This window comes from Sphingomonas faeni (assembly GCF_040407565.1).
Taxonomy (GTDB): Bacteria; Pseudomonadota; Alphaproteobacteria; order Sphingomonadales; family Sphingomonadaceae; genus Sphingomonas; species Sphingomonas faeni_F.
This window is the reverse complement of sequence record NZ_JAPZPR010000001.1, coordinates 689,529-804,871: the sequence shown is the minus strand read 5'-3', so window position 1 is coordinate 804,871 and position 115,343 is coordinate 689,529. Positions and strand designations below refer to the sequence as shown.

The 115,343-nt window shown below is 65.1% G+C and carries 102 protein-coding genes (2 of these 102 cut by a window edge); 49 read left to right on the top strand and 53 right to left on the bottom strand.

The genetic code is table 11. The features are described from left to right. Nucleotides 1–211 carry the 5' portion of a hypothetical protein gene (locus O6Y00_RS03480; protein ID WP_353441211.1) on the bottom strand. The gene continues 119 nt to the left of window position 1, outside the view, so only the first 211 of its 330 coding nucleotides appear in the window; the start codon lies at nt 209–211; its stop codon lies off the left edge, out of view. Here O6Y00_RS03480 and O6Y00_RS03475 point away from each other — a divergent pair. Then, nucleotides 206–733, top strand: a complete 528-nt coding sequence (locus tag O6Y00_RS03475) for a hypothetical protein (RefSeq protein ID WP_353441210.1) — start codon at nt 206–208, stop codon at nt 731–733. The genes O6Y00_RS03480 and O6Y00_RS03475 overlap by 6 nt on opposite strands. A gap of 235 nt (nt 734–968) precedes the next feature. Here the strand turns inward: O6Y00_RS03475 and O6Y00_RS03470 are convergent, their stop codons facing one another. From O6Y00_RS03470 to O6Y00_RS03455, 4 genes are all read right to left on the bottom strand, one after another. Next, a complete protein-coding gene (locus O6Y00_RS03470) occupies nt 969–2,234 on the bottom strand; it encodes a glycosyltransferase family 4 protein (protein ID WP_353441209.1) in 1,266 nt (421 codons plus the stop codon). A 4-nt stretch (nt 2,235–2,238) separates the two neighbouring features. Then, nucleotides 2,239–4,299: a hypothetical protein gene (locus O6Y00_RS03465; protein ID WP_353441208.1), complete on the bottom strand. Its 2,061-nt coding sequence runs from the start codon at nt 4,297–4,299 to the stop codon at nt 2,239–2,241. Between the two features lie 241 nt (nt 4,300–4,540). Further along, nucleotides 4,541–8,845 (bottom strand): rhamnan synthesis F family protein, encoded by a 4,305-nt coding sequence (locus tag O6Y00_RS03460; RefSeq protein ID WP_353441207.1) that lies wholly within the window; start codon nt 8,843–8,845, stop codon nt 4,541–4,543. 87 nt (nt 8,846–8,932) lie between these two features. Continuing rightward, the gene (locus tag O6Y00_RS03455; RefSeq protein WP_353441206.1) at nt 8,933–11,224 is read right to left on the bottom strand and encodes a glycosyltransferase; all 2,292 of its coding nucleotides are present in this window, start codon (nt 11,222–11,224) and stop codon (nt 8,933–8,935) included. A gap of 115 nt (nt 11,225–11,339) precedes the next feature. Here O6Y00_RS03455 and O6Y00_RS03450 point away from each other — a divergent pair, with 115 nt between their 5' ends. Then, nucleotides 11,340–12,680: a hypothetical protein gene (locus tag O6Y00_RS03450; protein ID WP_353441205.1), complete on the top strand. Its 1,341-nt coding sequence runs from the start codon at nt 11,340–11,342 to the stop codon at nt 12,678–12,680. Here the strand turns inward: O6Y00_RS03450 and O6Y00_RS03445 are convergent. The 7 genes from O6Y00_RS03445 to O6Y00_RS03415 form a co-directional block, all read right to left on the bottom strand. After that, nucleotides 12,655–13,965: a glycosyltransferase family 4 protein gene (locus O6Y00_RS03445; RefSeq protein WP_435368575.1), complete on the bottom strand. Its 1,311-nt coding sequence runs from the start codon at nt 13,963–13,965 to the stop codon at nt 12,655–12,657. The genes O6Y00_RS03450 and O6Y00_RS03445 overlap by 26 nt on opposite strands. Further along, the gene (locus O6Y00_RS03440; RefSeq protein ID WP_353441203.1) at nt 13,956–15,212 is read right to left on the bottom strand and encodes a capsule biosynthesis protein; all 1,257 of its coding nucleotides are present in this window, start codon (nt 15,210–15,212) and stop codon (nt 13,956–13,958) included. Before O6Y00_RS03440 ends, O6Y00_RS03445 begins: the two co-directional genes overlap by 10 nt. Further along, nucleotides 15,209–16,774, bottom strand: a complete 1,566-nt coding sequence (locus O6Y00_RS03435) for a capsular polysaccharide export protein, LipB/KpsS family (RefSeq protein WP_353441400.1) — start codon at nt 16,772–16,774, stop codon at nt 15,209–15,211. The genes O6Y00_RS03440 and O6Y00_RS03435 overlap by 4 nt, the downstream gene beginning before the upstream one ends. Continuing rightward, nucleotides 16,764–17,909 (bottom strand): lipopolysaccharide biosynthesis protein, encoded by a 1,146-nt coding sequence (locus O6Y00_RS03430; protein ID WP_353441202.1) that lies wholly within the window; start codon nt 17,907–17,909, stop codon nt 16,764–16,766. The genes O6Y00_RS03435 and O6Y00_RS03430 overlap by 11 nt, the downstream gene beginning before the upstream one ends. A gap of 52 nt (nt 17,910–17,961) precedes the next feature. Continuing rightward, entirely contained in the window at nt 17,962–18,777 is an 816-nt protein-coding gene (locus tag O6Y00_RS03425; RefSeq protein WP_353441201.1) for an ABC transporter permease, read from the bottom strand. Nucleotides 18,778–18,877: 100 nt separating this feature from the next. Continuing rightward, nucleotides 18,878–20,122, bottom strand: a complete 1,245-nt coding sequence (locus O6Y00_RS03420) for a glycosyltransferase family 4 protein (RefSeq protein WP_353441200.1) — start codon at nt 20,120–20,122, stop codon at nt 18,878–18,880. Between the two features lie 130 nt (nt 20,123–20,252). Further along, complete coding sequence (locus tag O6Y00_RS03415; protein ID WP_353441199.1) at nt 20,253–21,398, bottom strand: glycosyltransferase family 4 protein; 1,146 nt, start codon at nt 21,396–21,398, stop codon at nt 20,253–20,255. 66 nt (nt 21,399–21,464) lie between these two features. Between O6Y00_RS03415 and O6Y00_RS03410 the strand changes: the two genes are divergently transcribed. From O6Y00_RS03410 to O6Y00_RS03370, 9 genes are all read left to right on the top strand, one after another. Further along, on the top strand, nt 21,465–22,136 hold the full coding sequence (locus tag O6Y00_RS03410) for an ABC transporter ATP-binding protein (RefSeq protein ID WP_353441198.1): 672 nt from the start codon (nt 21,465–21,467) through the stop codon (nt 22,134–22,136). Between the two features lie 115 nt (nt 22,137–22,251). Then, complete coding sequence (locus tag O6Y00_RS03405; protein WP_353441197.1) at nt 22,252–23,376, top strand: polysaccharide biosynthesis/export family protein; 1,125 nt, start codon at nt 22,252–22,254, stop codon at nt 23,374–23,376. Nucleotides 23,377–23,466: 90 nt separating this feature from the next. Beyond that, nucleotides 23,467–24,846 carry a hypothetical protein gene (locus tag O6Y00_RS03400; RefSeq protein ID WP_353441196.1) on the top strand — a complete coding sequence of 460 codons (1,380 nt, stop codon included), beginning with the start codon at nt 23,467–23,469 and terminating at the stop codon, nt 24,844–24,846. A gap of 177 nt (nt 24,847–25,023) precedes the next feature. Beyond that, nucleotides 25,024–25,638 carry a TetR/AcrR family transcriptional regulator gene (locus O6Y00_RS03395; RefSeq protein WP_353441195.1) on the top strand — a complete coding sequence of 205 codons (615 nt, stop codon included), beginning with the start codon at nt 25,024–25,026 and terminating at the stop codon, nt 25,636–25,638. A 312-nt stretch (nt 25,639–25,950) separates the two neighbouring features. Then, on the top strand, nt 25,951–26,349 hold the full coding sequence (locus O6Y00_RS03390) for a hypothetical protein (RefSeq protein WP_093400325.1): 399 nt from the start codon (nt 25,951–25,953) through the stop codon (nt 26,347–26,349). Then, nucleotides 26,346–27,623, top strand: coding sequence for an efflux RND transporter periplasmic adaptor subunit (locus tag O6Y00_RS03385; RefSeq protein ID WP_435368574.1), 1,278 nt, complete (start codon nt 26,346–26,348; stop codon nt 27,621–27,623). Before O6Y00_RS03390 ends, O6Y00_RS03385 begins: the two co-directional genes overlap by 4 nt. Before the next feature lie 136 nt (nt 27,624–27,759). Beyond that, nucleotides 27,760–30,936 carry an efflux RND transporter permease subunit gene (locus tag O6Y00_RS03380; RefSeq protein ID WP_133019361.1) on the top strand — a complete coding sequence of 1,059 codons (3,177 nt, stop codon included), beginning with the start codon at nt 27,760–27,762 and terminating at the stop codon, nt 30,934–30,936. 10 nt (nt 30,937–30,946) lie between these two features. Beyond that, nucleotides 30,947–32,359 (top strand): efflux transporter outer membrane subunit, encoded by a 1,413-nt coding sequence (locus O6Y00_RS03375; RefSeq protein ID WP_353441194.1) that lies wholly within the window; start codon nt 30,947–30,949, stop codon nt 32,357–32,359. Between the two features lie 102 nt (nt 32,360–32,461). After that, nucleotides 32,462–32,749, top strand: coding sequence for a hypothetical protein (locus O6Y00_RS03370; protein WP_353441193.1), 288 nt, complete (start codon nt 32,462–32,464; stop codon nt 32,747–32,749). A gap of 18 nt (nt 32,750–32,767) precedes the next feature. On the opposite strand, the gene O6Y00_RS03365 is transcribed toward O6Y00_RS03370, so the two are convergent. Continuing rightward, nucleotides 32,768–33,277, bottom strand: a complete 510-nt coding sequence (locus O6Y00_RS03365; protein ID WP_353441192.1) for a hypothetical protein — start codon at nt 33,275–33,277, stop codon at nt 32,768–32,770. Nucleotides 33,278–33,341: 64 nt separating this feature from the next. Here O6Y00_RS03365 and O6Y00_RS03360 point away from each other — a divergent pair, with 64 nt between their 5' ends. Beyond that, complete coding sequence (locus tag O6Y00_RS03360) at nt 33,342–34,403, top strand: lactonase family protein (protein ID WP_353441191.1); 1,062 nt, start codon at nt 33,342–33,344, stop codon at nt 34,401–34,403. Nucleotides 34,404–34,409: 6 nt separating this feature from the next. Here O6Y00_RS03360 and O6Y00_RS03355 read toward each other — a convergent pair whose 3' ends face one another. After that, on the bottom strand, nt 34,410–34,682 hold the full coding sequence (locus O6Y00_RS03355) for a hypothetical protein (protein ID WP_353441190.1): 273 nt from the start codon (nt 34,680–34,682) through the stop codon (nt 34,410–34,412). A gap of 366 nt (nt 34,683–35,048) precedes the next feature. Here O6Y00_RS03355 and O6Y00_RS03350 point away from each other — a divergent pair, with 366 nt between their 5' ends. From O6Y00_RS03350 to O6Y00_RS03340, 3 genes are read left to right on the top strand one after another with little or no spacing between them, the layout of a single operon-like run. Continuing rightward, the gene (locus O6Y00_RS03350; RefSeq protein ID WP_353441189.1) at nt 35,049–36,035 is read left to right on the top strand and encodes a KpsF/GutQ family sugar-phosphate isomerase; all 987 of its coding nucleotides are present in this window, start codon (nt 35,049–35,051) and stop codon (nt 36,033–36,035) included. A gap of 17 nt (nt 36,036–36,052) precedes the next feature. Continuing rightward, nucleotides 36,053–36,886 (top strand): 3-deoxy-manno-octulosonate cytidylyltransferase, encoded by an 834-nt coding sequence (gene kdsB / locus O6Y00_RS03345; protein ID WP_435368586.1) that lies wholly within the window; start codon nt 36,053–36,055, stop codon nt 36,884–36,886. Beyond that, on the top strand, nt 36,886–37,458 hold the full coding sequence (locus O6Y00_RS03340) for a histidine phosphatase family protein (RefSeq protein ID WP_353441188.1): 573 nt from the start codon (nt 36,886–36,888) through the stop codon (nt 37,456–37,458). The genes kdsB and O6Y00_RS03340 overlap by 1 nt, the downstream gene beginning before the upstream one ends. Before the next feature lie 132 nt (nt 37,459–37,590). On the opposite strand, the gene kdsA is transcribed toward O6Y00_RS03340, so the two are convergent. Both kdsA and O6Y00_RS03330 read right to left on the bottom strand, forming a co-directional pair. Beyond that, on the bottom strand, nt 37,591–38,424 hold the full coding sequence (kdsA, locus tag O6Y00_RS03335) for a 3-deoxy-8-phosphooctulonate synthase (RefSeq protein ID WP_353441187.1): 834 nt from the start codon (nt 38,422–38,424) through the stop codon (nt 37,591–37,593). Further along, nucleotides 38,421–38,726, bottom strand: a complete 306-nt coding sequence (locus O6Y00_RS03330) for a hypothetical protein (protein WP_353441186.1) — start codon at nt 38,724–38,726, stop codon at nt 38,421–38,423. The genes kdsA and O6Y00_RS03330 overlap by 4 nt, the downstream gene beginning before the upstream one ends. A gap of 20 nt (nt 38,727–38,746) precedes the next feature. Between O6Y00_RS03330 and O6Y00_RS03325 the strand changes: the two genes are divergently transcribed. Continuing rightward, a complete protein-coding gene (locus O6Y00_RS03325; RefSeq protein ID WP_353441185.1) occupies nt 38,747–39,871 on the top strand; it encodes a hypothetical protein in 1,125 nt (374 codons plus the stop codon). Then, nucleotides 39,868–41,223 carry a cytochrome P450 gene (locus tag O6Y00_RS03320; protein ID WP_353441184.1) on the top strand — a complete coding sequence of 452 codons (1,356 nt, stop codon included), beginning with the start codon at nt 39,868–39,870 and terminating at the stop codon, nt 41,221–41,223. Before O6Y00_RS03325 ends, O6Y00_RS03320 begins: the two co-directional genes overlap by 4 nt. A 150-nt stretch (nt 41,224–41,373) precedes the next feature. On the opposite strand, the gene O6Y00_RS03315 is transcribed toward O6Y00_RS03320, so the two are convergent. The 4 genes from O6Y00_RS03315 to O6Y00_RS03300 form a co-directional block, all read right to left on the bottom strand. Beyond that, on the bottom strand, nt 41,374–42,918 hold the full coding sequence (locus O6Y00_RS03315) for a DHA2 family efflux MFS transporter permease subunit (RefSeq protein ID WP_353441183.1): 1,545 nt from the start codon (nt 42,916–42,918) through the stop codon (nt 41,374–41,376). Nucleotides 42,919–43,222: 304 nt separating this feature from the next. Then, entirely contained in the window at nt 43,223–44,386 is a 1,164-nt protein-coding gene (locus tag O6Y00_RS03310; protein ID WP_353441182.1) for an efflux RND transporter periplasmic adaptor subunit, read from the bottom strand. Further along, nucleotides 44,383–45,795, bottom strand: coding sequence for an efflux transporter outer membrane subunit (locus O6Y00_RS03305; protein WP_353441181.1), 1,413 nt, complete (start codon nt 45,793–45,795; stop codon nt 44,383–44,385). The genes O6Y00_RS03310 and O6Y00_RS03305 overlap by 4 nt, the downstream gene beginning before the upstream one ends. Further along, on the bottom strand, nt 45,792–46,262 hold the full coding sequence (locus O6Y00_RS03300; RefSeq protein WP_353441180.1) for a MarR family winged helix-turn-helix transcriptional regulator: 471 nt from the start codon (nt 46,260–46,262) through the stop codon (nt 45,792–45,794). Before O6Y00_RS03300 ends, O6Y00_RS03305 begins: the two co-directional genes overlap by 4 nt. A gap of 347 nt (nt 46,263–46,609) precedes the next feature. Between O6Y00_RS03300 and O6Y00_RS03295 the strand changes: the two genes are divergently transcribed. After that, nucleotides 46,610–46,828: a hypothetical protein gene (locus O6Y00_RS03295; RefSeq protein ID WP_353441179.1), complete on the top strand. Its 219-nt coding sequence runs from the start codon at nt 46,610–46,612 to the stop codon at nt 46,826–46,828. Between the two features lie 312 nt (nt 46,829–47,140). Next, a complete protein-coding gene (gene acnA, locus O6Y00_RS03290) occupies nt 47,141–49,825 on the top strand; it encodes an aconitate hydratase AcnA (protein WP_353441178.1) in 2,685 nt (894 codons plus the stop codon). Between the two features lie 512 nt (nt 49,826–50,337). Here acnA and O6Y00_RS03285 read toward each other — a convergent pair. The 10 genes from O6Y00_RS03285 to O6Y00_RS03240 all read right to left on the bottom strand — a co-directional run bounded on the left by O6Y00_RS03285 (nt 50,338) and on the right by O6Y00_RS03240 (nt 59,522). Further along, nucleotides 50,338–51,207: an S-methyl-5'-thioadenosine phosphorylase gene (locus tag O6Y00_RS03285; RefSeq protein WP_353441177.1), complete on the bottom strand. Its 870-nt coding sequence runs from the start codon at nt 51,205–51,207 to the stop codon at nt 50,338–50,340. Continuing rightward, nucleotides 51,204–52,595 (bottom strand): amino acid permease, encoded by a 1,392-nt coding sequence (locus O6Y00_RS03280; RefSeq protein ID WP_353441176.1) that lies wholly within the window; start codon nt 52,593–52,595, stop codon nt 51,204–51,206. Before O6Y00_RS03280 ends, O6Y00_RS03285 begins: the two co-directional genes overlap by 4 nt. A 308-nt stretch (nt 52,596–52,903) precedes the next feature. Next, entirely contained in the window at nt 52,904–53,257 is a 354-nt protein-coding gene (locus tag O6Y00_RS03275; protein ID WP_353441175.1) for a HesB/IscA family protein, read from the bottom strand. 112 nt (nt 53,258–53,369) lie between these two features. After that, the gene (locus tag O6Y00_RS03270; protein ID WP_056057670.1) at nt 53,370–53,831 is read right to left on the bottom strand and encodes an SUF system Fe-S cluster assembly protein; all 462 of its coding nucleotides are present in this window, start codon (nt 53,829–53,831) and stop codon (nt 53,370–53,372) included. Further along, on the bottom strand, nt 53,828–55,075 hold the full coding sequence (locus tag O6Y00_RS03265; protein WP_353441174.1) for a cysteine desulfurase: 1,248 nt from the start codon (nt 55,073–55,075) through the stop codon (nt 53,828–53,830). Before O6Y00_RS03265 ends, O6Y00_RS03270 begins: the two co-directional genes overlap by 4 nt. Continuing rightward, nucleotides 55,072–56,256, bottom strand: a complete 1,185-nt coding sequence (locus O6Y00_RS03260) for a SufD family Fe-S cluster assembly protein (RefSeq protein WP_353441173.1) — start codon at nt 56,254–56,256, stop codon at nt 55,072–55,074. Before O6Y00_RS03260 ends, O6Y00_RS03265 begins: the two co-directional genes overlap by 4 nt. 83 nt (nt 56,257–56,339) lie before the next feature. After that, entirely contained in the window at nt 56,340–57,083 is a 744-nt protein-coding gene (sufC, locus tag O6Y00_RS03255; RefSeq protein WP_056489234.1) for a Fe-S cluster assembly ATPase SufC, read from the bottom strand. Further along, a complete protein-coding gene (locus O6Y00_RS03250) occupies nt 57,070–57,486 on the bottom strand; it encodes a hypothetical protein (protein WP_353441172.1) in 417 nt (138 codons plus the stop codon). The genes sufC and O6Y00_RS03250 overlap by 14 nt, the downstream gene beginning before the upstream one ends. After that, nucleotides 57,479–58,969 (bottom strand): Fe-S cluster assembly protein SufB, encoded by a 1,491-nt coding sequence (sufB, locus tag O6Y00_RS03245; RefSeq protein ID WP_060523826.1) that lies wholly within the window; start codon nt 58,967–58,969, stop codon nt 57,479–57,481. The genes O6Y00_RS03250 and sufB overlap by 8 nt, the downstream gene beginning before the upstream one ends. A 124-nt stretch (nt 58,970–59,093) precedes the next feature. Continuing rightward, a complete protein-coding gene (locus tag O6Y00_RS03240) occupies nt 59,094–59,522 on the bottom strand; it encodes an SUF system Fe-S cluster assembly regulator (RefSeq protein WP_056057656.1) in 429 nt (142 codons plus the stop codon). A gap of 264 nt (nt 59,523–59,786) precedes the next feature. Between O6Y00_RS03240 and O6Y00_RS03235 the strand changes: the two genes are divergently transcribed. From O6Y00_RS03235 to O6Y00_RS03225, 3 genes are all read left to right on the top strand, one after another. After that, nucleotides 59,787–60,848, top strand: a complete 1,062-nt coding sequence (locus tag O6Y00_RS03235) for a quinone-dependent dihydroorotate dehydrogenase (protein WP_353441171.1) — start codon at nt 59,787–59,789, stop codon at nt 60,846–60,848. Nucleotides 60,849–61,028: 180 nt separating this feature from the next. Further along, on the top strand, nt 61,029–62,768 hold the full coding sequence (gene ggt, locus O6Y00_RS03230; RefSeq protein WP_353441170.1) for a gamma-glutamyltransferase: 1,740 nt from the start codon (nt 61,029–61,031) through the stop codon (nt 62,766–62,768). 233 nt (nt 62,769–63,001) lie between these two features. Beyond that, nucleotides 63,002–64,786 carry an AMP-dependent synthetase/ligase gene (locus O6Y00_RS03225; RefSeq protein ID WP_353441169.1) on the top strand — a complete coding sequence of 595 codons (1,785 nt, stop codon included), beginning with the start codon at nt 63,002–63,004 and terminating at the stop codon, nt 64,784–64,786. Between the two features lie 156 nt (nt 64,787–64,942). Here the strand turns inward: O6Y00_RS03225 and O6Y00_RS03220 are convergent, their stop codons facing one another. Further along, nucleotides 64,943–67,852, bottom strand: coding sequence for a M16 family metallopeptidase (locus tag O6Y00_RS03220; protein WP_353441168.1), 2,910 nt, complete (start codon nt 67,850–67,852; stop codon nt 64,943–64,945). Between the two features lie 225 nt (nt 67,853–68,077). On the opposite strand from O6Y00_RS03220, the gene O6Y00_RS03215 reads away from it, so the two are divergent. The 10 genes from O6Y00_RS03215 to O6Y00_RS03170 all read left to right on the top strand — a co-directional run bounded on the left by O6Y00_RS03215 (nt 68,078) and on the right by O6Y00_RS03170 (nt 76,862). After that, nucleotides 68,078–68,863 carry an aspartyl/asparaginyl beta-hydroxylase domain-containing protein gene (locus tag O6Y00_RS03215; protein ID WP_353441167.1) on the top strand — a complete coding sequence of 262 codons (786 nt, stop codon included), beginning with the start codon at nt 68,078–68,080 and terminating at the stop codon, nt 68,861–68,863. A gap of 129 nt (nt 68,864–68,992) precedes the next feature. Then, on the top strand, nt 68,993–70,036 hold the full coding sequence (locus tag O6Y00_RS03210; RefSeq protein WP_353441166.1) for a patatin-like phospholipase family protein: 1,044 nt from the start codon (nt 68,993–68,995) through the stop codon (nt 70,034–70,036). Between the two features lie 226 nt (nt 70,037–70,262). Next, the gene (locus tag O6Y00_RS03205; RefSeq protein WP_056050182.1) at nt 70,263–70,835 is read left to right on the top strand and encodes a NifU family protein; all 573 of its coding nucleotides are present in this window, start codon (nt 70,263–70,265) and stop codon (nt 70,833–70,835) included. Further along, nucleotides 70,835–71,428: a malonic semialdehyde reductase gene (locus O6Y00_RS03200; protein ID WP_353441165.1), complete on the top strand. Its 594-nt coding sequence runs from the start codon at nt 70,835–70,837 to the stop codon at nt 71,426–71,428. Before O6Y00_RS03205 ends, O6Y00_RS03200 begins: the two co-directional genes overlap by 1 nt. A gap of 114 nt (nt 71,429–71,542) precedes the next feature. After that, the gene (tsaB, locus tag O6Y00_RS03195; RefSeq protein WP_353441164.1) at nt 71,543–72,160 is read left to right on the top strand and encodes a tRNA (adenosine(37)-N6)-threonylcarbamoyltransferase complex dimerization subunit type 1 TsaB; all 618 of its coding nucleotides are present in this window, start codon (nt 71,543–71,545) and stop codon (nt 72,158–72,160) included. Further along, nucleotides 72,160–72,648 (top strand): GNAT family N-acetyltransferase, encoded by a 489-nt coding sequence (locus O6Y00_RS03190; protein ID WP_353441163.1) that lies wholly within the window; start codon nt 72,160–72,162, stop codon nt 72,646–72,648. Before tsaB ends, O6Y00_RS03190 begins: the two co-directional genes overlap by 1 nt. A 74-nt stretch (nt 72,649–72,722) precedes the next feature. Then, nucleotides 72,723–73,145 carry a Fur family transcriptional regulator gene (locus O6Y00_RS03185; protein ID WP_056047123.1) on the top strand — a complete coding sequence of 141 codons (423 nt, stop codon included), beginning with the start codon at nt 72,723–72,725 and terminating at the stop codon, nt 73,143–73,145. 31 nt (nt 73,146–73,176) lie between these two features. Beyond that, nucleotides 73,177–73,863: a lysophospholipid acyltransferase family protein gene (locus tag O6Y00_RS03180; protein ID WP_353441162.1), complete on the top strand. Its 687-nt coding sequence runs from the start codon at nt 73,177–73,179 to the stop codon at nt 73,861–73,863. A gap of 294 nt (nt 73,864–74,157) precedes the next feature. After that, nucleotides 74,158–75,474 carry a tRNA (N6-isopentenyl adenosine(37)-C2)-methylthiotransferase MiaB gene (miaB, locus tag O6Y00_RS03175; RefSeq protein ID WP_353441161.1) on the top strand — a complete coding sequence of 439 codons (1,317 nt, stop codon included), beginning with the start codon at nt 74,158–74,160 and terminating at the stop codon, nt 75,472–75,474. A gap of 383 nt (nt 75,475–75,857) precedes the next feature. Then, nucleotides 75,858–76,862, top strand: a complete 1,005-nt coding sequence (locus O6Y00_RS03170; protein ID WP_353441160.1) for a PhoH family protein — start codon at nt 75,858–75,860, stop codon at nt 76,860–76,862. Nucleotides 76,863–77,454: 592 nt separating this feature from the next. Here O6Y00_RS03170 and O6Y00_RS03165 read toward each other — a convergent pair. Next, a complete protein-coding gene (locus tag O6Y00_RS03165) occupies nt 77,455–77,697 on the bottom strand; it encodes a hypothetical protein (protein ID WP_353441159.1) in 243 nt (80 codons plus the stop codon). Between the two features lie 547 nt (nt 77,698–78,244). Then, a complete protein-coding gene (locus tag O6Y00_RS03160) occupies nt 78,245–78,571 on the bottom strand; it encodes a hypothetical protein (protein ID WP_353441158.1) in 327 nt (108 codons plus the stop codon). Nucleotides 78,572–78,741: 170 nt separating this feature from the next. Here O6Y00_RS03160 and O6Y00_RS03155 point away from each other — a divergent pair, with 170 nt between their 5' ends. Genes O6Y00_RS03155 through O6Y00_RS03140 form a run of 4 tightly spaced genes read left to right on the top strand, consistent with a single transcriptional unit; the run spans nt 78,742 to nt 80,800 of the window. Continuing rightward, nucleotides 78,742–79,014 carry a BrnT family toxin gene (locus O6Y00_RS03155; protein ID WP_353441157.1) on the top strand — a complete coding sequence of 91 codons (273 nt, stop codon included), beginning with the start codon at nt 78,742–78,744 and terminating at the stop codon, nt 79,012–79,014. Continuing rightward, entirely contained in the window at nt 78,974–79,273 is a 300-nt protein-coding gene (locus O6Y00_RS03150; RefSeq protein ID WP_353441156.1) for a BrnA antitoxin family protein, read from the top strand. The genes O6Y00_RS03155 and O6Y00_RS03150 overlap by 41 nt, the downstream gene beginning before the upstream one ends. Nucleotides 79,274–79,277: 4 nt before the next feature. Continuing rightward, nucleotides 79,278–80,117 carry a hypothetical protein gene (locus O6Y00_RS03145; RefSeq protein WP_353441155.1) on the top strand — a complete coding sequence of 280 codons (840 nt, stop codon included), beginning with the start codon at nt 79,278–79,280 and terminating at the stop codon, nt 80,115–80,117. Continuing rightward, nucleotides 80,114–80,800 (top strand): pentapeptide repeat-containing protein, encoded by a 687-nt coding sequence (locus O6Y00_RS03140; RefSeq protein ID WP_353441154.1) that lies wholly within the window; start codon nt 80,114–80,116, stop codon nt 80,798–80,800. Before O6Y00_RS03145 ends, O6Y00_RS03140 begins: the two co-directional genes overlap by 4 nt. Nucleotide 80,801: 1 nt before the next feature. Here O6Y00_RS03140 and uvrA read toward each other — a convergent pair whose 3' ends face one another. Next, nucleotides 80,802–83,702 carry an excinuclease ABC subunit UvrA gene (uvrA, locus tag O6Y00_RS03135; protein WP_353441153.1) on the bottom strand — a complete coding sequence of 967 codons (2,901 nt, stop codon included), beginning with the start codon at nt 83,700–83,702 and terminating at the stop codon, nt 80,802–80,804. A gap of 182 nt (nt 83,703–83,884) precedes the next feature. Here uvrA and O6Y00_RS03130 point away from each other — a divergent pair, with 182 nt between their 5' ends. Together O6Y00_RS03130 and O6Y00_RS03125 are read left to right on the top strand one after the other, a co-directional pair. Further along, nucleotides 83,885–84,391 (top strand): energy transducer TonB, encoded by a 507-nt coding sequence (locus tag O6Y00_RS03130; RefSeq protein ID WP_353441152.1) that lies wholly within the window; start codon nt 83,885–83,887, stop codon nt 84,389–84,391. A gap of 95 nt (nt 84,392–84,486) precedes the next feature. Continuing rightward, a complete protein-coding gene (locus tag O6Y00_RS03125; RefSeq protein WP_353441151.1) occupies nt 84,487–85,083 on the top strand; it encodes a hypothetical protein in 597 nt (198 codons plus the stop codon). A gap of 51 nt (nt 85,084–85,134) precedes the next feature. Here the strand turns inward: O6Y00_RS03125 and O6Y00_RS03120 are convergent, their stop codons facing one another. The 12 genes from O6Y00_RS03120 to O6Y00_RS03065 form a co-directional block, all read right to left on the bottom strand. Further along, complete coding sequence (locus O6Y00_RS03120; RefSeq protein ID WP_353441150.1) at nt 85,135–86,346, bottom strand: GGDEF domain-containing protein; 1,212 nt, start codon at nt 86,344–86,346, stop codon at nt 85,135–85,137. Nucleotides 86,347–87,098: 752 nt separating this feature from the next. Then, nucleotides 87,099–88,493 (bottom strand): dihydrolipoyl dehydrogenase, encoded by a 1,395-nt coding sequence (lpdA, locus tag O6Y00_RS03115; protein WP_353441149.1) that lies wholly within the window; start codon nt 88,491–88,493, stop codon nt 87,099–87,101. Between the two features lie 95 nt (nt 88,494–88,588). Beyond that, a complete protein-coding gene (locus O6Y00_RS03110) occupies nt 88,589–88,852 on the bottom strand; it encodes a GIY-YIG nuclease family protein (protein WP_353441148.1) in 264 nt (87 codons plus the stop codon). 118 nt (nt 88,853–88,970) lie between these two features. Continuing rightward, nucleotides 88,971–90,221 (bottom strand): 2-oxoglutarate dehydrogenase complex dihydrolipoyllysine-residue succinyltransferase, encoded by a 1,251-nt coding sequence (odhB, locus tag O6Y00_RS03105; protein ID WP_353441147.1) that lies wholly within the window; start codon nt 90,219–90,221, stop codon nt 88,971–88,973. Nucleotides 90,222–90,347: 126 nt separating this feature from the next. Beyond that, nucleotides 90,348–93,284 carry a 2-oxoglutarate dehydrogenase E1 component gene (locus tag O6Y00_RS03100; protein ID WP_353441146.1) on the bottom strand — a complete coding sequence of 979 codons (2,937 nt, stop codon included), beginning with the start codon at nt 93,282–93,284 and terminating at the stop codon, nt 90,348–90,350. 159 nt (nt 93,285–93,443) lie between these two features. Beyond that, nucleotides 93,444–94,328, bottom strand: coding sequence for a succinate--CoA ligase subunit alpha (gene sucD / locus O6Y00_RS03095; RefSeq protein ID WP_056047458.1), 885 nt, complete (start codon nt 94,326–94,328; stop codon nt 93,444–93,446). A gap of 55 nt (nt 94,329–94,383) precedes the next feature. After that, nucleotides 94,384–94,680 carry a GIY-YIG nuclease family protein gene (locus O6Y00_RS03090; RefSeq protein ID WP_353441145.1) on the bottom strand — a complete coding sequence of 99 codons (297 nt, stop codon included), beginning with the start codon at nt 94,678–94,680 and terminating at the stop codon, nt 94,384–94,386. A gap of 75 nt (nt 94,681–94,755) precedes the next feature. After that, nucleotides 94,756–95,718, bottom strand: a complete 963-nt coding sequence (mdh, locus tag O6Y00_RS03085) for a malate dehydrogenase (protein ID WP_353441144.1) — start codon at nt 95,716–95,718, stop codon at nt 94,756–94,758. Between the two features lie 127 nt (nt 95,719–95,845). Then, the gene (gene zapE, locus O6Y00_RS03080; RefSeq protein WP_353441143.1) at nt 95,846–96,937 is read right to left on the bottom strand and encodes a cell division protein ZapE; all 1,092 of its coding nucleotides are present in this window, start codon (nt 96,935–96,937) and stop codon (nt 95,846–95,848) included. A 135-nt stretch (nt 96,938–97,072) separates the two neighbouring features. Further along, nucleotides 97,073–97,549 (bottom strand): PaaI family thioesterase, encoded by a 477-nt coding sequence (locus O6Y00_RS03075; protein ID WP_353441142.1) that lies wholly within the window; start codon nt 97,547–97,549, stop codon nt 97,073–97,075. Between the two features lie 201 nt (nt 97,550–97,750). Then, nucleotides 97,751–98,545: a succinate dehydrogenase iron-sulfur subunit gene (locus tag O6Y00_RS03070; protein ID WP_133031655.1), complete on the bottom strand. Its 795-nt coding sequence runs from the start codon at nt 98,543–98,545 to the stop codon at nt 97,751–97,753. 133 nt (nt 98,546–98,678) lie between these two features. Beyond that, a complete protein-coding gene (locus O6Y00_RS03065) occupies nt 98,679–99,260 on the bottom strand; it encodes a ClpP family protease (protein ID WP_353441141.1) in 582 nt (193 codons plus the stop codon). Nucleotides 99,261–99,358: 98 nt separating this feature from the next. On the opposite strand from O6Y00_RS03065, the gene O6Y00_RS03060 reads away from it, so the two are divergent. Both O6Y00_RS03060 and O6Y00_RS03055 read left to right on the top strand, forming a co-directional pair. After that, nucleotides 99,359–99,607 carry a type II toxin-antitoxin system Phd/YefM family antitoxin gene (locus tag O6Y00_RS03060; protein WP_353441140.1) on the top strand — a complete coding sequence of 83 codons (249 nt, stop codon included), beginning with the start codon at nt 99,359–99,361 and terminating at the stop codon, nt 99,605–99,607. Beyond that, nucleotides 99,594–99,887: a type II toxin-antitoxin system RelE family toxin gene (locus O6Y00_RS03055; protein ID WP_353441139.1), complete on the top strand. Its 294-nt coding sequence runs from the start codon at nt 99,594–99,596 to the stop codon at nt 99,885–99,887. Before O6Y00_RS03060 ends, O6Y00_RS03055 begins: the two co-directional genes overlap by 14 nt. Nucleotides 99,888–100,003: 116 nt before the next feature. On the opposite strand, the gene O6Y00_RS03050 is transcribed toward O6Y00_RS03055, so the two are convergent. The 4 genes from O6Y00_RS03050 to sdhC are packed head-to-tail and all read right to left on the bottom strand — an operon-like array spanning nt 100,004 to nt 102,894. Then, nucleotides 100,004–100,279 carry a hypothetical protein gene (locus O6Y00_RS03050; protein ID WP_192239454.1) on the bottom strand — a complete coding sequence of 92 codons (276 nt, stop codon included), beginning with the start codon at nt 100,277–100,279 and terminating at the stop codon, nt 100,004–100,006. A 16-nt stretch (nt 100,280–100,295) separates the two neighbouring features. Then, complete coding sequence (gene sdhA / locus O6Y00_RS03045; protein ID WP_056047438.1) at nt 100,296–102,098, bottom strand: succinate dehydrogenase flavoprotein subunit; 1,803 nt, start codon at nt 102,096–102,098, stop codon at nt 100,296–100,298. After that, the gene (sdhD, locus tag O6Y00_RS03040) at nt 102,098–102,484 is read right to left on the bottom strand and encodes a succinate dehydrogenase, hydrophobic membrane anchor protein (RefSeq protein ID WP_060524023.1); all 387 of its coding nucleotides are present in this window, start codon (nt 102,482–102,484) and stop codon (nt 102,098–102,100) included. Before sdhD ends, sdhA begins: the two co-directional genes overlap by 1 nt. Then, nucleotides 102,484–102,894, bottom strand: a complete 411-nt coding sequence (gene sdhC / locus O6Y00_RS03035) for a succinate dehydrogenase, cytochrome b556 subunit (RefSeq protein ID WP_353441138.1) — start codon at nt 102,892–102,894, stop codon at nt 102,484–102,486. The genes sdhD and sdhC overlap by 1 nt, the downstream gene beginning before the upstream one ends. Nucleotides 102,895–103,150: 256 nt before the next feature. On the opposite strand from sdhC, the gene O6Y00_RS03030 reads away from it, so the two are divergent. The 4 genes from O6Y00_RS03030 (at nt 103,151) to O6Y00_RS03015 (ending at nt 107,758) form a co-directional block, all read left to right on the top strand. Continuing rightward, nucleotides 103,151–104,494 (top strand): methyl-accepting chemotaxis protein, encoded by a 1,344-nt coding sequence (locus tag O6Y00_RS03030; RefSeq protein ID WP_353441397.1) that lies wholly within the window; start codon nt 103,151–103,153, stop codon nt 104,492–104,494. A 50-nt stretch (nt 104,495–104,544) separates the two neighbouring features. After that, the gene (locus tag O6Y00_RS03025) at nt 104,545–105,945 is read left to right on the top strand and encodes a methyl-accepting chemotaxis protein (RefSeq protein ID WP_353441396.1); all 1,401 of its coding nucleotides are present in this window, start codon (nt 104,545–104,547) and stop codon (nt 105,943–105,945) included. Between the two features lie 198 nt (nt 105,946–106,143). After that, complete coding sequence (locus O6Y00_RS03020; protein WP_353441137.1) at nt 106,144–106,833, top strand: SDR family NAD(P)-dependent oxidoreductase; 690 nt, start codon at nt 106,144–106,146, stop codon at nt 106,831–106,833. Next, entirely contained in the window at nt 106,823–107,758 is a 936-nt protein-coding gene (locus O6Y00_RS03015) for a 50S ribosomal protein L11 methyltransferase (RefSeq protein WP_353441136.1), read from the top strand. Before O6Y00_RS03020 ends, O6Y00_RS03015 begins: the two co-directional genes overlap by 11 nt. A gap of 259 nt (nt 107,759–108,017) precedes the next feature. Here the strand turns inward: O6Y00_RS03015 and phhA are convergent, their stop codons facing one another. Beyond that, nucleotides 108,018–108,896 (bottom strand): phenylalanine 4-monooxygenase, encoded by an 879-nt coding sequence (gene phhA / locus O6Y00_RS03010; RefSeq protein ID WP_353441135.1) that lies wholly within the window; start codon nt 108,894–108,896, stop codon nt 108,018–108,020. A gap of 22 nt (nt 108,897–108,918) precedes the next feature. Between phhA and O6Y00_RS03005 the strand changes: the two genes are divergently transcribed. Further along, entirely contained in the window at nt 108,919–109,584 is a 666-nt protein-coding gene (locus O6Y00_RS03005; protein WP_353441134.1) for a TIGR02117 family protein, read from the top strand. A gap of 184 nt (nt 109,585–109,768) precedes the next feature. Here O6Y00_RS03005 and O6Y00_RS03000 read toward each other — a convergent pair whose 3' ends face one another. Continuing rightward, a complete protein-coding gene (locus tag O6Y00_RS03000) occupies nt 109,769–110,047 on the bottom strand; it encodes a hypothetical protein (protein ID WP_353441133.1) in 279 nt (92 codons plus the stop codon). Continuing rightward, nucleotides 110,048–111,052, bottom strand: coding sequence for a glycerophosphodiester phosphodiesterase (locus tag O6Y00_RS02995; RefSeq protein ID WP_353441395.1), 1,005 nt, complete (start codon nt 111,050–111,052; stop codon nt 110,048–110,050). It abuts the gene before it with no gap. A gap of 141 nt (nt 111,053–111,193) precedes the next feature. Here O6Y00_RS02995 and O6Y00_RS02990 point away from each other — a divergent pair, with 141 nt between their 5' ends. The 4 genes from O6Y00_RS02990 to O6Y00_RS02975 all read left to right on the top strand — a co-directional run. Then, nucleotides 111,194–111,757 (top strand): 2Fe-2S iron-sulfur cluster-binding protein, encoded by a 564-nt coding sequence (locus tag O6Y00_RS02990; RefSeq protein WP_082441359.1) that lies wholly within the window; start codon nt 111,194–111,196, stop codon nt 111,755–111,757. Beyond that, complete coding sequence (locus tag O6Y00_RS02985; protein WP_353441132.1) at nt 111,754–112,734, top strand: FAD binding domain-containing protein; 981 nt, start codon at nt 111,754–111,756, stop codon at nt 112,732–112,734. The genes O6Y00_RS02990 and O6Y00_RS02985 overlap by 4 nt, the downstream gene beginning before the upstream one ends. 2 nt (nt 112,735–112,736) lie before the next feature. Further along, a complete protein-coding gene (locus O6Y00_RS02980) occupies nt 112,737–114,968 on the top strand; it encodes a xanthine dehydrogenase family protein molybdopterin-binding subunit (protein ID WP_353441131.1) in 2,232 nt (743 codons plus the stop codon). A gap of 217 nt (nt 114,969–115,185) precedes the next feature. Continuing rightward, nucleotides 115,186–115,343, top strand: partial view of a xanthine dehydrogenase family protein molybdopterin-binding subunit gene (locus tag O6Y00_RS02975; protein ID WP_353441130.1) — the 5' end (the start) only. It continues 2,047 nt past the right edge of the window; only the first 158 of its 2,205 coding nucleotides appear in the window; it begins with the start codon at nt 115,186–115,188; the stop codon falls past the right edge of the window.

Below are 115,343 nucleotides of genomic sequence, written 5' to 3'. Positions count from 1 at the left end.
CGTTGCCGACGTCCGCGAGCGCACCGTTCTCGCATTCGTTGATGGTGAGTGCGTCGGCGGCGGCCGGATCGAGGTTTTCCGGCAGGATCTGGCGGATGCCGGACTCGGCGACGGCGTGTTGGGCTTCAGCTTCGGGGTTACTTTGCCCGAAGACGTTGCGCCAGGTCGTACGATCGTCAAGCTGGAAGGCAGTGATTTCGTCCTGTTGCAATCGCGTAGCGACGTCGTCGACCGCGAAACCGGGAAAGCCGGCGTCCGCCCCGCGCGTATCGACCTTACAGTTGAATCCGTAAGCTGGATGTCCCAGCAGGGATGGCTGGACGAATACCAGGCGGATTGCCTGGGGCGGATCGTCTCAATCGGAATGTATGAGAGTTCGCTTCGGACCAGCCAACTCGATTTCGCGGATCCCGCAGTCGAGGCCAAGGGCATTCTCGAACTCTACCATCAGCGGCCATTGGAGATTGCATCGCGTGAGGTGCCGCTTGCCGATCTCGCGGGCATCAGTGCCGAGCTGGCTGCCGATGGCGTGTATGGGCCGATCGCATTTCATACCGAAGGGGGTGTCATGCAGTTCGTCGAAGGCTCGCACACCGACGACGCGCCAACGGCCGATTTTGCTGGAGCGATCCGTCATCTCCTTCGTCCGGAACGCTTGATCGTTATCGATCCTCTCTCGACGTTTGCCTGCACGGGCGATCAAACGGCGCGAATTTTCTTGCCAGCATCGTGACCTCGATCTCTGGAAACGCTGGTCAATGATCGGCGTCACCTGAACTAAGCGCGGACCGCCATGCGTCGAAGACATCCGGACCGGTTTCCATAGGGCAACGGCCCTACGGAAACCGGGACTGGACCCGGGACCGTAAGGCTAGGATCAACCGGCCGGCTCGCCGCAATTCGGGCCGCAGGCAGCAACCATCATACACGAGACGTTCTGGTTGGAACGAAGACGTCGCGCGCGCCCGTTAGGCCGGAATTTCGTCCGGGGCCAACTGCGCGCTAAAAATCGCACTATAGCGCCGGGCCATGTCCGACGGGCTCAGGACGATCGGCAGATTGCCCTGTAAGCGCTGGTATAGCGCTGGATCGGCCCCATCGACGATCTTTGCGGCCAGATCGAACGCGTCGTTACGCGCGAAATGTAGTCCGGTTTCGTTGTCCACGACCTTCTCGGCCATGCCGCCGATACCCGTGCAGATGACCGGCCTGCGTGCCTCGAAAGCCTCCTGGATGACCACCGGCGAGTTTTCCCACCACGTGCTTGGCGCCAGCACATAGTCGCACGCGCCCATCAAACGGCCGACGATGACGTTGTCGTAGGCGCCCGCGTAGCTGAGAAAGGGGTAGTCCTCGATCGCCTGCTTGAACTTGGCAATAAAATCGTCGGACTGCCCGATAAAGTTGCCGTGCACGACGATCCGAATTCGCTCCCGGACGTCCTTGTCCTTCGCCAACACGGCGCAAGCATCGAGGATCGTGTCGATCCCCTTGAACGGGTTGATCTGTCCGAAAAATCCGTATTTCCAGATTTTCGGCCCCCCGGTCAGCGGCGGCGGCGAAACCGCCTCGCGCTTCACGATGCCGTTCTCGATGACATGCATCTTCTCGATCGGCACGCCCCATTCGACGAACCGCTTGGCAAGAAAATGACTTGGCGACACGAACGATCCGACATTGGCCAAGGCATCGGCAAACGAACGCTGGCGCAGCGCGAACTGCTGTCGAGTTCGATCGGGGAAACAGGCGTTGCACGACCGCGGACTGGCCCGTTCGCACAGCAACCGATCGGACCGCGTGATCATCTGTCCGTGATTGTGACAGATCGCGAGGAATTCGTGGATCGTCAGCACCGTTTCCACGCCCATATCCGCAAGGTCATGGAAGATACCCACCCCGGTGTGCAGGAAATGATGCGCGTTCAGCAGGTCGATCCGTTCATGCGCGACGATCGTCGCCAGCTGTCGACGAATGTCTGCGCCCGCAAGATGGTAAAAATCATCGTACATCTGCGAATCGTAGAAGATCGCGAACTCGCCATCGTCGAGTTCCAGCCGGCCGCGCTGGGTATCGGCGCAGCACACGATCAGCGTGACGTCGATGCCGAGTTCGCGAAGGCCCACGAACAAGGTGTAGGTCGCGATCTCCGCCCCACCCTTGCTGAGCGACGGGTGACTATGGCTGAGCAGGGCGATCCGCTTACCGCGCAGGGCCTCGACGCTCGTATCGATCAAGACATTATCCATGGGATTTGACGATGACCTCGTTGATGCGGGCGACGAACGCCGGTTCGCTCAATTCGCCCAGCGCAAAGGCTCCGCCGCGAAGGATTTCCACATCCACGTCCGCTGGCAACGGTGCCGTCGCCCATCCGCCGAGGATCGCCGGAAGCCTGTCGGCGAGTTGGCGCCATGCAGCGACCGGACAGGAGAAAGCGTTGAGACCGATCGCTTTCCCCGTCGACGCATCGCGGGTCGGATCGACGATCTCGAACACCGTGATCTTATCGGCCGAGCGGCTCCCGGATACGTCTACGCCTGCCTCGCCCTCATCCGCGTCGCTCTTGATCGTATCGCTATCGGCTTCGACGCGTCCCGCCGCTGCCCAGCCAATTTCGGTGAGAAGCACCCACTCCGATACGAACGTGAAATACTCGATCTCGAGCTCGGCGATGACGGGGTCGATACCGTAGCACCCGATATTGTTCTCGCTGACGAACATCAGCGCGCAGGGCCGCGAGATATCGACACGGAGTTCGTGGAACAGGTTGATCACGACCGCGCGGTCCTGATTGGCGCGAGCGAGGATGACGATGCCCATGCCCTCGGCAAGATGGCGCGCATTGAGCCGCGCGCGTTCGAACATCAGGCTGATTTCCGCACGCACCGCTGGCGCGACCAGAATGACTGCCGCCTGCATCGCATCCGCCGCGAACGTCGTGACGCTAGCCGCGCGTCGTTTGGCTTCGGTCGCGGCATGATAGGCGAAGTCCGCGAAGAACGGCTCTGCGTGCACGGCCGGATAATAAAGGCTCACGCGATCGAGCGGCGCGGTACCGCCGAGCACGCGCATACGGTCGGGACCGATTGCGACATTGGTCGAGGTCCCGTCGTTCCATACGGCCTTCAACGTCACCGTATGCGCGCGGTGGAGGTCGAATTCCCCGCGAAAAACGGCGACATAGCCCGCTCGGGAAATCGCGCGATCGGCGCCAGGATAGATTGTTGCGAGATCGTCGCGCGGCCGCCATGTCATCGTCTGCTGGCTGGCGACCGTGATCTTGTCGACCACTTTGAGCATGAGCGCGACGCACTCCTTAGTCGGGCTGAGCGCCCACCCCATGACGAATGCGCCGAAGCCAGGCATGATCGCCACTTCGTCCACGGCCAACAGATCGGACGACAGGTCGGATGAGGTCGGCACCCAGGTGTCGACAGTGAGAAACATCTCGCGAAGAAAGGTTGGATACCCGCTGACGGCGCCGTCGAGGACCGGCCGTATGACCTGTGCGATGTCGGCTTTGGGGCGGATCGGGGTCGGCGTCAGGCAATCCAGATACCGCCCCGATCCGTCCGTCAGGAAAAAATAGGGACGGGATTGGATCGATGGACGCCATTCGGTCAGCAGGATGCCGATGAACGCATGGGCACCTGCCGGAAGATCGGGACGCGGCGCGAACGTGAAGGCCATGCCACCCGCGAACTTGGCATTGTCGAGGATGACGATCGGTCGATCGACCGCCAGATCGTCGTTCATCCAGCCCGTGACCCACATGAAGCCGGCGTCGTCGATCGCGATGCTCTCGACGAAGCCGATGCTGCGCGCCGGTGATGGCCGAAGCGGCTGTCCGAACGCCCCCGATGCGGCCGTCATCTGGTGCGACAGACGGTCGACCAGCGCCAGTCGATCCGCGGCAGAGCGTCCCGAGCCGGAAAGGCGGACGATTTCCAACGTTCGGAGCGGCGCCAGCAGATCCAGCGGACGATCGTACCCGCGGACACGAACCGTCAGTTCGCCCGTCAGATTCCGTTTGGCCGCATCACGGATCGCGTCGCGGCATTCCGTCGCGAAGCGGTATCCGGGTGCAGCGCTAACGTTGAGCGACTCCGCGACATCGTTGCGGGGTTCACCGGTTTCGGTCTCGGCTAGCAATGCGCCGCCGGCCCACAGCTCAACCGTCAAGACGCGCCCTGGATCATTCAGATCGACCGCCCAGCCGGCAATGCTGATATTCTCGTTCAGCTGCTCGACTTTTCCCGCAAGGCCGTCGACCCGCTCGCCGTTATCGGCCTGCCCCATTTTTGCTTCCCGGCATGTACAATGTCTGTTCAACAGACGGAATATCGCAGCTTGTCAATCGACGCCCCGCGTCGGGAAAGTATTTTCCTTACGCTTTGCGAGCCGGTCATACCGGTTCGTCGCACATCGTCTTTGAGGACGTTCTAAAAAGCCCCCTCCCGATCCTTGGGAGTACAAACAGGACATCGCAGCGTTTCCGATGCGATGTCCAGATGCAAAATGCCAGATCCGAAGAGGGTCGTCAAAGATACCAGTCGCCTTTCCGCGCGCCGGGTGCAAGATCGATCAGATCCCGTCGCATCTTGGGATGAAACGCAGGGTCGTTTTGCAGCCAACCCTGCCAACGACTCAAGAACAAGGCTACTTGTTCGCCAGGCGGTATCGTTTCGGCACGCGACGCTTTCTCCGAATGGGTCATTTCCGCGAACGGCGTATAAACGATTCGATAGCCGGCCGCCCGGATCTTCAAACACAGATCTACGTCGTTGAACTCCAGACTGAAGATCTCGTCGAACCCATCGACGGCCTCCAGCACGCTGCGGCGCGTCGCGAAGACGGCGCCTGTCAGCATCGACCATTCGCGCTGCGTAGCCGCCCAGTCCTGATAGGTCTTCGCGCCCGCTCGGCGACCAAGCCAGGCATGAACGCTCGTCCCCATGATGCCGCCGACCATGCCGGCATGCTGGATCGTTCCGTCGTCGTAGAGCAGGCGCGCACCGACCCCGCCGACGCCGCCATCCACCGCGAACGACACCAACGCCCGCAGCCAGGCATCGTCGAGCGCGACTACGTCGTCGTTCATCAGGACGACGATCTCGCTGTCTGCGGCTCGCCACAGTCGGTTCATCTTCGCACTATAGTTAAACGGCGTGCCCGGCACCCGCGCCGTATCGATGTGCCGCAGCGTGAACGGCCAATCGATTCCGGCCCAGTCGGGCATACCCTCGCCATCGTCCCCTACGAGCACGGTCAGCCGGTCGAGCGGCCAATCCACCGTCGCGACACTACGCAAGAAGCGCTCGATGAACGTATCGTCGCTGCCCGGAACCCGGGTTCGCTGCGTCGGAACGCAAAGCGTTATCGCGGGGTATTCATCGGCCCATATTCGCGAGAGTTGCAGCGTCTCCGGCGTCCGACCAGGTTCGAACGTATAGCCGGCATAAAGCGGCGAGCGCTCCAGCAGCACCTGACGCGACGTTAGCGAGGCCGTTGGCCGGATCTCGGTATGGATGACGAGTATCTCCGGAATCCGTGCGACGGACAGACCTTGCTCCAGGGCGCGCAGCACGAGATCGAACAGGCAGGCATCGCCCGCGTGCGGATCGAGACCACCGAGCGCATGCAGCGCCGAACCACGGATGAACACCGGTGCGCCGATATAATCCTGCGCCGCGAACAGCGTCTTGTCGAACTCCGGCTTCAACCGGATCTGATCAAGAATCGTCGGCGCGTCGAGCAGGACGTCGTCGGCATAGAAGATCGCCACGTCGGGACGTACTTCAGCGTGTCGCGCCAGAATACGGTGCGTGAGCGGGTGAATCCGCGCATCTTCCGGAACCAGCATCAGCCAGGCATCGGGATCGTCCGTTACCCGGCTCAATTCATCGAACGTGGCTGGTTCGAGCGTTCCGCTGGCCAGTGGCATGATCGCGAGCGAGTCACCAAACGCGGCGTGATCCAGCACGATGCCGCGATCCTCCCCGCCATCGATCCGCGGGGGCGATCGCCGAATCGGCTTGTCCTCGCCGATCACGGCATCGAAACTCGTGCCGATGGCAGCGCTCACAGTGGCGAATGACAGCGCCTGCTCGACCCGCGCACGTGCGGCATCACCCATCGACCTGTCGCCGCCGTCGATCGCGGACGCTGCGTCGAACAGCGCATCACTCATTGCGCCTTCGTCGATCCGCGCCCAGGTGCCACCCTTGGTATAGTGACCATAGTCCTCCTCGAGCGTCCAGGCGTGGGCGCGGACCGGAAAGCCGCAGGTCTCGTCGAGAAACTGTCGCGTTCCACTGAAATCGGTCGCGACGGCGGATTTGCCTGCCGCCATCGCCTCTGCGACCGTGAGCCCGAAGCCTTCGGAACAATGCGGTGAGGCGTAGATGTCGGCGACCTGCAACAAGTCCTGCAATTCGCCTGAGGTCAACGACCGGTCGATCAGGACGACGCCGGGCGTACTGAGCGCCAGCGTCGTGAACGCAGCCCCTTCCTCAGGACGATCCATCAGATGCTTGGTCTTGAGAACCAGCCTCCATCCCGAAGCAGCGAGCATGCTGTTGGCGAATGCCCGGACAAGAGCGGCGGGGTTCTTGCGAACGAGGTAGCTCGACCCATCGAACACGTAGAGGATAATCCGATCCTCTGGCGACAGTCCCAGCCCTTCTGTCACGCGAACGCGATCGACCACTGCGTCATCCGATCGGTCGACCGGAACGGCATGGGGAACGATGTCGACCGGGGCCTCGTCCTGCGCCTCGAACAATTCGGCGCAATAGCCGCTCGGCGCCCAGATTCGATCGACAGATGAGAACTCGCGGCGCCAGAATGGCGGCAGGTGATCCATCTCCCATACCCAATAACCGATCCGCTTTCCCGCCGCGCGAACGCCGCGAAGCTGGTCGGGCGTGAGCAGGTGCCAGGAATCCGGATTGAGATGGACGATCGCGATGTCCGCCGGACCGTCGAAATCGACGATATCGTGCGGCGGCACCAACGGCTTGTGGATGTGAAACGGTCGCTTGATCGGATGCAGATTCAGCCGCACCCCGGTCTGCCGGATGGCGGCGATGATGCCGCGGCTCGCCGAACCCAGACCGTTGTCGTAGTTCCATGGCCCATAGAACGCGACCTTGTACGGCTTGGCGGGCTTCGGCGTATCCTCGCCATTCGACAGCGCGGGCTTTGCCAATAGGGAGAAGCCCTCGCGTGCCGGCCCCTCATCGGTGCCGTAGCGCATCGTCTCGTCCAGCAGGTCCAGATCGAACCCGGCAAGACGCAGCGACTTCCTGATCTTGCGTGTGTCGATCGCCGGAAAGCCGCCGCGCAGGAGCAGCAGTTTGACGAACGGGTAGTTCGCGGCAATCAGACGCCGCCACGCGAACAGCGTCGGATTTCGCCCCTCTTCGACGGGAAACAGCACGTCCACCTCGAACCCTGATTCGCGTACCCGCTTGGCGAGCGGCACTTCATAGGTGTCGATGATACTGTCCTTGCTCGGCAGGACGCGGATGTCGTTGACGAAGAACTGGAACGCGTACGAGGCAAGCAGTGGACGCTTGAACGCCATGAAATAGCTCTGGATGTGCCAGCCGCGCTCCAACGTCTGGGTTAGGCCGACCAGATCGCCGCGGCTCGCGCGGACCCGCTCGATCATCGTCGCGAACGATGCCTCGTCACGCGGACCGAACACGCTGTCGTTGACGATGTAGAGCGTTTCCGCACCGTATAGCGCCGGCACGATATGCAGCGCGTGGGCCCATGCTCCGAAATCATAGCCGCGATTGTCGCGGACGATCGCGCAATCCAGCAGGTCCAGCAGCGCATCGTCGAGCAGCACCGGACGATCGGTATTGACGACGAGCGTGACCGCAATCCCGGCGGCTTTGAACATGCCGATGTAGCGCGGTAAAAACGGCTGGAGCATACCGGTGGCGGCATACGCCACTAGCAGCGCGTGCTCGCCTGGTTGCCACAGCAACGGCTTGGCGACGACGTAGCGGGCCGTCGTGACGCGGTCGTCTTCAGCCGTTTCGCTGTCCCGATGGTCCGGGACTGTGATCGTTACCGGCGAGCCGCTCAGTGCGTCGCCTGTCGAACGGAGCCGGGCGTCGGCCTGGATCGTGACGCCCGCCAGATCCTCGGCATCGATGAAGATGCTGAACCCGGCGAGGCTCGTGCCATAGCCCGCGGCAGCGACGTCGGGACGCTCACGGTGCGCAACCGCGCTGCCGATCACGCGTCCCCCGCGCATGACCAGTTCGACCTCGGCCGGCCCCGCGCCTGCCGCCGGCTCGATCGCCCAGCCGCGAACTTCTCCGCCGATCACCAGATCGACCGAACCAACGAACGGTCCGGCCGGGCGTACTACTTCGACCGCAGTTCCCGATGGGGGCGTTGCGCGCGGCAGAACCGAGCCGTCCGCGGCGATAGCCTCCATCTCTCGGCGAGCGGCCGCATTGCCATCCACGGCATGGCTGCGGCCATAATATTCGGCGGCTTCGGCGAGGTGCAGCCGCGACTTCATCAGGTGCCCGAGATTGAGCAGAAGATCCGCATTGGCGCCGTCGAGCGCCTCTGCCGCACGATAGGCGCGCTCTGCTGCAAGCGGATCGCCCGCTTCCTTGTGCGCGTGACCGAGTTGCACCCAAATTGCGAAATCATTCGGCCGCGCATCGAGATAGCTCTGATACGATGCCGCTGCCTGGCTCCACTGACCGCGATCGCGCGCCGCATCGCCGTCGTCCCGATTGCGCGAGATCGGCGCGTCGTGTTCCGCGGCCGGCATTAATGCCGCGCGCGCTTTGCCTATCAGACCCTTAGCCACCGTTCCCGCATTCCTTCGTAACCGACACCGCCCAAACGCCAGCGATGCCTAGTGAATTCCCGATCACGTGTTAATACCGCACCCGGATCATAGTCGGGGGTCGGGTGCCCACAACCGCGCATCCTGCTCGACCTTCCGCGTCGGCGTCCACGGCGCCGCGGTGGCGCTGCAATCGAGATGCTGCAAGACCATGCGGATCGACGGCTCACGCAGTCCATCGAACGGCTCGCCGCCCGGTGCCCAATACGGGCTCACGCCTGGATCCTGCGCCAGGGACGATCCCCATCGTAGGTGAAGGTCCCGGCGCTCGGACTCGTCCCATGCCACATCGGCCTTGGTCTCGTTCTGGCCGCGCGTGGCAGATTCGTGATGGATCGCCTCGATCGACGGGAGATACAGGATGCGAAGCCCCTGCTCGCGCAGCTTCAGGCAGAAATCCACGTCGCTGTGCGCCACGCACAACGTGTTCGCGTCGAAGCCGCCGACCGCGTCGAACCGGTCGCGCCGCACCGCCAGGAACGCTCCGGTCGCTGCAGCGATGGCGCGCGGCGTGATCAATCGGTCCCCGGGACCCGGATCCAGCCGCTCGCATCCCCGGCCTTCATGCTCGGGTTCACCCCTTGCCAGGCCGAAGACCATCCCGCCGTGCTGCACGCGGGTATCCGGATACAGCAGTCGCACCCCGACCGCGCCGATCTCGTCACGCGCGAGCGTGCTCAGCAGAATGTCGTCCCAGTCCTGGGTGAGCATTTCGATATCGTCGTTTGCAAAGACCAGTATGGCCCCGTCGGTCGCGGCGGCGCCTTGGTTCGAGGCCAGCGACCAGTTGAACGCGGCATCCATGGGGAACACCCGAATGGCGCCTTCAGCCGCATAACGCTCGAGCAACCGGGCCTGTTCGGGGCTGTCGCTGCGATTGTCGACGACGAGGATGTCCAGCCGATCGGCTGCCCGCGCGCGTGATCGCAGCGTCTCGACCGCGCGCGCCAGCAGGACCGGCTGGTTGCGCGTCGGTATGATAATTGCGATCCGCTGCTCACTCCCCTCAAGCGCGCGCGCCGGCTGCGACGGGTTGATCGCGCGCGGGCGCGTCGACGCCACACCGTGCCGCCCGGCGATCCCGTCGTCTTCGTCCGGCCTTCCGCCCCGGGCGGCGATCGGCAGGTCGAGATTGGTCGCCAGCAACCGCGCGACATGCGCGACGGGCCCGTCCAGCGAACAACGCTTCATCACTGCACGCCGGATCGCATCCCCATCCCGCCGTTCGGTTATCTCCCGGTCAAACAGCGCAATATCGGCAATCACGAGCGCAGGCGCATCGACGCGTGCGAAATAGTCGGGATCGTAGATGCCCGGCAGCCAGGGGTCGGCACGGACCAGCCCCTGCTCCGCATCGACCACGCCGTGATCGTGATCCGCAAAGATCGCCCGCGCTTCGGTCCGGTCGCCGGCAAAGACGAGCCAGGCGACCGCTTCGGCATCGAGGACAGTCCCAGCTGTCAGGCTGACGACCCGGCTCGCCCGCTGGTCGGGCGATTTGACCCTCGCCGGGCTGATGGCGTCATCAAAGGTTTCGGCGAAGCGGATCCGAACATCCGTGTCCGCAAAGCTTGCGACTGGATGCCTGCGAACCGCATCGGGGCTTAGGACCACAGCTTGCCAGTCCTGCACGGACTGGTCCTGCACACTGCGCAACGTTTCGCGGATCAGGAACGGTGCGGCTGTGTATGCATCGATCACCACAATCACGTTGGCCGCGGATCGCAGCGGACCGGGCGGCGGACGAATCGGAATATCCCGCCGAAACCGGTCGTACGCCGCTAGCGGATATGCCGACCCGGACGCCCATCCCCGGATCGCATCTTCGCTGGCGGCGATCGCCCGCGTGACCCCCATCAGCTTCTGCCACATCGCCGTCGATCGCGTCGCGCTTTCGGGCAACGCCTGTCGCCCGCCGAGATGTTCGATTTCGCCCCGGGCGGCGTCGGATTCAGGGTCCAATTCCAGCGCCGTCGTATAAGCCGACACTGCATCGTCGTTTCGTCCTTGAACCTTCAGGACATGCCCGAGCTGCAGATACGCGTCCGCGTCGCCCGGCCGGATCGCCAACGATCGCCGATACGCGATTTCAGCCTCGCGCAGATTGCCCGTTTCCTTCGCCGCGTGGCCGAACTGGACCCAGATTCCTGCGGCGTCGGGCCGTTGCGCCAGAAAACCACGATAGGCCCGCAAAGCCTCGGCCCAGTCGCTTTTATCGCGCGCCGCATCGGCGGCTGACAGGAGGGCGTCCGCCGATGCGGTGACCGCAGCGGGTTCGGCGATCTCCGGGATCGCCGGCATCGCTTCGGATACGGTGCCGCGACGCCGCCAGTTCTTCACGGATGATCCTCCCGAGTGCCTGGCGTCGGGATGGCAGGACGTACCGCCGATGGCAACGTGCATCAACCAGCCGATTACGGGTGACGAAATGCCATGGGCGCTTTACCAGACACGCATGAACGAAACGACGACCGACGCGCAGGATGGGGCCGAACACCCGATTGTTCTTGACCCCTTCGCCTTCTGGCCGGCATCCGCCAGCAAGATAAGTGGTTTGGGCGGAATCGAAATCGATCCGGATCCGGCATATGTGTTCCATACGCACTATGCCGAGGTCGGCCCCGGCCAGGTGCGGTGTACGCTCCGTTTCGAGAACATGATCGCCAGCTTCGGCACCATCGTCCTGCGTATCAATGCGCTGGGCATGGAGTCAGGTGCGCGCGCCGAGACGATCAAGACATGGTCGGTAGCGCTCCGCGAAATCGCCGCGGCGGACGGCGAGATCGCAACGACGTTCGACGCTGCCCCCGGCACGCGCTACGCCGTTCTCGGCCATGCGTACGGCGAGACGAAGAGCGCCGCGACCAAGCTGGATCTGACGTTGCAAACGATTCAGGGCTCGAAGATATTCGAGGAACAACTCGCCGACGCCCGGAAATCGGTGTTCGGACGTCGTCTGTTCAGACGCGCAAACCGGATGATCTCGGAAGATTCGGCGACGCTTACCGATCCCGTATCGCAGACCTGCACGTCCATGCAGTTCGAAGAGCCCGCGTATGGCAATTGGCTGACGCGTCTTCATCTGCCCATGCACAAGCATCGCAAGCAGTGGGAATTCATCTACATTCTTCAAACGCTCGAGCGCTATGGCATGCTGAAGCCCGGCGCGCGGGGCGTCGGCTTCGGGGTAGGCATCGAACCTCTGCCGGCTGCGATGGCGGCAATGGGCGTGGATGTCCTGGCGTCCGATCTCGGCAATGACGATGCGCGCGCGCGGGACTGGAGTGTTTCGAACCAGCACGCCGCCAGCGTCGAACAACTACGCTATCCTGCGATCTGCGGGGACGAGGCATTCGAGCGGCATGTCAAATTCCGCCCCGTCGACATGAACAGTATAGACGACGACCTGCGCGAATTCGATTTCACGTGGTCGTCATGTTCGCTGGAACATCTCGGTTCGATCGAAGCGGGTCTTGCGTTCATCCGCAATTCGATCGGATGCCTGAAAAAAGGGGGTCTGGCTGTTCACACCACCGAACTCAACCTGACCTCGAACGACGACACCATCGACAACGAGGGCACCGTGCTGTTCCGCCGGCGCGATATCGAACGGCTCGCAGTCGACCTCGCCTCACGTGGCCACCTCGTCGCCCAGATCAAATACGATCTCGGCAACACCCAGCATGACGATTACGTCGACGTGCCACCCTATTCGAACGACAATCATCTGAAGCTGGCACTCGGCAAGTACGTTACCACGTCGTTCGGAATCATCGTCCGCCGGGGCGACCGCTAGCCGCGTCGGAGACGGTGCGGACCACGTCGAGCACGATATCGATATGGTCGCTCCAGAACGTGGGCGACCATCCCAGCAGCCGATCGAACTGACGCGCACGCGCCGACGAGTCCGACCGGGCATAGTCGGCGATCATGTCGTACCAGCCGAGGCCGTCGATCGGGTCGAGATATTCCGGCACGTCGCCGCCGACTTCGCGGAGCGACTGCAGATCGCTGGCGATCACCGGAACGCCCGCTGCCAGCGCCTCGGCGACCGGCATGCCATAGCCTTCCGCGAACGATGGCAACAGCATCGCCCGCGCTCCGCTCAACAGTTCCGCGAGCTTGCGATCGGACATATCCGCCTCCTCGACTACGTGCCCGCTCAACACCGTGCTCCGCTCGAGAATATCGATCACATTCTCGTTTTCCCATCCCCGTCGACCGACCATAACCAGCTTTGGCGCCCCTTCCCCGAACCGTTCGACCAGACGGCGCCAGACGTTCAGCAGCAGAAGATGATTCTTGCGTGGCTCGATCGTTCCCACGCAGACGAAATAGGGTCGATCTGCAGATACGTTACTGTTGACGGGAGGGACATCCGACCATTCGCATCCGAGATGGGCGGTTCGGATCGCTCGACCTGGCCGGTCCTTGAGATGCGGCAACAACGCCGCGATTGTCGCGGCACTGTTGCCGATGATGCCATCAGCCAGTTCGGAAATTGTCTCCACGCGTCGGGCATGCTCGGTTGCACCGTTGGGGCGCGCAAATTCAGGGTGCGTCAACGGGATGACATCGTGCACGAGGTTGACGAAGTGCGCGTGTTCGGATTTCAGGATCTGCCGGACGAACGCCGTCTTTTCCAGATGATGCGGTGACGCCTGAACATAGACGCGATTGGCGGAAAGCGGCGGGACCGCGCGTGGACGCAATGCGAAGAGATGACGGATCGCTGCCGCCTTGATCGCCTGGGGATCGGCTATGTCCCGATTTTGCCATTTTGCTTGCGTGAAGGCGAGGAACTGTCGGACCGACGCGGTATCCAGCCTGCCATAATAGCCGCCGGCCGGATGCACCGCGGCGAAGCACAGGCGGTCAGGCACACGCGCTAAAAGCTCGAGCGCATAGCTGAACTCGACCCGGTCAATTCCGGTAGGCGTGGTGTGATATGCGCGGCCCAGCAGACGCGACAGGTCGAGAATGATCTGTGCATCCTGGACGACCGCGTTCCGCCTTCTCCGCGGAAGGAAGGAGCGGCTGAAGAACATCTGTGCCGGTGCACGAAAGGGCTTCAACGCCAATGCGCCACCTGCATCACATTGCTTGCCGGAAGCTTCGGGGCCTCGATCAGACGCGGGATCGCGTTGTCGACGAGCATCGCCAGCCCCTCTTCACTGAGAAAGCCGCCACGAATCAGGCAGCGATCGATCAGGACGCGACGAACGGCCTGCCACAACGCCGCGTCGGGCGCCGGCGGTGCGTTCCAGAATGCCTCCAGCGCGCCGCGATGCGCGACGCCCTCGACGTCGTAGACCGCAGCGCCAAGCACGGCCACGGGCACGCCGGAGTTGAGCGCCAGCGTTCCGACGGTACTGTTGACCATGACGGCGCCCCGCGCACCGTCAATCATCTCGCCGATGTCTCCATCGGGTAGATAGGATACGCGATCCTGAACGCCGTAGCGCCGCGCCAGCGCGTGCGTGTATCGCCCCCATCCGACAAGGCCGGGATCGAGCGGATGCCGCTTGACCAGCAGGTGCACATCCGCAGGCGCCGCCTGCGCAAAGCTCTTGATGATGAACCGCAGCGCGGCGTGCATGTCGTTGAAGGGCGAATGGACGCGGATCTGATAATCCGAATTCAGTTGCAGCGGGACGATGAAATACGGATGCTCCTTCACCGCCGCCCATACGCGCGCGCACTGCCTCCGCTCGCGACCGCGCACGATGCTTCGCATCAGCCACCCCAGTGCTTCGAGCCATGCGGACTCAGGCCGATGATTCTGGTAGAAGGGATAGAGCGGGTACAGCAAAGCCGTGGCGACCAGATGGCGAACCGTCTCGCGCGCGCGACGCTTGAAGCTCGATGGAACCGACACGAACGGTGCGACCGCCGGCAGTCGGGCCGCTTCCGCGCGGTACCAGATCGGATCGCGCGGCAACGACGAATGCCCGTTCACGCCACCCTCTTCGAGCGTCACGAAGTCGGGACGGATATAGCCTTCCTCGACGACATGGACGCGCAGCCCGCGCAGCTTGGCCATGCCGTGGGCGGATGAATGATGCGGCCTGCAGTCGCCGAACAGCACGATATCGGTGATGTCGCGGCTGACGACGAAATCGTCAAAGAAGGTCGGCCAGTTGTGAAGCGTGCCGTGATACTGCGTCGCGACGCCGGGCCAGTCGCGCCGGTCGCCACCGTTCAGGTTGATCCGAAAAACTGGATGGCCGCGCGCAGCGAGCGCGCCGCCCAGGCGCGCGAAATACGGTCCGTGTGGCCCCTGCAGGAACAGGAAACAACGCGTCGAGGAAGAGGATGCGGCGCTCAAAGATCGCCTCCACGCGCCAGGACCAACCTGCGCCGCACGGCCCCGAGGATGGCCCGAAATACCGTCAACAGGGTTTTCCCCGGCACGGGGGACGCCGCCATCCGCGCGACGAGCGTTTCGACGGTGCACGGCAACATCGTCACCGGATCGAGATAGCGAGGGGCCTTGATCAAGGCCCCTGCGACAAGTTCGTTGACCGTCAGCGTGCGGTGACGCCGTGCCGGAACCGGCCCAAGGTCGCGGGTCAGTCCCCATCCGGCATAGAAAGGCGTACCGTGGACGACAACGTCACGGTCGCGCAGAATCGCCTCGAACCCCGTAAGGGACGATATGACGTGAACGCAATCGACGCGTTCGACGAGCCCGAGCAGCGAGCCGCCGGCGTCGACATGATCGACCACGCCGTTCAATCGCACCTCGTCGACATGACCGCGCCGGTGGCCCGCCATGACATCGGGATGCGGTCGATAGACGATGAACGCGTTCGGCTCGCACTGTCGGACCCGGCGTAAGAATTCGATGTTGCTGCGAATGCCGCCGCCGCCGAGCAGGATCGACCGATCATCCTCCACCTGCCCGACTGCAAGCACAGATCTGCGTTCCGTCGGGAACCTCGTCTGCACCTGCCCCCTGTCGACGCCATATTTTCCAATCCGCTCGGTAACAAGCCGCTCTCGCAGCTCTTGCGCCCGCGCCGTCATCTTATCGTCATAAACTTCGGACGCCAGTATCCATTCAAGTTCGCTTGAGTTTTCAGGGTCATAATGGATCCCACCGGTCGGATCTGCGATGATCGAGAATGGTGGGTGACATTCTGCGCCCAAGCCTGTCGACCGGACGAAACCGTCTTCGATCTGCCAGAGGGCGACACCGTTTCGACGCGCGGCAGCGAGCATCGTTTCCGCGGTCCGAGAGGGCCAATAAGCCAAAGCCCGGCCTATGCTTCTCGCTCGTTCCAGCGCATCGTTATTACCGAGGTTAACGGGACTACTCGTACCGTCCCAGAGAAAACGTGCAATATGATCGCGCTTCCACACCGCCATACCCGTGGTCGCACATGCTCCGCGATTGATGTCGAGAGTTCTGCGCCATTCCTCCAGAACAGCGATGACGTCCGCAATATCGGCAGTCTCGCCGGTGAACGGATTGCGATACGTAGCGGATTCTACCCGGTCGATCGCCGTTTTCCTGAGACGATCGACGGAGATCGAACATCCTGTTGTGTCGATAACGACCTTGCCCGACAGCCACGCGACGATCGCAAGATCGTCGTCGGCGTCCGCTAGAACGGGGCCTTCTCTCTCCATTATCGACCAGGGATCGAAATCCGCCGCAACACGCCCGCCGCCATCGCCGGAGGCGGACGGTAGCCAGAATGCTCCCCCTACGCGCGCGACGCGAATGGCAGCGAATATCGCGTCATGATCCGTAACGACGGTCCTGTGCCCGGGACGCGACACCGCCGCCACGTCCGACGCAACCCAGGGGAAAGGCGGCGAGCGCAGGAAACAGCACGCTTCGCCCCGTTCTGCTCCGCCGCCGGAAACCCGACTATACAGCATGCTCACGAACGCCGGCCGCGATCAGCCAACCGATACCGTAGATCACCAGCAACGCCGCCAGCATAGTCAGCAACGACAGCGCGCGCTTGGGATATTGCGATTTGACCGGCATGTTCGCATCGACGACACGAACGACGTACAATTGCTGGCGTACCGCCTGCTGACGTGCCGCCTCATAGGCGGCACTCGCCGCATCGTAGCGTTTGGCCAGGAAGGACTGCTGCATGTTCAGCGCTTCGTAATTCCCCAGGCCAGCCGCGATCGTGTTGCCGCCACCAGCCAATTTACTCCTTTGCGCATTAACCTGCGCGCTCAGCGACCGCACCTGCTGTCGCAAAGCATCGGCCTGCGGGTTTCGGTTGCCGATGAGCTGGACGGTCGTCGCCAACTGCGACTGGGCCGCCGACAGGTCCTGGGTCAATTTCGAAACCAAGGTGATCTGCGCTTCGGCCGATCCGGTTGGGTTCACATCCCGTCCGATCTGGCGAAATGCAGTCAGCTTCTGCTGAAGGTCTTTCAGGTCACGCTCCGCCTCGTCGCGCTGATTGCGCGAGAGCGAAACAGCGTCCTGGTACGACCGTGTGTTCATTACATTGACGCGGTGTTCGCCGAGCGTCAGCAGCGCCCGCGTGATCTGGTATGCATCCTCGGGTCGGAACGCGCGGACCTTCAACGTCGTGATCGACGTCTCCTGATCGAAGTGCACGTCGACCTGCTTGCGATAATAGCGGAGCAGGTTCTCAGGGGTTGGATTGTCGCTCGGCAACCGGCTCAGGACGTCGGCTTCGGGGCGACGGAACCGCTCGACCAGATCCAGCTGGCGCCGCAGCGTCTGCACCACGTCATGCGACGTCAGATAATCGGATATGCTGGAGGCCTCGCCTTGCCCGCCGCCGCCGCTCATGCCGAGAAGCTGGCTTATGCCGCCGGACGAAGACGCGCCCGAGCCCTGCCCGCGGACGAGATAATGGGCCTCGGACTCATATTGGTCGGACGCAAACCCATAGAGATAGATGCCGACGACCAGCACCGGTGCGACGACGACCATCAGGAACCAGCGATTTCGCCGAAGCGCGCTTCGTACCTGTGCGGAAAACCGCGGGCGCATCGCCTCTTCGGTTTCGGAAGGGGTCATAAAACCGTGCACAGAGAACCCCTTGGATCAGTTGCAAGCTTGGTGGAGCGGGTCATGGCATATGAATCCGCTGACGCGCCAACGCGAGCAAGAGCAGCCCGAGAAACGTCGATATCAGGATCCACGCCGCAAGATACATCGGATCGATGAACTCGGGCGTAGCCGTCTTGAACCATCCGTAGCGCAGCATCTCGAAGACATGCGCCAGCGGAATGTACAGAAAGATGTTCCGGATCGATTCCGGAAGCGATTTCATCGTGAAGAACGCCCCCGAAAGCGGCATCATGATATAGGACAACGGATGGATCAGGCGCCCGACCGCATGGCGATCATGCGTGATGGCGCAGACCACCATCGCGAGACCGATCGACAACCACACCATCAGAATCATGCCGAGGATGAGGATCAACGGCCGTTCCGGCAGATTCGCCATGCCGGTCGCCACGCAAAGACTGATCAGCACGGTGAACGCGATCCACGTTCCCGCGGCATCGAGGATGGCCCGCGACACGAGAACATCGACGATCGACACGGTGCGATGATGAAGCAGCGGCAGATTCGCATCCAGCGCTCCTTCGGCACGATTGAAGATACTGCGAAACGTCATGAAGTTGCAGTAGCCGATCAACGACAGCGGCACCGGCTTGAGATCGTTGCCGAAGTGGTTCGACGCGCGCGAATGCAGGATCGCTATCATGGTTGCCAACAGCATCGGTTCCAGGAACAGCCAGACATACCCGATATTCTCGCGACCGTAGCGAGTATGCATCTCGCGGAGGATCAGAGCGCCGATGACGCGGATTTGCACGCGCGCGCCGTGCCGCATCGTTCCGGGGGGCAGGCTGTCAGGGCTCAAGGTTGTCGGCACGAGAATACTCCGAAACTACGCCAGATGGGCATCATCGATCGATCACGGCCAGTGCAGAGCTTATAACAGCGAACCGCCAAAGGTCGAGCAGGCAGAAACGTCATTTCTCCGGCCTGCAGGATAGTATCGACTCATACACCGCATGGAGTTGTCGACGATGTTGATCCAGCGAGAAACGATTTGCCTGCACCATACCTCTTGCGCGCATGAGGTCGCGCAGTCCTGAATCGGAATCGACGCGGCGGATCGCTGCGGCAAGTTCCGAAACATTGTAAGGATCTACCAGTATCGCTGCATCTCCGGCGACTTCTGGAAGCGAACCCTGCGAGGACGTGACGACGGGTGTTCCCAGTGACATCGCCTCAAGTACCGGCAGCCCAAAGCCTTCATAAAGCGAGGGAAACAGAACGGCGCGGGCGCCCGATGCAAGCTTCATTAGCAAGCGCCGTGGCAGATAATCGAGCTGGATGATCCTCGACCCGCCAATCCCCTTCGGACGCATGCCGCCACCGCCTGCGCCGCCACCGATCAGGCGCAGTTCGTTTTCGGATTGCCAGGCGCGTGCACCGACGATCACGAGCGGCGTATCGGTCGAGATCGACAGATACGCTTCGATCAGTCGCCCGATATTTTTCTTTGGCTCGATCGCGCCGAAATACAGGAAATACTTGTCGGGCTCGACATCGAAGATGCCCTTCAGGTCGGCGACGTCGTCGTCATGCCCGCTTGCAGTCGCGGGCATCGGCGCATGCTGATAGGTGTTCGTGATACGTTCGGGGGGAATGCCGAAGAGATCGATCACGTCGTTCCGGCTCGAATCGGAAACCGTGACAATGTGATCGGCCTCCGCGACACATCGCTCGATCAAACGAAAATAGGAACGCTTGCGATCGAGCGTCGCATAGGGAAGCTTGAGAGGCACGAGATCGTGCAGCGTGTAGACGTTGCGAGCACCGATCAGCTTGATCGGGACCGGATAGGTCCAGTGCATGATCGTCGGCGGATCGGGCATCCGAAGATTGAGGAACCGTCGGGTCCGTTGAAAATGGCGATCCGCGCGCTCGAAGAGCCATGGCGCGCTGCGAATGCGGTCGAAGGCCGGCAGACGGTCGGCAAACCCGCGCTGTTCGACGTGATGCGCATTGTCCATTTCCTGGACTCGGAGACCTCGAAGGACGGCCCACCGGTCGACCACGGCGCGGTACCAGGCGGGGCCCTTGCGCGGGATGGCACCGCGACCAAAGGCTTCGAAGAACAGGATTTCGCGCAGACGCGGGTCCGCGCCAAGTGGAATACCGAACAGCGCCTCGACACTCATCCCTAGCGAACGCGCCGCCTCCGCCACGCCGATACCGTAGGTCGCAACCCCCGTACCATGCAGCATCGCCAAATTGAATCCGTCTATCGCGACCGACGGTGTCTTCATCCTGCGCCCTGCCCCCGTTCCGTTTCTGCACCCCGCATGCGGAACCGCATTATCTCGCTAGCCCGGCATAGAATCCTGTCAACCGCGCGCCGAACGCCGCTGGCGTAAAACGCGCGGCGTGACGCAGCCCGGCCTCGGCGAGCGACCGTCGTAGCGCCGGATCTTCCCCGAGACGTCGGAACCCCATCGCCACCGCCTCCACATTCGTCGGATCGACGCGCATCGCCGCATCTCCGGCAGTCTCGGCAAGCGCGCCGCGGTCTGCTGTCAAGACCGGCGTTCCGAGCGCCATGGCTTCCACGACCGGCAGCCCGAAGCCCTCCTCCAGCGAAACGAGGACCAACGCGCAAGCCCCGGCCATCAGATCGATCAACGCCGGACGCGATTGGTACGGCAAGACGATCACGCCGCGCTCCCGAAGCGCGTGGCGCATCGCCGCCTCCTTGGGATCGGCAGGCCCCGCAACCACGAGCGGCAGAATACTGCCGCTGCGCCGCCACGCCTCGACCATGCAATCGATGTTCTTGCGAGCCTCGAGCAGCCCGCAATACAGGAAATAGGATCCCGCCGTCAGGCCCGCCGGCAGCCGACCGTCACCCGGCAACATGCGCGAGACACTGCTGCCGCAATCGACCACGAAGGCGTCCGGGAAATCGAAAGCGTCGACGATCGCACGCCGTGCCCAGGGCGAGACCGCAACCAAGCGGTCAGCGGTGGCCGCGACGCACGCGATTCGCGCCCGCAGCGCCTCGGGATCGATCGGGGTGAGATGGGGAGTCGCCAACGGGATCACGTCGTGCACGGTGTAAAGGTTTGTCCAACCCGCGATCCTTGCCGGAATGGGATAGGTCCAGTGCATGATCGCCGGCTTGCCCGGCGCGTGCAGCTCGAGCATCCGGCCGGTGGCCAGGAACCGTACCTGTGCGAGTCGAAAAATATCGGACGCATGAAGCGCACGTCGCTCCCCGTCGATCCGGAGCCGGACGGGCATCGGCAAGACCGCCCTGCACCGGCGCCGTATGGCCTCGACTCGGGTACTCGGCACGCCGAATCTGCCGACGGTCGCGTCGTCGAGCAGCCAGGACGGGTGCCCGACCGTCGCCAACGCCTCGCGCAGCGCGTGCCCGTAGCTCGCCACGCCCGTCTGCGCCGAGTCACGCAGTCGCCCATCGACGCACACGGTAAGTTTCGTCACAGCGGGATTATCGGCTACCACGTCGTCGATGCCGCAACTGCCTGCTGCAAGGGCCCGGAACCGCTGATGATCATATTGGACAATGTCTCGAAGGTTTACCAAGGGCACAGCCTCGACAACGAGGTGTTGCGCGGCGTCAACCTGACGATCAATCGGGGCGACAGTATCGGTGTATGCGGCGCCAACGGGGTCGGCAAGTCGACGCTCATGAAGCTGATCGCAGGCGTCGAACGGCCGACGCGGGGCAAGGTTCGGCGGACGATGTCGGTATCCTGGCCGATCGGGTATTCATCGGCGTTCCAGGCAAGCCTGACCGGCGCCGACAATGCGCGGTTCATCGCACGAATATACGGACGTAACGAACGCGAACTGCTCGATTATGTCCAGGATTTCGCCCAGCTCGGCACGTACATAAACGAACCGATCAAGACCTATTCAACCGGCATGCAAGCGCGACTGGCCTTTGCAGTGTCGCTGGCGATCCAGTTCGAATGTTATCTCGTCGACGAGATCACCGGGGCCGGCGACGAAAGGTTCCGCGCGCGCTCGGAGGAGGCGCTGCACGAACGCAGAACGAACGGAACGCTCGTCATGGTATCGCATGATACCGCGACTTTATACCGCTACTGCCAGCGCGGCGCGGTCGTTTACGCCGGCGGTGTGACGCTGTATGATACGATTCAGGAAGCCGCCGATGTTCATCATCGACTACAGAGTTTTCCGCCGGAACCTCGTTGATCCAGTTGTACAGCGTTGTCCGACCGACTAGCGGTCGCACCGAATATGGTTCTATCGACCTTTCGAGAACATGAGGCGGATTATGGGTGCAATTTCGTTTGCCGGGCGGGGGCCCATGTCACGTTTCCTTACAACAGGCGTGGTCGGAGCATTGACGCTGGGGGGGTGCTCGACCTTGCCCTCCAGCGGCCCGACAGCATCTCAACTGCGGCATTTCGCAGAAAAGGATAATACGATCGGGTTCCGGCTGGTCGATATCGATCCGGTCGCGACCCAGACGCTGGCAAACCACAATCCAGCGCTGATGCCGCTGACGACGCTGGTCCACAGCGGGCGGGTCGACACGGTCGGGCCGGGCGACATACTGACGATCAGCGTCTACGAGGTCGGCGTGACGCTGTTTGCCGGCGCGTCTTCGACCAGTGCCCAAGGCGGTGCGTTCAACCCGTCTGCGCGCGGGACGCCGTTGAGCGACGTGATCGTCGATGGGTCCGGCTTTATCCAGCTCCCTTACGTCGGCAAACTAAACGTCATCGGGAAGACCCCGGCCGAACTGGAGCGCATGATCGAGCGGGGCATGGCCGGCATGTCGCAGCGGCCGCAGGTTCTGGTCACGGTGAAGGAGAACGCCCACAACGTCGCCTATGTCTCGGGCGACGTCCGACAGCCGGGCCGATTGGCGCTGAAGCTGCCTCAGGAGCGGCTGCTGGACGCTTTGGCACGGGCCGGCGGAACGACCAATCAAGCGGACGACATGGTGGTTCGCCTGACCCGCGACGGGGTCTCTGCGGAAACGCGACTGAGCCTCGTGGATGCCGCCGGAGCACAGAATGTCGCGCTGCTCCCCGGCGATCGTGTCGAGTTGTTCAATCGTCCGCGCACGTTCCTGGTGTTCGGATCGACCGACAAGGTAAGCCAGGTCGCATTCGGTGCGAACGAACTGTCGCTCGCGGAAGCGCTGGCACGTGTCGGTGGCCCGAGCGAACGCATCGCCGATCCTGCTGCTGTCTACCTGTTCCGATACGGCGAGCCGACGCCGACTCTGCCCGCCGGCGAGCCGGTGATCTACCGGCTCAATATGATGCGGCCGGACAGCTATTTCCTGTCGCAGCGTATCGCGTTGCGTGACAAGGACGTGATCTACATCGCTAGCGCTTCGGCTAATGCACCTGCCAAGCTGGCGCAGATTGTCGGCCAGCTGTTCTCGCCGATCCTGGCGGTTCGCGCGGTGGCTCGCTAGATCGTCCCATGCCTGATCTGACCCATCTCGCTCATCGGCCAATTGCCGAACCGCAATGATGTTGACGCGCGCCCGGCAAAATCGTTTTAGATGAGCGAGATGCAGATCCGATTATTACAGACGGCCAGCGGACAGCTCTATCGCGAGATGCTGGAAGCCACCGAACGCCTCCACGGCGCTTTTTGCGAGCGGCACGGCATTGAGTTCGTCCTGCACATCGGGGTGAAGCGTGGCGCCGCAGACTGGCAGGCCACGTTCAATCGCATCGATCTCCTGGCAGAGATGGTCACCGAGGGATATCGTGGATGGGTCCTGTACGTCGACGCCGACGCGCTGATCCGCCAGCCCGACTTCCCGATACGCGACTATCTGTCGCGACATGCCGACAAGGCCTTGATCGCAGTCCCTGGCACGGCGACGGCCAAATGGGACATCAACGCCGGTGTCATGTTCGTGAATCTCGGGCATCCGCATGCACCCGAGATTATCCAACGCTGGCAAGAGTCCTTCTACAGGATCGTGACCGACCAGATGCTGGCGGAGACGATCCAGCCTTGGGGCGCATTGCCCGACGGGAAACCCTTCCCGGATGATCAGCATCTTCTGCAGATGGTACTGCTTCATCATCCTCATCTGCTGGACACGCTGTATCTCGAGAGCGTGCATTTCATGAATTACGGCGGCGGGACGTTCATCCGCCAGGTTATCCGCGACGGTAATTCCGATCGCGTCGCGACATTGCGGACCATGGTTGCTGCGGCTGATGCTGACGAAACGCCAACGGTGTCGCTACCCGCGATCGCCGATCGGTTCGGGACGGCAAAAGGCACCCTCAAGGGTCGCGGCGAACGGTACGCCTCGACGTATGAACCGTTGTTCTCGCCGCATCGGATGCAGCGCTTTGCTATGCTGGAGATCGGCTTGTCCGACGGCGGCCCCGAATGTGCCCCCGACGTTCGTCATGATCCCATGGCCGTCCCCTCGATCGCCGTGTGGCTGGAATATTTCCCTAACGCGATCGTCCACGGCGTCGACGTCCGCGACCATGGCCGATTTGCGGATCCGCGTTTCGTCTTCGAAATGGTCGACATCGCAGACAGGGCTGCAGTCGCGGCACTTCGCGATACCCTGCCCCCCCTGCAATTCGTCATCGACGATGGATCCCACTCAGAAGCCGACCAGAGGATCGCTTTCTTCGCCATATTCGAGCGGATCGTATCCGGGGGCTATTATGTCATCGAAAACACTCATCGCCGCCCCTGGCCCGACGACGCGAGCCCCGACACGGACAGCCTGACGGTCGCCATGTTCAGAGAGTTTGCAGAGCGCGGAACCTTGCGGTGCGCGGAGGAAACACCCGACGCGGTCCATGCGGCGGCACGCGCGATCGCGAACATCGATCTTGTCCAGGCGATCGGCACCGAACCAGGCCGTCGCTCGATCAAAGCCGTCATTATTCGCAAGCATTGAACACGGTCGGAGCAACGCGCGTAACCAGATCAAGGACGAACGCAGTCCGGCATCACTTACGAAAACGCTATGAGGCGAGACCGCCCCCCGGTTGAGGCGTCACGGTGCGCAGGAGGGGTGATGCAACATGTTACAGTCACTGGACCTTTTGTCCCTTTGCACTATATACCGAGCGGTATGAATAGGCTTTGCACGCTCACCGCCCCCAAGGGCCGCCCCCGCGAGTTCGATCTCGACGAAGCGCTCGCGGGTGCGTTGCGCGTATTCTGGCGCAACGGCTATGAAGGCGCGTCGATGGCGGAACTGACCGCCGAGATGGGGATCACCAAGCCCAGCCTGTACGCGGCGTTCGGCAACAAGGAGGCGCTGTTCCACAAGGCACTCGACCTCTACGAGCGCGAGAAGCTCGCCTATATGACGTCCGCGCTCGACGCGCCGACCGCGCGTGCCGTAGCGGAAAACCTGCTCCGCGGTGCGTTGCAGATGCAGATGAGCACCTGCGACCCCAAGGGATGCCTGAGCGTCATCAGCAGCGTCGCCTGCAGTGCGGAAGCCGAGCCGATCAAGGCCGAAGTCGCCAAGCGCCGCGCGTCGTCCGAAGCTGCGCTGATGAAGCGGTTCGACGAAGCCAAGGCCGCGGGCGAGTTCCCCGACGGCCTCGAGTCGCACGCGCTGATGCGCTACCTCTTCGCGATCATGCAGGGGCTGTCGATCCAGGCTGGCTCGGGCGCGAGCTGCACCGAACTCCAGCAGCTCGTCGAGACCAGCATGCTTATGTGGCCAACCAAATAAACACGGTTTCTACCGCGCCGCGGGAAAAAATACCGGCCGGTACAAAAGTCTTGTTGACTAGATGAACGTCAGGTTTATATACCGACTGGTATCGAAGCTCTCTCCTACTTCGGATGGGGCAACCGGGGACACCAACCCATGACCACGGTTAAAACCTAGGCTTCGGCCGAACTTTCGAAAATTCCAAGCGGGCAAGCGCGGCACGGTGATGTGCCGGCAACGACCGCGCACGCCTCGCGACCAGCTGACGTCGGTGGACCGTCCACCGACGAAGGCCAGCGCTTGCCCAAGATCAAAAAGGGGGACAATCCCATGGCTTATCTCGACCTCGACAACATGTTCGCTTCGCCCGTCACCAGCCGCACCCAGGCCGTGGCGGCCCCTGCCCCGACCGGCTTTTCCGCGCTGGAATGGAGCGTCATCGCGCTCGCCAAGCGCGACACGCTGCGCAGCCTGTCCGGCCCGAGCCGCATGTCACGCGCAATGGGCAGCCTGTTCGGCCTCAGCACCGCGTCGCGGCTCGCCGACCCCCGGCTCGAGGCGTTGCGGCGGATGGCCGTGTACGCCTGGCGGCGTGGTTTCGCGCTGCCGATGGCCGAGATCCAGGGCTTCCTCGCCGCCGGCTTTGCCGAGGCACAGATCGAAACGCTCGTCGAGAGCGTGACCGGCATGCGCGTCGGCATCCAGCAGAAGCGGAGCATCGCAGCGTGAACCAACTTACCACGATCACGGCCGCGAACGATGCCGATGTCGCGTCGTCGCCGCCCGCGGACCGTCACCGACGGCCGGCCTGGCAGCGCGGCGCGATGGTGCTCGTGCCGATCGCGCTGCTCGGTGCGGTCGGCGTGAAGCTGTTCGATCATCCCGACGCGGCGATGGCGGCACCCCCGCCCGCTTCCGTCACGGTCGCCTCGCCGCTGGTCCGGCAGGTTAGCGAATGGGACGATTATGTCGGCCGCTTCGCACCGAGCCGGACGGTCGAGATCCGTCCGCGCGTCGCGGGTGAAGTCACCGGCATCCACTTCCGCGACGGCGAGATCGTCAGCAAGGGCCAGCTGCTCTTTACGATCGATTCCCGCCCGTTCGCGGCTGCCTTGGCTGAGGCGCATGCCAATGTCGCAAGTGCCAAGAGCGCGTTGTCGCTGGCCCGCACCGATCTAGGCCGCGCGCAGCGGCTGGTTGCGGACGAAGCGGTCTCGGCGGGTGAGGTCGATGCCCTTCGCGGCAAGCTCGAAGCAGCGCAAGCCGCGCTCGCCGCAGCGCAGGCTCGCGAACGCGCTCGTGCGCTCGACGTCGGCTTCACCCAGGTCCGCGCACCGATCGGCGGTCGCATTTCCGATCGCCGCGTCGATGCGGGCAACCAGGTCGCGGGCGGCGAAGGCACCGGCGGCACCGTGCTGACGACGATCAACGCGCTCGACCCGATCTACTTCACGTTCGACGGCTCCGAGGCGCTGTACCTCAAGACGCAGCGCGCACGTCAGCCCGGCACGACGCCAGCAGCGGTCGAGATCCAGTTGCAGGACGAGACCGAGCATCGCTGGAAGGGCAAGCTGGACTTTACCGACAACGGCCTCGACCAGCGCTCGGGCACGATCCGTGGCCGCGCAGTGCTCGCCAACCCTGGGTATTTCCTGACGCCGGGGATGTTCGGTAACATGCGCCTCGCCAGTGCAGGCACGCGGCAGGCTCTGCTGGTGCCGGACGATGCGGTGCAAACCGATCAGGCGCGGAAGGTTCTGTTGACGATCGATGCGAAGAACGTCGTGAGCCAGAAGCCGGTCGAGCTCGGCCCGGTGGTCGATGGCCTCCGCATCGTGCGCTCGGGGATCGGGCCGAACGACCGGATCATCATCCAGGGGACGCAGATGGCGATGCCCGGCGCGACCGTCGCGCCGAAGGTCGGCCGGATCATGGTCGCCTCGGGGACGACGGCGCCACCCTCTGTCCAGCCGATCTCTGGTGAGGCCACGCTCGCGAAATAGGCTTCCACCCCGGCGAAGGCCGGGGCCCAATTGGGATAGCGTTTCGACTTAATCACTGCGGTTCGCCCAATTGGGCCCCGGCCTCCGCCGGGGTGGTGTTGGTGTGTGCCCGCGCCCCTCTACCGAGGAAATTCCCATGCGCTTCTCGCGCTTCTTCATCACCCGGCCGATCTTCGCGGGCGTGATCGCGGTGATCATCACGATCGTCGGTGCGATCGCCTACATGACGCTGCCGGTGTCGCAATATCCCGATATCGTCCCCCCCACCGTCACCGTCAGCGCGACCTATCCCGGTGCCTCGGCCGAGACGGTCGCCGAAACCGTCGCCGCGCCGATCGAACAAGAGATCAACGGCGTCGACAACATGCTGTACCAGTCGTCGCAATCGACCGGTGACGGCAAGGTCACGATCACCGTCACCTTCAAGATCGGCACCAACCTCGATGCCGCGCAGGTGCTCGTCCAGAACCGCGTCGCGGTCGCCGTCCCGCGCCTGCCCGAAGACGTCCAGCGTCTCGGCGTCGTCACGCGCAAGACGTCGCCCGACTTCCTAATGGTGGTGAACCTCGTCTCGCCCGACAACTCGCTCGATCGCGGCTATATCTCCAACTACGCGCTGACGCAGGTCCGCGATCGCCTTAGCCGCATCGACGGTGTCGGCGACGTGCAGCTGTTCGGCGCGCGCGATTATTCGATGCGCGTCTGGATCGATCCCGGTCGCGCCGCCGCGCTCGACCTCACCGCCGGCGAGATCGTCGCCGCGTTGCGTGCGCAGAACGTCCAGGTCGCCGCCGGCACGCTCGGCCAGCCACCTTACGACAAGGGCAACAGCGCGTTCCAGCTCAACGTCGAGACGCAGGGTCGCCTGACCGATCCGAAGCAGTTCGCCGACGTCGTCATCCGCACCGACGCACAAGGCCGCCAGGTCCGCGTCTCGGACGTCGCGCGTGTCGAACTCGGCGCACAGGATTACGGCGCGAATACCTATCTCAGCGGCAAGCCCACGGTCATCGCCGCGGTCTTCCAGCGGCCCGGCTCGAACGCACTCGGCGCGGCACAGGCCGTCACCGCCGAGATGGAAAGCATGTCGAAGCGCTTCCCCAAGGGCCTCGAATACAAGGTCATCTACAACCCGACCGAGTTCATCGCCCAGTCGATCGACGCGGTGAAGCACACGCTCTTCGAGGCGATGGTCCTCGTCGTGCTCGTCATCCTCGTCTTCCTGCAGAAGTGGCGCGCGGCGATCATCCCGATCGTGGCGATCCCGGTCTCGCTGATCGGTACCTTCGCGGTGCTCGCCGCCGCTGGGTACAGCCTCAACAACCTCTCGCTGTTCGGCCTCGTCCTCGCGATCGGCATCGTCGTCGATGATGCGATCGTCGTGGTCGAGAATGTCGAGCGTAACCTCGAGCACGGGCTCTCCCCCTTGGAGGCGGCGCGCACGTCGATGGACGAAGTGTCGGGCGCGTTGGTCGCGATCGTGCTCGTGCTGTGCGCCGTGTTTATTCCGACCGTGTTTCTTACCGGCCTCTCGGGCGCGTTCTACCGTCAGTTCGCGGTGACGATCTCGACCGCGACGATCATCTCGCTGCTGATCTCGCTGACGCTGTCGCCGGCGCTCGCCGCGATGCTGCTCAAGCCGACCGCCCCCGCGGATTCGGGCAACCGCCTGACCCGCACCGTGCGACGTGCCGGCGATGCCTTCAACCGCGGCTTCGAGCGGATGAGCGACAGCTATGCCCGCCTCACCGCGCGCCTCGTCACCGCACCGCGCCGGATGATGATCGCCTATGCTGCACTGATCGCGGTCACGGTCGGCGTGTTCACGATCACGCCGTCGGGCTTCGTGCCCGCGCAGGACCAGGGCTACTTCCTGACCGTCATCCAGCTTCCGCCCGGCTCGTCGGTCGAGCGCACCGATGCCGTCATGCAGAAGGTCGCCAAGCGCATCCTCCCGCTTGCCGGCGTAAAGGGCGCGGTCATGCTCGCGGGCTTCGATGGTCCGTCGCAGACGCTCGCCCCCAACTCGGCCGCCGCCTACATCCCGCTCAAGAGCTTCGAGGAACGAAAGAAGCTCGGCGTTACCCTCGCCAGCATCATGGCGGAATCGCAGAAGGCGACCGGCGACATTACCGAAGCGCGGCTGCTGATCGTCCCGCCGCCGCTCATCCAAGGTATCGGCTCGGCCGGCGGCTATCGCCTGATGGTGCAGGACCAGGGCGGCCACGGTTACGCCGACCTCGGCAAGACGAGCTACGCGCTGATCGGCCAGGCGAACCAGACCAAGGGTCTCGCCCAGATCTACACGTTCTTCGACACCGCCACCCCGCGCATCTTCGCCGATGTGGACCGCGCCAAGGCCAACCTCTTGGGCGTCCCCCCGGAGCGCGTGTTCGAGGCGTTGCAGGTCTATCTCGGCTCGGCGTTCGTCAACGACTTCAACCTGCTGGGGCGCACCTATCGCGTCACCGCGCAGGCCGACGCACCGTTCCGCAACACCACGGCGGACATCGCCAATCTGAAGACCCGCTCCAACTCGGGCCAGATGGTCCCGGTCGGCTCGGTCTCGACCTTCAAGGACAAGACCGGCCCGTACCGCGTGGTCCGCTACAACCTCTTCCCCGCGGTCGAGGTCGATGGCGACACCGCCAAGGGCTATTCCTCGGGCCAGTCGCTCGTCGCGATGGAGAAGCTCGCCGATGCGTCGCTGCCGGCAGGCTACGCGCACGAATGGACCGGCATCGCCTATCAGCAGAAAGCAGCCGGCAGCACCGCCGCGCTCGTCTTCGGCATGGCGGTGGTGTTCGTCTTTCTCGTGCTCGCCGCGCAATATGAGAGCCTGACGTTGCCGCTCGCGATCATCCTGATCGTGCCGATGTGTCTGCTCGCGGCGATGACCGGCGTGAACCTGCGGGGCATGGACAACAACGTCCTCACGCAGATCGGCCTGGTCGTGCTGATTGCCTTGGCGGCGAAGAACGCGATCCTCGTGGTCGAGTTCGCCAAGCAGGCCGAGGAACAGGACGGCCTCACCCCGGTCGAGGCGGCGGTCCGCGCGGCGAAGGACCGGTTGCGGCCGATCCTGATGACGAGCTTCGCGTTCATCCTCGGCGCAGTGCCGCTGGTGATCGCGACCGGTGCCGGCGCGGAACTCCGCCAGGCGCTCGGGACGGCGGTGTTCTTCGGGATGATCGGCGTGACCGGGTTCGGGCTGCTCTTCACCCCCACCTTCTATGTCGTCGCACGGGCGCTGGCGCTGCGGTTCGAACGCCGCCGTCCTGCCCCCGCCGCGACCCTTCAGCCAGCCGAATAGGACCAGCATCATGAAGTCCGCCCTCCTCGCGAGCCTCTCGGCGCTGACGCTCGCCGCCTGCGCCGCCGGCCCCGACTATGTCGCGCCGATTACTCCGTCCAAGGCGGCGGCGTCGTTCGTCACCGCCAACGCCGCCACCGTCACGACCGCGCCCGACAACGACTGGTGGCGGATGTACCGCGACCCGGTCCTCGACGGCCTCGTCGCGGACGCGCTAACAGCCAACACCGACCTCCGCGTCGCCGTCGCCCGCCTCGACAGCGCCCGCGCGTCGTTGCGCGGTGCAAAGACCGACCGCGAGCCGCAGGTAAACGCGGGCGCGAGCGGCAATTACGCGCGCACCTCGCAACTCCAGAACCTGCCCGGCCTCGACCGCGAGCGTGCCACCTACGACGTAGGGCTCGACGTCAGCTACGAAGTCGATCTTGCCGGCCGAGTCCGCCGCAACGTCGAAGCAGCCCGCGGTGACGTCGGCGCGGCGCAGGCCGATGCGGACGCCGTCCGCGTCTCGATCGTCGCCGCCACCACACGCGCCTATGTCGATGCAGCCTCGTCCGCCGAACGCCTCGCGGTCGCCCGGCGGATCGTCGACCTGCTCGACAAGTCGAACACGCTGACCGGCAAGCGCGTCGACGCCGGTCGTGCCGCCCGCCTCGACCAGGTCCGGATCGCAGCCCTGCGTGACCAGCGCGCCGCCAACATTCCGCAGATCGAAGCCGAACGTCAGGCCGCGCTGTTCCGCCTCGCCACGCTCACCGGCCGCACCCCACAGGACCTGCCCGCAACCGCCGGTGCGCGCACCACCACGCCGCGCCTCGACCAGCCGATCCCGATCGGCGACGGCGCCGCGTTGCTCGCCCGCCGCCCCGACGTCCACGCCGCCGAACGCCGGCTGGCCGCGGCCACCGCGCGGATCGGCGTCCAGACCTCGCAGCTTTATCCGCAGATCTCGCTGGGCGGGTCGATCGGCTCGACCGCACTCAGCGTCGGGGACATCTTCACCGGCGGCCCCATCCGCTGGCTGCTCGGACCACTCCTGAACTGGTCCCTCAACCAGTCCGCCGCCCGCGCCCGCATCGCCGGCGCCGAGGCGGACTCGCGTGGCGCACTCGCCAATTTCGACGGGAGCGTTCTCACCGCGTTGGAGGAAACCGAGACCGCGCTGTCGAACTACGCTCGCGAACTCGATCGCCGCACGCAATTGCAGTCCGCACACGACAACGCCGCCACCGCCGCGCGCATCACCCGCGCCCGCCAGCGCGAAGGCCAGATCGACTTCCTCGACGTCCTCGACGCCGAGCGAACGCTGGCCGATACGGACACGGACCTCGCCGCGGCGGACGCCCGCATCGCCGGCGCGCAAGTCGACCTGTTCCGCGCGCTCGGCGGCGGCTGGCAACCGGCCTCCAGACTTCCCGCCTGACGCTGATTGTGAACATCTAACCGATCGCGATCCGCGTTAACCAGCTTCGTCGACGTCGCGTAAACTTACATAGATCAACGTCGATGGCATGCGGAGGCCAGAATGATCGACGAAAGCGTATCGGCGGATCTGCGAGCGCAAAGCGCCAACGTGCGCGCCTGGCGAGCACAGATCGCGTATCACCAAAAGCGGGCTGCGCAGGAAAAAGCGCTGGCGAGACGATCGCGTTCGGATGCCAGTCGGAAGGCACATCTCGTGCTGCACGAGCGGCATTTGCAACTGGCCGCGTCGGCCACCCTGGTTGCCGGCATGCCGGACGCCACAATGCCGCAATGCTCGGCGCTCGAGCGCACCGGGTGGTTGATGCGTCAGAGCTACGGGGTGGTCTAGGAGCCCCCGCGGCAATCCTTACGCAACGTCGACCTTGCCGAGGTTGATCCCGTCGTACAGCGCGAGCAACGCGGTGACTTCGGCGACGACGGTTTCCTGCTCCGCGCGCCATCGTTCGGTCGCATCGTGTTGCGGTACGCCGTCCTGCCCATCGTGCAGCGTGAACCCCTGATCGATCAGCCAGATCGCGTCCGTCGCCCGCGAACGCTGCCGTCGCAGGTGATAGACCCATTGCTCGATAATTCCCGAAGGAACCAGTCTATCCAGATCGCCCATGGCGGCTGGGTAGGCCAACGCCGACGGCATTGCCAGTACCCGGAACGGCGTTTTTCGGCGGCATTCACGCAGTCGCGGCATTCGCCGGCACCATACCGTGTCGAGCATGCGGTGATCGACCTTCTGCCGCATCGGTCGATACTCGAACGTCGGCTGGACGATCAGTCCGTCCTCGCCAGCCGGGCGCCCGCCATCGCCGTCGCGCGCATGCACGAGGAACCGCGCAGTTGTACCGCAGACAACTGGTCGCAATGCTCGACGCGGGACACGACGAATTGCGGTGCGCCAATGACGCAAACGCAGGTACAGCCGTGCGATGACCATATCGCTATCAGCACCTACGCTCTGGATCGGTACCTATGCGGGCGGCGGAGGCGAAGGCGCGTATCCGCTGATCGCGGCCGGAACCGCGTACGTGGCAGGCGTCCCCTATCGCGACGCGCAGAACGCATCGTTCGGCACCTATTCGCCGCGGTTCGATGTGCACTATCTGGTGGACGAACGGGATGAGGGTGCGATCGGCATCCATCGATGGGACGGCGATCGCTGGATCCCCCTGGGCAGGGTCGACACCGGTGGCGGAGCGCCCTGCCATGTCGCGCTCGACATGACGCAATCCTGCGTGGCTGTCGCCCATTATGCGAGTGGCAGCGTCGCCCTCTACCGCCTCGATCCCGCGAGCGGACTGCCGATCGGCCTGCCCGCCGTGTACGCGAACAGCGGGTCGGGCCCGAACCCCGAACGCCAGCGTTCGCCGCACGCGCATTGGGTCGGCTTCGGCCTGGACAACCGGTTCCTGTACGTAGCCGATCTGGGCACGGATGCCGTGCTGGCCTTTGCGTTCGACGCAGAACAGGGCAGGCTCGCCGCGCCCGTGATCGCCTTCAGCGCCGTGCCGGGTTCGGGTCCACGCCATCTGCTGTTCCACGCCAGGCATCCGCGATCGGCGTATCTCGCCTGCGAACTGACCAGCGAGATCGTCGCACTGGATGTCTTCGGGGCTCGCCTGCACGGCCGCAAGACGCTGTCCACGTTGCCCGACGATTGGCACGGCGCCAACATCGTAGCGCATATCGGCGCCAATGCGGCAGGTGATCGTCTGTATGTGTCCAACCGCGGCCACGACAGCATCGCGGTCTTCGCGCTGAACGCCGAAGGCGAACTCACGCTGCTCCAGCACGTGCTGAGCGGTGGCGCATCGCCGCGCTTCTTCCTGCTGCTGGAGAACGAGGCACGGATGGTCGTCGCGCACGAACGCGATCACCGCGTCACGATGCTCGACATCATGCCGGACGGAACGCTGACCCCTACCGATATCGCTGTCACCGTGCCCGGTGCGGCGTTCGCCTTACTGGCAACGCCGCCCGACGCGCGATGACGATGCTTAGCTGACGCTGGCGATCAGCACCGTCAGTTCGTCGCGTACCGGGTTCAACGTGACCGGACCGGCCTTGATCCGGCGCTTGACCGGGTAGGAGGCGCGCACCGCATCGCACAGGTCCCTGACCGGCACGCGGACGCAGGCACCCTCGTCGCACACCAGCCGCGGCGTGCTCGCCCGATGAAGACAGGTTGCGGTCTCGCTGGCCCAGACGGGCGTGCTCGCGGTCAGCAGGCATACGGCAGCGATCCGCAAAGCGGTGGTGTTGATGATCATTGGTCTGGCCCCCCACAGGCATTGCGAAACTCGATGAGCGGCATGTACGATCAAGGTGTTTCGAAAGTGTTTCGAATTGGGAATAGCGCTGGTCTGCAAGCGTGTCATTTCTCCAACTACGTCCGCTGCACTGCGACATTTTAAGTATGACGACTGCACGTACCAAATAGCAAAACCGGGATTTGTAAATGTCGGAGATTGCAAATGCCTGATTTTGGGGTCTAGTGTACCTATACGAATTATACCCGTGCGTTTTCGCGGCTGCGAAGAGTCCTCCCCCTGAGCGGGCGACCTGTCACACCGACGCATCATGGGGGGCATCGCGTAAAAGGGGGTCGGGTCGTGGCGACGAAAGTTTCGGGAGCGATGCGTACGTATAGTCTTTCGCGCACTGCAGCGTCGGCGCTACGGACCCTGGCGATCACGTCGGAGGGCCTCGAGGCTCTGTTCGATCGCTTCGGTGAGCCCGAGTTCGCGGCGGCCTTCGACACGCTGGTACAACGGATCTTCACGCTTCCTGGACGCGTGATCGTGACCGGCATGGGCAAGAGCGGTATCATCGCGCGCAAGATCACCGCGACGCTGACCTCGACCGGGACGCCCGCGATGTTTCTGCATCCAGCCGAAGCCGGGCACGGCGATCTCGGCATGATCACCGACAATGATCTCGTTCTGATGATCACGCGGTCGGGCGAGAGCGCGGAACTGGCGCCGATCATCGCCTATTGCAAACGGTTCGGTACGCCGATGGCCACCATCACGTCGCGCGCCGGCAGTACCGCCGGCCGCGCGGCGGATATCTGCATGAACCTTCCCGCGGTCCGCGAGGCGTGCCCGATCGCGTTGACCCCGACGACTTCGACGACGTTGCAACTCGTTCTCGGCGATGCCATCGCGATGGCGTTGGTCGACCTGCGCGGATTCTCGGCGGACGATTTTTATAAATTCCACCCCAATGGCCGGCTCGGCGCGCAGTTGCTCAAGGTCCACGACCTGATGTCGACGGGTGCCGACGTACCGAAGGTGTCCGCGAATGCGAGCCTGCTCGATGCGACCATCGAGATGACGCGTGCCCGGTTCGGCGGTACCGCGGTGGTGGACCCGGACGACCGCCTGGTCGGTGCATTCACCGACGGCGATCTGCGGCGCACGATCACCGGCGGAGGCGATATGGAGGCGTTGGTCGGCGAATGGATGACGCGCGATCCGCTGCGGATCGGTCCCAACGAGCTTGCGTCCGAAGCGCTCCGTCGCATGCAGTCCAGCAGCGTGACCATGATGTTCGTGGTCGACGGCACGCATCTGCTCGGCGTCATCCACATGCACGACACGCTGCGCGCGGGAATCGCCTGACCATCGCGAGCCCGACCATCTCCGCAGGCAGCGGTCCCGCTCCGAAGATACTCCTCGTCATACCGGCGCGCGGTGGATCCACGCGCCTGCCGATGAAGCCGTTGCGGTCGATCGCGGGCATCAGCCTGCTTCACCGGACGATCGGGCTTGCCCGCCGCGCCGTCGCGTTGCTCGACGACGCATCACTAGTGGTCGCGACCGACGACGCCGCAATCGCCGCACATGCCGGCGCGATCGGTTGCGATGCGATCATGACCGATGCGGCGATCAGTTCCGGATCGGGGCGTGCGCTGGCCGCCGCGCTGACGATCGCCCAGCGGCCGGACATCGTCGTCAATCTTCAGGGCGACGCCCCGTTCCAGTCGCCGCTGGCGGTATCGGCCGTCATCGCCGCGCTGGCACGGGGCGATGCGGACGTCGCGACGCCCGTCGTCAGGCTCGACTGGCCGGCACTCGATGCGTTGCGCCGACACAAGCAGGACACGCCGTTTAGCGGCACCACCTGCGTCCGCGCTGCCGATGGTCGCGGCTTGTGGTTTTCGAAACAGATCCTGCCCGCGATGCGGGACGAGGCCGGTCTGCGCGCAGAGCCCGTCTCGCCGGTGTGGCGCCATATCGGCCTCTACGCCTATCGCCTGACGGCACTCGAGGCGTTCGAGGCGGCGCCCCAAACCGAGCTGGAACGGCTGGAGGGCCTGGAGCAGCTCCGCCTTCTGGAACTCGGCCTGACGATCGAAACGGTCGAAGTCGCCCCAGCCAGGTTCGACATATCGGGCATCGATACGGAAGCGGACATCGTCCGTGCCGAGGCGCTGATCGCCGAGCACGGCGATCCACTGGACGATCGCTGATGGCGCGCATTTTCGTCGTGCGCCACGGCAACACGTTCGGCCCCGAGGACGTCGTGCGTCGGATCGGCGGCCGAACCGACCTGCCGCTGGTGTCGTCAGGCCGCGAACAGGCGCGCGCGCTCGGCCGGCATTTCACCGCCCGCGGGATCGTCTTCGACAGTTGCCTGTGCGGGCCCTTGTCGCGAACGCGGCAGACCGCCGACCTGATCTTCGACACCGCCGGGTATGTCTGCCCGATCACCCTGACCGAAGCGCTGCGCGAGATCGACCACGGACCGGACGAAGGACGTCCCGAAGCCGAGGTCATAGCCCGCATCGGCCAGCCCGCGCTCGATGCCTGGGATCGGGATGCGATCGTCCCCGATGGCTGGTTGGTCGACGCCGATGCTCGCCGAGCCGCCTGGGCAGACATACTGGCGCAGGTTCAAGGCACTCGATTGGTGGTGACCAGCAACGGCACCGCGCGCTTCACCGTGCCGGGCGCCACGAAACTCAGAACCGGCGGCTATGGCGAAATCATCATTACAGCGGACCGCGCGGCAAGGGTGATCGCGTGGGACGTGCGCCCCTGACCGGAACCAAAGTCCTCTCCCGCCAGGGGGAGGTGTCACCGGAGGTGACGGAGGAGGCGGACACGAAACGGCGGTTGTTCGTACCCCCGCCGCGAGACTACGCCTGCCCCCTGCCGGGGAAGGATCGGTTGCCTACCCCTTCACTACCGCATCGATCGCGACGAGCTTCGCCAGCATCGGCGCGATCCAGTCGAGAGGGAGCATGATCGCGCCGTCCGACGGGGCCCTGTCGGGGTCGTCATGCGCCTCGGCGAACACCGCGGCGACACCCGCCGCCACCGCCGCACGCGCCAGGACGGGAGCGAAAACGCGGTCGCCGCCAGACGAATCGCCTCCTGCCCCCGGCGCCTGCACCGAATGCGTCGCATCGAACATCACCGGATAGCCGGTACGCGCCATGATCGGCAGCGCGCGCATATCGGACACCAGCGTGTTGTACCCGAAGCTCGCGCCGCGATCGCACAGGATGATATGATCGTTGCCCGTCGAGGCGATCTTCGCGGCGACGGCGGCCATATCCCACGGCGCGAGGAACTGCCCCTTCTTGACGTTCACCGCGCGCCCCGTTCGCCCGGCGGCGAGCAGCAGGTCGGTCTGGCGGCTGAGGAACGCCGGAATCTGCAGGATATCGACCGCCTGCGCGACCGCCGACACCTGATCGACGGCATGCACGTCGGTCAGCACCGGGCATCCCAGCGCGTCGCGGACCGCCTCGAGTATCCGCAACCCCTCGTCGATCCCGATCCCGCGCACGCCCTTGACGGACGTCCGGTTGGCCTTGTCGTACGATGCCTTGAACACGAACGGAACGCCCGCCGCCTGCGCCGCGGCGGCGAGATAGTCCGCCAGCCGCAGCGTGTGCTCGCGGCTCTCGATCTGGCAGGGACCGCCGACGAACACGAACGGCAGATCCGTACCGAACGTCACCGAACCGACCGTAACGTGCCGGGCCGCGACCTCCGTCATGATTTCGCCTTTACGAAGCGTCTGAGCAACTGCCCCCGCCATAGCCATCGTCCCGGATGATAATTGAAGAAGAACCAGCCATAGACGAAGCACGCGACGAAGGTGGGAATCGCCATCGGATCGCCCTCCCCCCTCATCCGCCGGTACAGCGCGGTATCGGCAGACCAGCGATCGCGTTCTCCGCCACCGCCATTGATGCCGTAGGCATTGTCGTGCAGTTGGCAGCCACGATTGCGATTATACTTCCGGTGGTCCAGAAAGTAGCAATAGTCGCGTACGGGATGCGTCTCGTCGGTCGGCATCGGGGAAGTAGGCGGCGATCGTGACCACATTCAAGCGCAAAGTCTTTTACCTGGGCGGGTTCGACCCACGCGGCGTGCGTTTTTATTACAATCTAGCCAAGGAACAGCTTGGCCGGTACGCCGATAAAACTGGTGAGATCGTGACTGTTTCGCGGCGTCGCAAGGCCTCCGCGATCCGCAGCGACTGGACGATCCGGAACGACACGACCGACGCGACGACGGATTACAGCTTCCTGCGCTGGGAAGACATCGTCCAACAAGCGTGGATCCGCAACCCGGTCCAGCTCGGGCTGCGTGCCGCCCGCGTGTACCGCGACCATTTTCGGCTGTTCGACTTCGCCACCGTGAAGAAGATTGCCACCGGGCCGCTGGTGACGATGCTCTATCCGCCGATCCTGAGCGTGTTGTTACCGTTGCTGCTCGCCCTGCCCGTGTTTCTCGTCGCGCTGATCTGGCTGCCCTGGTGGCTGGCGCTGGTCATCGGCCTGGTCTTGGGAGCCGCCGGATCGATCCCGTTGCTCAACGGCATACGCGCGCCGTGGCTGCTGCGCTTCTTCGTCTTCAACGGCGAGTTCGGCGACGGCGAAGGATCGCCTGCACTCCAGGCCAGGCTCGACGCATTCGTCGACGAGATCGTGAAGGACCTGCACGGCGACTATGACGAGGTGCTGCTGGTCAGCCACAGCAACGGCTCGATCCTCGCCATGCTGCTTATGGCCCGCCTGCTCGCGCGCCATGACGGTACGCTGCCGGCAAACTTCGTGCTCGTCACCTACGGCCATTGCATACCGCTGGTCGCCTGCCGACGCGATGCGACCCGGTTTCATGAGCGGCTGCGCTATCTGTCGGCACAGGATTTCCGCTGGATCGACATCGGCTCGCCGCCCGATGGCGCGGCATTCTTCGGCGCCAACCCGCTGCTCCTGGTCGGCCCGTCGCCGCGTCCGCGGATCGAACTGCTTAGCCCGCGCTTCCACCGGTTCTACGAGCCCGAAACCTATCACAAGGGCTGGCGCAACAAATACGAGATCCATTTCGACTATCTGCGCGTCGGCGACCGCGTGAGCCCGCTCGACCTGCCAAGCCTGACCGCATCGTCGCGTGGCATCGAAGCCTCGGTCGTCGCGTTCCGGACGATCGCATGACCGTCCGCTTCACACCGCCCTATCCGCAGCCGCATTCCACGAAATCGTCGCTGTTGAAGCGCTTCGTGCGCGGCTGGAACTCGTGGATCCACGTGCTGTTCGACAAGAGCTACACGATGAAGATGGGCGAGATCCACACGCCAGCGCTGTCGTTCTACATCGCCAACGAGCTGCCCTTGGTCCGCCGCATCCTCGAAACCGATGCGGAGATCTTTCCCAAGCACCGTTTCCTGCAGGACCTGCTCGATCCGCTGATCGGCAATTCGGTGTTCTCGTCGAACGGTCAGGATTGGCTCGACCAGCGCGCGATGGTGAACCCCGCGTTCAGCCATACCGCGCTCAAGGGCGTGTTCCCGATGATGGCCGCCGCGGTCGACGACCTGCTCGCGACGATGCGCGCGCTCGACCTGTCGAAGCCGGTGTCGATCGATCCGCTGGCGACGCACATCGCCGCCGACGTGATCTTCCGGACGATGTTTTCGCAACCCTTGGATGCGGCGGGTGCGCGCGCGATCTTCGATGCGTTCCACGACTATCAGAAACAGGCGCAGCGCAGTTCGATGTTGCGGCTCTATCGCCTGCCCGGTTTCGGCTATCTCGGCCGTGCACGCCGCGCCGCCGCCCGGATCCACGCAGTGTTCGCCGGGATCGTCGCCGAGCGCTATGCCGCGACGCATACGCGCGGCGAACGCGGCGAGGACATCCTCCAGTCGCTGATCGACGCACGCCATCCACGAACCGGCGCGGCGTTCAGCGAGCATGAGGTGATGGAGCAGATCTCGACGATATTCCTCGCCGGGCACGAAACCGCGGCAAGCGCGATCACGTGGGCGCTGTATCTGCTCGCCCGCGAACCCGCATTGCAGGACGCCATCCGCGCGGAAGCCGGCGAGGGTCCGCTGACCTACGAAGCGCTTCGCGGCCTGAACGTCACGCGCAACGTCTTCCGCGAGACGCTGCGGCTGTATCCGCCGCTCAGTTTCCTGGTGCGCAGCGTCACCTGCCCGGTCGACATGCGCGACAAGCATCTCGAGACGGGCGCGATGCTGGTCGTCTCGCCGTGGCTGGTGCAACGCAACCGCGACAATTTCCCCGAACCGCACGGCTTCGACCCCGACCGCTTCAACGATCCCGAGCAGGCCAGCGCGTGTCGCCACGCCTACCTCCCGTTCGGCAAGGGGCCGCGCGTGTGCATCGGCGCCGGCTTCGCGCAACAAGAGGCGCTGCTGACCTTGGCCGGGATCGTCCGGACATTCGAACTTGCCGCGATTCCCGGCGACGATCCCGAACCGATCAGCCGGCTTACGCTGCGCGCGGGCAACGGCGTCCGGCTGATGCTGACGCTACGTTAGGACGTCGCGCGCGATCTTCCCCCGCCAGGGGGAGGTGGCTGGCGCTTGCCAGACGGAGGGGGAGGAAAGGGAAACGGAGGTTCCGTGTCCTCCCCCCGTCCCCTTCGGCGACACCTCCCCCTGGCGGGGGAGGATGATTAATTTGTTGCCTCAATCCGCCGCGATCGGACCTTTGGGCGGATCGGCCCGACGGGTGAACCAGACCAGCACGATCAGCGCGAGGCATAGTAACGACGACAGCCGGAACAGGTCGGTCGAGGCCAGCAGATACGCCTGCCCGACCATCTGCCGAGTGATCGCCGCCGCGGCCTGAACGTCGGTCAGCCCCATCCGCGACAGGCCTTCGCGCGCCATCTGGTACGGCGACCCTGCTCCCACCGCTTCCGACAAGCGACTCTGGTGGAGCGTCTCGCGCCGGTCCCACGCAGTGGTGATCAGCGACGCGGCGAAGCTGCCCGCCGTGATCCGCGCGAAGTTCGAGATACCGGTCGCCGAGGGCAGCCGCTCGGCCGGGATGCGATCGAACGAGATCGTCAGCATCGACAGGAAAAACGTGCTCATCGCGATCCCCTGCACCAGCATCGGCAGCATCAGGTCGTAGAAGCTGGCGTACGTCGTGTAGCCCGAGCGCAGATAATAGGAGTAGCCGAACGCCGCGAACGCCACGCTGGCGAGAATGCGCGCGTCGAACTTGCCCGCGAGCTTGGCGACGAACGGCGTCAGGATCACCGCGACCGCGCCCGACGGCGCTGCGACCAGCCCGGCCCAGGTCGCGGTATAGCCCATCTGCGTCTGCAACCAGAGCGGCAGCAGCAACGTGTTGGCGAAGAACACCGCATAGCCGAGGCAGAAGGCGGTCGTCCCGATTGCGAAATTGCGGTTCTTGAACAGCGTGAGGTTTACTGCCGGGTTGGCATCGGTCAGTTCCCAGATCAACCAGCCGACGAACCCGATCGCGGCGATCACGGTGGCGATGACGATACGGTCGGCGGCGAACCAGTCGTCGTTCTTGCCGAGATCGAGCACGATCTGCAGCGCACCGACCCAGATCACCAACAGGATCAGCCCGACCTGATCGATCGGCAGCTTCCGCGTCGGCGTGTCGCGCTTGCCGAGCTTGTTCCAGCACACGAACGCGGTGAACACGCCGAACGGGACGTTGATCAGGAAAATCCAGCTCCAGTGATAATTGTCGGAGATATAGCCGCCGAGAATCGGCCCCATGATCGGCGCGACCAGCGTCGTCATCGACCAGATCGCCAGCGCGGTGCCCCGTTTGTGCGCGGGGAAGATCGCGATCAGCAGCGCCTGGCTGCCCGGGATCATCGGGCCCGACACCGCGCCCTGCAGAACGCGGAAGCCGATCAGCGACGGCAGGTCCCACGCGATCCCGCACAGGAACGACGCGATCGTGAACAGCGCGACGGACACGCAGAACGTCCGCACCACGCCGAACCGGCCCATCAGCCACCCGGTCAGCGGCACCGCGACGCCGTTGGCGACCGCAAACGCCGTGACGATCCAGGTCGAGTTGTCGCTGCTGACGCCGAGGTTGCCGGCGATCGTCGGCAACGACACGTTGGCGATCGTGGTGTCGAGTACCTGCATGAACGTGCCGAGCGCCAGCGCGAACGCGGTCAGCGCGAGCGAGCCGCCGACGAGCGGGGCGGGGCCGGTGGTGGAGGGGGCGGCCATCAGCGAGCGCTCCGGTGAGAGCGGAGCACCCGAGCACGGGCACCACCCCGGCGAAGGCCGGGGCCCAATTGGGGAACGCTGTTGCTGAAGGACGGTGCTACGTTACGACCACCTTGCCAATTGGGCCCCGGCCTCCGCCGGGGTGGTTTGCAACGCCGGGGTGGTGCCCCCAACACAGCGAACCGTCCGCTTCTTGTTCTCCCGCGAAGGCGGGAGCCCAGACTGGGCTCCCGCCTTCGCGGGAGAACAAGGATGCACGCGCCAGCATCAGCCCCGCAGTTCGGGAGCACACGACGCACGATAATCACCGGTTCGCCGCGATGATCTGGCGGATCTTCGCCTCGACCGCGGGGTTGCCCGCACCTGTCGCCAGGCCCTTGTACGCCGCCGTCGCAGGCCGCCCGACCATCGTCCCGGATTTGTCCGCCGTATCGACGATCGCATTCACCGACAGCCCGACCCGCAGCGGATTCCGCCGCAACTCGCCCTTGTCGAGCGCGATCCGCACCGGCACGCGCTGGGTGATCTTGATCCAGTTGCCGCTCGCGTTCTGCGGCGGCAACAGCGCGAAGGCGTTGCCGCTGCCCGCGCCCAGCCCGACCACGCGTCCGTGATAGACCAGATCGTCGCCGTACATATCCGCGGTCACCGTCGCCGCCTGCCCGATCCGCAGGTCGCGCAACTGCGTCTCGCGGAAATTCGCGTCGACCCACACCCGGTCGAGCGGCACCACCGACATCAGCGGCATCCCCGCCGACACCTGCTGCCCGAGCTGCACGGTACGCTGCGCGACAACGCCGTCGATCGGCGCGACGACGTGCATGTGGCTGCGCGTGATCGCCGCGCGCCGATACGCCGCGATCGCCGCCATCACCGCCGGGTTGTTCGACACGGTCGTCCCAGCAACGCCGCTACGCGACTGCGCCTGCTGGCTGCGCGCGAGCTGCAGCGTCGCCGCCGCCACCTTCACCTGATCCGCCGCATGGCTCAGCTCTTCGCCGGAGATTGCGCCCTCGGCAGCAGCACCGCGTCGTCGCACAAGGTCGTTCCGCGCGCGCGCCAGTTCGGCCTCGGCCTGCACGACGGCGGCGCCGGTCTCGTTCACCTTCGAGAAGTCCGACCGCGTGGCACGCACCGCCCGTGCGAGCTCGGCCTCGGCCGACGCCAACCCGACATCGGCGGTCGCCGCGTCGAGGTCGATCAGTGGCTGCCCGGCCTTCACGACCTGCGTGTTGTCGGCATGGATCGCGGTCACCTGGCCCGGATCGCGCGCGGTGATCGAGACGACGTCGCCCGCGACATAGGCATCATCGGTTTCCTGCTCGGGCGCGGCGAGCAAGAAATGAAACACCGCCCATGTGATCGCACCGATCACGACGACTACGGCGAGGATCGTCAGCGCACGCTTTCGGACCTGCGGATTGCCCGCGGGCGCAGCGGCAGGTGGCGGAGTCTGCGTATCGGTCATCGTGTCACACCCTGAAAATCGAAACCGCCGCCCAGTGCCAGTACCAGTTGCACGCGCTGTTGCGCGGCATCTGCGGCAAGGTCGGCATCAGCCTGTTCGGCGGCGAGCAAGCGCACATCATTGTCGACAAGGTCGAGGCGGTTATCGAGCCCGCTGGAAACGCGGATCGCGTTCAGCCGCCCGGTTTCGGCATAGCCGCGCACCACCTCGCGCTGTCTCGTCCGATCAGCGTCGAGCGCACCGATCCGCGCAACCGCGTCCCCCGCCTCGCGGACCGCGCCGATCACCCGATCATTATAGTCCGCGGTCGCCAGATCGAGCGCCGCGGTGGCACCCGCGAGATCCGCTTTCAGCCGCCCATTGTCGAAGAGCGGCAGGTGGATCGCCGGGCCTATGCCGGCCGTTCCCGCATCCAGCGACAGCAGGTTGCCGAGCCCGATCGCCTGGAACCCCGCCATCGCCGCGAGATTGACGTTAGGATAAAACGCTTTCCGAGCGACCTGGCGGCCAGCGGCGGCCACCTCGATCCTCGCCTGGGCCGCCGCGATGTCCGCGCGGCGGGCAAGAAGATCGGCAGGGACCGTCTTGGGCAATGCCAAACCGGCGTCCAGCGTCAGCGCCGTGGAGCCGATCGTCGCGGAATAATCCGCCCCGCGCCCGGCGAGCGCCGCCAGCGCGTTCTTCGCAAGCACCTGCGCCGCCTGCGCGCGCAGCAGCGCCTGCCGCGCCTGCGCTAGCAACGTGGTCGCGGCCTGCGCATCGAGCTTGCTGCCAAGTTGGTTTCGGATCCGCACGTTTACCAGCCGGAGCGAATTTTCCCGGGTTGCTATCGTCCGCTGCGCGATCGCCGCCTGCGCCTCGGCCCGTTCGAGATCGATATAGGTCTGCACCACCGCACCCGAGAGCGCCATCCGTGCCGCCGCGACGTCGAGCGCCGCCGCGCGCACCGACGCCCGCGCACCCGCGATCGCCGCCTTCTGCCGCCCGAACAGATCAAGGTTCCAGGACAAATTCGCGGCCACCGTCCCGACGAACCGCGTTGACCCCGCATAGGGCGGCGGGATGGTGTAGCGACCGCTCAGCCGCGCGAACTGCTCCTGCGCATCGAGCGTCACCTCGGGGCCGTTATCGGCACGGCGTGTCGACAGCACCGCCTGTGCCTGCGCGACCCGCGCCAGCGCCGCATCGAGCGACGGACTGCCCGCCACCGCATCGCGGACCAGTCGATCGAGCTGCGGGTCGCCGAACGAGCGCCACCAGTCGCTGGCGATCATGGGTGCCGCCTCGCCCGACAGCCCGAGCGCGTTATCCGAAAGCGGCGCTACCATTGTCTGCGAGGCAGGGATCGCACACCCCGCCAACAGCATCGCCGTCGCGACCGCGCCAACCCGAAACGTCGTGATCGTCATGGCCTGCGTCCTTCGGTGGCGGCGGCATCGAGCGTGATCCGCAATTTCTGCATCAAGCCAATCAGCGTCTCGATCTCGGTCTTGTCCCAGTCCACCAACAGGCGGTTCCAATAGTCGATCACCCGATCCCGGCACCGGATCGCGACCGCCTCGCCGTCCGTGGTGAGTTCGAGATTGAGGATCCGCCGGTCGTCCGCGGCCCGCGACCGCGTGACCCATCCGCGCTGCTCCAACGTGTCAACGAGGCGCGTGGTCGCGCCCTTGTCATGCGACAGGTCACGCGAAAGGTCGGCGCATGTCGTGGCGCGGCCCGTCCAGATCGACATCAGCGCCGACCATTGCGTTCCCGACATCCCCTCGTCGGCGAAGATCGGCTCGGTCAGACCCTGGCCGAGCTGGTGGACGCGGCGCGCCTGATAGCCGACCGAGCATTCGGGCGTGAACGCAGTCTTCGTGTAAAAAACCATTTAGTTGCCATGGCAACCATTGCCTGGGCAGTCAAATGCTTCTTCCGAGTCGGATCGACGGAACATGACGGCTGTCGCCGTAAACCGTCGCGGAACTATGGAAGAGTGGCTGCCGCGAAATAGGACGCGATCGACCAGACGTTGGCTCCGGTATCGTTGCAACCTGCTGCAAGCGCACCGTTAAAGGTGACACACGAAGGTCGCCTTGAACCACTGTCGCGCCAGCAGCCGGACTAGGTGTTCGCCGCTAAATCGTGTAATGCGCTGTATCGCTTCCGCATGCCGCGAGCAGGGTAGCGACGGGGAGGATCGAGCCTCTCGCTTGCAGAGCCCGAGGAGTGCCTGCGATGATCGTCCGATACGATATCGAATACAGCCTGATGCGCGAAGCGGTCGAACGCGCGGCCTGCGAAGCGGCGCCCGATCGGGCGGCCAAGTCGTCGCATGCGCGCTTGGCGGACAGTTATGCCGATCGAACTTCGAGGCTGCGCGAGCAGCGCCGCGCCGTGCGATTGCTCGACGAGGCACGACGCGGCGTCAATCTCGACGATGCTTCATTGCGCTGACCAGCGCTGCAGTCAGCTGCATTGTCTGCCCGCTGCGCAGCCGAGCCCGGTCGATCCGAACGGCGACCTCGCCTGACCGCGTCGAAGCGAATGGATTGCTCGCTGCCGGCTCCTGACAGACACTGGCGAAAACAAACGGCCGTCGATTAATAGCTGACAATGCCGTCACCCTACCCTTCCCCGATCCGCTCCCCCTTGCTAAGGCCCCTCCGGTAACAGCATTTTTCGCTCGGTCCCCGACGCGCCCGCGTGGCCTATACGGCTGCTTTCCCCTCGGCGCCCGGCGGCCCGACGCCCACGGGAAGGACCCCTATGACTGCCATTGGCCAGGATACCCTCAAGACCCGCACCAGCCTCTCCACCGGCGGCAAGTCGTACGACTATTACAGCCTCGCCAAGGCGTCGGAACAGCTCGGCGACATCAGCCGCTTGCCGTTCTCGATGAAGGTCCTTCTCGAAAACCTGCTGCGCTTCGAGGACGGCGTGACCGTCACGCGCGAGGATATCCAGGCGATCGTCGACTGGCAGAAGGAGCGCCGCAGCGACCGCGAGATCCAGTATCGCCCCGCACGCGTGCTGATGCAGGATTTCACCGGCGTGCCGTGTGTCGTCGATCTCGCCGCGATGCGCGACGCGATGACCAAGCTCGGCGGCAACCCCGAGAAGATCAACCCGCAGGTCCCCGTCCACCTCGTCATCGATCACTCGGTGATGGTCGACGAGTTCGGCACGCCGCAGGCATTCCACGACAACGTCGACCTCGAATATGAGCGCAACATCGAGCGCTACGAGTTCCTCAAATGGGGCAGCAAGGCGCTCGACAATTTCCAGGTCGTCCCCCCCGGCACGGGCATCTGCCACCAGGTGAACCTCGAATATATCGGTCAGGCCGTCTGGTCGTCGGCTAGCTCGGACGAGCACGGCAACGGCACGATGATCGCGTATCCGGATACGCTGGTCGGTACCGACAGCCATACCACGATGATCAACGGCCTGGGCGTGCTCGGCTGGGGCGTCGGCGGGATCGAGGCTGAGGCCGCGATGCTCGGCCAGCCCGTGTCGATGCTGATCCCCGAGGTCGTCGGCTTCAAGCTGCTCGGCAAGCTGAACGAGGGCATCACCGCGACCGATCTCGTGCTCACCGTCACGCAGATGCTGCGCGCCAAGGGCGTGGTCGGCCGCTTCGTCGAGTTCTTCGGCCCCGGCCTGTCGTCGATGACGCTCGCCGATCGCGCGACGATCGCCAACATGGCGCCTGAGTATGGCGCGACCTGCGGTTTCTTCCCGATCGACGACAAGACGCTCGATTACATGCGCCTTACCGCACGCTCGGATGAGAACGTCGAGCTGGTCGAGGCCTATGCCAAGGCTAATGGCTTCTGGCGCGACGAGAACGCCGAGGATCCGGTGTTCACCGACACGCTCGAACTCGACATGGGCACCGTCGTCGCCTCGCTCGCCGGCCCCAAGCGCCCGCAGGACCGCGTCAGCCTCAACAAGGTCGACGAGGTCTTCAACAGCGACCTCCACAAGCTGTACCACAAGGAGCAGCCCGCCCGCGTCGCGGTCGAGGGTCGCGAGCATGACATCGGCGACGGCGACGTCGTCATCGCCGCGATCACCAGCTGCACCAATACCTCGAACCCGTCAGTACTGGTCGCCGCAGGGCTCGTCGCGCGCAAGGCGAACGCACTCGGTCTCAAGTCGAAGCCGTGGGTGAAGACCTCGCTCGCCCCCGGTTCGCAAGTCGTTACCGACTATCTCGACAAGGCTGGGCTGACCGCGGACCTGAACGCGCTCGGCTTCAACCTCGTCGGTTACGGTTGCACCACCTGCATCGGTAACTCGGGTCCGCTCGCGCCTGCGATCTCGGCTGCAATCAACGAGAACGACCTAGTCGCCGCGTCGGTGCTCTCGGGCAACCGCAACTTCGAGGGCCGCGTGTCGCCCGACGTCCGCGCCAACTTCCTCGCCTCGCCCCCGCTGGTCGTTGCCTATGCGATCAAGGGCACCGTCACGACCGACATGATCGAGACGCCGCTGGGCCAGGGTTCGGACGGGCAGGACGTTTATCTGCGCGATATCTGGCCGACCAACGAGGAAGTCCGCACGACGATGGACGCCAACATCGACGCGGGCATGTTCGGTGCGCGCTACGGCGACGTCTATGCGGGCGACGCCAAATGGCGCGAGATCGACGTCACGGGCTCGGACACCTACGCATGGCGCGCAGGGTCGACCTATGTCGCCAACCCGCCCTACTTCGAGGGCCTCAGCATGACGCCGTCGCCGGTGCAGGACATCATCGACGCCAAGCCGCTCGCGATCCTCGGCGATTCAATCACCACCGATCACATCTCGCCGGCCGGTTCGATCAAGGCCGACAGCCCCGCTGGCCGCTTCCTGCAGGAGCATCAGGTCAGCAAGGCGGACTTCAACAGCTATGGCGCACGTCGTGGCAACCATGACGTGATGATGCGCGGCACCTTCGCCAACATCCGCATCAAGAACGAGATGGTCCCCGGCGTCGAAGGCGGCATGTCGAAGTACGACGGCGAAGTCATGGCGATCTACGACGCCGCGATGCGCTTCAAGCAGGACGGCACGCCGCTCGTGATCGTCGCGGGCAAGGAATACGGCACCGGATCGTCGCGCGACTGGGCGGCGAAGGGCACCAACCTGCTCGGCGTCCGCGCCGTGATCACCGAGAGCTTCGAGCGCATCCACCGCTCGAACCTGGTCGGCATGGGCGTGCTGCCGTTGCAGTTCGCCGAAGGCACCGATCGCAAGACGCTCGGCCTCGACGGCTCCGAGACGTTCACGATCCTCGACGTGGCGAGCATCCGCCCGCGCCAGGACGTGACGGTGAAGATGACCCGCGCCGACGGCACCAGCGAGACGTTCCAGACCAAGTGCCGGATCGATACCGTCAACGAGCTGGAATACTTCCTCAACGGCGGCATCCTCCACTACGTCCTGCGCAAGCTGGCCGCGTAAAGACTGCCCCACGATCCTCCCCCGCAAGGGGGAGGTGGCGCCGTAGGCGACGGAGGGGGAGGACACGGAACAGAGGTTTCCCTTACCTCCCCCTCCGTCAGGCAAGCGCCTGCCACCTCCCCCTGGCGGGGGAGGATCGATAGACTTCCAAAATCTCAGGTTTGTCGCGCGTCTCGCGCCGCGGCTCCCCGCGCGCTCCCGAACAAAAAAGGCGGGGCGATCGCAAGGATCGCCCCGTAGTTCAGGGAGAGGACCGGGACAGGGGAGACCCGGTCAAGTCGCCGTCCACAGGGGGAAAGGGAGCGGCGACGCACTCCCCATCGCCCCGATATGTTGCAAGAATATGTCGAACGCGGCGAATGACGAACTTTTCACCTGACTAAGCTCAAACTCATCCTCCCCTACAAAGGGAGGTGGCAGCGCGCAGTGCTGACGGAGGGGTGACCCGCTCTCGACAAGGCGTACCCCTCCGTCGCTTCGCGCCACCCCCCCTTGCAGGGGAGGACCCCTGTTCAGACGGAAAGCGCCCGCCCCGCCACGGCATCCAGCTTCGCCACCAACGCCGGATCGCGAGCCTCCCGCGCCGTAATGATCGCGCAATCCAGGCACGTATCGATCGGCGAAGCCTCCCGCTCCACCGGCAGCGCGCGCAGCAACGCCATCACCATCGCCCGAGCCTTCGCCGCATTCGCGCCAAGCTGCGCCACGACCTGCGCGACGTCGACGCCAGCCTCGTCCTCGCGCCAGCAGTCATAATCCGTCACCATCCCGACCAGCGCATACGGAAGCTCCGCCTCCCGCGCGAGCTTCGCCTCGGGCATCGCGGTCATCCCGATCACATCGCAGCCCCATTGACGGTAGAGCCGGCTTTCCGCCCGAGTCGAGAATTGCGGGCCTTCCATCGCGAGATAGGTGCCGCGGTCGCCGACCTGTGCGCCGGCTTTGCGCGCAGCGTCGGCGACATAGCGCGACAGCCGCGGACAAACCGGGTCCGCCATCGAAACATGCGCTACAAGGCCCGTCCCGAAGAAGCTCGACGGCCGCCCCTTGGTACGATCGATGAACTGGTCGACGACGGTGAAACTCCCCGGCGGCCGCTGCTCGACCAGCGACCCGACCGACGACACCGCCAGCACGTCCGTAACGCCAAGCCGCTTCAAAGCATCGATATTCGCCCGCGCATTCAGCGCCGAAGGCGAGATCCGGTGCCCCCGCCCATGCCGCGGCAGGAACGCGACACCTACATGCCCGACGCGGCCGGTGTAGATCGCGTCCGATGGCTCGCCCCACGGCGTCTCGACCGTCTGCCAGCCGCCGTCCTCGATCCCGTCGACCGCGTACAGCCCCGACCCGCCAATAATGCCGATCGTCCAGCCGCTCATTTGGCGAGCGCCCTCGGCCGAGCGTAGACGAAGTAGATCGCGAGACCGAGCAGGTTCCACAGCCCGAAATACAGCTGCGTCTTCGAGGGCAGGCTGAAGAAGAGGTACAGGCAGCCGAGGATACCGATCGTGCCGACCAGCGTCGCCGCCGGCGCGCGGAACGTGCGGACCGCGTCGGGCGCACGGCGGCGCATCACCAGCATGCACGCGCAGACCGCGACGAATGCGGCAAGCGTACCTGCGTTGGCGAGCGCGGCGATTTCGGCGAGCGGCAACAGGCCTGCGATCACCGCGACGATCGCCGCGGTGATCCAGGTGATGCGGACGGGGGCACCTCGCCTGGAGACCTTGGCGAGGCTCAGCGGGAGCAGACCGTCGCGTGCCATGGTGAAGAAGATCCGGCTTTGCCCGAACAGGAACGCGAGCAGCACCGTCGGCAAGGCGATCACGGCCGAAGCACCGAGGAAGGTCGCGAACCCCGGCCGACCAATCTCGCGGAGGATCAGCGCGAGCGGCTCGGCGCTGCCGGCGAATTTCGTGTACGACAACGCTCCGACCGCAGCGACCGCGACGAGGATATAGATCGCGATGCAGGCGACCATCGACCCGACGATCCCGATCGCGAGGTCGCGGCCGGGGTTCTTGGTCTCCTCCGCCGCGGTGGAGATCGCGTCGAACCCATAAAAGGCAAAGAAGATGATCGCCGCCGCAGCCATGACGCCGCGCTCGGCTCCGTCGGGCTGAACCGCCTTGGGGAATCCATAAGGCATGAACGGATGCAGGTTGGCGCTGTTGAAATAGTGCAGCGCGATGAACACGAACACGGTCAACGCGATCATCTTCACGCCGACCAGCACCGCGTTCAACGTCGCACTCTCGCGCGTCCCGAACGACAGCACGCCCGCGACCACCGCGATGATGAAGATGGCCGGCACGTTGAGGATGCCGCCAAGTTCTGGGCTGAGCGTCAGCGCCTCGGGGAACCCGAACGCACCGCGCAGCAACGGCGCGGCATAGCCCGACCAGCCAACCGCGACGGTCGACACGACGAGGGAGTATTCGAGGATCAGCGACCAGCCGATCACCCAAGCGATCAATTCGCCGAGAACGACGTAGCTGTAGGTGTAGGCGCTGCCCGAGGCGGGGATCATCGTCGCCATCTCGGCATAGGCGAGCGCCGCGCAGGCACATATCCCGCCGGCGATGATGAAGGACAGGATGACGGCGGGGCCCGCGAGCCCTGCGCCGACGCCGATCAGCGTGAGGATGCCCGTGCCGACGATCCCGCCGACGCCCATCGCCACGAGGTGCGGCCACGACAAGGTCCGGGCAAGCTGATGCTCGGGCGGCTGCTCGGTGACGATTTTTCGGCGAAACAGACTGGCCACGGATATCCCCTCTTCTTTGCCGCGGGGAGTGGCACAGGACGAGACCAAGGGGCAAGGCCAGCGGCCGATCGCCTACCTCAGCGAAAATATCCTCCCCGGCGGAGGCAGGGGTCCGGTTGACGAGGTCATTGCGACGATGCGCAACGCTATGTCAGCAGCATCTCCCAACTGGGCCCCGGCCTTCGCCGGGGTGGTAGAAGGGGAGCCGAAATCGAACGGCAGTCTGCACTTCCTTGTTCTCCCGCGAAGGCGGGAGCCCAGCCTGGGTCCCCGCCTTCGCGGGGACACAAATTAGCTAACGCTGGTACTCAAACGGTGAAGCTCTCGCCGCACCCACACGCACCCTTGGCATTGGGGTTCTGGAACACGAACCCGGCGGTGAAATCATCCTCGACCCAATCCATAGTCGACCCGATCAGGTACAAAATCGACCCGCCATCGACGAACAAGGTCCCCCCCGGTGTATCGATCCGCTCGTCGAAAGGCTTGGCCTCGGTGACGTAGTCCACCGAATAGGCCAGCCCCGAACACCCACGCTTAGGCGTTGACAGCTTCACCCCGATCGCACCCCCCGGAGCCCGAGCCATAAGATCGGCGATCCGCGCATGCGCCGTCTCCGTGAGGTTCAGCGCCGCCGGTCGTGCTCGCAATGTCGTCGCCATCACCAATTCCTTCTGCTCCCCTCCCGCCTGCGGGAGGGGTTGGGGGAGGGCTTGAACAGCAGCGTTCCGCTCTCCCCTTCCCTAACCCCTCCCGCAAGCGGGAGGGGAATGATTACAGCATGCCCAGCTCGAGCTTGGCCTCATCCGACATCTTCTGCGGATCCCAAGGCGGATCCCAAACCAGGTTCACTTCCGCAAACCCGACCCCAGGCACCGAACCGACGCGCATCTCGACCTCCGCCGGCATCGACTCCGCGACCGGACAGTTCGGCGTGGTCAGCGTCATCGCCACCACCGCATGCCCGTCCTCGGTCACCTCGACGCCGTAGATCAGTCCCAGATCATAGATGTTCACCGGGATCTCGGGATCGTAGATCTCCTTCAGCGCATCGATGATCGCATCGTACACCGCGCCACCGGGCTCGCCGGGCGAGTCCACCTGCGGCTTCTGCGCCAGGAATCCGGCGAGATAATCGCGCTTCCGCTCCGCGTCGGAATCCGTTTCCATGACGACGCGCGCCTTGGGCGGCGATGCGACCGCATCCACTTCCTCGATCTCGAACCGATCGCTCATTTGAAGATCCTCGTTACTCGCTCGATACCGCGCACCAGCGCCTCGACGTCCGCCGGCCCGTTATACACGCCGAAGCTCGCGCGTGCCGTCGCCTCGACGCCCAGCGCCTCCATCAACGGCTGCGCGCAGTGATGGCCGGCACGGATCGCGACGCGCTCCTCGTCCAATATGGTGCCGATGTCGTGCGGATGAACCCCCTCGATCGTGAAGCTCACGATCCCCGCCGAGTCCGCCGGGCCATAGAGGCGCACCGAATTGATCCCCGACAGCGCATCACGCGTGGCGGTCACCAGCGCGGTCTCGTGCGCGTGAATTGCGTCGAGCCCGATGCTCTCGACATAGTCGATCGCCGCATGCAGCCCGAGCGCGCCGACGATATGCGGTGTGCCCGCCTCGAACCGTCCCGGCGGCGGCGCGTAAGTGGTCTTCGCAAACGACACCTTGTCGATCATCGACCCACCACCCTGGTACGGCGGCATCGCGTCGAGCAATTCCGGCTTCCCCCACAGCACGCCGATCCCGGTCGGCCCGTAGAGCTTGTGCCCGGAGAACACGTAGAAATCGCAGCCGATCGTCTTCACGTCGACCGTGATCCGCGGCACCGACTGGCACCCGTCGAGCAGGATCTTCGCGCCGACCGAATGCGCGATCTCGGTAGCACGCTTGGCGTCGAGCACCGAGCCGAGCACGTTCGAGACATGCCCGAGCGCGACCAGCTTGTGCGCGGGCGTGATCATCCGCTCCATCGCGTCGAGATCGATGCGGTGGTCGGGCGTCAGCGGCAATACGTCGATCGCGACGCCGAGGCGTTCCGCAATCATCTGCCACGGCACGATATTCGAATGATGCTCGAGCATGGAAAGGAGAATGCGGTCGCCTGCTTTCAACTGCGTCCCGGCCCAGCACTGCGCGACGAGATTGATCGCCTCGGTAGCACCGCGCACGAACACGATCTCGTCCGACGATCCCGCACCGATGAACCGCGCCACGGCCTTACGCGCCGCTTCGTAAGCGACGGTCATGTCCGCGGACCGCTGGTACACGCCGCGGTGCACGGTGGCGTAGGTCTCGCCATACGCACGCGTAGTCGCGTCGACCACGACCTGCGGTTTCTGCGCGGTGGCAGCGGTGTCGAGATACGCCCAACCCTCGGGGATCGCCGGGAAGTCCGACAGTCGATCCAGCGCCTCCCCTCCCGCTTGCGGGAGGGGTCGGGGGAGGGCTTGGTCGAGGGTAATACTCATGATGAAGCCCCTCCCCCAACCCCTCCCGCAGGCGGAAGGGGAGCAGAAAGCGCCCGCTCCAGCCACGCATCCGCATCCGCCACGAAAGCCTCGCGGACGGTCTCGTCACCGATCTGCACGAACGCATCCCCCACGAACGCGCGCGTGAGCAGCGCCTGCGCCTTGGCATGCGGGATGCCGCGGCTCTGCATGTAAAACAGCGCGCGCTGATCGAGTTCGCCGACCGTCGCGCCGTGCGCGCACTTCACGTCGTCCGCGAAAATCTCCAGCTCGGGCTTCAAATTCACCGTCGCGGTCCGCTGCAACAGCAGCCCGCGAAGCGACTGCACGCCGTCCGTCTTCTGCGCATCGCGCGCCACCTCGACCCGCGCCGCAAGGCTGGCCGTCGACTTATCCGCCGCGACGGCACGCCAGATCTGCTTGCTCTGCCCGTTCAGCGCGGCATGCCGCACCGACACCGCGCACTCCTGCCGCTGGTCGTTCCGCGTCAGCAACGCGCCACCATATTCGGCAAACGCATCGTCACCCGTCACGGTGATCGCCCCATCGATCCGCGTCCCGGCATCGCCCGCGCCGAGCACCGTCACGATCAGGCTCGCCTCGGCACCGATCTCGACCTCGTCGCGCAACGACACGAAGCCGTCAGCCTGAAGCAACCGCACCGCGCGCGTCAGCTTGGCACCCTTGCCAAGCGCCATTCGCGTCGACCGGTTCGACCAGCCAGCCCCGACATACGTCTCGACCACCGACGCGCTCGCGCCCCCGACGAGAACGATCTCCGCGGGAAGCTGGTTGTCGCCGCCCGTCGCGATGTGGACGATCTGGATCAGTTCGGCCGTCGCATCCGCCTCGACGCGCAAGGACCAGCCCAGACCGGTCGTTCGACGCCCAAGCGCGTGCGACCCGCCGTCGATCTGCGCGATCGCGACGTGCCGCAGATCGCTCCGGGCCTCGTCGAGCACACCATCGACAAACACCGCCCGCGCACCCGGCAGGTCCAAAAACCACTCGCCAGCATCCAGCGCAGCACCGCGAGGCAGCTCAGCCGCCGCCACAATCGCCGCCGGATCACCCCAGCGCCAGGATTCCTCGCGGGTGGAGGGAAGTCCGATCCTGAAATCCTCCCCGGCACGGGGAGGGGGACCGCGACGCGTAGCGGCGGGGTGGAGGGGGGCTTCCACAGACGCTACCTCCAGCGGAGAACCCCCTCCACCAGCTTCGCTGGTTCCCCTCCCCGTACCGGGGAGGATTTGCGAGAGAACACTCACGCGGCGATCCCCACATAGCCTTCGCTCTCGAGCTGCTTGGCAAGGTCCTTGCCGCCCGAGCGGACGATCTTGCCGTCCGCCAGCACGTGCACGAAGTCCGGCTCCACGTAATCGAGCAACCGCTGGTAGTGCGTGATCAGCAGCACCGCCTTGTCGGGCGCGCGCATGATGCGGTTGATGCCGTCGCCGACGACGCGCAGCGCGTCGATGTCGAGCCCCGAATCGGTCTCGTCGAGGATCGCGAACTTCGGGTTGACGATGCCCATCTGGACCATCTCGTTACGCTTCTTCTCGCCGCCCGAAAAGCCGACGTTCACCGGCCGCTTGAGCATGTCGTAATCCATGCCGAGCAGATCCGCCTGCCCGCGCGCAAGCTTCAGGAACTCGCCCCCCGACAACGGCTTCTCGTCCCGCGTCGCGCGCTGGGCGTTGAGCGCCTCGCGCAGGAACTGGACATTCGACACGCCGGGGATCTCGACCGGATACTGGAAGCCGAGAAACACGCCCGCCGCGGCGCGCTCATGCGCCTCCAGTTCGAGCAGGTCGACGCCGTCGAACGTCACCGAGCCCGCCGTGACCTCGTAACCGGGCCGCCCGCCGAGCACATAGCCCAGCGTCGACTTGCCCGCCCCGTTCGGCCCCATGATCGCGTGCACCTCGCCCGCGTTCACTTCGAGCGACAGGCCCTTGAGGATTTCCTTGCCGTCGATCTCGGCGTGGAGGTTTTCAATTTTCAGCATCATCAATCCTAAGGTGTAGTAGCCAGTGAGTGACAGCGGCATCATCCCGATTAGCGCTCACAAGCGCCAATATTCGATCGATCTCGGCTACGTCCTCGCCAGATACTGCTCTCGCGTAATCATCATCCAAGTCAGCGCCGATTAAACGCTCATGGACATCAATGGCCCGGCGCGCCGGCAGATGCGTGAGCTGATCGGTATCGCCGCCATACCGCTTGTATATGGCGTGGAGCTCCCACCACTGTTCCGGACTGACTTTGGACTCATCGATATCGAGATAAACCCGATCACCGATGCCTTTGGCATCGGCAAGACATTCGAGGCTCAGCAGCCATGTGAAATGGGCGTTCTCGTCACCTTGAGACCAATAAGTAGTGCGCTCGAAGAAGTATGGGCTATCCAACGGACCCCTCCAACGAAATCCCCAACAGCTTCTGCGCTTCCACCGCGAACTCCATCGGCAGCTGCTGCAACACCTCCCGCGCAAAGCCGTTCACGATCAGCGCCACCGCCGCCTCCTGGTCCAGCCCGCGCGACATCGCGTAGAACAGCTGGTCCTCGGAGATCTTCGACGTCGTCGCCTCATGCTCGATCTGCGCGGACGGGTTGCGGACCTCGATATACGGCACGGTATGCGCGCCGCACTGGTCGCCGAGCAGCAGGCTGTCGCACTGCGTGAAGTTCCGCACGCCCTCCGCAGTCGGCGCGACGCGCACCAAGCCTCGGTACGTGTTGTCCGAACGCCCGGCCGAAATCCCCTTCGACACGATCGTCGATCGCGTGTTCTTGCCGAGGTGGATCATCTTCGTGCCGGTATCGGCCTGCTGGCGATTGTTCGTCACCGCGACCGAATAGAACTCGCCGACCGAGCCATCGCCGAGCAGCACGCACGACGGGTATTTCCACGTGATCGCGCTGCCGGTCTCGACCTGAGTCCAGCTGACCTTCGAGTTTTTGCCCTGGCACAGCGCACGCTTGGTGACGAAGTTGTAGATCCCGCCGACACCGTTCTCGTCGCCGGGATACCAGTTCTGCACGGTCGAGTACTTGATCTCGGCATCGTCGAGCACGACCAGTTCGACCACGGCGGCATGCAACTGGTTCTCGTCGCGCATCGGCGCGGTGCAGCCCTCGAGATACGAGACGTACGATCCCTTGTCCGCGACGATCAGCGTGCGCTCGAACTGCCCGGTATTCTCGGCGTTGATGCGGAAGTACGTCGACAGCTCCATCGGGCAGCGGACGCCCTCGGGAATGTAGACGAACGTGCCGTCGGAGAAGACCGCCGAGTTCAGCGTCGCGAAATAGTTATCGCGCTGCGGCACGACCTTGCCGAGCCACTTCCGGACGAGCTCGGGATATTCCTTGATCGCCTCGGAGATCGAGCGGAAGATCACGCCCGCGGCCTCCAGTTCCTTGCGGAACGTGGTCGCGACCGAGACGCTGTCGAACACCGCATCCACCGCGACGCGACGCTTGGGCGTGCCGTCCTCGTTCAGCGGATCCTCGACCACGCCCGCCAGCATCTTCTGCTCGCCGATCGGAATGCCGAGCTTCTCGTAAACGCGCAGGATCTCCGGATCGACCTCGTCGAGCGACCCGAGCTTCGGCTTCGCCTTGGGCTCAGCGTAATAATACGCGTCCTGGTAATCGATCGGGGGCACGTTGAGCTTCGACCAGTCGGGCGCTTCCATCGTCTGCCACAACGCGAACGCCTTCAGCCGCCAGTCGAGCATCCACTGCGGCTCGCCCTTCTTGGCGGAAATGAAGCGCACCGTGTCTTCCGACAGACCTTTCGGCGCGAATTCCTGTTCGATGTCCGAGGAGAAGCCCCACTCGTACGTCTTGTTCGCGGCGGCGTATGCCTCTGCGTTCCGGGTAGCCATCATTCCATCTCCGCCGCGGCGCGGCTCTCTAAAAACTCGGCGCTCTCTGCGTCTCGGCGCGAACAAGATTCTTTGCGCGCAGAGGCGCAGAGAGCGCGGAGGAAGGGGTAAGCTGCGCGCAAGGTCATGCGGGCACCTGCAAAACCGGGGTTTGCGAAAGGCTGGCGAGCGACACGCCGGCGAGCGCACCACGGACCGCGCCGTTGACGGCGTTCCAGTGCGGCTTCACCTTGCACGTCTGCTCGACGCAGCAATCTTGCGAGGCGCCATCGACGCACGAGGTCAGCGCGATCGGACCTTCGACCGCCTCGATGATGTCGGCGAGCGAGATCATCGCGGGTGGGCGCGACAGGCGAAAGCCGCCGCCGGTACCGCGCGTGCTCTCGATCAATCCCGCCGCGGACAGTCGGCTCACCAGCTTCTGCACGGTCGGCAGCGGTACGCCGGTCTCCTCCGCGAGCAACGTCGCGTTCAGCCGCGCGATACCGCCGCAATGACGCGCCGCAGCGCTCATCATCACGACCGCATAGTCGGCAAGGCTGGAAAGACGCATGGTGGCTTAGGAGTCCAATCGGACCGATATGATCCGATTGGTCAAATGGGCGTTGTGCAGTGCATCGTCAACCCGCTGAGCCATGCTAACGACTCGCAACTGGGGACCGGTTTCCGCATCGCACACAACCCGAAAGCTTGACTTCCCCCCTCCCTGGAAGGGAGGGGTCGGGGGTGGGTGGGCCGGTTGGCGATCGCAGCACGCACCCCACACCTACCCACCCCCAACCCCTCCCTTCCAGGGAGGGGAGCAAGGACGACGCGCATGGCCTTCTACCACCCGATCCTCTTCCGTCTCGACGCCGAGCGCGCGCATACACTCACCATCACCGCGCTCGGCGCATGGGGGAAGGCCGGCACGCCGCTCGTCCCCAGCGTGCCGCGGCTCGCGACGACCGTGGCGGGGATCGCCTTTCCCAACCCGGTAGGCCTGGCCGCCGGCGTCGACAAGGACGGCCGCGCGATCGACGGGTTCTTCGGACTGGGCTTCGGCAGCGTCGAGATCGGCACACTCACGCCGGTGCCGCAACCTGGCAACCCGAAGCCACGCATCTTCCGCCTTCCCGAGGACCGTGCGGTGATCAACCGCCTCGGCTTCAACAATGGCGGCCTCGATGCAGCGCTGCAAAGAGTATGTTCACCCGCAAAGGCGGGTGCCCAGTCTGGGTCCCCGCCTTCGCGGGGAAACAAAGTTTTGGGCATCAACGTCGGCGCCAACAAGGACGCGACCGATCGCACCGCCGACTACGTCCACGGCGTAACCCGAGCCGCCGCCCACGCCGATTACATCACTATCAACATCAGCTCCCCCAACACCCCCGGCCTGCGCGACCTCCAGCACGGTGCAGCGCTCCGCGACCTCCTCGCCACCTGCACCGCCGCCAAGGGCACGACGCCGATCTTCCTCAAGGTTGCCCCCGACCTCGAAGCCGCCGACATCGACGACATTGCCCGAGCCGCGCTCGACAACCGGATCGACGCGCTGATCGTCAACAACACGACGATCTCCCGCCCCGGCCTGCGCTCGGCCAACGCCAAGGAAACCGGCGGCCTGTCCGGTACCCCCCTCGCCCCGCTAGCCCGCCAACGCCTGTCGGACTTTCGCAAGGCGACTGGGGCTGCGATTCCGCTGATCTCGGTCGGCGGCGTGGACAGCGGCGCGGAGGCCTATGCCCGCCTCCGCGCCGGCGCGAGCCTCGTCCAACTCTACACCGCGCTTGTCTACGAAGGCCCCGGCCTCCCCGCCCGCATTCTCCGCGAACTCGACGCGCTGCTGAAGCGCGACGGTTTCGCCACGGTCGCCGACGCAGTGGGGGTCGACTCCTAACGATCCTCCCCCGCCAGGGGAGGTGGCACCGAAGGTGACGGAGGGGGAGGACACGCAACAGCGGTTGCTTCTTCCGCCCCCTCCGTCTGGCAAGCGCCAGCCACCTCCCCCTGGCGGGGGAGGATCGCAAGGTTCCGAGATGGGTTGCCTCATGTCCGAACCCCGCTAGGCTCGCGCTCGATGAAGACTTCTCTCCTAGCGCTCGCCCTCGTCGTCCCAACTGCCACTGAGGCACGCCAAGCCGCCCCCGCCCCGGCCAAAGATCAAGGCATGGTCAGCGCCGCCGACCCGCGCGCCGCAGCCGCCGGCGTCGAGATCCTCCGCGCCGGCGGCAGCGCCACCGACGCCGCGATCGCGACGATGCTGGCACTCAACGTCGTCGAGCCGCAAAGCTCGGGCATCGGCGGCGGCAGCTTCTGGATTTCCCACGCGGCCGGCGGCGCGCTCAGCACGATCGACGCGCGCGAAGAGGCCCCCGCCGCAGCCGACGCCCGCTGGTTCTACGCCCCAGACGGCACGCCGCTGAGCCACAGCGACGCAGTCCCCGGCGGGCGCAGCGTCGGCATTCCCGGCGCACTCCGCGGCATGGCGCTCGCGCACCGCGCGTCGGGCAAGCTCCCCTGGGCGCAACTGTTCGCCCCCGCGATCCGCCTCGCGGCCAACGGCTTCCAGGCCTCCCCCCGCCTCGTCAACGGCATGACCGCCTATGGCGACCACATCACGGCGGAGACGCGAAAGCTCTTCTCCGCGCCCGACGGCTCGCCGGTCGCGATCGGCGCGGTCATCAAGAACCCGCAGCAAGCCGCGCTACTCCAGCGCATCGCGACCCAAGGCCCCGACAGCTTCTACGTCGGTCCCGAGGCGCAGAAGATCGTCACCGCGGTCAACACCGCCGCGCGCAATCCGTCGAAGATGACGCTCGGCGACCTCGCCAGCTACGACGCCAAGTCGCGCCCGCCGGTCTGCGTCAAATACCGCGTCTACCGTGTGTGTGGGATGGGCCCGCCCTCGTCCGGCGGCATCACCGTGCTGATGATCCTGAAGCAGCTCGAACGCTTCGACATGACCAAACTCGGCAAGGACAGCGCGCAGGCCTGGCACCTGTTCGCCGAATCCTCGCGTCTCGCCTATGCCGACCGCGACCTGTACGTCGGCGATCCCGATTTCGTCCGCGTGCCGGTCCAGGGCATGCTCGACGCCAAGTATCTCGCGTTGCGCTCCGCACTGATCTCCCCCGCGAAGACGATGGCGACCGTCACCGCCGGGTCGCCTTGCGGAGCCCCCGCGCGCACCCGCGCCCCGGTTAGCGAAGTCCCCGGCACCACCGACATCGCGACGGTCGACGCCCGCGGCAACGTCGTCGAGGTCACCACCACCGTCGAGGGCTATTTCGGCTCTGGCATCACCGTCGACGGCACCGTCCTCAACAACCAGCTCACCGACTTCGACATCGTCCCCGTCAAGGACGGCGCCCTCGTCGCCAACCGGGTCGAGGGCGGCAAGCGGCCGCGCAGTTCGATGTCGCCGATGATCGTCTACGGCCCCGACGGCAAGGTTCGCCTCGCGGTCGGCGCGGCAGGCGGCTCGACGATCATCGCGCAGGTGGCCAAGGCGATCATCGGCGTGGTCGACTGGAAACTGTCGGCACAGGACTCGATCGCGCTCGGACTGCTGTATGCGCCGGGCCACGTTGCCGCGGCGGAAAAGGGCACCGAACGCGAGGCGATGGTGCCAGCGTTGCAGGCGCTAGGCGAGACCGTCCAGGTCGCAGCACTCGGCTTGAAGGCCAACGCGATCGAGCGCGTCGGCGGCAAATGGGTTGGCGCCGCAGACCCTCGCAGCGAAGGCGTCGCGATCAGCCAGGATGGCACCGTCACCCAAATCCAGCGCGTCGGCGCCCTCCAGCGCGCGCCGGAGTAACGACCAAAGTCCACCTCCCCGGCGGGGGCCGGGGTCCAGTTGGAAAGGTCGCAGTAACGACGCGCAAACGTCAATTAGCAACGTTTCCCAACTGGACCCCGGCCTCCGCCGGGGAGGTGTCGAGCCCGTGGCAGCGGATGGGGTTGAGCCCCCGCCGGTTATGACGCACTAACCGTCCAACGCTCAGAATCGCGTCGTACAAGGCGCAACGGCACAGCGCTCAGGGAGAGACAATGGCCCGCCAGCTCGAACGATTCCCCAATCTCGTCACGATGTTCTTCGCGCGCGCCGCGGAGAAAGGCGACGCGCCGTTCCTCTGGACCAAGACGAGCGGCACATGGGTCGCAACCAGCTGGGCTGACGCCGCGCGCCAGGTCGCCAGCCTCGCTACCGCGCTGACCGCGATCGGCCTGAAACGCGGCGACCGCGTCATGCTGGTCGCCGAGAACCGCCCCGAATGGTGCCTCAGCGACCTTGCGATCATGGCCGCGGGCTGCATCACCGTGCCGACCTACATCACCAACACCGAGCGCGATCACCTCCACATCATCGAGAACGCCGGCGCCTGCGCGATCATCGTCTCGACCGCCAAGCTCGCGAAGACCCTCCTCCCAGCGGTCATCCGCTCGAACCAGGCGCACACGGTGATCGGGCTCGAGGACATGAAGGTCCCCGCCTCGATCGACTTCCACAACTGGCACGCGCTCATCGCCGCGCACCAGACCGCGCCCGAAACCGCCGCCGCCCGCGCCGGCTTCGAACGCGAAGACCTCGCCTGCATCATCTACACGTCGGGCACCGGCGGCGCCCCGCGCGGCGTGATGCAGCACCACGGCGCGATCCTCCACAATTGCGCGGGTTGCGCGTCCGTCATCTCGGAAGATTTCGGCTGGGACGACGAGGTCTTCCTCTCGTTCCTCCCCTTGAGCCACGCCTACGAACACACCGGCGGCCAGCATTTCCCGATCTCGCTCGGCGGCCAGATCTACTACGCCGAAGGCCTCGAAAAGCTCGCCGCGAACATCGAGGAAACACGCCCGACGATCATGTTCGTCGTCCCGCGCCTGTTCGAAGTCCTCCGCACGCGCATCTCGAAGACGATCGAGAAGCAGGGCGGCGCCTCGGCCTACCTCCTGCGCCAAGCGCTCGACATCGGCGGTAAGCGCTATGCCGGCCGCCTGCGGCTGATCGACCGGCCGATGCAGGCTGCCGTCGCCACGCTGTTCAAGCCGAAGATCTCGAAGAAGTTCGGTGGCAGGTTGAAGGCGATGATATCCGGCGGCGCCCCGCTCAATCCCGAAGTTGGCCTGTTCTTCGAGGCGCTCGGCCTTACCTTCCTGCAAGGCTATGGCCAAACCGAAGCCGCCCCGGTCATCTCGTGCAACCGCCCTAAGGCCGGCGTGCGCATGGACTCGGTCGGCCCCGCGCTGAAGGACACCGAGGTCTGCATCGCCGAGGACGGCGAGATCCTGGTCCGCGGCGAACTCGTCATGCACGGCTATTGGCGCAACGATGCCGAGACCGCCAAGGTGCTGAAGGACGGCTGGCTCCACACCGGCGACATCGGCGAGATCGACGACCGCGGCCGGATCCGCATCACCGACCGCAAGAAGGACCTCATCATCAACGACAAGGGCGAGAACGTCGCCCCGCAAAAAGTCGAGGGGATGCTGACGCTCCAGCCCGAAATCGCGCAGGCGATGATCGCCGGCGACAAGCGCCCCTACATGGTCGCGCTGATCGTGCCCGATCCCGAGTGGACGCAGGAATGGTGCGCGGGGAATGGCGACGCGTGCAGCTTTGCGCGGCTAGCGGAGAACAGCGAGTTCAGGACGGCGATCGGGCATGCGGTCGAACGGGTAAACAAGGATCTGACCGTAACGGAGCGCGTACGGCGGTTCGTACTAGCCGACGGCCCGTTCACGATCGAGAACGAGCAGCTGACCCCCAGCCTGAAGATCCGCCGGCATGTATTGAAGCAGGCCTACGGCGAACGCCTGGACGGGCTCTACAAATAACCCTCGCCCCTCCGGGGAGAGGGAGGGGCCCGCACGCGCTTGCGTGTGGGAGGGTGAGGGGAGTGAGGCTCGCAACGCCTCCGCCAAAGCCCCTCGCCCTTCCGTCGCCCAGCGGCTCCTCCCTCCCTCTCCCCGGCGGGGAGAGGGCTTAGGCGCTCACTTCTTCGCGGGAGTCGCGGCCGGCACCACGGCCATCGTCCAATCCTTCTCCGGCCGCAGATACTTCGCCGCCGTCGCCTGCAACTTTACTGGCGTAGTCGCCACCAGATCGCTCGCAATCCGCTGCGTCGCGGCGATCCGCCGCGGATCGAACGTCGCGCCGCCGAGCTGCTGCAACCAGAACTGGTTTCCGGTCGAGGCGCGCAGGATATACTGCCCCATCGGCTTCTTGATCCGGTCCAGCTCGTCCGCCGCGATCGGCGTCGACACCAGTTCCGCCGCGATCTGCCGCGCGATCTGGAAGAAGAACGACACCTTGTCCGGTGCGACCTGCCCGATCGCGACCATCCGCCCGCCGGTGTTCATGCCTACCGGCCACTGGCTCGACACGTTGGGGCTGTAGCTCGCGCCGGCCGCTTGCCGGAGCCGTTCGAACAGCCGGTCGCTGAACACCTGGGCCAGCACGTCGAGACGCCGCGCCTCGACGATGTTGTCGATCCCACCACCCGTCGGCCAGGCGATCACCGCCGCCGCCTGGTTCTCGGGCCCGGTATGCGCACGCATCACCAGCGTTGCATTATGCGCGGGGAAGCCGACCGGCGCACCGACCGTCGACACGGCGGTGCGCGGCTTCATCGCCCCGAACGACTTCGCCACCGCGGCGATCGCGTCCTCGGTCTTCACGTCGCCGAAGATCGAAACCTCGATCGGCCCGGTCTTCAGGATCGGCTCCCAGAAGGCGCGGAAGTCCTTCGCATTCAGCGCCTCGACGGTCGGCTTCGACGGCGTCCCCCAGCGCGGATCGCCTGCCCGCAGCAAACCTTCGAGGTCCCGCGACAACACACCATCAGGTGACGAATCATACCCGGCAAACCCCGCGAGCGCCGCCACCCGAGCGCGCGCCACCGGCGCCGGATCCCAAGCCGGGAACGCGAGTTTCGCCGCCATAAGCCGCAACTGATCCGAATAATCCGCCGGCGACGTAATCGCGCTCAGCGTGAACGCATCGTCGTCGATCCCGAAGTCGAGCCCGATCCGACGCCCCGCGGTCAGCTGGTCGAGATCGCCCTGGTCGAGCTTGCCGATCCCCCCGGCGACCAATGCGAGATCCCCCGCCCAGGCCGGCGTCGGCCGGTTCGACGGGATCGCGGTATAGCCGCCGCCGAACCGCACGCGCACATACACGCGCCCGGTCTCACCCGCGTTCGGGAACAGCAGCACGCGCGTGCCGTTGGCGAAGTTCACCTGCTCCATGTCGAACGCGGCGATCTTCTCGCGGCTGGCGACGACGCCGGGCTTGCCGAGCGACGGCAGCTTCGAGAAGTCGACCGCAGCCTGCGCACGACGCTTGCCGGCCAGCCCCGAAACGTCCGCCTTCAACGCGGTCGCCAGCTTCGTTGCGGCACCGGCATCGGGCGTCTGCGTATTGACGAGAGCGCGCGTGATGCCTTCGAAAATAGCCTTGCTCGACGCGAGCAGCGTGGCGGGCGTGAACATGTCCTTCGCCTTGGCGTCCTGCAAAATCTTGTACGACGTCTCGGGCCCCGCGACCGTCTCGCGAATATCGAGCGCACCGACCATGTCGTCCGCCTGCTTCGAGCCGGCCTCGACCTTCGCCGTCTCGACGCTGGTCCGCATGATCGTGTCGAAATCGGCATATTCGCGGTCGACTTCGGCCTGGCTCGGCGCGTTGGTCTGCGCATCGGCGATCACCGCGCGAACATCCTTCAACGCAGCCTCCCAGTCCGTCCCGATCGGCACGATGTTGACGCTGGTCAGGTTCGCCGAGCGCGACACGTCGTCGATCGACACGCCCGCCTGCAGGAAGCTGCCGCCCGCGCGCGCCCGCGTCTCCAGCCGACGACTGATCAGCCGGGTGGCCAGCACATCGACCAACCGCTTCTGGTTCATGATCGCGGTGTCGTCCTTATACTCCCAGGGCCGCACCACGCCGAGCGTCACCACCGCGGGGATAGCCGGCTCGGCGATCGTCGCGGAGACCGGTGCCTTTGGATCGGGCTTGCCGAAGTCGGGCGCGGGCACGACCGGCCCGATACCCTTCCAGTCCGCGAAATTCTTGACGATCAGCCGCCCGAACAGTGCAGGGTCCATGTCGCCCGAGATGATGACGACGGTGTTCTCCGGCCGATACCAGCGATCGTGGAACGCCTTCACCGTGGCACCAGTGGCAGCCTCCAGCGTCTTGATGTTGCCGATCGGCGAGCGATCCGCGAGCGGCTGCCCGGCGAAGAACGTCGCGCGGATCGCATCCCCGAACCGCACCTGCGGCCCGGGCTGCTCGCGCTGCTCCGCCAGCACGACCGGCCGCTCGGCGGTGACGGAGGCGTCGGTGATGACCGGCTTCTCCATCATCCCCGACATGATCTTCAGGCTCTCGTCGAGGCCAGCTTCGGTCGCCGATGGCAGGTCTAGCTTGAACGTGGTCGAGGTCGGCGTGGTCTGCGCATTGGTATCCGAGCCGAAGGTCGCCCCGAACCGCTGCCACACGCGCTTGGCCTCACCGTCCGGCACGTACTCGGAGCCGCGGAACGACAGATGCTCGATGAAATGCGCAAACCCCTGCTCGCTGTCGGTTTCGTTGAGCGACCCCGCATCGATCCGCACGCGCACCGACACCTGGCCGGGCGGCACGCCGTTCTTGCGTACCGCAAAGCGCATGCCGTTGGGCAGCGTTCCGAACTTCCACTCCGGATCCCGCGTGAGGTCGCTGCCCTTGTAGAGCCACGCGGTCGTGTCGATCCCCGGCAGCTCGGGAAGCGTCGGCGCTTCCTTGCCAGGGGTGGATACGGCCTGCTGCGTCGCCATCTGGCCGCTCGCCGGAATGGCGAGGCCGAGGATGACGGGGATGAGGACGGGAGCGCGGTACAAGCGCGAAAAGGACACCATGGCTCACCTGTAGCGGTCGCGGGCGTCGCTCGCCAGTGCCCTGCCTCCGCACCGGGCGTGCGGCGCCATCATTTCGTCCAACACTGCCGGTATATCGTGTCCTAACAAGGGGATCGGCGGCGCAGTGTGCCGGGATACAGGGTAGAGATGACGGTCGGAGCCGAACTGGGGCAGTCTTCATTGTGGCGGGAATCGGGCGAGCCGGCAGCACGCCGGGGCGCCCGAATGCCCGATCTGAACGTGATCTCGGGCGCGCCCAAACCCGGCGCGCCGATGGTCGCCGAGGCCAACCGCCCGCTGATCATCCGCGTCGGCAAACACTTACGCGGCGTGTTCGATCGCATGATCGCGTCGTCCTCGCTGGTCGCCAACGATCCAGTACTCGACGTCCGCGACTTCGCCTGGACCGCAGGCCTGCGCGAGAACTGGGCCGCGATCCGCGACGAGGCCGTCCGCGTCGCGCTGCAAGGCGAAGCGTCGCCCAGCCTCGCGACGATCTCGCCCGATCACCGCTCGATCGCCGAGGTCGACAAATGGCGCTCGTTCTTCCTCTACGGCTATGGCTATCCGATCGAGGAGAGCCTCGCGCGCTGCCCGCACACGGCGGCAGCAGTGGCCCGCATCCCCGGCCTCAATAGCGCGTTCTTCTCGATCCTCGCGCCCGGCACGCACATCCCCGAGCACCGCGGCGTGACCAAGGGCCTCATCACCTGCCACCTTGGCCTGATCGTCCCTCGCGACGGCGACGTCCGCATGCGCGTCCACGACCGCACCGTCCGCTGGGCGGAAGGCGAGACCTTGGTATTCGACGACACCTACCAGCACGAGGTCTGGAACGACACGACCGGCACCCGCGTCGTGTTGCTGATCCAGTTCGAACGCCCGTTGCGCAACCCCGGCAAGTGGATCGCCGACCTGTTCCTCGGCGTGGTCCGCCGCTCCGCCTTCGTCCAGGACGCGGTCCGCAACATCGGCAGCTGGAACGCCGCGGTGAAACAGCTCGACGTCTGAGGCCTCGATCTCGGAAAAAGGCCCGCGACACGATTCCGATCGTTTCGGGATCGCACCAAATCGGTCCGGTCTCCGCGCCGCGTGCCGCCGCCTGCTGCTACGCTCGCCTGAACAACGGGAGTAGGCATCGTGGGCGACGATCGTGCGACACCGAGATACATGCTGACGATGGATGGGGGCGGCATCCGCGGTCTCATCCCCGCGTTGATCCTCGCCAATCTGGAGCAACGCGTCGGCCGCCCGCTGCACAAGTGTTTCGACCTGATCGCCGGCACCTCGACCGGCGGGATCATCGCCGCCGGGCTGACCGCGCCGAGCCAGCACGATCCGAAGACGGCGGCGTGCACGGCGCGCGACCTGGCCGACCTGTATCGCAACGACGGCAAGCGGATATTCCCGCACGTGCTCGGCCTGTCGCAGCGCCTGCCGGGGTTTCCGTACAGCGCCCGCCCGCTCGAGAAGATCCTGGCAGAGCGGATCGGCACGACCGCGACGACGCGCGATGCACTCACCAACATCGTCATTCCGGCCTACGACCTGCTCGGGCGCGCGGCGGTCTTCATGGCCGGCGGTCCGGGATACAATGCGGCGACCAAGGACCCGCAGCGCACCTTTCCGCTGCATGTCGCGGCGCGTGCGACCTCGGCAGCACCGACCTTCTTCCCGCCCGCCCCGATTTCCGCGACGGCGGCGGTCGGTTCGACCAGGGCCCAGCCAAATCTTCTCCTGGTCGACGGCGGCGTGTTTGCCAACGACCCGACGATCGCGGCGATCACCGAGGCGCCCAAGCTGGGCTGGGACATCGGCAATCTCGAAATCCTGTCGCTGAGTACGGGCAGTTCCAACCTACCGTATGAATCCGCAGGACATTGGTCGATCTTCGGCTGGGTCAACCCGTTCCGCCGCGTGCCGATCGTCTCGATCCTGATGCAGGCGGGTTCCAGCACGATCTCGTATCAGGCCAAACGACTGGTGGGCACGGCGCACTACGATCGCGCCGACGTCCCGCTGTCGCCCAATGGCGGCGGGCTGGACGATGCCAGCCCGGAGCATCTCGACGAACTGACCAAGCTGGCGGACGACTGGATCGTCGACCACGAAAGCGTGCTCGACCGCTGGACCGAAAAATTGCGGGCGAAACGCTCCGATCCCAAGTTGCCGCTCGCGGCATAGGGTCGTCGTTGATTGCTGCGCGAAGGATGCGAATCCGACGGATCGGGATCGCGACTCGTTTCGGCACCGGGCGTCCGCGCAGCGCCGGACGAACTTCGGCGAGGGAAAAGCAGCGCGGGGAAACCAGCGCGCGGCGAGGCGGCGCGAGCGCAGCGCTCGGCGCATGAAAGAAACCGTTTCCCGTTCCCCGCTTGATCCCCCGCCCCCGCCGGGCCACATGCGCTTCATGCTGATCGAAACGGAATCCACCCCGAACCCCTCGACGTTGAAGTTCCTGCCGGGACGCACCGTCATGGACGCCGGCACGCGCGACTTCGCCACCCCCGAGGAGGCCGAGACCAGTCCGCTGGCCGAGGCGATCTTCAATCTCGGCGACGTAACCGGCGTGTTCTTCGGCCGCGATTTCGTGTCCGTGACCGCCGGGCCGGGCGTCGCCTGGTCGGACCTGAAGCCCGATGTGCTCGCGATCCTGCTCGATCATTTCTCCGCCGCGATGCCGCTGTTCAAGCCCGCGCGCGCCGGCTTCTCGGTGCCGTCGGACGAGCCGGCGCTGTCGGACGATCCCGCCGATGCCGACATCGTCGCGCAGATCCGCGAACTGATCGACACGCGCGTGCGGCCTGCGGTGGCCAACGACGGTGGCGACATCGTCTATCGCGGCTTCGACAAGGGTAAGGTGTTTCTCCAGCTCCAAGGCGCCTGCGCTGGCTGCCCGTCATCGAGCGCCACGCTCAAGAACGGCATCGAGCAGCTGCTGAAGTACTACGTCCCCGAAGTCACCGAAGTGAGAGCCGTCTGATGCGCGAAAAATTGGACGACGCCGTCCTCGATACGATCTTCCGCGAAGCGCGCAGCTACAATGGCTACACCGATCAGCCGGTCGCCGAATCCGAACTGCATGCGATCTGGGACCTGATGAAGTGGGGCCCGACCTCCGCGAACCAGCTCCCCGCGCGCCTGATCTGGGTAACCAGCGACGAGGCCAAGCAGAAGCTCGCCGACGCCTGCAGCGCGCAGAACCAGCCGAAGATCCTCAACGCCCCCGTGTCGGTGATCATCGGCATGGACACCAATTTCCACGAACACCTGCCCGAGCTGTTCCCGCACGCAGACGCGAAGTCGTGGTTCGACGGCAACGCCGAACTGCGCGAGGCGTCTGCGTTCCGCAACTCGACGTTGCAGGGTGCGTATTTCATCTTAGCCGCGCGGATGCTCGGGCTCGATACCGGGCCGATGTCGGGCTTCGACGCGGGCAAGGTCGATGCGGCATTCTTCCACGACACGCCGGCGGTGCGAACGAACTTCATCTCGACGCTCGGCCACGGCGACCCCGCGACGATCTACGCCCGCTCGCCGCGCCCCGACTTCGCGAAGTTCAACAGCATCGCTTGATAAATAACCCTCTCCCCCTCGGGGAGAGGGTTGGGTGAGGGGCTGTTCCAGGCGACGCACTGCTTGGCTGCCCCTCACCCTAGCCCTCTCCCCGAGGGGGAGAGGGAATAAGACGTGCGCACTTTAGTCATCGAAACATCCACCACCGCCTGCTCGGTCGCGCTCATCGAAGACGGCGCCATCATCGCCCGCGCGCACGAAGTCGTCGGCCGGGGCCACGCCGAGCGCCTCATCCCAATGATCGCCGAGCTGCCGGAAGGTGGCCGAGCCGACCGCATCATCGTCGATTGCGGTCCCGGCAGCTTCACCGGCGTCCGCGTCGGCATCGCCGCCGCGCGTGGCCTCGCGCTCGGCTGGGGTGCGGAAATCGCCGGTTTTTCCTCGCTCCCGCTGATCGCCGCCGCCGGTTTCGCCGACCGCTTAACCGACGATATTGCGGTGATCATGGAAGGCGGGCATGGCGAGGTCTTCATGCAAGCGTTCTCCGCCGATCTGTCGCCGCGATTCGACATGGTATCGTTGAAGCCCGACGCCGCGCTCGCCGCGCTGGCAGGACGGCGCGCGGTCGGCAACGGAGTCCGCTGGCTCGCCGCGCTCGACGACAGTTTGGATCTCACTGAAACGCTCCCCGACGCTGCCTCCGCGATCCTGTTGCCCGCGGCGCTGACCGCGCTAGCGCCAAGCCCGATCTACGGCCGCGCCCCCGACGCCAAGCCGTCGGTCCCGAAATAATGGCCACCCGCCAAGCCGCCACCCGCACCGTCACGCTCCGCACCGGCGACGCGCGCGATCTCGCGATCGTCGACGCGCTGATGACCGAGGCATTCGACCCGCGCTACGGCGAGGCGTGGACGCGTAGCCAGTGCCTCGGCGTGCTCGCACTGACCGGCGTCCACCTCACGCTCGCGTTCGTCGACGACTTTCCCGCCGGTTTCACGATGACCCGGTCGGTCGCCGACGAAGCCGAACTGCTGCTGATCGCGGTCGCGCCCGACTATCGCCGCCGCGGCGTCGGCACCGCGCTGATCCGCGCGGCGATCGCCGAATGCTCGGTTGGCGCCATTACGAAACTCCATCTTGAAGTCCGCGCGGGTAACGATGCGGTCAAGATGTATGCTACGCACGGCTTCGCCAAGGTCGGCGAACGTCGCGCCTATTACCGGGGCAAGACCGGCGTCGCGTATGACGCACATACATATTCGAAAGATATCAACAGCTAAGGCTTATTGCGAGTCACTATCCCTTTTCGCAACAGCGCGGAGGCCCTACATGGCACTCAACGAGGGAATGACACATGCCGCGCAAGATCGATCTGGAAGCACTTTGCAACGAGAAGGGCCTGCGCATCACCGAGCAGCGTCGCGTCATCGCACGCGTGCTGTCGGAGGCGGACGACCATCCCGACGTAGAGAAGGTCTATGAGCGCGCGTCGCAGATCGACCCCGGGATCTCGATCGCGACGGTGTATCGCACCGTCCGGTTGTTCGAGGAAGCCGGCATCCTCGACCGCCACGATTTCGGCGATGGCCGCGCCCGCTACGAGCCTGCGCCCGAGGCACATCACGATCATTTGATCGACGTCGAGAGCGGCAAGGTGATCGAATTCGTCGATCCCGAACTCGAGCAGTTGCAGAAGGCGATCGCGGAGAAACTGGGCTTCCGGCTGGTCGATCACCGCATGGAACTCTACGGCGTCGCGCTCACTCGCAAGGACTGACGCGATCGGCCGGATTCGCCTTGGCGCGCGGTTGGCGGCGCTATTGTTCGCGCTGATCCTGGCGCTGACGGTGCATGGGATGTGGCGGCTGTTCGGGCGAAAATCGCCGTGGCCGCCGCGCTTTCTCGGGTTGGTCGCGCGGATCGTCGGCGCCAAGGCGCATGTCGCCGGTACCCCGCTTCGCCACGACGTGGTCTTCGTCTCGAACCATCTGAGCTGGATCGATATCCTTCTTCTGTCCGGTGCGACGGGCAGCGCGTTCGTGGCGAAATCCGAACTCCGCGCCGCGCCATTGGTCGGCTGGCTCTGCACGCTCAACCACACGATCTTCGTCAGCCGCGCCGACCGCATGGCGGTGACCGCCCAGATCGCCCAGATCCGCGACGCGTTGGCGGCAGACTGGCCCGTGACCCTGTTCCCCGAGGGCACGACCGGAGATGGCACCACCCTCCTCCCCTTCAAGGCTGCATTGCTGGCAGCCCTCGACCCGCCCCCGCCCGGTGTGAAGGTCCAACCGGTCCGCATCGACTACGGCGCGGCCACCGACGAACTCGCCTGGGTCGGCGATGAGCCCGGCCAACATCACGCCGCCCGCGTCCTCAAGCGGCGGGGCACATTCGTCGCCACACTGAACTTCGCCGAACCCTTCGACCCAGCGGAATACGGCGACCGCAAAGCCATAGCCGCCGAGGCCCGCCGCCGCATGGAAGCGCTGTAGCCCGAACAAAGAGTGTTCCCCCGCGAAGGCGGGGGCCCAGTCTGGACTCCCGCCTTCGCGGGAGAACAAAGGAGGGAAGCCCCCAGCTATCCCTAATCTCAGCCGCCACCCCGGCGCAGGCCGGGGCCCAGTTGGAAAGGTCGCAGTAACTAGGCCCAGACCTCAGTCAGCAACGTCCCCCAACTGGGCCCCGGCCTCCGCCGGGGTGGCGCCCATGTCAGGCGTTGGCGCAGTGTGACGGGCAGCAGCAACGCCCCCTCCCCCAACGCCCGCAAATCCGCTACATGCCCCCGCATGTCTCCCCCCAAAACCTTCCACGTGAAATCCTTCGGCTGCCAGATGAACGTCTACGACGGCGAGCGCATGGCCGAACTGATGGCCGCCCAGGGCCTCACGCAAGCCGACGCGGTCGACGCCGACGTCGTCGTCCTGAACACGTGCCACATCCGCGAACGCGCCACCGAAAAGGTCTATTCCGACATCGGCCGCCTGCGGAAGGACCAGCGCCGCAAGTCCGGCAAGACCCCCATGATCGCCGTCGCAGGCTGCGTCGCGCAGGCCGAGGGCGAGGAGATCTTCACCCGCGCCAAGGTCGACATCGTCGTCGGCCCGCAAGCCTATCACAACCTCCCCGAACTCGTCGCGAAAGCCGCCGCCGGCACGCCCTCGCTAGACACCGACATGCCGCTGCTGTCGAAGTTCGGCGCGCTCCCCTCGCGTCGGAAGGTCGCCCCCTCGGCGTTCCTCACCGTCCAGGAAGGCTGCGACAAATTCTGCACCTACTGCGTCGTCCCGTACACACGGGGCGCAGAAATCAGCCGGCCATTCGCCGCCATCGTCGATGAGGCGAAGGCGCTGGTCGACGCCGGTGCACGCGAGATCACACTGCTCGGCCAGAACGTCAACGCGTGGAGCGAAAACGAGCGCGGGCTGCACGACCTGATCCGCGACCTCGACCGCATCCCCGGCCTTGCGCGGATTCGCTACACCACCAGCCACCCCAACGACATGACCCAAGGCCTGATCGACGCACATCGCGATATCGAGAGCCTGATGCCGTTCCTCCACCTCCCCGTGCAGGCCGGCAGCGACCGCGTCTTGAAGGCGATGAACCGCAGCCACACCCGCGACTCCTACCTCCGCCTGCTCGACCGCGTCCGCGAAGTCCGCCCCGATATCGCACTCTCGGGCGACTTCATCGTCGGCTTCCCCGGCGAGACCGACGCCGAGTTCGAGGACACACTGAGCCTGGTCGACGCGGTCGGCTACGCGCAGGCGTACAGCTTCAAATACAGCCCCCGCCCCGGCACCCCTGCCGCGTCAATCGTCGAGCAGGTCCCGGAATCGGTCATGGACGAACGCCTCCAGCGCCTCCAGGCCGCGCTCAACCGCGACCAGCACGCCTTCAACGCCGCCACCGTCGGCCGCACCTGCACCGTGCTACTGGAGCGCGCGGGAAAACTCCCCGGCCAGCTGATCGGCAAGTCCCCCTGGCTGCAATCGGTCCACCTGATCGGCAACCACGCGATCGGCGACATGGTGGAGGTGACGCTAGCGGCCGCCGGTCCCAACTCCCTCACCGGCATCGAACGGATCGCCGAAGCCGCCTGAGCCCCCCCCTAATCCTCCCCCGCCAGGGGGAGGTGGCAGGCACTTGCCTGACGGAGGGGGAAGGCACGACAACTGCAGTTGCGCGTCCTCCCCCTCCGTCACCTGCGGCGACACCTCCCCCTTGCGGGGGAGGATCGCAACGGCGTCCCTGAGGCATCGAAGAAAACGCGCGGCTCGCGAAACCACCCCCCGCGATTTCGCTGTCCTACAGCCGGATCGCCTGCCACACTCGCACCCGATGCAGCTTCGCCCACGCGACTCGAACCATCTCTCGGCCAGCGCCCCGGCGCGGCTTGAACGCGTCGCTTGGCGTGCTCATCTTCCTTTCAAAGGTTACGGTTCGTCGCTTCTAGGCGTAACCTTTGACACCCTGAAAGGACCGTATGAGCCGTAAACCCGTTCCCGCCCAGTCCGGTGACCGCGCCCGAGTCGAGCTGCTGTTCGACAAGCCCCAATTGCTCGTCCGGCTGTTCGGCCAGTACGACCAGAACCTGGTAGCGCTCGAAAATCGCCTCGGCGTCTACATCACCGCACGAGGGAACAAGATCGGTCTGGAGGGCACCGCCGAACAGGTCGCCAAGGCGCGCGACGTGCTCCACGATCTCTACGCCCGCATCCAGCGTGGCGAGGATGTCGACGCAGGCTTGGTCGACGCCTCGATCGCGATGGCGGACGAACCCGTTCTCGAAGGCATCATCCGCGCCGATGCCGGCGGCGGCGGTGCTCCGCCGATCATGATCCGCACGCGAAAGAAGACGATCGTGCCGCGCACGCCGGCGCAAGCGCACTACATGCGCGAACTGGCCAACAACGACATGATCTTCGCGCTCGGGCCGGCAGGCACTGGCAAGACTTATGTCGCGGTCGCGCAGGCGGTGCAGCAACTCATCAACGGCAGCGTCCAGCGGCTGATCCTCTCGCGCCCCGCAGTCGAAGCCGGCGAACGCCTCGGCTTTCTCCCCGGCGACATGAAGGAGAAGGTCGACCCGTACCTCCGCCCCTTGTACGACGCGCTCTACGACTGCCTCCCCGCCGAGCAGGTCGAACGCCGCATCGCGAGCGGCGAAATCGAGGTCGCCCCGATCGCCTTCATGCGCGGCCGCACACTGGCCGACGCGTTCGTGATCCTCGACGAAGCGCAGAACACCACGCCGGCGCAGATGAAGATGTTCCTCACCCGCTTCGGCCAGAACAGCCGCATGGTGATCTGCGGCGATCCCAAGCAGGTCGACATCCCTGGCGGCGTGGCGGCGTCCGGCCTGGCGGATGCAGTCCGGCGGCTCGAAGGCGTCGAGAGTATCTCGATGTGCCGCTTCACCGTAGGCGATGTCGTCCGCCATCCGATCGTCGGGCGCGTCGTCGAAGCGTATGAGGGAAGCGACGCCTGACGAAGCTGTGATCGAAGCGCCTTCTGGTCCACGACGCGTGCTTGGAAGCAGGCGCTGTGGGCGCGGCGCCTGATCTAAAGCGAGGAGGTCGTTCGGGCTATTGGAACGCTAGGGCGATGCGCTTGCGGCATCGATGCGGCAGCTCGACGCGAGGGCAACCCGGGATCGTGTCTGTCAGCATGGGCGGGCATCATCCATCGCTGCATGGGTGTGTCGCCTATGGCGTCGCCATCCCATACCGCTGCCGTCCGAGCTTCCGGCGGATAAGTGGTTCTACGATTCGCTTGAAGGCATCTTGTTACCGGTTCCGTCGATGCGCCGATAATCGCAGCGATGGTCGCCTAGGAACGGGAAGTCATCATCTGCGCGCCTCGTCGACGGTGCCGGCGGCGGCGGCGGTGCGCTGGAGAACGCCGCGCTGGCGCTTCGAGGTCCGGCCGCCGACGCGCAGATGTCGCCCCCAAGTTCGTCGAGTTGAACGCAGGCGGATCGTGTCGGCGAGCGGCGTTGGGTTTGATTTTCAGCGTATCGGCACTGTCGTCTTCCACCGTTCTAAGTGCGGGCGCTTGTTCAGCGTCGCGCGGGGTGGCGGTCACTTGCGCATAGTCCGGGCGAGCGCGGTCCAGCGGTCGCGGTTGGCGGCGATCTCGGGCGATACGGGGATGCGGGTGCCGATGCGGCCGGCGTCGACATGCGCTTGCCAGGCGATGACGTGGCGGACCGCGTCGGGGAGATGATCGGGGATCGGCGGTTCGTAGCGCGGCCTGGGGGCGGGAAGCGCGCGCGTTGCGATGTAGCATGGGGGCGGGTCGGCCGGGGTGGGTGCGTTCGCCATGATCGATCCTCGTTGCGGAGAGGACCGATCAGGTATGCCGGATCGGGGTGTGTAGGACAGCGGTTTTATGGGGGGCTCGTCCTGACGGTCCCCTCGTCATCCTGACGAAAGTCAGGACCCAGGGTTACGGGGTATGGCGCTTTGGGCTCTGGGTCCTGACTTTCGTCAGGATGACGGAAGGGGATGAGGGCGTGGCGTGGGTGATGGAACCAGTGCTCATCGATCTCGAACACGCGTTAGCGCGCGATCCGACGCCCTCCTTGCTCTCCCTCGAAGGCGGGAGCCCAGTCTGGATCCCCAGCTTCGCGGGGACACACGCTTGCTTGCTCGAAAGAGTACCCGTCGAAACCAGTCCAGGTGACGGAGCGAAGGGGTGGCGTCAGGATAGACCTAGACCGTCCGGCTCTCCTGATCCTCCCCCGCGAGGGGGAGGTGGCACCGCAGGTGACGGAGGGGGAGGACACGGAACCTACGTAATCGCCCCCTCCCCCTCCGTCTGGCAAGCGCCAGCCACCTCCCCCTTGCGGGGGAGGATCAGGAAGGCGCCTCAGCCGAGCGTCGAGCCGCGATCCGCGGCGAACGACGGGGCCGGGCCGGTGGCGTGGCGGAGCGACTCGCGCTCGGCCTTGGTGGGGACCGCGGTGGGATCGGGGCGGAAGGCGTCCGGCGCGCGATCGGTCGCACCCGGGCGGGGCTTGTCGAGCGCGAGATCGGGCGCGGCATGCTCGGCGTTGGTCTTCGAACGCAGGAACACCGCCAGCAACGCACCCCCGAGACCGATCGCCGCAGTCCCGATCGACAGCGCGTTGATGCCGAACGTCTTGGCGTTCGGCTTGGGGCGGGGAGCGGGCTTGTGCGGGTGAGGCTTGGTCATGGGAATGTCCTTTGATGCAGCCTCGGAAACGGACGGTCGGTGGCAGGGGTTCCGCTTTGCGCTAGCGACGCAGATGCGTCCGTTATCGATGCGATGACCCTTGCTGAGTGTGATGACGCGCTATGCTGTCATTGACGGCGGCATTGTTGTAGTTACATAAAAAGTCGGATGTGGAGATCAGCTTCGACCCTGTAAAGCGCGCTTGGACGCTGGCGGAGCGAGGGCTCGATTTCGCCGATGCGGGCAAGGTGTTTGCGGGGACGGTGTTCGAGTTCGAGGACGAGCGCGTCGCATATCCCGAGCGGCGCTATTCGACGATCGGCATGCTCGAACATCGCATGGTCGTGGTAATATGGGTCGACGCCGAAGACGGTCGGCGCGTCATATCGATGAGGAAGGCCAATGCCCGAGAACGCACGCGATTTGAACGCTACCTCGCTTGATCCGAACGACGACGCGCCGGAGTGGACGGACGAGATGTTCGAACATGCCGAATTGGCGATCAACGGCAAGGTGATCCGGCCGGCGACGGGCTATTTGGGACCGAACGGCGTCGTGAAGGGCCGTCCACCCCTGCGCGACCGGGCCAAGCAGCAGGTGACGTTGCGGCTCGACCCGGACGTGCTGGCGAAGTTTCGCGAGGGCGGGCCCGGGTGGCAGGGGCGGATCAATAGAGCTCTAAGAACCATCTTGGAGCTTTAGCTCCATGTTAGCGCTAGAATTACTGATGGAGCGTCCCTTGAGCAATTTAAGCAACTTCGGCCGAGTGTTTGAAGAGGTTGTATCTGTGGAGGCTTGGCATTCCACATTTGACCCCGTCTCAAATTTGGCCACCGTTCATGCAGACATCTCATTTACAGATGCCAAACTTGGAGCGGAACGGGATTGTCCAGTGCGGTTTACCCTTGGATTACGCCGAGCTGAAGTTTCGTTGATTATCCCTGATCGGGAACCAATTGCCGTAGTTCAAAGCTCTATCTCTAGACAGATCGGCCCCATGGGCCAAAAGACTTTAGAGATTACTAGCGGGCGACACGCTGACGGTAAAGCAGAAGGCGGATTATCAGCATCACCGCATCCATTAAATTTTGAACTAAGCGGCTCAGTTGGCGCCATGCAAAGCACAAAGTCAGTCACGTCCTTAACCGAAAAGGTAGGACCATTTATGGTGAGACATTTTACGAAAGACAAAGCGCAATGCTGGGAGATATTTACTGATCGCGGCGGCACTCTCGTTGGGAAGGCTTGGGATCCAGTGTTAGAGCCAAGAATGAAGGTGAAAAAAATCCAAGATAGCCGATTGGATCCGTCAATTAGAATTAGAGTTCGATGCCGTCGCGAAGATTTAGCAATATCGAACTTATCATTCAAGTCACCTCGCGAACACGCCGGATTCTCCTGGCATAGCAACAATAATAAGCTAGCTGCCGCATCCGCCTATATCAAAGCACGGCTCGTACATCATGGCTTAACTCCTAACGACTTTGACGAGGAGCTCTCATTGATATTCCTCGCCGATGCCGCTGTTACCGAGGAGATATCATGACTCACTGGCTTGATAAACTATGGGTTATTCCGAAGGTTCAAACAAGTAATTTGCGTGAGCTGGCCATCATTCTTGATGCAGACCCTCGATCATTCTATCGAGATCAGGACCTTCAAGGATGCGATTTACGCGGACAAGATTTACGAGAAATGGATTTCACCAATAGCAACTTGTCCAAAGCCGTTTTAGATAGCGCTACTAAATTATCACCGGTCTTTGATCCGAGAGTATCAACGCTTTCGGACTACATAGGCGTAGTCTTAACCCGAGATTTAAATAGCTTAATCACTCGCTATGCTGAGGAAGCAAAATACAGATATCCAGCATGGGCTTTCAAAGCGTTAATTGAGCGAGGTATTCACATATATGCAAAACGAGAATGGGACTTCTATACAGCACTAATATCAGGCAATGAATACTTTAGTGCGCTACTCGATAGTACAAGTAAATACTCTCTTTTAGAGAAGAGAATGCAGATTTATGACTGGCAGCAACGCCGCATCAGCATTGATATGGGCCTTGGGTTACTGGAACATAGATTTGCTATAACCATGCTTGTTGGCTTAGTATCTCGAAAGATATCATTTGCCGATAACAAAGATTATTCGCAGATAAGACCAAATTCATTAATAAAGGTAACTAATAAATTTGAAGTGCCTGATATAGGCGAAAAGTTCGTTTAAATCAGGTTGCCGGATCGGCGACTCGCTTCTCCAGCAAGGGTGCAAGATACTTCCCCGTAAAGCTGCCCTTGGCCTTCGCCACCTTCTCCGGCGTGCCTTCGGCGACGATCTCGCCGCCCTTGACGCCGCCTTCGGGGCCCAGGTCGAGGACCCAGTCGGCGGTCTTGATGACGTCGAGATTGTGTTCGATCACGACGACCGTGTTGCCTTGCTCGACCAGCGCGTGGAGGACTTCCAACAATTTCCGCACGTCCTCGAAATGGAGCCCGGTGGTGGGTTCGTCGAGGATGTAGAGCGTGTTGCCGGTGGCGCGGCGCGAGAGTTCCTTGGCGAGCTTCACGCGTTGCGCTTCGCCGCCCGAGAGCGTCGTCGCCTGCTGGCCGACCTTGACGTAGCCGAGGCCGACCTCGACCAGCATCGCCATCTTGTCGCGGATCGGGGGGACCGCCTTGAAGAACTCGGCGGCGTCCTCGACCGTCATGTCAAGCACGTCGGCGATCGAATGCCCCTTGAACTTCACCTCGAGCGTCTCGCGATTGTAGCGCGCGCCGTGGCAGACGTCGCAGGTGACGTAGACGTCGGGGAGGAAGTGCATCTCGATCTTGAGCACGCCGTCGCCCTGGCACGCCTCGCAGCGGCCGCCCTTGACGTTGAAGCTGAAGCGGCCGGGCTTGTAGCCGCGCGCCTGCGATTCCGGCAGGCCGGCGAACCAGTCGCGGATCTGCGTGAAGCTGCCGGTGTAGGTGGCGGGGTTGCTGCGCGGGGTGCGGCCGATCGGCGACTGGTCGATGTCGATGACCTTGTCGAGATACTGGAGGCCGGTGATCTTGTCGTGCTTGCCCTGGACGATGCGCGCGCCGTTCAGCTCGCGGGCGGCGGCGGCGTAGAGCGTGTCGATCGTGAAGCTCGACTTGCCCGAGCCGGAGACGCCGGTGATGCAGGTGAAGGTGCCGAGCGGCAGGCTGGCAGTGACGCCGCGCAGGTTGTTGGCGACCGCGTTGTGGACGGTGAGCTTCTTGCCGTTGCCCTTGCGCCGTGTGGCCGGGACGGGGACTTCGCGCGTGCCGTTGAGATAGTCGGCGGTGATGCTGCCCTTCGACTTGAGGATCTGCTTCAGCGTGCCCTGCGCGACGACCTGGCCGCCGCGGACGCCGGCGCCGGGGCCCATGTCGATGATGTAGTCGGCGGTGCGGATCGCGTCCTCGTCATGCTCGACGACGAGCACGGTGTTGCCGAGGTCGCGCAGACGGCGGAGCGTCTTGAGGAGCATGTCGTTGTCGCGCTGGTGCAGGCCGATCGAGGGCTCGTCGAGGACGTAGAGCACGCCGGACAGGCCGCTGCCGATCTGCGATGCGAGGCGGATGCGCTGGCTTTCGCCGCCACTGAGCGTGCCGGAGGTGCGGTCGAGGTTGAGGTAGTCGAGGCCGACATTGTTGAGGAAGCCCAAGCGCTCGACGATCTCCTTGAGGATGCGTTCGGCGATCGCGTTCTGCTGGTCGCCGAGGTGCTGCGGCATGTCGGTGAAGAACTGGAGCGCGTCGACCACCGAGAGATGCGTGGCGTAGGAGATGTCCTTCATCGCGATCTTAACCGCGAGCGCCTCGGGTTTCAGACGCGCGCCGCCGCAGACTTCGCAGGGGGCGGCGGACTGGTACTTGCTCAGCTCCTCGCGCATCCAGGCGGAGTCGGTCTGGAGCATGCGGCGGTTGAGGTTGCCGATGACGCCCTCGAACGGCTTCGAGACGTCGTATTTCTTCTTGCCGTCGATGAAGGTGAGCGTGACGGGCTTGCCCTTCGAGCCGTGCAGGATGGTGCTCTGGACCTCCGGCGGAAGGTCGGACCAGGGCGTCTCGATGTCGAACTTGAACTCGCGCGCGAGGCTGCCGAGGACCTGCATGTAATAGGGCGACGGCGGGTTGGATTTTGCCCAGGGGACGACCGCGCCCTTCTTGATGCTGAGCATGTGGTTGGGGACGACGAGGTCTTCGTCGAACAGCAGCTTCTCGCCGAGGCCGTCGCAGGCCGGGCACGCGCCTTGCGGGGCGTTGAACGAGAACAGGCGCGGCTCGATCTCGGAGATGGTGAAGCCGCTGACCGGGCAGGCGAACTTTTCGCTGAAGACGATGCGGCCGTCGGGGGCGTTGTTGCCGAGAATTTCCGATTTCGGCGTGTGCGGCTCGACCGGGTCGGCGGGGTCGACATAGGCGAGGCCGTCGGCGAGTTTCAGTGCGGTTTCGAACGACTCTGCGAGGCGCGTGGCGATTTCGCCGCCTACGACCAAGCGGTCGACGACGACTTCGATGTCGTGCTTGTACTTCTTGTCGAGCGCGGGGGCTTCGTCAATGTCGTGGATCTCGCCGTCGATGCGGACGCGCGCGAAGCCGGCCTTCTGCCACTCGGCGAGCTCCTTGCGGTACTCGCCCTTGCGGCCGCGGACGACGGGGGCGAGCAGGTACAGGCGCGTGCCTTCGGGGAGCGCCATGACGCGGTCGACCATCTGCGACACGGTCTGCGCGGCAATGGGCTCGCCGGTGGCGGGCGAGTACGGGATGCCGACGCGCGCCCAGAGCAGGCGCATGTAGTCGTAGATCTCGGTGACGGTGGCGACGGTCGAGCGCGGGTTGCGCGACGTCGTCTTCTGCTCGATCGAGATCGCGGGCGAAAGGCCCTCGATGTGGTCGACGTCGGGCTTCTGCATCAGCTCGAGGAACTGGCGGGCGTAGGCGGACAGGCTCTCGACGTAGCGGCGCTGGCCCTCGGCGTAGATCGTGTCGAAGGCGAGGCTCGACTTGCCCGACCCCGACAGGCCGGTGATCACCGTGAGCGTGTCGCGGGGGATGTCGATGTCGACGTCCTTGAGGTTGTGCTCGCGCGCGCCGCGTACGGAAATCTTGGTCAGCATGAGGCTGGTTCTACTTCTGTTCTGATCGGGAGACTAGTGGGAGAGATAGGAATGCATGAGGCCGGGTGCCAGTTCATCCGGGACGATCGATTGCGCGACGGTCGTCACGCGAGCGCACATCCGGCTTGCCACCGGCGGGGTATTGATACGAAAGCTTTCCGACAAAGGCGTGGGGGAAGCGGATGACGCAGATGCCTATCGACGCCGCGCTGTTCGAGGCACTTCCTCCCGACGCGGTGCTGCGGGTCGCGCCTAAGAAGATGCGCGGATGGAGCTTTACCCTGCTCAATGCGAAGGCGGCGTTCGAGGCGCTGGCGAAATGCAATGACTCGACGGTCAAGCTGTGGGGCATCGATCCGACCGAGCGCTCGCGGATCGCCCAGTCTGCCGAGCCGGCAAGCTATCCGGGCGACTGGGTCGTGACCAATGCTTACCCGATGACGATCGTCAGAAAGGGCGCGCAGGGAACATCGATCGTGCTGTGGACGATCGGGTTGGACGGACGGGTCGCCGATTGCCGGACGGTGGTATCGAGCGGCGAGGTCGAACTCGACAAGGCAGCCTGCCGTGCGATCACGCAGCGCGGGCGCTACAAGCCGGCGCTTGGTCATGACGGCAAGCCGATGATCAGCCACAGTACGCGCAAGGTGGCGTGGCGATTGCGGGGGACGTGGTCGGGCAAAGATTAAGCCCGGCGCATCCGCTCGCCCGACGACACGGCCTTGCGCCCTGCCGATGGTGTATTATCTTCGTCGTACACATTGCGAACGGCACAGAGGACGACATGGGCAAGAAGAAGGACGAGCGTAAGCGGCGCGAGCGCGAGGTGGAGATCGAAATGCGCGCGGGCGGGCATCACGAAGGTGAGCCGGACGGCGGCGGGCACAAGCGCCACAAGCATGCCGATGGCAAGCATGACGACCAGAAGCACGACGGTGGAAAGCAGGCGGGCGGCAAGCATGCGGGTGGGGCGCCGTTCGCCGGGATCGCCGCGACGATCGCGCGGCAGATGGGGACGCCGGTCGGGCGGCAGATGATCACTGCCGGGCTGATGGCCGCGGCGACGGCGATCTCGAAGCACGACGCGAAGGCGAATGCGCGGCCGACCCCGCCGACGCCCCCTGCCCCGCCCTCGCCTGCCGCACCCTCGCAACAGGCTGAGCCTGGTGCGTCCAAGGTGGAGCCGGACGTGGCGGCAGAGACGGCCAAGCCGCAGGGCAATGGTCCGTTCGCCGGGGATACGCCGGAGCCGCCGCGGAGCGAGAAGACCGCGTTGCCGCCCGAGTTCGCCAAGGTGCTGGACTCGGTCACGGTAGGGCTGGAGCGGTTGTTCGTCGGGTTCGGCAAGCCGACCGGGAAGAAGGACCCACCTGCCGCTTGACCGTGCGGGACCGCGACGCCGCGCGTGGTGTTGCGGTCCTGTCGGGGCGGCTCAGGCGGCCTTGGTGTAGGCGTCCGGGACGTAGACGTCCGGGATGTAGATGTCCGGGATATATACGGGAGGGATGCAGACGGCGGGTTGGCGACGGTCGCTTTTCGCGCGGTACATCGCGCGGTCTGCGTCGGCGATGAGGTCGATGATCGGCGTGTCGGGCTCGCCTTCGACGACGCCGATGCTTACGCCGAGCGTGCCATGCGTGGCCATGCGCGGCGCCATGGCCTGCGCGAACCGGGTGGCGATACGGTTGCCGATCACACGGGCCTGCTCTGTCGGGACGTCGGGCAGCACGCAGACGAACTCGTCGCCGCCCCATCGGATCAGGTGGCCTTGTCGGCCGACGGCGTCGTGCGCGATCTCTGCGAAGGTGCGGAGTGCGGCGTCGCCGGCGGCGTGGCCGAGCGTGTCGTTGAGCGTCTTGAAGCGATCGAGATCGAGCATCATCACCGTCAACGTGCGCGGCGCGTGGCGACCGGCGAAGGTCTGCGCGATGCGGTCCAGGCCGGCGCGGTTGAACGCGCCGGTGAGCCAGTCGCGCTCCATCTGATCGAGCAGCAGGTTCTGGCCGCGCTCGGCCTGGAGGATCAGCAGCGAGAAGGCGCGGAAGATGATGAAGGCGATCTGGCCCGCCGCGAGCCATGCGCCGAAGTCGTCGTGACGGCCGGTCAGTTGCGTGCCGATCCGGTCGCCGTAAGCCAGCCAGGCGCGACCGAGGAACATCGGCACGGTGACCGCGAACAGCGCGGCGACGATCCAGCCGGTCTGTAGCGAGTCACGACGCGCGAGACGGACGGCGACGATCACCACGACGAGGTCGAACCCGGCGCGGATGACGCTGAGATACGCGACGCGGAGGTGGAAATGCGCCGGGTCGTGCGTGAACCACAAAGGCAGGCCAAGGACCGCGGCGGTCGCCAGCATCGACGTCAGGCGCGCGTCGGGACGGCTGAACTTCACGACCGCGCCGGCAATCAGCGCATAGCCCATCACCACCGCGGGGTTGCCGATGCTGGGCGCCCAGGGGAGCCCGATCCGATCGTTGAGCACCGCCATCAGTGCGCCGCACCCGGCGATCAGGTGGCCGGCGCCCCAAAGCCCTGCCCACGATCCGAACCGACCGGTTGCCAGCGGGATGAGGTGGATGAACCCGGCGACCAGCATGCCAAGGCCGGCGACGACGTAGAGAGTGGAGAGATCGAGCGCCACGGAGACCTGCTTGTTCGTTCGTTGCGCCGACTAATAGGTTGGCTTTGCTAAGGATTGGTTCCGGTTGGGGGGCGGGGGCGGAAGTTTGCGGGTTTTGGGTTGGGCGGGGTGGGGGTGGTGCGATGAGGAGCCGGACGCCGAAGGTGATAAGCGATGCTCAGGGCGTATGCGGTGGCGTGCCAAGAATGGTTCCCCGCGAAGGCGGGGATCCAGACTGGGCTCCCGCCTTCGCGGGAGAACAAGGAGGCGGGCGGTATCGTTTGGGGTGGGGTGGCTCTGGTTTGACGGGCGTTGCTGGGCGTTGCCGGGCGTTTCGTGCACGCTATTCCGATTGCGCTCAGGTGTTGCGCTCCCTCCCCCGTCATCCCGGCGGACGCCGGGACCCATGGTCGCGGACCCGGTAATGATGGGCGGTATAACTGGGTCCGCCGTAACCGTGGGTCCCGGCGTTCGCCGGGATGACGGATGGGGGGTGCGGGTGGACGGGGCCTGGGGCGTGGGGCGAACTGCGGCAACATCCATCCCCCCGATATCCATCCCCCCGATCGAACTTAACCTTTGCCCCTTTGCCTTCGCCCTCAACTTTCGCGCTGCAACGCAGAGAGGGCGCCGGTGGATTGCCACCGACGCCCTCTCGAACTTACTTAAGATGCGCAGCGCTGCTTGGCCGGACAGGGGCAAAGCCCCTGTCGTCGGACGGCGCTGGAGCGCCGCCGGCCGGGCAAGCCCTTTGGATCCATATCTAGCAATTGCTAGATATGGATGGGCTTGCCTTGCACAGCCATCGCTGCTTCCTTGATCGCCTCGGCATGCGTCGGGTGCGCATGACACGTGTAGGCGATGTCCTCGCTGGTCGCGCCGAATTCCATCGCGATGGCGGCTTCGGCGATCAGCGTGCCGGCGAGGCTCGAGACGATCCACACACCGAGGACGCGGTCGGTCTTGGCGTCGGCGATTATCTTCACGAAGCCGTCGGTGTCGCGATTGGTCTTCGCGCGGCTGTTGGCGGCGAACGGGAACTTGCCGACCTTGATCTCCGTCTTGTCGCGCGCCGCCTCTTCCGTGAGGCCTACACCGGCAATCTCGGGCATCGTGTAGACGACGCTCGGGATGACGTCCTCGTTGACGATGCCGGTCTGGCCGGCGATGTTTTCCGCGACCGCGACGCCCTCGTCCTCGGCCTTGTGCGCGAGCATCAGGCCGGGGATGCAATCGCCGATCGCCCAGACGCCGTCGACCTTGGTGCGGAACGAGTGGTCGGTTTCGATCTGGCCGCGCTTGTTGAGTTCGAGGCCGATGGCTTCGAGGTTCAGGCCGTCGACGTTCGCTTTCCGCCCGATCGAGACGAGCACCGCGTCGGCGGTCAGCGTCTCGGATGCGCCACCCGCGGCGGGCTCGACGGTGACGGTCGCGACGCCGTCGGCGACGGTGACGCCGGTGACCTTGGTCGAGAGCTTCAGCTCCATGCCCTGCTTCTTGAAGAGCTTGGCGGTCTCGCGGCGGACTTCGCCGTCGAAGCCGGGGAGGATCTGGTCGACGAACTCGACGACCGTGACCTTCGCGCCGAGACGACGCCAGACGCTGCCCAGTTCGAGACCGATCACGCCGCCACCGATGACGACCATGTGCTCGGGGACCTTGGGGATCTCGAGCGCGCCGGTGCTGTCGACGACGGTCTTCTGGTCGACCGTGACGCCGGGGAGCGGCATGACCGACGAACCGGTGGCGATGACGATGTTCTTCGCGGTGACCTTCTGGCCCGCGACATCGACCGTGTGTGCATCCTGGAACGCGGCCTTGCCCTTGAGCCAGGTCACCTTGTTCTTCTTGAACAGGAATTCAACGCCGCCGGTCAGCTCCTTGACGGCCTTGGCCTTCTCGGCGTGCATCTGGTCGAGGTTCAGCGTGACGCCCTGGAAGTCGATGCCGAACTTGGTGAGGTGGCCGCCCTTGGCCTCCTCGTAGATCTCGGAGGCGTGGAGCAGCGCCTTCGACGGGATGCAGCCGACGTTGAGGCAGGTGCCGCCGAGCGTCTCGCGGCTCTCGGCGCAGGCGGTGCGCAGGCCGAGCTGCGCGGCACGGATCGCCGCGACGTAACCGCCGGGGCCCGCACCGATCACGAGGACGTCATAGTCGTAGTCAGCCATTCTTCATCTCCGTCGTTCTCCTGCGAACGCAGGAGCCCAGGGTTACGGGAGGCGCCGCTTGTCGCCCTGGACTCCTGCGTTCGCAGGAGAACGGGTTAGAAGAGCGTCTCGTACAAATCCTTCCAGTGCGGGTTGGTCTGTTCGATCAGGTCGATCTTCCAGGCCCGCTTCCATTTCTTCATCTGCAGCTCGCGCTGTCGTGCAGATTGTATGTCGTCACTCGCCTCGAACCACACAAGGAGGATGCAGCTATGCTCCTTGGAGAAGCCATCGATCAGGCGGTTGCGGTGTTGGTAGGCTCTGGCGAGCAAGTCGCTGGTGACGCCGAGGTAGAGCGTTCCGTTGCGGCTGCTCGCCATTAGTTACACAAAGCCGGGCCTCATGTTTTCCTGCGTACGCAGGAATCCAGGGTTACATGGCGCTGTGCCTGGAACCCTGGGCTCCTGCGTTCGCAGGAGAACGAGGAGCCGTTTTGGGTCAGAGGTCGATCAGGATACGGGTCGGATCCTCGATAGCATTTTTCAGCGCCACCAGGAACGTCACGGCTTCGCGGCCGTCGATCAGGCGGTGGTCGTAGCTGAGCGCGAGGTACATCATCGGGCGGATGACGATCTGGCCGTTGACGACGACCGGGCGTTCCTCGATGCGGTGGAGGCCGAGCACGGCCGACTGCGGCGGGTTGATGATCGGGGTCGACATCAGCGAGCCGAATACGCCGCCGTTCGAGATCGTGAAGGTGCCGCCCTTCATCTCGTCCATCTTGAGCGCGCCTTCCTTGGCACGCTTGCCGAAGTCGCCGATCGTCTTCTCGATCGTCGCGACCGACATCTGGTCGGCATCGCGGATCACGGGGACAACGAGGCCGCCCGGCGACGAGACCGCAACCGAGATGTCGGCGTAATCGTGATAGACGATGTCGTCGCCGTCGATCGACGCGTTGACCGACGGGATGTCGCGCAGCGCCATCGTCGCGGCCTTCACGAAGAAGCCCATGAAGCCGAGGCGGACGCCGTGCTTCTTCTCGAACAGGTCCTTGTACTTGGCGCGTGCCTCGATCACCGCGGTCATGTCGACGTCGTTGAACGTCGTCAGCATCGCGGCCGTGTTCTGCGCTTCCTTGAGGCGCTTGGCGATCGTCTGGCGGAGGCGCGTCATGCGGACGCGCTCCTCGCCGCGACCCGAAGCAGCGGCGGGCGCTGCCGTCGGAGCGGGCGCTGCGGCGGGGGCAGGCACTGGCTTGCTCGACGCGGCGGCGGTCACGTCTTCCTTGGTGATGCGACCGTCGCGGCCGGTGCCCTTGACGGTGCCGGGGTCGACGCCGTGCTCGAGCACCGCGCGGCGGACCGACGGGGAGAGCGCGGCGGGCGAGTCGCTGGTGCCGGCACCGGGCTGGTCGCCATAGCCTGCACCAGATTCATCCTTGGCGAGTGCTGCGGGCGTTGCGGTCGCGGCAGGCTCGGGAGTCTTGGCGGGCGCAGCGGCCGCGCCGTCACCCGAGTCGATCGTGGCGAGCATCGCACCGACCTGCACGGTGTCGCCGACGGCGACGGCGTGCTGGCCCATGACGCCGGCGACCGGCGACGGGACCTCGACCGAGACCTTGTCGGTCTCAAGGCTGGCGATCGGCTCGTCGACCGCGACGGGGTCGCCGGGCTGCTTCAGCCACTCGCCGAGGGTGGCTTCGGTGATCGATTCACCCAGGACGGGGACGGTGACTTCGGTTGCCATTTTCTCGTTTCCTCCACCCCGGCGTAGGCCGGGGTCCAGTTACGAAACGCTGAGTGGCCGGCGTTTCGCTCAATTACATCTACCATCCCAATTGGGCCCCGGCCTACGCCGGGGTGGTAGAAAAACTTAGTTTGCGCGGGTGCGGCGGATTTCGTCGCGGACGGAGTGGCCGAGCGCGTCGGCGACGAGCGCGCCCTGTTCGGCCTGGTGACGCTTCATCAGGCCGGTCGCGGGCGAGGCCGAGGCGTTGCGGCCGGCGTAACGCGCGCGCTTCACCGGTGAGTCGACCGTTGCCAGCGCCTCCTCGATCAGCGGCTCGACGAAGAACCAATAGCCGTTGTTCTTCGGCTCTTCCTGCGCCCAGACGATCTCTTCCAGGTTCGGCATCCGTGCAACGCGCTCGGCGATCGGGTTGCCGGGGAAGGGATAAAGCTGTTCGACGCGGACGATCTGCGTGTCGGTATCGCCCGCCGCGTCGCGTGCCTCGATCAGGTCGTACGCGACCTTGCCGGTGCACAGGACCAGACGCTTCGTGTCGACGTCGGCGGCCGGATTGGTATCCGACAACAGACGGCGGAAGTGGCTGTCGCCCTGGAAATCCTCCGCATTCGAAACTGCGAGCTTGTGCCGCAGCAACGACTTCGGCGTCATCACGATCAGCGGCTTGCGGAAGTTGCGGTGCATCTGCCGGCGAAGCAGGTGGAAATAGTTCGCCGGGCTGGTGCAGTTCGCAACCTGGATGTTGTCGTCCGCGCACGATTGCAGGAAGCGCTCGGGACGTGCCGAGCTATGCTCTGGCCCCTGCCCTTCGTAACCGTGCGGGAGCAGCATCACGAGGCCGTTGGCGCGAAGCCACTTCGACTCGCCGCTCGTGATGAACTGATCGATCATGATCTGCGCGCCGTTGACGAAATCGCCGAACTGCGCCTCCCAGAGGACCAACGTCTTCGGGTCGGCGAGAGCGTAGCCGTACTCGAAGCCGAGCACGCCGTATTCGCTGAGCGGGCTGTCGAGCACTTCGAAACGACCGTGCTCGATTTCCTGCAACGGCACGTACTTGTGCTCGTCGGTCTGGTCGACCCAGACGGCGTGACGCTGCGAGAAGGTGCCGCGGCCCGAATCCTGGCCGGACAGACGGACGCCGTAGCCTTCCGAGAGCAGGCCACCGAACGCGAGCGCTTCGCCGGTCGCCCAGTCGAAGCCCTTGCCGGACTTGAACATCTCGCGCTTGGCATCGATCACGCGGTTGAGCGTCTTGTGGATCTTCACGCTGTCCGGGATCGTCGTCAGCGTGCGGCCGAGCGAGTCGAACAGCTTCGTGCTGAGACCCGTCTCGACGTTGCGGCGCGCCGACGCGCCGTCGGTGGGCGCGCTGAGGCCGGTCCAGCGACCGCCGAACCAGTCCGCCTTGTTGGGCTTGTACGACGACCCGGCTTCGAACTCGCCTTCGAGACGGAGCGTGAACTGCTTCACGTTCTCGTCGATCCAGGGCTGGTCGATCACGCCTTCCTTGATCAGGCGATCGCCGTAAACCGAGCTGACGCCGGGGTGCTTGCGGATGATGTCGTACATTAGCGGCTGCGTGAAGGACGGCTCGTCGCCTTCGTTGTGACCGAAGCGGCGATAGCACCACATGTCGATGACGATGTCGCGGTGGAACTTCTGGCGGAATTCCATCGCCATCTTGGTGGCGAAGGTGACTGCCTCGGGATCGTCGCCGTTGACGTGGAAGACCGGCGCCTGCACGCCCTTTGCGACATCCGACGGGTAAGGCGACGAGCGCGCGAACTGTGGCGAGGTCGTGAAGCCGACCTGGTTGTTGATGATGAAGTGGACGCAGCCGCCGGTATTGTAGCCGCGGATGCCAGAGAAGCCGAGGCACTCCCAGACGATGCCCTGCCCTGCGAACGCGGCGTCGCCGTGGATCAGCACGGGCAACGAGGCCACGTGATCCTTGAGGTCGTTGTTGAGCGTCTGGATCGCGCGCGTCTTGCCGAGCACGACCGGGTCGGCGGCTTCGAGATGCGACGGGTTGGCGACCAGGCTCATGTGAACCTTGTGACCGTCGAACTCGCGATCGGTGCTGGTGCCGAGGTGATACTTCACGTCGCCCGAGCCGCCGATGTCGTCGGGGTTGGCCGAACCGCCGGCGAATTCGTGGAAGATCACGCGCAACGGCTTGGCCATCACGTTCGCTAGCACGTTGAGGCGACCGCGGTGCGCCATGCCGATGACGAGCTCGCGCACGCCCATCTGGCCGCCATACTTGATCACGCTCTCAAGCGCGGGGATCATCGATTCACCGCCGTCGAGCCCGAAGCGCTTCGTGCCGACATACTTCTTGCCGAGGAACTTCTCCCACTGCTCGGCCTGGATCACCTTGGTGAGGATCGCCTTCTTGCCGTCGGTGGAGAATTCGATCGCCTTGTCCTGGCCCTCCATGCGCTCCTGGAGGAAGCGGCGCTCCTCGACGTCGGAGATGTGCATGTATTCGAGGCCGACATTGCCGCAGTAATTCTTGCGCAACGTGTCGACGAGCTCGCGGATCGAGACCCATTCGAAGCCCATCGTGCCGCCGAGATAGACCTTCCGGTCGATGTCGGCGTCGGAGAAGCCGTGATATTCGGTCTTCAGATCCTCGGGCATCTCGCGCTTCGACAGGCCGAGCGGATCGAGGTTGGCGGCGAGGTGACCGCGGACGCGGTAGGTGCGGACGAGCAGCTGCGCGCGGATCGCGTCGGCGGCGGCCTTGGCGATCTCTTCCTTCGAGACGGGCGCGGGTGCCGCTGCTGCGGGAGCGGGCTTGCCACCCTTTGCTGGCTTGGGCGCGGGCTCCATCTGAGTCGGATCGAGCGCTGCGGTCAGGTCGTCCGTGGTGGTGAGCGGCCAGCGGGCGCTCTCCCAGCTCGGGCCCTGCGCGGAGCCTTCGAGACCCTCGAAGAACGCGCGCCAACCGGATTCGACCGAGGCCGGGTCCGCGTTGAACTTGGCGTAGAGCGTCTCCACGAACGCCGGGCTGACGCCGGCTGCGATATCGCTGAAATCCTGGCCTTCGTAGCCCATCGTTCTCGTCCTCAGTGTCCCTCTCCCCGCGAGGGAGAGGGAGGGGCCCGCCCGCACTTGCGGGTGGGAGGGTGAGGGCACGGGCGGTCACGTGCCCTCACCCTTCCGCTGCCAAGAGGCAGCTCCTTCCCTCTCCCCGGGGGGAGAGGGGTAGTCAGCTCAACCCTTCAACACGCTCAGCAGCGTCTCGCCGAGCAGGCTGGGGCTTTCCGAGACCTTGATCCCGGCAGCTTCCATCGCCGCGATCTTGCTCTCCGCGTCGCCCTTGCCGCCCGACACGATCGCGCCGGCATGGCCCATGCGACGGCCCGGAGGCGCCGTACGACCGGCGATGAAGCCTGCCATCGGCTTCGACCGACCGCGCTTGGCTTCGTCGCGGAGGAACTGTGCCGCCTGCTCCTCGGCGTCGCCGCCGATTTCGCCGATCATGATGATGGACTGCGTCTCGTCGTCGGCGAGGAACAGCTCGAGCACGTCGATGAAGTTCGTGCCGTTGACCGGATCGCCACCGATGCCGACCGCGGTCGTCTGACCAAGGCCTGCGTTCGACGTCTGGAACACCGCCTCATAGGTGAGCGTGCCTGAACGGCTGACAACGCCGACCGAGCCCTTCTTGAAGATCGAGCCGGGCATGATGCCGATCTTGCACTCGCCGGGGGTCAGCACGCCGGGGCAGTTCGGGCCGATGAGGCGCGACTTGGAGCCCGACAGCGCGCGCTTGACCTTGACCATGTCGAGCACGGGAATGCCCTCGGTGATCGCGACGATCAGCTCGATCTCGGCGTCGATCGCCTCGAGGATCGAATCGGCGGCGAAGGGGGGCGGCACGTAGATCACCGACGCGGTCGCGCCGGTCATCGCTTTGGCTTCGGCGACGGTGTTGTAGACCGGGAGGTCGAGGTGGGTGGTGCCGCCCTTGCCGGGCGTGACGCCGCCGACCATCTGCGTGCCGTATTCCAGCGCCATCTTGGTGTGGAAGCTGCCGGTTTCGCCGGTCATGCCCTGGGTGATGACCTTGGTGTTCTTGTCGACGAGGATGCTCATTCTATCTCCAGTCCGGTCCGCCCCGGCGAAGGCCGGGGTCCAGTTGGGAAGGCGGTCATGGTAACGCGATACGATCGTACAGGTCATCCCAAGCAGGATTGAACCCTTCGATCTCACGCACTTTCCAGGACCGCTTCCACTCCTTCATTTGCAGCTCGCGCTGCCGTGCCGCTTCCCATTCACCGCAGGCCTCGTACCAGACGAGGATCTTGCAGGAGTAACGCTTGGTGAAACCGCCGAAACCGTTGCGGTGCTCCCACACACGCTTTGGCAGGTTCACGGTCGAACCGAGGTAGATCGCACCGTTGGGGAAGTTGGCCATGATGTAGACGAACGCTTGTTCTTCCATCATTTCGGCTTCCCCAACTGGACCCCGGCCTTCGCCGGGGTGGTGGTTACTCCTTTTGGTTCCTTACCTCACCTCAAATCAGTTCAGCGAACCATCGATGCCCTTGCAGGCGATGATCAGTTCCTTGACCGCATCGACCGACACGGTGAGGTTCTGCTTGGCTTCGTCGTCCAGCTTGATCTCGACGATCTTCTCGACGCCGCCAGCACCGATCACCACCGGCACGCCGACGTACAGATCGGTCAGGCCATACTCGCCCGACACATACGCCGCCGCCGGAAGCACGCGCTTCTGGTCGTATAGATACGCTTCGGCCATCGCGATGCCGCTGGTCGCCGGCGCGTAGTATGCCGAGCCGGTCTTCAGCAGCGCGACGATCTCGCCGCCGCCGCCGCGCGTGCGCTTGACGATCGCGTCGATCTTTTCCTGGCTCGACATGCCCATCGCGATGAGATCCGGCACCGGGATACCCGACACGGTCGAGTAGCTGATGACCGGGACCATTGTGTCGCCGTGGCCGCCTAGCACGAAGCTGGTGACGTCCTTGACCGAGACCTTGAACTCGTCGGCGAGGAAGTGGCTGAAGCGTGCCGAGTCGAGCACGCCGGCCATGCCGACGACCATGTGGTGCGGCAGCCCGGAGAACTCGCGAAGTGCCCACACCATCGCGTCGAGCGGGTTGGTGATGCAGATCACGAACGCGTTCGGGGCGTTATTCTTGATGCCCTCGCCGACGGCCTTCATGACCTTCAGGTTGATGCCGAGCAGGTCGTCGCGGCTCATGCCGGGCTTGCGTGCGACACCGGCGGTGACGATGATAACGTCCGCGCCGGCGATGTCGGCGTAATCGTTCGAGCCGGTGATCTGCGAGTCGAAGCCTTCGACCGGGCCGCACTGCGACAGGTCGAGCGCCTTGCCCTGAGGGATGCCCTCGGCGACGTCGAACAGGACGATATCGCCAAGGCCCTTGAGTGCTGCGAGGTGCGCGAGCGTACCGCCGATATTACCGGCGCCGATCAGCGCGATCTTCTTGCGAGCCATTCCAATCCGTCTCCGTCTGATGTGCGGGGTGATTGGTGACGCCGGTTACGCGCATTATCCCGCTACGGCAACCGCTAAAAGGACAAAAGCGGGTTGTTATTGCAACTAGTTCGCATGTGCAATACGCTTAGAGATGGCCCTCAGCGAGATAATCCTCGGACCGCATCTCTTCGAGGCGGCTGATCGTGCGGTCGAACTCGAAGCGCCCGTCGCCGCTTTCGTAGAGGTCGCCGGGTTGCGCATCGGCGGCGGCGAGGAGCTTGACCTTGTGCTCGTACAGCGCGTCGATCAGCGCCACGAACCGCGCCGCCTCGTTGCGGTTCTCGGGGCCGAGCTTGGGGATGCCGACGAGGATGACGGTGTGGAATTTCCGCGCGATGGCGAGGTAGTCGGCCACGCCGCGGGCTTCTCCGCACAGTTTCTTGAAGCTGAACACCGCGACGCCCTTGAGCGATTTCGGCACCCGCAGCGTACGGCCCTGGACGATCAGGTCTTCGGCCGGGACGTGCTCGCTGTCGTCGGTCGAGAAGTCGGTGAGGCGGAAGAATGCGGCGGAGAGTTGCGCAGTGGCCTCGGGGCCGTTGGGGACGAGCCAGGTGTCCTGGCTGCCGAGCCGGTCGCGGCGATAGTCGACGGGGCCGTTGAGCGGGAGCACGTCGAGGCGGTGCTCGATGGTCGCGATGAAGGGCAGGAAATGCTCGCGGTTGAGGCCGTTCTTGTAGAGATCGGCGGGCGGGCGGTTCGAGGTCGTCACGATCGTCACGCCGGAATCGAGCAGCGACGTCACCAGCCGCGAGAGGATCATCGCGTCGGGGCTGTTGGTGACCATCATCTCGTCGAACGCGAGCAACCGCGTCTCGTCGGCGATCGCGGTGGCGACGGGGACGATCGGGTCGCCGACTTCCTTGCGACGTTCGGCGGCGATGCGCGCGTGGACCTCGAGCATGAACTCTCCGAAATGCACGCGGCGTTTTTTGTCGACTGGGGCGTTGGCGAAGAACAGGTCCATGAGCATCGACTTGCCGCGACCGACTCCGCCCCAGAGGTAGACGCCTCGGGGGTCGGCTTTCTTGGAGAAGCGCGCGAAGAAGCCTGTGGATTTGGGGGTGGCGAGTTCGGTGGCGAGGGTGTTGAGGCGGGCGGCGGCGGCGGCCTGTTCGGGGTCGGGGCGGAGTTCGCCCGAGGCTACGAGTGCTTCGTAGGCCTTGAGGACGGTCACGCCGCTAACCCTTTACCACCCCGGCGGAGGCCGGGGCCCAGTTGGGAAGGTCGCGGTAACGGAGCGCTGCGCTTGATCAATGATCGTTTCCCAATTGGGCCCCGGCCTTCGCCGGGGTGGTGATAGCGGCCGGAGTCAGCCCTTTGGCGGCTTAGGCGACGGCTTGCGGATCGTGGCCGAGAAGGCGGCGATCTTGGTTTCGTCGTCCCCTTGCACCACGAGGCCCCGGAGGAACAAGAGGCGGCCGGTTTCCTTGAGCACCTCGACCTGCGCTTCGATCGGCTCGCCAATGCGACCGCCGCCGATGAATTGCGTGTTGAGATCGAGCGTCACCGCGGTGCCGGCGGTGATCAGGCCGAAGCCTCTGGCGGCGGCGAACAGCGCAACGTCGATGAACGCGAGGAGCGCGCCGCCGTGGACGTTGTTCTGGAGGTTGGAGTGGCGATGCTCGGGGGTGATGCGGACGCGGACGGTTTGGCCGTCGACGCGGTAGAGCATGGGGCCGAGCAGCGTGTTGAAGCGGGTGGGGTCGGAGAGCGACCAGCTGCGCCAGCCGGGGTTGGCGGGGTCTTCGGCTTCGACGAAATGGGGTTGGGGAGCGGGGGTGGTCACGAACCTGTCCTTCGATCCCCACACCGTTCGCCCTGAGCGAAGTCGAAGGGCATTGGGAAATTCCATCCCCCGCCCCCAGCGTGTGCTTCGACTTCGCTCAGCACGACCGGGAGGGGGGAGCGGGACGGGAAAGCAGGGCCGGAGGGGGAAATCGGATTGGGGTGGGGAAGAGGAGTTAAACACGCCCCCTCCCCCAAAGGATCAGACGATCCGTTCGGCTTCCATTTTCTTGATCTCGGCGATCGCCTTGGCGGGGTTGAGACCCTTGGGGCATGCGTTCGCGCAGTTCATGATGGTGTGGCAGCGATACAGGCGGAACGGATCCTCGAGCTCGTCGAGGCGCTCGCCGGTCATTTCGTCGCGGCTGTCGGCGAGCCAGCGATAGGCCTGTAACAGGATCGCGGGGCCGAGGAACTTGTCGGCGTTCCACCAATAGCTCGGGCACGAGGTCGAGCAGCATGCGCACAGGATGCACTCGTACAGGCCATCGAGCTTCGAGCGGTCCTCCGGCGACTGGAGGCGCTCCTTGCCCGAGGGCGGCGGGGTGACGGTCTGCAGCCATGGCTTGATCGACGAATATTGCGCGTAGAAATGCGTGAAGTCGGGGACCAGGTCCTTGATCACGTCCATGTGCGGCAGCGGGGTGATCTGGACCTCGCCCTTGCAATCCTCGATCGCGGTGGTGCAGGCGAGGCCGTTCTTGCCGTTGATGTTCATCGAGCACGAGCCGCAAATGCCCTCGCGGCACGAGCGACGGAAGGTGAGCGAGGAATCCTGCTCGCTCTTCATCTTGATCAGCGCGTCGAGCACCATCGGGCCGGTATCGTCGAGATCGAGCTCGAAATTATCGTAGCGCGGGTTCTCGCCGCTGTCCGGATCGTAGCGGTAGACCTTGAACGATTTGAGACGCTTACCCGCCCCCGAGCCCTGGCTGGTCGAGGCGTGCTTGACGCCCTTCTTGACGACGCTGTTTTTCGGGAGCGAGAATTCGGCCATTGCGAGCGGTCCGTCCGTGGTGTGATTATAGGTTGTCAGAGCCGATACATGACAGGGGCCCTCCCCGCAAATCCTTAGCTTCGCGGGTGCAACATGCGTCACACCCGCTGTCGCGTTGCCTTCTGGTGCCGGGTCAGATGATGTCGAGGATCAGGCCTAGGTCGCGGGCCTCCTCGGCTTCGATGTACCAGTTGGAGGGGGCCTTCTTCTTCAGGTCCTCGAGCGAGACCTTCGAACCCTCTACGATCGCGCGGAAGCCTTCCTCCTGAATGTTGATCGAATCCTCGATCTCGTGGAGCTTGGCCTTGAGCGTGTAGGACAGCGTGTTGAGCGGGCCGTTGAGCTCGATCGTGCTCTGCATCTGGCGCTCGTGGATCATGATGCGGCTGTTGCGCGTCAGGAAGCGGCTGTCGACCGGGAAGGCGGACATGAAGGTCGCGCCGGCGGAATAGACCGCGACCTTGCCGAGGAAGAGCGTCTCGCGGCCGGTATATTCGCGGAGCAGGCGGATGTTGTCACCCATCGCGCGAGCGACCTCGGGATCGCCGCCGAGCGTGGTGATCGAGACGACCAGCGGGCCCTCGGTGGGCGCGGCGACGAGCTGCGACTTGAAAGTGTCGTACATCGCGTCGTCGACGGGGCCGTGGAGGTGGATGTGGGGGGCGGCCAGCAAGGGGTAGTTGCGGGCGTTCGAAGCGGGGGATGTGTCGGTCATGCCGCGGCAAACTTTTGCGGGGGCGGTGGGTTCCGAATGGTTGCCGCATATCAGCACGGTGATTTGATGAGACCTGTTCGACGTGCTATGAGACGGTCATGATCGAGAGCATTCATGCAGGCGCGACGGTTAGCATCAGCGACCTGAAGAAGAACCCCTCCGGAGTCATCGAGGCTGCGGGCGGATTTCCGGTGGCCGTGCTCAATCGGAATACGCCTGCTGCGTATCTGGTGCCGGCGGCGGCTTGGGAGGAATTGATGGACCGGTTGGAGGACGTCGAACTGGCAGACCTGGTGCGGGCGCGTGCCGACGAGGTGCCGGTCGCGGTGTCGCTTGGCGACTTATAGTCTCGCGTTCCTGCCGAGCGCGCTGCGGGAGTGGGAGAAGCTTGGCGCCAATGTTCGCGAGCAGTTCAAGGCGAAGCTGACCGAGCGGTTGGGCGAGCCGCATATCGCGAGTGCGCGGCTGAGCGGGATGACCGGGTGTTACAAGATCAAGTTGCGGGCCGCGGGGTATCGACTTGTGTACCGGGTCGATGATGGCTTGGTGACGGTGGTTGTTGTCGCGGTCGGGCGGCGCGATCGTAATCTGGTGTACAAGATTGCAGCCGGGCGGCTCGAGCGGTAGCACATCTGTCTCAGTCGCCCGTTCTCCTGCGAACGCAGGAGTCCAGGGTTACGGAGCGCGGCGTTTGTGATCCTGGGCTCCTGCGTTCGCAGGAGAACGGGACTTTAGAACAACGCTTAGTTTGCCTGCTTAGCCGTGCGCTTGTACTGGAGGATCCAGCCTACGAGGCCGCCGGGGACGCCGCCTACCAGCGAGAACAGCGCGTAGAAGGTGATCGCTATCTTCTGGGGCTCTTCGCCCACGCCGCGGGGTTCGATGGCGAAGACGTAGATCGCGGTCAGTAGCGCGACGACGACCGGCCACAGGAAGCCGGCGATCATCGGTTGGAAGCGCGTCAGGAGCCCCACCGCGACGGGCACGAGGAACCCGATCGCGATGATGGCCCACGTCATCGAAACATCCGCTTCATCAGTATACCCGCTTCTTGGGCTTGATGTAGTCGATGTCGTCGGTGAGCGTGTAGTCGTGGACCGGGCGGAAATCGATCTTGGTCTCGCCGCCCTTGCCGCCCCAGCCGTTGAAGGTGGTGATGGTGTGCTTCATCCAGTTCGCATCGTCGCGCTCGGGGAAATCCTCGTGCATGTGCGCGCCGCGCGATTCGGTGCGGTTGGCGGCCGAGTTCATCGTCACGACCGCCTGGCCGATCAGATTGTCGAGCTCCATCGTCTCGACCAGATCGGTGTTCCAGATCATGCTGCGATCCTTCACGGCGACGTCGGTCATCCGGCTGTAGATCCCGGCCATCTTCTCGACGCCCTGGTTGAGCAGCTCGGTGTCGCGGAACACCGCGCAATGCTTCTGCATGGTCTGCTGCATGTCGAGACGGATCTGCGCGGTCGGCGAACCGCCGCTCGCGTTGCGGAAATGGTCGAGACGCGTCAGCGCGAGGTCTTCAGACCCCTTGGGCAGCGGCGCATGCGCGGTGCCGGGCTTCAGCGTGTCCTTGATCCGCAGGCCGGTCGCGCGGCCGAACACCACGAGATCGATCAGGCTGTTCGAGCCGAGACGGTTGGCGCCGTGGACCGAGACGCAGGCCGCTTCGCCGACCGCGAACAGGCCGGGGACGACCGCGTCGGGGTTGCCGTCGACGAGGTTGACGACCTCGCCGTGGAAGTTGGTCGGGATGCCGCCCATGTTGTAGTGCACGGTCGGCGTGACCGGCAGCGGCTGGCGCGTGAGATCGACGCCGGCGAAGACTTTCCCAGTCTCGGTGATGCCCGGCAGGCGCTCGGCGAGCACCTTGGGATCGATGTGATCGAGATGCAGGAAGATGTGGTCGCCGTTCTTGCCGACGCCGCGACCTTCGCGCATTTCGAGCGCCATCGAGCGGCTGACGACGTCGCGCGAGGCGAGGTCCTTCGCCGACGGGGCATAGCGCTCCATGAAGCGCTCGCCCTCGGAGTTGGTCAGGTAACCGCCCTCACCGCGTGCGCCCTCGGTGATGAGCACGCCCGCGCCGTAGATGCCGGTCGGGTGGAACTGGACGAACTCCATGTCCTGCAGCGGCAGGCCGGCGCGGAGCACCATCGCGTTGCCGTCGCCGGTGCAGGTGTGCGCCGAAGTCGCCGAGAAATAGACGCGGCCATAGCCACCGGTGGCAAGCACGGTCTGGTGGCTGCGGAAGCGATGGATCGAGCCGTCTTCCATGCACAGCGCGATGACGCCGCGGCAGACGCCGTTCTCCATGATCAGGTCGAGCGCGAAATACTCGACGAAGAAGTCCGTGTTGTACTTCAGGCTCTGTTGATACAGCGCGTGGAGCATCGCGTGGCCGGTGCGATCGGCGGCGGCGGCGGTGCGCTGGACCGGAGGCCCCTCGCCCATGTTCTGCATGTGGCCGCCGAATGGACGCTGATAGATCGTGCCGTTCTCGTTACGGCTGAACGGCATGCCGGCATGTTCGAGCTCGTAGACCGCCTGCGGGGCCTCGCGGCAGAGATACTCGATCGCGTCCTGGTCGCCGAGCCAGTCGGAGCCCTTGACGGTGTCGAACATGTGCCAGGTCCAGTGATCCGGCGAGTTGTTGCCGAGCGAGGCGGCGATGCCGCCCTGTGCAGCAACGGTGTGGCTGCGGGTCGGGAAGACCTTGGTGATGCACGCGGTCTTCAGGCCGCTCTCGGCGATGCCCATCGTCGCGCGCAGGCCGGAGCCGCCGGCACCGACGACGACCGCATCATAGGTATGATCGATGATCTTGTAGGCAGCTGACATTACGCGGGAGCTCCGGAGAAGGCGACCTTCAAGATCGCGAACAGGGCGATGCCGCCCAGCGTGAAGGTGAACAGGTTGAGGAGGATCATCGTCACGACACGGCTCTCGTCGTGCATGTAATCCTCGATCACGACCTGAAGACCAAGACGGAAGTGATAGAAGACCGACAAGATCAACAGCGCCATCGGCACCGCGACCCAAGCCGACTGCAGCCATAGATGGACCGCGGCGTAATCATAGCCGGGCATCCGCGCTACCGAGATCATCAGCCAGAGCATGAGGAACAGGTTCGCGCCCGCCGTCAGGCGCTGCTGCCACCAGTGATGCGCGCCGTGTTTCGCGCTGCCGAGGCCGCGGACGCGACCGATTGCCGTACCCGAACCCATTACTTGATCCCCATGTAGAGCCAGAACACGATCGTCAGCGCGACCGAAGCGACCATCGTCGCGATCGCGCCCATCTTGTTCCGCTTCAGTTCGTAGCCGGCGCCGATATCGAGCACCATGTGGCGGATCCCGGTCATCATGTGCTGGAACAGCGACAGCGTCAGCCCGACCGCGACGATGTAGCCGATGATGTTGAGCCGGCCGGTGTCGGTGGTGAACACGTCGACGAAGGTCGCATAGGCCTGATCGCCCGCGGCGATCGCGGCGAGCCACCAGACGAGCAGCAGGCTGCCGACGGTCGCCATCCCGCTGCCGGTCGCGCGGTGCAGGATCGAGACCAGCATGTGCGGGCCCCATTTATAGACCTGCAGATGGGGAGAAAGCGGGCGTGCCGGGTTGCGCGATGCCAAGGGCGGAGTCCTCGAACCAGAAGATGACGAACCAAGAACAGCTTGGTCCAGAATATATAGATTGGGCGACCTATTAGCCACCGCGTGCTGCGATGCAACCCATTGGCGGCATGTGGGGTAACCCAGGGTAATGTGCCTGTCCGGCACGGCTTCGGGTATCCAGCCGTCTCTCCATCCCTAACCAGGTCTTAATCTATCGGCTGTAGCGCTGGGCGGGCAAAATCCCGTTCCGGAGTCCACCGCCTTGACCTCAGACCTGCCGACGCCCGGTGCGATCGCCGCCACCGTCGACCTCCCGGCGAGGCTTCGTGTGTTCGATTTCGACGGTTCGCTGGCGTCGGCGAGCCGCGAAGTCTGGGAGGCGATCGGCCCCGAGATCAATGTCGTCTCCAAGGCCTATTGGGAGCAATGGCTGCGCTGTTTCTCCGACGAACGGATCTGGGCGCCAAGCGAGACCGAGAAGATGATCGAGATCGGCTGCACATTTTTGCAGAACCGGTTCCTCGACACCGCCGGCCGGAGCTGGATCGAGTCGGTCGAGCGCTCGGTTGCCGCCGCCTACGCCGCAGACGTGTCGCCGATGGCGCTGCTGTCGATGATCAGCGCGAGCGACCGTGCCGCGCTGGACGTGCTGATGCGCCGGGTCGATCGGGAGGGGGCCAAGCTGCCTATGTTCATCGACACCCTCATGCGGCTGTCGGCGCTGGAGGGCGAGATCACGGTCGCCATCTACAACGCCTACAGCGCCTATTCCGCGCAGCGCGCGCGCGACAGGCTGGCCGCCGAGTTTCGCGACGGTATCGCGGCGATGGTCGAAACCGCGACGAACGAGGGGCATAGCCTGCGCGAGCAGACGGTGCGCAGTTCGGCGTCGACGCGCGCGGTGCTGGGCAAGGCGAGCGAAGTCGCCGCTGCCGCCGAGCAATCCGCGGTGGCGATGCGCGAGGCCGCGCAGACCGCCGCCGGCCTGATCCGCGCGATCGAGGATGCGCGGACCGAGGTGGAAGCTGCCGCCGAAATCGCGACGCGCGCCTCGAGCCAGGCAAGCCAGGCGGTAGGCATGTCCGAAACGCTGAGCGATCATGCGAAATCGATCGAGTCGATCCTGGGCCTGATCCGCGACATCGCCGGCCAGACCAACCTGCTTGCCCTCAACGCGACGATCGAGGCCGCGCGGGCGGGCGATGCGGGCCGCGGGTTCGCGGTCGTGGCACAAGAAGTGAAGTCGCTCGCCAACCAGACCGCGCGGGCGACCGACGACATCGCCGCCAAGATCGCGGCGATCCAGTCGGCAACGCGCGGCACCGTCGAGACCAATGCGAGCATCAAGGCGACCGTCGCCGAGGTGCAGGAGAGCGCGGACCGTATCCGTTACGCGATGGAGGCACAGGCGCAGACCGTGACCGCGATCACCGCCGCCGTCGACGAGACCGCGCTGGCCGCCGATTCGATGTCCACCACCATCGCCGCGATCCGCGAGGACACCGAAACCGTCGCGAGCGAGATCGACGGGGTCGGTCGCGGCTTCGACGTGCTCGACGGACGCCTCAGCAACCTGAAGAACAGCGCCGGCGATTTCGTCGCCAAGGTCGCAGCATAACACCCCCCTGGCGGGGCCTGGGAGGGGCCATGACGGTATCGAGCGCGGCCATGACGGCCATCCGCAAGACGAACGGCGGCGAGAGCGATCGCCCGCCTCAACCGACGATCGGATGGGGCGGCGACACCCGCTCGTTGCGCGAACGCGTGCGCGACTATGACTGGGACGGGATCATCGCGCCGACCTGCGCCGCGCTCAGCGACCTGCTGAACGCCGATGACGATCGCCGGATCGCTGAGACGTTCTGGCGGCATTATCTGTCGCTCGACGCCACCCGCCATGTCGCCGCGCACTTCACGCCAGAACGGCTGGAGCGGCACATCGCGACGAGCGCGCGCTATGCCCGGCTGAAATTCCAGTCGCCGTTCGACGAGGGCTGGAAGGTGATGGCGATCAGCCACGCCGACGACTGCCGAAAATCGGGCGTTCCCCTGCCCGCGCTGCTCTCCGCGCTGGCGTTCGCGCACAGCGTCACGCTGAATCTCGTCTGCGACCGGCTGGGCGACGACACCTCGCCGATGCGAACGCTGGGCGATGTCGTCCAGCGGCTTGCGCTGATCGAAGCGGACATCATGGCGTCGCATCTCGGGGCGACCGATGCCGCCGACGCGCAACGCGACCGGCGCACGCGCGCGCTGGCGTTTCGCGACAGCATCGCCGCGTCGATCGAGGGCACCGCCACGCTGGGCGCGCGCATCCGCGTGCAGGCGGTCAACGCCTCGTCGTCGACCCGCGGCGTCCTGGGGAAGGCGAGCGAAGTCGCGGCGGCGGCCGAGCAGTCCGCGGTGGCGATGCGCGAGGCGGCACAGACCGCCGCCGGGCTGATCCGCGCGATCGAGGACGCGCGCACCGAAGTGGAGGTCGCGGCGGAAATCGCGAACCGCGCGTCCGTTCAGGCGGGCGATGCGGTCGGCATGTCGGAGGCGCTCAGCGATCACGCGAAATCGATCGAGTCGATCCTGAGCCTGATCCGCGACATCGCCGGCCAGACCAACCTGCTCGCGCTGAACGCGACGATCGAGGCGGCGCGCGCGGGCGATGCCGGGCGCGGGTTCGCGGTGGTGGCGCAGGAGGTGAAGAGCCTCGCCAGCCAGACCGCGCGGGCGACCGACGACATCGCCGCCAAGATCGCTGCGATACAGTCCGCGACGCGCTCGACCGTGGCGACCAACGCCTCGATCAAATCAACCGTGGCCGAGGTGCAGCAGAGCGCCGACCGGATCCGCTATGCGATGGAAGCGCAGGCGCATACCGTGACCGCGATCACCGCGGCGGTCGACGAAACCGCGCTGGCCGCCGATTCGATGTCGACGACGATCGCCGCGATCCGCCAGGATACCGAGGCGGTGGCGGCGGAGATCGACCTGCTCGGGCAGGAGTTCGGCGAAGTCGACGACCAGTTGGGCGTGCTGCGCGGCGCGGCGGATGGGTATTCGGCGAGCGTGGCCTGAGGAGGGTAAAGGTAGAATGGGTTCACGCGGACACGCGGAGACGCGGAGGGTCCGGCGGAACCGCAAGTTCTTCAAAACTCGCGTTGTCCTACGCGTCGCCTGACCGACACGCACTCTCTCCGCGCCTCCGCGTCTCCGCGTGAACCATTCCTTCTTCGGCTTGGTGACGGATACGGCCTGCGGCGCTAGAGCGCGGGGATGACCATTCTTCTTACCGGCTCCAGTCGTGGTATCGGCGCGGCTATTCATGCGGCACTGACCGACGCTGGCGCTTCCGTCATCGGACATGGGACCGCTAGCGGTATCCCGGCCGACTTTAGCGATCCTGCGGGACCGACTGCGTTGTGGAACGCTGCGCTGGAGCAGGCTGGCGGCGCGATCGATGTGCTGATCAACAATGCAGGCGTGTTCGAGGCGGCGCCGCTCGCCGATGACGACTGGACCGCGCAGTGGGAGCGGACGATGCGGATCAACCTTACCGCGTCGGCCGAGCTGTGCCGGTTGGCGGTGCTGCACTGGCAGGCGCGCGGGTTTGGTGGGCGGATCGTCAATATCGCGAGCCGGGCGGCGTATCGCGGGGATTCGCCGGCGCACTGGCATTATGCCGCGTCGAAGGCTGGCATGGTGGCGATGACCAAGACGATTGCCCGGGGATATGCTCGGGAGGGCATTCTAGCGTTTGCGGTGTGTCCGGGGTTCACGATGACCGGGATGGCGGAGGATTATCTGTCGAGCCGGGGAGGCGATGCGTTGCTGGCGGACATTCCGCTGGGGCGGGTTGCTGCACCGGAAGAGGTTGCGGCGGCGGCGAAGTTTCTCGCGTTGGAGGCGCCGGCTTCGATGACGGGGTCGGTGATCGACGTGAATGGGGCGAGCTATGTCCGATAGTTGGAAGCTCACCCTCCCCTGCACGCGGGCGGAGGCGGAGGCGATCGATGCGAGTGGCGAGCTGACGATCGACGGCGTGTTGATGACGACGGAGGAGATCGAGGATGACGTCGAATCGTGGCGGCTCGATGCGTATTTCGAGCATGAGCCGGCGGCCGAGACGGTCGCGGCGGTGCGCGCGCTGGTGCCGAGTGCGGCGGGGGCCGAGATCGCGGTCGAGCGGTTGGGCGATGCGGACTGGGTGACGATGAGCCAAGCTGGGCTCGAGCCTTTGTCGGTCGGGCGGTTCTTCGTGCACACCGGGGCGCATGCGGGCGCGGTGCCGGCGGACAGGCGGGCGTTCCTGATCGAGGCTAGCCGGGCGTTCGGGACGGGGCATCATGAGACGACGAGCGGGTGTCTGGCGATGCTCGACGGGTTGGCGGATGCTTCGTTTGCGAACGTGATCGATATCGGGACGGGGACGGGGTTGCTGGCGTTTGCGGCGGCGCATCTTTGGCCTGGGGCCAGGGTGATGGGGACGGATATCGATCCTGTCTCGATCGATGTGACGGCTGAGAATGCGGCACTTAATGGGGTCGAGGGGATCGATCTGGTGGTCGCGGACGGCACGCTGGACGATGCGATCGTGGTTCGCGCGCCGTATGATCTGGTGATCGCGAATATTCTTGCCGGGCCACTGGTGTCGATGGCGCCGGAGATCGCTTCGATTTCGGATGTCGGGGCGACGATCGTGCTGGCCGGGTTGCTGGAGACGCAGCGGGCGGGGGTTGTCGCGGCGTTTGAGGCTTGCGGGTGTTCGCTCGAGGCGGTCGACCGGCGGGGGGATTGGAGTGTGCTTCGGTTGCACGCTGGGGCGGAGAGGTTTGTGGCGGAGGGGCCGTTTGATCCCAAGGGGCGCGATGGGTGGGCGCTGGATATTTGAGCGCTGCGGATATTTGAGTAACTGCCCTCCCCCCAGAAGAGTGTTCCCCCGCGAAGGCGGGGGTCCAGTCTGGGCCCCCGCCTTCGCGGGGGAACAGGTTGGTGAGGGTTGTCTTTACCCCACCTCCGGCACCACCCCGGCGGAGGCCGGGGCCCAGTTGGGTGAAGCTTTGAGATAGAATGGCACCGCTATCCCAACTGGGCCCCGGCCTTCGCCGGGGTGGTGGCCTCCCCTGGGTGGTGGCCTTTGTGAGCGAAGCTTACGCGGTCTCAGCGGATGCCTTCGACGTCGCGTAGTCCTGCGTGCCCTCGGTGATCATCACATCACCCGGCTCGATCTGCGCGACCGGGATATCCGGGAGTGCCTTCAGCTCTTCGTACAACGGCGCAAAGTCAGTCTCTACCGTCAGCCGCAGCAACTCCTCGAAGCTCGGGATTACGAAGTAGTTCTGCTGGAAATCGTCGATCCGGTATTCGGTCCGCATCACCCGGGCGAGGTCTAGCGCGATGCGGTTTGGGCTCGGATCGTCGAGCGCGAAGCGGGTTTCCGCGTAGCTGGAGACGATGCCCGAGCCGTAGATGCGCAGGCCTTCGGGTTCGGCGATCAGGCCGAACTCGACCGTGTACCAGTAGAGCCGTCCCAAGTATTTCAACGCGTCCAGCCCCAGCGCACGCTGGCCACCGCGGCCGTAGGCGGCGAGGTAGTCGGCGAAGACCGGGTCGGCGAGCATCGGCACGTGGCCGAACACGTCGTGGAAGACGTCGGGTTCCTGGAGATAATCGAGCTGGTCGGGGCGGCGGATGAAGTTGCCGGCGACGAACCGGCGATTGGCCATATGATCGAAAAACACGTCGTCGGGGACGAGGCCGGGGACCGCGACCACCGACCAGCCGGTGAGCTTGGTCAGGCGCTCGGACAGCTCTTCGAAATCGGGGATGCCGGGTTTCGACAGCTTCAGCACGTCGAGCCCGCGCAGCCACGCGTTCGACGCGCGGCCGGGAAGCAGCTTCGACTGGCGCGCGAACAGCGTGTCCCAGGTCGCGTGATCCTCCGCGGTGTAATCCGCCCAGTTCTGCGGGATCGTCCAGTCGGGCGCGCCTTCGGGCGGGGTGCTCAGCACATGTGTGTCATTGGCCATGCGGCTGGTCTAGCATGACGGAATGAAGACGGAAACGCGTTGGGTTAAGTCGATTTTATGGGCGGTCGCGGCGGTGTTCGGGGTGGTCTCGAGCTATGCGGTAGCGGGGCTGGTTGGTGGGTCGATCCCGAGCAATCGCGACTGGCGGGCGCCGGCCGAGGGCGTGCATATCTTCGTCGAGAGCAACGGCGTGCATACCGGGATCATCGTGCCGAAGGTGGCCGCCGGGGTGGACTGGCGCGAGGTGGCTCGGGCGGAGGATTTGCGCGATCCGCGGTATGGCGCGTTCGATCATGTGGCGTTCGGGTGGGGGGAGAAGAGCTTCTATCTGGAGACGCCGACCTGGGCTGATGTGAAATTGCGGACCGTGGTCGGCGCGGCGTTCGGCAGCACGCGGACGTTGATGCATGTCGATCATCTGCCGAGGCCGCGTGCGGGGGATGGGGCTCGCGAGATCGTGGTGACGCCGGCTCAGTATCGGCGGTTGGCGGCGTATATCCGGGCGAGCTTTCGCGATGGGGGTGCGCGGTATCGGGGGTATGCCGGGTATGACGCGTTTTATGAGGCTAACGGGCGGTATAGCGCGGTGCGGACGTGTAATGCGTGGACGGGGGATGCTCTGCGGTTTGCGGGGGTGAAGGTGGGGTGGTGGACGCCGTTTCCGGTTACTGTGATGGGGTGGTTTTGAGCTTGTTCTCCCGCGAAGGCGGGAGTCCAGACTGGGCTACCGCCTTCGCGGGAGAACAAGGAAAGAGCCACCACCCCGGCGTAGGCCGGGGTCCAGTTGGGGGACGTTGCTGACTGAGCGCAGCGCTACGTTACTCCTGTTTCCCAACTGGGCCCCGGCCTTCGCCGGGGTGGTAGAAGGGAGGTCAGCTCCCCGCGCGGTACCCTTGGTACTGGCCGCATTCCGAGCGCTGCGGGTCGCGCTTGCAGCGCTTCGCCAGTTCCTTGCGCTGCTTGCCTTCTTCGGCTTCCTGCTTGCGCATCTTCTTGCCGTAGTTGCGGTCCGATTCTTCCTGGCTGGTCGTGGTCCAGTCGACTGCCTTGCCGGCGACCTGGAACGGTGCCTTCACGATCGAGGTTGCGGTGCTGATGCAGCCATTTACGAGGAACGGCAGCACCGCGAGTACGGGAAGAACCTTACGCATTTACTTCACTCCTGCGCGGGACCGATCGCGCGCCTGGCTCCCGTATAGCGGAAAGTCGGTGAAGAAACCGTCGATACCTTGTGCAAGGCCTGCGTCGATCTCGGCGGCGATGTCGCCGTGCGCCGCGGGGTCGGTGCCGCGGCGGAAGCGGGTCGGTTCGAAGTAGTTTTCGGCGCGGTAGGTCCAGGGGTGGACGCGCAGACCCGCCGCGTGCGCGTCGGCGACCAGCGTCGTCGGGGTCGCGTCGGTCCAGAGCATGCTCTTGTTCGGGCCGATACCGTAGGCGTAGGCGGCGACCGCCTTCAGGCCTTCGGGCGTGATCATCGCCTTGTAGCTCGGCTGCGCGCCATCGGCGGGACCGCCCTCCCCGTCCATGAGCTGGATCAGGCGGACCTTGGTCATTGTGTGGAGGCGCTGGAGGTTGGCGACCTCGAACGACTGGATGAAGACCGGCGCTTTGGCCGAATCCCAGCCAGCCTCGCGCAGTTCGGCGACCAGCTTCGCGTCGGTCGGGTGGCCGATCTTCGCAAAATAGGTCGGGTGCTTGGTCTCGGGATAGATGCCGATCGTCCGGCCCGTCTCGGTGGTGCGGCGCTTGGCGAGCGCGATGATCTCGGCGAGCGTGGGGATCTGGAACTGGCCGTCATAGGCGGTGTTCGCGGGGCGGAGCTTGGGCAGGCGCTCCTTCGCGCGCAGCGTCTTCAGTTCGGCGAGCGTGAAGTCCTCGACGAACCAGCCGGTCATCGTCTGGCCGTCGATCGTCTTGGTGGTTTTCCGGCCTGCGAACTCGGGATGGTCGGCGACGTTGGTCGTCTCCGCGATGTCGTTCTCGTGGCGCGCGACGAGGACGTCGTCCTTGGTCGGCACCAGATCGGGCTCGATGAAGTCCGCACCCTGGTCGATCGCGAGCGAGTAGGCCGCCAGCGTATGCTCTGGGCGGAGACCACTCGCACCACGGTGTGCAATGACGATCGGGGGCGACAATCGGGGAGAAGCTGGCGTCATCGCCGCAGCTTGCCCGCTTGCCGCGACGAGCGCCAGCGCGCCGATGTGTGAGAGCTTGTCGCAATAGGAAACGATCGGTCGCATCGGCGTTGAGTCCTCGAAATCCGTACATTCCCGGCACATTCAACCAGGGGCATCCCCATGCATTTCACGATCAATGGTCAATCATATGACGCCGAGCCCGATATTCGCACGTCGGTGCTCGACCTGTGCCGCGAGCATCTCGGGCTGACAGGCTCTAAGAAGGGCTGCGATCATGGCCAGTGCGGCGCGTGCACGGTGCTGATCAACGGGCGCCGCGTCAATTCCTGCCTGACGCTCGCGGTGATGCACCAGGACGACGAGATCACGACGATCGAGGGCATCGGCCAGCCGGGCAATCTGCACGCGTTGCAGGACGCGTTCGTGCGGCACGACGGCTATCAGTGCGGCTATTGCACACCAGGGCAGATCTGTTCAGCGGTCGGCATGCTCGACGAGGTCAAGAAGGGCTGGGCCAGCCATGCGTCGGGCGACCTGACCGATCCGAAGTTCGACGATGCCGAGATTTCCGAGCGGATGAGCGGCAATCTGTGCCGCTGCGCCGCGTACCCGAACATCGTCGATGCGATCCGCGAAGTCGGCGGTGCCGAGCCCGCCGGCCGGACCGCGGATGAGAAGGATGCCGCGATGGAAGCAAACGCGCGTGGGGAGCTGGTGGCATGAAGACCTTCACCTACGAGAAGGCCGCGACGCCCGAGGGTGCGGTCAAGGATATCGATACGGCGGGCGCGAAGTTCATCGCGGGCGGCACCAATTTGCTCGACCTGATGAAGTTGCAGGTCGAGACGCCGGACAAGCTGGTCGACATCTCGAGGCTCGATCTCGCGAAGATCGAGGAGCGCGAGGATGGCGGGCTGACGATCGGTGCGCTGGTACCGAACAGCGATCTCGCCGCTGATCGCCGTGTCGTCGCCAAGTACGAAGTGCTGAGCCGCGCGTTGCTCGCCGGTGCCTCGGGTCAGTTACGCAACAAGGCGTCGACCGGGGGCAATCTGCTCCAGCGGACGCGGTGCTATTATTTCTACGACACCGCAGCGGCGTGCAACAAGCGTGAGCCGGGTAGCGGCTGTTCGGCGATCGGTGGCTTCAATCGCATCCTCGCCGTGCTGGGGACGAGCGAGCATTGCATCGCGACGCACCCTAGCGACATGGCGGTGGCGATGCGTGCGCTCGACGCGACGATCGTGACGCTGAAGGCGGACGGCGATCGTCGGCGGATCTCGATCCACGACTTCTATCGCCTGCCGGGCGACACGCCGCAAATCGAGAACGCGCTCGAAGCGGGTGAACTGATCACGCACATCGAGCTGCCGGCGCCGGTCAAGGGCAAGCAGGAATACCGCAAGGTCCGCGATCGTGCATCGTATGCGTTCGCGCTCGTCTCGGTAGCGGCGATCGTCGACGTGCAGGACGGCGTGATCGCGTCGGCCTCGCTCGCGTTCGGTGGCCTCGGGCCGATGCCGTGGCGCAACCCCGCGGTCGAGGCGGCGCTGGTCGGCAAGGCGCCGTCCGATGCCGTGTTCGAGGCTGCGGCGACTGCGTTGCTGGCCGATGCCAAGGGCTATGGCTCGAACGACTTCAAGATCCCCCTCGCCCGTCGCACGCTGATCGCGACGCTGCGCAACGTCACGGGAGCATAAGCATGTTTGGTCTTGGCACCACGAATAGCCTGACGATGGACAAGCCGCATCCGGACAGTCTTCTGGATACGGGCGTCCAGGGCGTCATCGGCAAGCCGCTCGACCGGGTCGACGGTCCGCTGAAGGTCACCGGGACGGCGACCTATGCCGCGGAATACCAGTTCGCGAACATGGCGTATGGCGTGCTGGTCGGGACGAAGATCTCGGCGGGCAAGGTCGTTTCGATCGACGTCGATGCGGTGAAGGCGATCCCCGGCGTGATCGACGTCGTCACCGACTTCGACCAGTTCATCCGCGTCTCGGCGCAGGGCGGCGCGACCGACGCGCCGACGCAGGGCGTTAAGGACATCGCGTTCTTCGGCCAGATCGTCGCGATCGTGCTCGCCGAGAGCTTCGAGGTCGCGCGCGATGCCGCGGCGCGCCTGCCGATCGAGTATGACGAGGCCGAGGGCCAGTACGACTTCGCCGCGCATCGCGACAAGACGCGGACCCCGCCGGACGATGCGACGCCCGCGCATTTCAAGCAAGGCGATGTCGACAAGGCGATGGCCGAAGCGGCGGTGACGATCGATTCGACCTATGTCACGCCGAGCCAGAATTCGGCGGCGATGGAGCCGCATGCCTCGACCGCGGTGTGGGAAGAGGACGGCTCGCTGTCGCTGTACGGCGCGTACCAGATGCCGACGTCGGATGCGCAGCAGCTCGCGAAGTCGCTAGGGCTGTCGGAGAAGAAGGTGCGGATCATCGCGCGCTATATCGGCGGCGGGTTCGGGTCGAAGCTCGGCATCGCGCCCGAGAGCGTCGCGGCGGCGATCGCGGCGAAGCAGCTTGGCCGTCCGGTCAAGGCGGTGATGTCGCGGCCGCAGGTGTTCGAGGCGACCGTGCGACGGTCGAATACCGAGCAGCGCGTGCGGCTGGCGGCGGATGCCGACGGCAAGTTGCTGGCGATCGGCCACGAGACGCTGACGTCGAACCAGCCGACCGAGGATTATTTCGAGCCTGCGGGTATCGGCACGCACCTGCTGTACGGTGGCGAGAACCGGCTGATCACGCATGAAGTGGTCGACGTGAACTTCGTGCTGTCGGGCTCGATGCGCGCGCCGGGCGAGGCGGTCGGGATGCTTGCGCTCGAGGGCGCGATGGACGAGCTCGCCGAGAAGCTCGAGATGGATCCGATCGAGCTGCGCAAGCGCAACGATCCGAAGATCGACCCCGAGAAAGACGTGCCCTATTCGTCGCGCAACCTGACGCGTGCGCTCGACGAGGGCGCGAAGAAGTTCGGCTGGGACAAGCGCCAGAAGGCCAGGTCGCGCCGCGAGGGCGAGTGGCTGATCGGCATGGGCGTCGCCTCGGCGGTGCGCGGCAACATGATGATGGAATCGTCCGCCAAGGTCGAGATCCACCCGGACGGCTCGGCAACGGTGTCGTCGGCGATGACCGATATCGGCACCGGCAGCTACACGATCCTGGCGCAGATCGCGTCGGAGATCCTGGGCATCCCGGTCGAGAACATCACGATGTCGCTGGGCGATACCAACGATCCTCCGGCGGCTGGTTCGGGCGGTTCGTGGGGTGCGGCGTCTTCGGGTACTGCCGTGTATCTCGCGTGCGAGATGCTGCGCGGGAAACTGGCCAAGGCGGCGGGAGTCGACGAGGACGGCCTGACGCTGAAGGACGGCAAGGCGATCGGCGATAACCGCTCGACGCCCATCCGCGAGCTGGTCGGCAAGGGTCTCGAGGCTACCGGGCATATCAAGCCGGGCAAGCAGGAGAAGGAGACGTCGCAGGCCGGGTTCGGAGCGCATTTCGCCGAGGTCGCGGTCAACGTGATCACCGGCGAGACGCGGGTGCGACGGATGCTCGGGTCGTTCGCGGCGGGGCGTGTACTCAACGCGAAGACCGCCCGGTCGCAGTGTCTGGGCGGGATGACCTTCGGGATCGGCACCGCGCTGACCGAGGACCTCGTGCATGACACGCGGACCGGCAAGCTGGTGAACCACGATCTCGGCGAATATCACGTGCCGGCCAATGCGGACGTGCCGCAGATGGACGTCCACTTCGTCGACGAGCGCGACATCCATGCGAACCCGATCCACGCGAAGGGGATCGGCGAGCTGGGGATCTCGGGTGCTGGTGCTGCGGTGGCGAACGCGGTGTATAATGCGACGGGGATCCGGGTGCGCGAGTTCCCGATCACGCTGGATAAGCTGCTGGATCAGTTGCCGGCTGTTTGAGGGCTGACCTGAAGTAGGGCACCGCTCGAATAATTCCCCCCCCGGCGGAGGCCGGGGCCCAATTGGGAAGGCTTTGATAACGGAGGATTGTCCGCCGTTACTCTCGTTCCCCAATTGGGCCCCGGCCTTCGCCGGGGTGGTGTTGGGGGGATGCGTGGCGCCCTCGTCAAACACCCCCACCCTACCCATATCCTTCCCTCCACCCGAGGATCGCAGAATGAACGAACACGTGATGGATGCGGCGTTTCGGCCGGGTGGTCTCGACCGCGCCAAGCAGGGCGTTCTCGGGCTCGGGCTCGACCGGGTCGAGGGGCCGGCGAAGGTCACCGGCGTGGCGGACTATGCGTATGAGGGCACGCCCGACGGCATCGCCTA

Bases quoted from the DNA above. Each gene is read 5' to 3' on its own strand.
- O6Y00_RS03285 (WP_353441177.1), bottom strand. From the start codon at position 51,207: ATGAGCGGCTGGACGATCGGCATTATTGGCGGGTCGGGGCTGTACGCG.
- O6Y00_RS03305 (WP_353441181.1), bottom strand. From the start codon at position 45,795: ATGACGATCACGACGTTTCGGGTTGGCGCGGTCGCGACGGCGATGCTG.
- O6Y00_RS03390 (WP_093400325.1), top strand. From the start codon at position 25,951: ATGGCTTATCTCGACCTCGACAACATGTTCGCTTCGCCCGTCACCAGC.
- O6Y00_RS03160 (WP_353441158.1), bottom strand. From the start codon at position 78,571: ATGACCAAGCCTCACCCGCACAAGCCCGCTCCCCGCCCCAAGCCGAAC.
- O6Y00_RS03015 (WP_353441136.1), top strand. From the start codon at position 106,823: ATGTCCGATAGTTGGAAGCTCACCCTCCCCTGCACGCGGGCGGAGGCG.
- uvrA (WP_353441153.1), bottom strand. From the start codon at position 83,702: ATGCTGACCAAGATTTCCGTACGCGGCGCGCGCGAGCACAACCTCAAG.
- O6Y00_RS03070 (WP_133031655.1), bottom strand. From the start codon at position 98,545: ATGGCCGAATTCTCGCTCCCGAAAAACAGCGTCGTCAAGAAGGGCGTC.
- O6Y00_RS03465 (WP_353441208.1), bottom strand. From the start codon at position 4,299: ATGGGGCAGGCCGATAACGGCGAGCGGGTCGACGGCCTTGCGGGAAAA.
- O6Y00_RS03000 (WP_353441133.1), bottom strand. From the start codon at position 110,047: ATGCGTAAGGTTCTTCCCGTACTCGCGGTGCTGCCGTTCCTCGTAAAT.
- O6Y00_RS03265 (WP_353441174.1), bottom strand. From the start codon at position 55,075: ATGAGTATTACCCTCGACCAAGCCCTCCCCCGACCCCTCCCGCAAGCG.
- O6Y00_RS03405 (WP_353441197.1), top strand. From the start codon at position 22,252: ATGTCACGTTTCCTTACAACAGGCGTGGTCGGAGCATTGACGCTGGGG.
- O6Y00_RS03220 (WP_353441168.1), bottom strand. From the start codon at position 67,852: ATGGTGTCCTTTTCGCGCTTGTACCGCGCTCCCGTCCTCATCCCCGTC.
- O6Y00_RS03065 (WP_353441141.1), bottom strand. From the start codon at position 99,260: ATGACCGACACATCCCCCGCTTCGAACGCCCGCAACTACCCCTTGCTG.
- O6Y00_RS03145 (WP_353441155.1), top strand. From the start codon at position 79,278: ATGTTAGCGCTAGAATTACTGATGGAGCGTCCCTTGAGCAATTTAAGC.
- O6Y00_RS03100 (WP_353441146.1), bottom strand. From the start codon at position 93,284: ATGGGCTACGAAGGCCAGGATTTCAGCGATATCGCAGCCGGCGTCAGC.
- O6Y00_RS03005 (WP_353441134.1), top strand. From the start codon at position 108,919: ATGAAGACGGAAACGCGTTGGGTTAAGTCGATTTTATGGGCGGTCGCG.
- O6Y00_RS03170 (WP_353441160.1), top strand. From the start codon at position 75,858: ATGAGCCGTAAACCCGTTCCCGCCCAGTCCGGTGACCGCGCCCGAGTC.
- lpdA (WP_353441149.1), bottom strand. From the start codon at position 88,493: ATGGCTGACTACGACTATGACGTCCTCGTGATCGGTGCGGGCCCCGGC.
- O6Y00_RS03340 (WP_353441188.1), top strand. From the start codon at position 36,886: ATGGCGCGCATTTTCGTCGTGCGCCACGGCAACACGTTCGGCCCCGAG.
- O6Y00_RS03165 (WP_353441159.1), bottom strand. From the start codon at position 77,697: ATGGCGAACGCACCCACCCCGGCCGACCCGCCCCCATGCTACATCGCA.
- odhB (WP_353441147.1), bottom strand. From the start codon at position 90,221: ATGGCAACCGAAGTCACCGTCCCCGTCCTGGGTGAATCGATCACCGAA.
- mdh (WP_353441144.1), bottom strand. From the start codon at position 95,718: ATGGCTCGCAAGAAGATCGCGCTGATCGGCGCCGGTAATATCGGCGGT.
- acnA (WP_353441178.1), top strand. From the start codon at position 47,141: ATGACTGCCATTGGCCAGGATACCCTCAAGACCCGCACCAGCCTCTCC.
- O6Y00_RS03370 (WP_353441193.1), top strand. From the start codon at position 32,462: ATGATCGACGAAAGCGTATCGGCGGATCTGCGAGCGCAAAGCGCCAAC.
- O6Y00_RS03450 (WP_353441205.1), top strand. From the start codon at position 11,340: ATGAACGAAACGACGACCGACGCGCAGGATGGGGCCGAACACCCGATT.
- O6Y00_RS03400 (WP_353441196.1), top strand. From the start codon at position 23,467: ATGAGCGAGATGCAGATCCGATTATTACAGACGGCCAGCGGACAGCTC.
- O6Y00_RS03110 (WP_353441148.1), bottom strand. From the start codon at position 88,852: ATGGCGAGCAGCCGCAACGGAACGCTCTACCTCGGCGTCACCAGCGAC.
- O6Y00_RS03140 (WP_353441154.1), top strand. From the start codon at position 80,114: ATGACTCACTGGCTTGATAAACTATGGGTTATTCCGAAGGTTCAAACA.
- O6Y00_RS02990 (WP_082441359.1), top strand. From the start codon at position 111,194: ATGCATTTCACGATCAATGGTCAATCATATGACGCCGAGCCCGATATT.
- O6Y00_RS03320 (WP_353441184.1), top strand. From the start codon at position 39,868: ATGACCGTCCGCTTCACACCGCCCTATCCGCAGCCGCATTCCACGAAA.
- sufB (WP_060523826.1), bottom strand. From the start codon at position 58,969: ATGGCTACCCGGAACGCAGAGGCATACGCCGCCGCGAACAAGACGTAC.
- O6Y00_RS03435 (WP_353441400.1), bottom strand. From the start codon at position 16,774: ATGCTGTATAGTCGGGTTTCCGGCGGCGGAGCAGAACGGGGCGAAGCG.
- O6Y00_RS03185 (WP_056047123.1), top strand. From the start codon at position 72,723: ATGCCGCGCAAGATCGATCTGGAAGCACTTTGCAACGAGAAGGGCCTG.
- O6Y00_RS03050 (WP_192239454.1), bottom strand. From the start codon at position 100,279: ATGACGTGGGCCATCATCGCGATCGGGTTCCTCGTGCCCGTCGCGGTG.
- O6Y00_RS03150 (WP_353441156.1), top strand. From the start codon at position 78,974: ATGCCCGAGAACGCACGCGATTTGAACGCTACCTCGCTTGATCCGAAC.
- O6Y00_RS03215 (WP_353441167.1), top strand. From the start codon at position 68,078: ATGCCCGATCTGAACGTGATCTCGGGCGCGCCCAAACCCGGCGCGCCG.
- O6Y00_RS03375 (WP_353441194.1), top strand. From the start codon at position 30,947: ATGAAGTCCGCCCTCCTCGCGAGCCTCTCGGCGCTGACGCTCGCCGCC.
- O6Y00_RS03270 (WP_056057670.1), bottom strand. From the start codon at position 53,831: ATGAGCGATCGGTTCGAGATCGAGGAAGTGGATGCGGTCGCATCGCCG.
- O6Y00_RS03205 (WP_056050182.1), top strand. From the start codon at position 70,263: ATGCTGATCGAAACGGAATCCACCCCGAACCCCTCGACGTTGAAGTTC.
- O6Y00_RS03295 (WP_353441179.1), top strand. From the start codon at position 46,610: ATGATCGTCCGATACGATATCGAATACAGCCTGATGCGCGAAGCGGTC.
- O6Y00_RS02995 (WP_353441395.1), bottom strand. From the start codon at position 111,052: ATGACGCCAGCTTCTCCCCGATTGTCGCCCCCGATCGTCATTGCACAC.
- miaB (WP_353441161.1), top strand. From the start codon at position 74,158: ATGTCTCCCCCCAAAACCTTCCACGTGAAATCCTTCGGCTGCCAGATG.
- O6Y00_RS03395 (WP_353441195.1), top strand. From the start codon at position 25,024: ATGAATAGGCTTTGCACGCTCACCGCCCCCAAGGGCCGCCCCCGCGAG.
- O6Y00_RS03235 (WP_353441171.1), top strand. From the start codon at position 59,787: ATGGCCTTCTACCACCCGATCCTCTTCCGTCTCGACGCCGAGCGCGCG.
- O6Y00_RS02985 (WP_353441132.1), top strand. From the start codon at position 111,754: ATGAAGACCTTCACCTACGAGAAGGCCGCGACGCCCGAGGGTGCGGTC.
- O6Y00_RS03330 (WP_353441186.1), bottom strand. From the start codon at position 38,726: ATGCCGACCGACGAGACGCATCCCGTACGCGACTATTGCTACTTTCTG.
- O6Y00_RS03025 (WP_353441396.1), top strand. From the start codon at position 104,545: ATGACGGCCATCCGCAAGACGAACGGCGGCGAGAGCGATCGCCCGCCT.
- sufC (WP_056489234.1), bottom strand. From the start codon at position 57,083: ATGCTGAAAATTGAAAACCTCCACGCCGAGATCGACGGCAAGGAAATC.
- O6Y00_RS03410 (WP_353441198.1), top strand. From the start codon at position 21,465: ATGATCATATTGGACAATGTCTCGAAGGTTTACCAAGGGCACAGCCTC.
- O6Y00_RS03310 (WP_353441182.1), bottom strand. From the start codon at position 44,386: ATGACCGATACGCAGACTCCGCCACCTGCCGCTGCGCCCGCGGGCAAT.
- O6Y00_RS03300 (WP_353441180.1), bottom strand. From the start codon at position 46,262: ATGGTTTTTTACACGAAGACTGCGTTCACGCCCGAATGCTCGGTCGGC.
- O6Y00_RS03315 (WP_353441183.1), bottom strand. From the start codon at position 42,918: ATGGCCGCCCCCTCCACCACCGGCCCCGCCCCGCTCGTCGGCGGCTCG.
- kdsA (WP_353441187.1), bottom strand. From the start codon at position 38,424: ATGACGGAGGTCGCGGCCCGGCACGTTACGGTCGGTTCGGTGACGTTC.
- O6Y00_RS03380 (WP_133019361.1), top strand. From the start codon at position 27,760: ATGCGCTTCTCGCGCTTCTTCATCACCCGGCCGATCTTCGCGGGCGTG.
- O6Y00_RS03275 (WP_353441175.1), bottom strand. From the start codon at position 53,257: ATGGCGACGACATTGCGAGCACGACCGGCGGCGCTGAACCTCACGGAG.
- O6Y00_RS03090 (WP_353441145.1), bottom strand. From the start codon at position 94,680: ATGATGGAAGAACAAGCGTTCGTCTACATCATGGCCAACTTCCCCAAC.
- O6Y00_RS03130 (WP_353441152.1), top strand. From the start codon at position 83,885: ATGACGCAGATGCCTATCGACGCCGCGCTGTTCGAGGCACTTCCTCCC.
- O6Y00_RS03060 (WP_353441140.1), top strand. From the start codon at position 99,359: ATGATCGAGAGCATTCATGCAGGCGCGACGGTTAGCATCAGCGACCTG.
- phhA (WP_353441135.1), bottom strand. From the start codon at position 108,896: ATGGCCAATGACACACATGTGCTGAGCACCCCGCCCGAAGGCGCGCCC.
- sdhA (WP_056047438.1), bottom strand. From the start codon at position 102,098: ATGTCAGCTGCCTACAAGATCATCGATCATACCTATGATGCGGTCGTC.
- O6Y00_RS03190 (WP_353441163.1), top strand. From the start codon at position 72,160: ATGGCCACCCGCCAAGCCGCCACCCGCACCGTCACGCTCCGCACCGGC.
- O6Y00_RS03360 (WP_353441191.1), top strand. From the start codon at position 33,342: ATGACCATATCGCTATCAGCACCTACGCTCTGGATCGGTACCTATGCG.
- sdhD (WP_060524023.1), bottom strand. From the start codon at position 102,484: ATGGGTTCGGGTACGGCAATCGGTCGCGTCCGCGGCCTCGGCAGCGCG.
- O6Y00_RS03225 (WP_353441169.1), top strand. From the start codon at position 63,002: ATGGCCCGCCAGCTCGAACGATTCCCCAATCTCGTCACGATGTTCTTC.
- O6Y00_RS03125 (WP_353441151.1), top strand. From the start codon at position 84,487: ATGGGCAAGAAGAAGGACGAGCGTAAGCGGCGCGAGCGCGAGGTGGAG.
- sucD (WP_056047458.1), bottom strand. From the start codon at position 94,328: ATGAGCATCCTCGTCGACAAGAACACCAAGGTCATCACCCAGGGCATG.
- O6Y00_RS03350 (WP_353441189.1), top strand. From the start codon at position 35,049: ATGCGTACGTATAGTCTTTCGCGCACTGCAGCGTCGGCGCTACGGACC.
- O6Y00_RS03020 (WP_353441137.1), top strand. From the start codon at position 106,144: ATGACCATTCTTCTTACCGGCTCCAGTCGTGGTATCGGCGCGGCTATT.
- O6Y00_RS03355 (WP_353441190.1), bottom strand. From the start codon at position 34,682: ATGATCATCAACACCACCGCTTTGCGGATCGCTGCCGTATGCCTGCTG.
- O6Y00_RS03240 (WP_056057656.1), bottom strand. From the start codon at position 59,522: ATGCGTCTTTCCAGCCTTGCCGACTATGCGGTCGTGATGATGAGCGCT.
- O6Y00_RS03200 (WP_353441165.1), top strand. From the start codon at position 70,835: ATGCGCGAAAAATTGGACGACGCCGTCCTCGATACGATCTTCCGCGAA.
- O6Y00_RS03430 (WP_353441202.1), bottom strand. From the start codon at position 17,909: ATGACCCCTTCCGAAACCGAAGAGGCGATGCGCCCGCGGTTTTCCGCA.
- ggt (WP_353441170.1), top strand. From the start codon at position 61,029: ATGAAGACTTCTCTCCTAGCGCTCGCCCTCGTCGTCCCAACTGCCACT.
- O6Y00_RS02980 (WP_353441131.1), top strand. From the start codon at position 112,737: ATGTTTGGTCTTGGCACCACGAATAGCCTGACGATGGACAAGCCGCAT.